Source organism: Citrobacter sp. Igbk 14 (genome assembly GCF_028069825.1).
Classification (GTDB): Bacteria; Pseudomonadota; Gammaproteobacteria; order Enterobacterales; family Enterobacteriaceae; genus Citrobacter.
In genome coordinates this window covers 1-82,910 of record NZ_JANEWM010000017.1, presented here as the reverse complement: position 1 = coordinate 82,910, position 82,910 = coordinate 1, and the positions used below count along the sequence as shown (strand labels likewise).

The window sequence follows — 82,910 nt, the reverse complement described above, 5'->3', positions numbered from 1 at the left end:
ATATTTACATAACTTGTCACTTACTGTGTCTTTCTTTAATAAATATACATAAATTGTCATGAATTTGAGGTAGGCAAAAACCGAAGTGGGTGAATAGTTTTCCCTGCAACTATTGCTTCTTATTTAATATAACGCCGAATAAATACGGTGATTTTGCTTAATCACTTCAGCGAAGTGAAACGTGAAAGCGCCGGGTATTAGAAAGTCGTATGATGTTTTTTAAAAATCGTCATACTTTTCTGCGCTGTATCATTTTTTTCGGCATTACTGTCCGCCATAATCCCTTCCCCAGGAGACCGTCTAACGTAAATTGTTCGTTAAACGAGATAAAAATAACGTAAATCTGGATAAGAGAATGATTAAAGGCAAGCTGGCACTGCTGACGTGCGCACTGACTCTCGCATTAACCTCACCACTCTTCGCTGCGCAAAATGCAGACGAAGGCCAGACGCTAAAACTGGCCATTGGGCCCGAGCCGACGGAGGGATTTGACCCGATGTTGGGCTGGAGTCATGGCAGCTATCTGCTGTTGCATGCACCTGTGTTAAAGCAAAATGCGGATATGAGCTGGGGAAACCTGCTGACGGAAAAAGTGGTGACCAGTGCCGACGGCAAAACCTGGACGCTGACGCTTAAGCCCGATCTCAAATTCTCTGATGGTTCACCGCTAACGGCTGAAGATGTGGTCTTCACCTATAACAAAGCCGCAAAAAGTGGTGGAAAAATTGACATGGGAAATTTCACCCATGCCCGCGTGATAGACAACCGCACGGCAGAAATTACGCTTAGTCATCCGCAGAGCACTTTTGTGAATGTGCTCGGTTCGTTAGGTATTGTTCCGGCAAAACAGTATGACGAAAAAACATTTGCCAAAAATCCGATTGGCGCAGGTCCTTACCGCCTGGTGAGCTTTCAGCCGGGGCAGCAACTGATCGTGGAAGCAAATCCGTGGTATGCCGGTAAGAAGAATGATTTCAACCGGTTAGTATTTGTATTCCTCGATGAGGATAACGCATATGCCGCAGCGCGAAGTGGTCAGTTGGGACTGGTACGTATTGCGCCGTCGATGGCGGTAGCACCTGAACAGCAGAATTTAAAACTGTGGGTTCGCGACAGTGTAGAAAACCGCGGTATTGTTTTCCCAATGGTTCCGGCAGGGAAGAAAGATGCTAATGGTTATCCGGTTGGGAACGATATTACAGCCGATATTGCTATCAGGCGTGCGATCAATTACGCCATTGACCGTAAGCAGCTTGCCGGGCAGGTTATGGAAGGTCATGCAATCCCCGCGTATAGCGCGGTTCAGGGATTGCCATGGCAGGGGACTTCGGTGGCATTCAAAGATGGTGACGCTGAAAAAGCCCGCACGATTCTGGATCAGGCAGGCTGGAAAGTGGGCAAAGACGGTGTACGGGTGAAAGACGGTAAAGAGGCGCGTCTGACGTTGTGGTATGCCAGCGGCGACAGTACCCGTCGTGATTTAGCCGAGGCCGTGCGCGCCATGCTGGAGCCGGTAGGCATTGCAGTGTCGCTGCAGTCGGGTAGCTGGGAAACCGTTGAACGCCATATGCATGCTAATCCTACGCTGTTCGGCTGGGGGAGTCTGGATCCGATGGAGCTTTTCCATCACTACAGCGGGCAGGCGGCGGGTGTGGAGTATTACAACCCGGGCTACTACAGCAATCCGGTGGTCGAGCAACATCTCAAGCAGGCCATTGATGCACCAGACTGGCAAAAAGCGTTACCTTTCTGGCAACAGGTTGAGTGGGATGGCAAACAAGGCGCAGGCGTACAAGGGGATGCCGCATGGGCATGGCTGCTGAATATTCAGCACACCTATCTGGCAAATCCGTGCATTGATCTGGGCAAAGGTGCACCGGAAATTCACGGTAGCTGGTCGTTGCTCAACAATCTTGATGAATGGACCTGGACCTGCCGTTGATGAAGTCTGTTTTAGGCCATGTATTACGGCTGATAGTGTTGTTAGTGCTGGTCGCGGCTGGCACTTTCATCTTGCTCAGCTTTTCTCCGGTCGATCCAATCCGTGCCTATATTGGCAACGATTTGCTGCATGTTCCGCCGGAGCAATATGCACGTATTGCTGCACGTTGGGGCCTGGATCAACCTCTGTGGGAGCGTTTTTTCCACTGGTTCTTACGCGTGCTACAGGGCGATCTTGGTTACTCGATGCTGTTTAATGCCCCTGTTGCCAGCGTGATTAAGGAGCGGTTTGCGACCTCGTTTGCGCTGCTTAGCGGTGCGTGGTTGGTTTCCGGTTTATTGGGAACGACAATGGGGTTTGTTGCTGGTCGCTACCTGAACCGTTGGCCGGATAAAGCCATCTGCCGACTTAGCTATCTGCTTTCTTCCTTACCGACCTTTTGGATTGGCATGCTGTTGCTGGCGGTATTTGCGGTGCGCTGGCCGCTGTTCCCGGTCTGTTGTGCGTGGGAACCGGGAAATAACAGTGATATGGCAACGCTGACTGAACGTCTGCGCCATCTGGTTCTCCCTGTTTGTGCACTTAGTCTGCTGGGGCTGGGGCAAATTACGTTGCACACGCGGGAAAGTATCGCCAGCGTGATGAAAAGCGAATTTGTCCGCTTTGCGCGTTCGCAGGGTGACAAGGGATGGTCGCTGTTGCGACACCAGGTTCTGCGACACGCCATCACGCCAGCGCTATGTCTACAGTTTGCCTCGTTGGGCGAACTGTTGGGCGGTGCGTTGCTGGCTGAAAAGGTTTTTGCTTATCCGGGGCTGGGGCAGGCTACCATCGATGCCGGATTACGCGGTGACCTGCCGTTACTGATGGGGATTGTCTTGTTCAGTACCGTGCTGGTGTTTATGGGTAACTCTCTCTCTGCCTGGTTTGTCCATGTTCTGAATCGTGCGCTGGAGCGACCCGATGCTCTATAACCCGACGCCGACGCTTGTTCGTCTTTTGCTGTCCGTGAGTGGCCTGTTATTTATTGCAGTATATGGTGCGGCCACATTGGATAATCCGTTGAGCGTGAATCTTCTTGCCCGTCATCTTCCGCCTGATGCGCTGTACTGGTTTGGTACCGACAATCTGGGGCGCGATTTGTGGGTTCGTTGCTTTCAGGGGGCGCTTACCAGTCTGCAAATCGGTATTGGCGCGGCCCTGTGCAGCGGGTTCATTGCGTTACTGATGGCGGCGATTTCCCGTTTGCATCCTCGCCTGGATGTCGTCATGCGTCTGATCACCGATGCGATGTTGTCCATGCCGCACCTTCTGCTGCTGATTTTGATCTGTTTTACGTTGGGCGGTGGGAAAAGCGGGGTGATTATGGCAGTTGCGCTCACACACTGGCCGCGGCTGGCATTGATTTTACGTGCTGAAGCGGAACGCGTGGCCCACAGTGATTATCTGACACTCACCTGGCGACTGGGACATGGCCACTTTTACTGCTGGCGGCATCACTATTTACCCGCGCTGTTGCCCCAGTGGCTAACGGGAACGTTGCTGATGTTCCCTCACGCGGTATTGCACAGTGCAGCGTTAAGTTTCCTTGGCTTCGGGTTGGCACCACACGAACCTTCGCTGGGACTGTTGCTGGCAGATGCGCTGCGGTTTATCAGTCATGGCGACTGGTGGCTGGTGCTGTTTCCAGGGCTGATGCTATTTCTCCTTGTGATGCTATTTGATCAACTTGCCCGGGCGGTACATCGTTTATGGTTGAGAGGTGATACATGTTGAGTTTGCAGCAGATTTCGCTGGAAGTGGCGCGTTATCGCTGGTACGGCGCAAAAAAATGGTCCTCGTTGCTGCAGGATGTCTCCTTTGATGTTGCGCCAGGCCAGATGGTGGCGTTAGTGGGGGGCAGCGGTGAGGGTAAGAGCCTGCTGCTGCAATGCCTACTTGATCTATTGCCGGAAAATTTGCGCTTTCATGGCAATATCACCCTTGATGGAAAAATGCTGGATAACAATGACATCAGGGCATGCCGTGGCAATACGTTTAGTTATGTTCCGCAAGGTGTGCAGGCGCTGAATCCGCTGCTGTCGATTGAAAAGCATTTACGAAGAGCCAGCCAGCTTTCCGGTCAGGCGTGGAATACAGGGCAAATTGAACGCTTGCTCGAACGTCATCATCTGGATACCACCGTGTTAGAGTCTTTCCCGCGTCAGCTTTCGGGAGGGATGGCCAAACGCATTCTGGCGTGTCATGCCGCGCTCAGCCAGGCTCGTTATATTCTTGCCGATGAGATTACCGCCTGGCTTGATGCGCCTCTGGCAAATCAGCTGCTGGAACAGCTACGCGGCCTGTGTGAGCAGGGAGCAGGTGTTTTATGGGTGACACATGATCTCACTCTGGCTGCACGTCACGCAGATCGCATTGTCGCGCTGCATAACGGAACGGTGTCGGATAATGTCAGCCGGGAACAGCTTTTGCGCGGTGAAATTAGTGAACATCTGCAACGGCAATGGCGAGCGCTGCCTGAAAGCAATCAACTTTTTGGAGAGCGGTATGCTGTGCTGTCGTGATGTGTTCATTCGTCAGGGAGGCAAAATACTGTGGCAAAATCTCTCATTCTCGCTTTCGCCAGGGGAACGTATTGGGATTTGCGCACCCAGTGGAACCGGAAAAACAACACTGGGACGTGTGCTTGCGGGGTGGCAAAAGCCGACATCCGGTGACGTTCTGGTTGATAACCAACCGTTGCCGCGCCATCAATATTGCCCGGTGCAGCTCGTGCCGCAGCATCCTGAATTAACCTTTAACCCCAGACGGAGTACCGGTGATGCGGTTCATGATGCCTGGCGGCCAGATGCAGAAATGCTTGCCCGACTGCATATTAAGCCGGAGTGGCTAACGCGTCGTCCCGGACAACTTTCGGGTGGTGAGTTGGCTCGAATTGCCATACTGCGGGCGCTCGACCCGCGTACGCGTTTTCTGATTGCCGATGAAATAACTGCGCAACTCGATCCCTCTATCCAACGGGATATCTGGGTGCTGCTGCTTGAAGAGTGTCAGCGCCGTCCGTTAGGTATGCTGATTATCAGCCATCAACAGGCATTGCTTGATCAGATTTGCACGCGAACGCTACGCTGTCCGGATAACTCCTCAGATTAAACCACTCACTGGTCAATAACATGAAGATAAAATCGATGGCTATGGTCGCGGCCCTGTTGTGGGCCGCGGTGCCGATGGCAAATGCCTCTGTTCAGGTAGGTTTTTCACCGGAAGGTTCGGCGCGGGGTTTAGTTCTCGACACTATTCATCATGCGCGGCACACCATCGACATGATGGCGTATTCCTTTCAGTCTGCGGATATTGTTCAGGCGCTGGTAGATGCAGAAAAAAGAGGTGTTGTTGTCCGGGCAGTGATCGATAAAAAACGTAATCAGGGGAAAGTCAGTCAGAAAGCGATCGCGTTTGCGACGGCCAACGGTATCGCTATCGAGCTGGATGATCACTATCACCTACAACACGACAAGACCATGATTATTGATGGCGACACGCTGGAGACCGGCTCGTTTAATTTTGCCAAATCCGCCGAATTTGCGAATTCTGAAAACGTGTTGGTGATCCGTGGAGAGCCTGACGTTGTGGCGCAGTACCAGGCCCATTTTGACAGCCGTTGGAAAATTGCCCGCCAGCATGATTGAGTGACGTAAAACGATATTGATTAAATTGTAATGTTATATTATAACATTTCACTCGCAAATGATTTGAGGGTGAAATTTTGGCTATGCATGTGGAAAAATTGGCAGTCGCTCTGGGGATGCTTTTGGTTAGTAGTCAGGTACTGGCGCATGGTCACCATTCCCATGGTGCACCAATGACCGAAATAGAACAAAAGGCGGCAGAAGGCGTTTTTGATGACAAAAATGTACAGAACCGCACGCTAGCCGACTGGGATGGCATGTGGCAGTCTGTCTATCCGTACCTGGTGAGTGGTGAACTGGATCCGGTATTCAAAAAGAAAGCGGAGAAAGACAAGAGCAAAACGGCAGAGCAGATTAAGGCCTATTACCGTGAGGGTTACGCGACCGATGTTGACACTATTGGTATTGAAAACGGCGTAATGGAGTTTCATACCGGTAAAAAGGTGGCAGCGTGTAAGTATGACTATGCCGGATATAAAATTTTGAACTATACGTCAGGTAAGAAAGGTGTGCGTTACCTGTTCGAGTGTAAAGACGCTGGCAGCGACGCGCCGAAATACGTGCAATTCAGCGATCACATTATTGCGCCACGTAAGTCGAGCCACTTCCATATCTTTATGGGGAATACCTCGCAGGCTGCCCTGCTTGAAGAGATGGATAACTGGCCAACCTATTACCCGTATCAGCTTAAGGGCGAAGAGGTGGTGGATGAAATGTTGCACCACTAATCCCGACTGAAACTGTTCAATAAAACCCGCCGATGTTGGCGGGTTTCTGTGTATTACACTGACAGGAACATTATTTTCCGGACGTCAGCGTGTTGTAGCTGGTCATCAGGTTGCGATAGTCAGGAATATGGTTGGAGAACAACGTTCCCAGCCCTTCAATATCGTTGCGCCAGTCACGGTGTAACTCACAGGCCAGACCGAACCACGTCATTAATTGTACGCCGGCAGATGACATACGATTCCACGCGGAATCACGGGTCAGCGGATTAAACGTACCGGATGCATCGGTGACCACAAACACGTCGAAACCGGCTTCAATGGCAGAAAGCGCAGGGAATGCGACGCAGACTTCGGTTACCACCCCGGCGATAATTAGCTGCTTTTTGCCTGTTGCTTTGATCGCGTTAACAAAATCTTCGTTATCCCAGGCATTAATCTGGCCAGGACGTGCGATGTAAGGGGCATCCGGGAACAGTTCTTTCAGCTCAGGAACCAATGGACCGTTAGGACCGGTTTCAAAGCTGGTGGTCAGAATCGTCGGGAGTTTGAAATACTTCGCCAGATCGCCTAATGCCAGAACGTTGTTTTTAAACTTGTCTGGATCGATGTCACGGACCAGTGAAAGTAAACCCGTTTGGTGATCGACCAGTAGTACGGCAGCCTGATCTTTATCAAGACGTTTGTAAGCAATAGTCATTTTCTTTCTCCATGTGATGAGAGGGTGCCTTGCGGGCTGAATCTACTGATAAACATTAGTGGCTAAACGGGGCATTGGGTAGGCGCAAAAGTGGGTTTCATCGTTGCAAATCTGGAACGAATAATGATGTTGCAACCGGACTGAAACAGAATGCTATATTCTAAAGCTTCTCTTTCCATCCCCTGGCGCATTCGTTAGCATATTGTCTCGCAGCAAGTGCATGTGTTTTTTCAGGAAGAGGTTAACGTGTTCGCAGAGTATGGAGTTCTGAATTACTGGACATATCTGGTGGGGGCTATTTTTATCGTGCTGGTACCGGGGCCAAATACGATATTTGTGCTGAAGAACAGCGTCGGTCGTGGCGTGAAGGGCGGTTATCTGGCAGCAAGCGGTGTGTTTATCGGTGATGCCGTATTGATGTTTTTGGCCTATGCCGGCGTAGCTGCGCTTATCAAAACGACGCCCGTATTGTTCAATATCGTTCGTTATCTCGGCGCGTTTTATCTGCTGTATCTCGGTGCGAAGATCCTGTATGCCACACTGAAATCGAAGGCCAGCGATGCGGCGCCAGAAGAAGTTCCGTTTGGCGCGATTTTCAAACGTGCATTAATTCTGAGTCTGACGAATCCTAAAGCCATTCTGTTTTATGTTTCGTTTTTCGTACAGTTTATTGATGTCAACGCGACTCACTCAGGGTTGTCGTTCTTTATTTTGGCGATGACGCTTGAAATAGTGAGCTTTTTCTATCTGAGCTTCCTTATTTTCTCCGGTGCGTTTGTGACACAGTATATTCGTACGAAGAAAAAACTGGCTAAAGTTGGGAATTCCCTCATTGGCTTGATCTTTGTCGGTTTTGCCGCGCGTCTGGCGACGCTTCAGTCGTAACGCTATTGGCCCGCTGTTGACGGCGGGCTTTCAGTATTAAGCTGTTTCCTTCATCGAAAGATGGGATGGTTATAACCAATAAATGGTATTTTAAATATATATTTTGAGGCGTACCCTGTTTACAGCAGCGATTCAATAAGACTCGCTGGTTGTCGACTGGAAAAGGGAAGAAAAATGCTTCAAATTCCACAGAATCATATTCATACACGCTCAACGCCGTTCTGGAACAAAGAAACTGCACCTGCCGGAATTTTCGAACGCCACCTTGATAAGGGTACCCGTGCCGGGGTTTATCCTCGACTTTCTGTGATGCAGGGGGCGGTCAAATATCTCGGATTTGCAGATGAACACAGCCCGGAACCTGAAGAGGTGATGATTATCGAAGCCGGTCAGTTCGGCGTTTTTCCACCAGAGAAATGGCATAACATCGAAGTGATGACCGACGACACCTACTTTAATATCGACTTTTTCGTGGCGCCCGAAGTGTTGATGGAGAGCGCAAATCAACGAAAAGTTGTGCGTACCGGCAAGGAGTAAATCATGGGTAAAGCAACCTACACCGTTACAGTCACCAATAACAGCAATGGCGTGTCTGTCGATTATGAAACTGAAGCACCGATGACGCTGTTGATTCCGGATGTGGCCGCTGAAGTGGTTAAAGACCTGGTCAATACGGTTCGTTCATACGATACCGAGAATGAGCACGAAGTCTGCGGCTGGTAGGGTTTTCATCTCTGCTATTGCTTGATTGCATTCATTTTAAAATTAAAACCGCATCGCGCGTTGACGGCTCGATGCGGTTTTTTTTATTCATGATGCGTAGTTTGTGCGCTCATTTTCTGTAAAAAAGTTTTCTTAAGAAAACCTTAAGAAGATCGCATAGATTGCTAATGGCTTAAAATTCGCTGGGGTTATGATCGGCTGTCTTTCATTTAACAGAACATCGTGCTTATGAAACTTGATACCCGATTAACATTCCCAACACTCCTGCTGGGGCTGGTCACTGCGGTGATCCCGTTTACTGCCAACTTGAATCTCCCCTTGCTCAACGGCGGCGTCGTCAGATGGATTGAAAATGGTCAGGCGCTTTGGTTGTTTTTTGGTGCCATGTTTACTTTCTGCTACATCCGGCCTTTTTCGCGTCCTGATGGCGAGAAGCAATTTTGGCTGTGGGCCGTGCTGTGGTGGTTAGTTTTGCTGGGACGAAGCACCAGTTGGGGGCGCGATTATTTTCCCGATCAGCCCAGGTTGTTATTCAGGGCTATCTCTGTTGTATTAATCGCCATGATTATCTTGCCGGTAGTGATTTCAGCGAACCTGCGTCGGGAGATTGTCAATCGCTTGCGCAATGAGTCGCTGCCGCTCTGGTTGTTGGCGATCACCAGCTGTGCATTTTTGATCTCCGACACGGTCGAGCACCACCGTCTGCTGGCTCCCGTCTTTCTTCACAACGCGCAGTATGGCGATCTGATTGAAGAACTGTACGAATTGCCGTTTATGGTTGGGCTATTTCTGATGAGTTTTAACTTTATGGCGCGGGATAAGCAGGCAGAAGATATGGCTATTCGGTTTAACGATCCGCAGTTGGCGAAGTAACGCAATGGCATTTGCCTGAGCCTGGAGGTACGACTCAGGCAAATGTGCAGGTTACTTACGCGATAGCCTCACACAGACGTGATTTCATCTCGCTGTAAGATTTCGCGGCATAGTTCTCCGCCCAACCTTGATCGGTGATGTGCTCAACATTGACGGCGCAATATTTGGTTTCCGGGGTTTTCGAGATGGGGTCCAGATTATCCTGGGTCAACTCATTACACGCGCCAATCCACCATTGATAGGTCATATACACGGTTCCGGGGTTGATGCGTTCCGAGACATCAGCCCGACTGATTACCTTGCCACGACGCGAGCTCACCCAAACCAGATCGCGATGACGGATACCGAGGTTTTCCGCATCACGCGTACTGATCTGAACATAGCCCGGCTCATCGGCCAGGGCCTGCAATGCTGCGCAGTTGCCGGTCATCGAGCGGCACGAATAGTGGCCGACTTCGCGCACGGTGCATAACACCATTGGGTACTTTTCATCAGGTACTTCTGCAGGAGCACGCCACTGTGCGGCAAACAATTTACCTTTGCCATTGGCGGTATCAAACTGGCTGTGTGCATACAGATAGGGCGTGCCTGGGTGATCAAGTTCCGGACATGGCCACTGAATGTGGCCCATGTCACCCATTTTTTCGTAAGTCACGCCGTAGAAGAGCGGGCATAGCTCGCGCATCTCATCCCAGATTTGCTGGTTACTTTGATACTGCATCGGATAGCCCATTGCGGTGGCCAGCAGACTGATGATTTCCCAGTCGCGTTTGACATCCCCCGTAGGTTCAATCGCCTGTTCAAACCGCTGGAATCCGCGGTCGGCGCAGGTAAAGACGCCGCCGTGTTCGCCCCACGATGTTGCGGGCAGGAGAACGTCGGCCATTTCTGCCGTCTTGGTCATGAAGATGTCTTGTACCACGATAAAATCGAGCGCGTTAAAGCCTTCACGGACCAGGCCCAGATCGGCCTCGGTTTGCAGCGGATCTTCACCCATGATGTAGTAGGCTTTGACTTTACCTTCGATGGCCAGATGGGGGACTTCGGTGATCCGGGTGCCGACCTTGTCATCCATCAGATTGACGTCAATACCCCAGGCGTTGGCAAACTTCTCTCTCACGGCGAAATCGGTAACGTCCTGATAGCCCGGGAACTGGTTCGGCAGTACGCCCATATCACACGCGCCCTGCACGTTATTTTGTCCGCGCACCGGGCCAACGCCGACATTAGGACGCCCCAGGTTTCCGGTCAGCAATGCCAGGCTCGACAGACCACGAACCACGTCAACCGCCTGGCCAAACTGGGTCACGCCCATTCCCCACATCACGGTTGCCGAGGGGGCGGAAGCGAAAGTACGCATCGCCTGACGAACCTGCTGTGCAGGCACACCCGTTAAATGTTCAACGGCTTCGGGCGCGTAATCCTTGACGGTTTCCCAGTAGGTTTCGAGACCTTCGGCATGTTTTTGCACATACTCGTGATCATAAAGCTGCTCTTCGATAAGCACATGGCCAAACGCGTTGACCAGCGCCATGTTACATCCGTTTTTCAACTGCAGATGCTGGTCTGCAATTCGGGCCGTTTCAATGCGGCGGGGATCGCAGACAATGATTTTTGCCCCGTTCTGGCGAGCTTTGATCACCCGGCGAGCCACAATCGGGTGGGAATCGGCGCAATTATAGCCAAAGATGAGCAGACATTTTGAGTTTTCAATATCGCTAATTGAGTTACTCATCGCACCATTGCCCAGCGTTTCCTGCAGCCCGGCGACGGATGGACCGTGGCAGACGCGGGCGCAGCAATCGACATTGTTGGTGTTGAGTACGCCACGTGCGAATTTTTGCATCACGTAGTTGGTCTCATTCCCGGTTCCACGAGATGAACCCGTCGTCATGATGGCGCGAGGACCATAGGCATTTTTGATCTCGGATAAGCGTTTTGCGGTGTAGCGGATGGCTTCATCCCAACTGACGGGAGTGAATTTCCCACCTTTTTCATAGCGGATCATTGGTCGGGTCAGACGGGGAGTCAAAAGGCGAGTGTCGTTCAGAAAGTCCCAGCCATAGTAGCCTTTCAGACATAGCTGGTTTTGGTTCGTTACACCCTCAGCGGCTTCAGCGCGGATGATTTTGTTATTTTCAACAACAAGCTTGAGCTTGCACCCGGCCCCACAGTATGGGCAAACACTGGTGATTTTTTTCATCAATAACAGACCTGTTAAATGCTGAAATAGCGCGAATTGTAGACGGAGTCTCGCGAGAGTTTTCGCGGACTACGATTTGTCGTAGCGACGGGCTGTTAAAGCATAAACTGTGCCAGAATTGAAAATTCAGCAATGGCGGGGAGCGAAAGCAAAAATAGCAGAATAATGACTGACGATTTGACACTAATGACGATAAACGTCAGTAAATATCACCGTTTTTGTGAGGTTTAACCTCATGAAACATCAGATAAAGATGAAAAATCAAAGTGACACTGATCACAAATTTTAATTTTTCGGCGCTATGCTATGCTTTTATACAGCGAGTAAATCGTTCACGTAAAAACATAAGCGAGGAAAATAATGGGTATTATTTCATGGGTGATTTTTGGTCTTATCGCGGGGATTTTGGCAAAATGGATCATGCCGGGGAAAGATGGCGGCGGTTTCTTTATGACCATTATCTTAGGGGTAGTTGGTGCCGTCGTGGGCGGGTGGATCAGTACATTCTTTGGATTTGGTAAAGTTGATGGTTTCAACTTCGGCAGCTTTGTCGTGGCAATTATCGGCGCGATTGTGGTGTTGTTTATCTACAGAAAAATCAAAAGCTAAGTAACGAATCAGCCAATAAAGGCCACATTTATGTGGCCTTTATTTTGGGTTACCACCAGCCCAGTTCCGTTCCCAGCACGACAATAATGGCCACGCCAATCATAATAAGCGTTGTTTTTTTCATCGTTATGCTCCTGGTGAGGCGTAGCCGCCAATAAAGAACCAGGACAGGAAAACGACAGCGGAAATGAAAATAATAACGGGAAAAATAATACCGAGTCGCATACGCTTATCTGCCAGAATAATTTAAAGACGATTAAGCATAACAGGGCTTAATGTACGACAAAAGCGGTTTTATCCTGACGTTTCTTATCCTGATACATCGCACTGTCTGCAAGATGAAGCGCACAGTTGACGTCTGTCTCCAGCGGGTCTATTTCCACAACGCCCAGACTGGCTCCCGGATAATACAAACAGATTCCACCCAGGTCATAGTCACCGCAAATGAGCTGCTGTAAGTGGTTTCTCACGCTTTGCAAACGAACACACGGCGACATTTCGTTTTCCACTGACAGGCTGGCGACTAAAAATTCATCACCGCCCAGGCGGCCAAGAATATCATTCTCACTGCATCCACGGCGTAAACGCTGGCCAATTTGGATCAAAAACTGGTCACCGACTTCGTGCCCAAAACGATCGTTGATCAGTTTGAAATCATCTAAATCAATATAGGCGACAATAATTTTGTGTCTGAGGTGGCGAGCCAGCGAGAAGAGGGTTTCGATATTTTCAAATATTGCCCGACGGTTAGGTAGCCCGGTCAGAACGTCAGTGTAGGAGTGGGCTATCAGCGCAGCATTCGCTTCACGTAATTGGGCAACCAGCGATTCTTTCTGAATAGACTGCGCAATCAGGCCTGCGAACAGATGCAATACCTGCTCACCTCGTTCGCTTAGCGGCTGTTGCTGACGACTGGTGGCGCAGAGGGTGCCATAGAACGTGCCATCGGGCAGGTGGACTGGAGTACTCAGAAAGGTTGTTATCTCCAGCGCGCGTGCGGCGGTACATTCTGGCCAACGCGCGGGAACGTTATCGCTATACAGACAGTTTGCGTCTATTGCGCGCTTACAGAGTGTCTCATCCCACGGCACCGACAGCCCTTCGGGGATCTGCATTTGCTTGCTATTACGCGCATACAGAATATGCTGCAGACGCGCATCTAAATCGACCTTAGTAAGGTAGGTCGACTCCATCTCAGTCACGACCTCCAGCATCTCCAGAAGTTGCCGAACCAGACTCTCAACAGACTGCTCCGTGGCTAATGATTGTGAGACTCGGGCGAGGATCATGTCTGACATGAGAGGCAAATACTCCAGAATGCTGATAAGTCCTGTATTGCCGGCATAATAGAACATCGGAGGGAAAGATGAAACACGCTATCCGGGTCAAAATGTAGACATGAGATTGAAACACGTCAGTAAAACATGGAGATAGGTGGGGAGTCGGGGTACTCTTCCAGAGTAACGTTTTTAACAGGAGTGAATATGAAACTGGCCTCTATCGTTGTGCCCGGCCTGTTGGTGCTGGCGGGGTGTTCCACATCACCTGAAGCACCCGTACCACCGAAAATTGGCATGGCGAACCCGGCATCCGTATATTGTGAGCAAAAGGGCGGCGTGCTGATTGCGGTGCAAACACCGCAAGGCGTAAGGTCAGATTGCAAACTACCCGGTGGCGAAGTTATTGATGAATGGTCGCTTTGGCGCAGAGATCATCCGGCAACGGGCAAATAACCCGCTGTCACAATTGACGCAGCCACTCAGCCAGAACCTGCGCATGGTTTTGCTGCGTATCCTTCGCCGCATACAGCAGCGTTAACGGCTGTTGCCGGGCAATATCCGCGAGTCGCTTGCCTTCCTGCTGTTGCTGGGCAAGTTCTGCGCGGTATTGCTCGGAAAAATGGGCAAAATCGATGACATCTGCGTGGAATGCTTTACGTAAATCAGACGAGGGCGTCAGCGCTTTATCCCATTCATTGAAAACAAGATCGGTTTTTTTCACCCCGCGCGGCCACAGCCTGTCGACCAGAACACGATAGCCATCACTTTTTTCTGCTGGGTCATACACGCGTTTACACTGAATATTCATCTCTTAATCCGCTCCGTTAAGCCACTGAACTCGTCTTCATTACGGTTAAATAAGATCGTAAAACGTGACCATTATAGCATTTTGGTCACATAGACTCTCAATTTAAGGGATTGTGATAACAACAAAAAATCGGTAGGCTGAGGCTCCTTATGTTGTCCCTCATTGTTTGGACATAAGGAAAGTTAATGGAAATTTCCCCTGTTAAAGATACGCTTCGCATTGCGCTGGTGGGTGATTACAGCCCCGATATTGTGGCGCACCAGGCTATTCCCCTTGCTATCGATGATGCTGCTGCCGTTCTGGAATTAGTGGCTGATTATGACTGGCTCACCACATCTGATATTAGCAGTGGTGAAGATTTAGTCGGCTATGATGCCATCTGGGTGGTCCCCGGCAGTCCTTACCAGCATCCGGAAGGCGCGCTGACGGCAATACGTTACGCACGCGAAAACAGTATTCCATTTTTGGGCACTTGTGGCGGCTTTCAGCATGCCATTCTTGAGTATGCCCGCAATGTGCTGGGCTGGCGTGATGCCGCGCATGCGGAAACAGAGACCACGGGTCGTATGGTGATTGCACCGCTGACCTGCTCGTTGGTCGAAAAGACGGATGATATTGAACTGCGTGCGAATACGCTGATCGCCAGAGCCTACGGACGGGATGTCATTACAGAGGGGTATCACTGTAACTATGGCGTGTCGGAAGGTTTTGCCGCTGAGCTTGAAAGCGGCGATCTGCGAGTGACGGGCTGGGATGACGCGGGTGACGTTCGCGCTATTGAACTGGTGACACATCCGTTTTATGTCGGGACGCTTTTTCAGCACGAACGAGGGGCGCTGGCAGGAAAGCCTGTGCCCCTCGTCCAGGCACTGCTGCGCGCGGCCAGAGGATAACAACTGGGCAGGTTGGTTTTTTGCCTGCCCGGTGTATTACGCGCTGGCGATTTCTTTCTCGCGTCCTGCACAGACGCCAAACACGGCCATGATGAGAGCGAGCAGCGCGACGCCAACCAGCGGGACCTGCCAGCTATCGTTAAGATCGTGAATTTTCCCCATCATCGGTGGCCCACACGCGGCCAGTAAATACCCGACAGATTGCGCCATGCCTGATAGTGCGGCGGCCTGATGCGCTGAGCTTGCACGTAGCCCGATAAAGGTGAGGCCGAGGATCATCGTGGCACCGGAGCCAAAGCCAAACAGCACGGTCCACAGGGCCGCCTGCTCGGGCATAACGGCAAACCCTGCAGCGCCAATAGCGCACATTATCGAGACCAGTGCGGCGATAGTACGCTGATCTTTAAACCGATACAGAACGAGGGGGATCAGTAGCCCAGGCGCTGCGGTCGCCAGTTGCAGCAAACCATGCAGCGAGCCCGCCTGCGCTTCACTGTAGCCGTGACTGATCATAATGGCGGGTAGCCAGCCGATAATAACGTAATAAATAAGCGAGTTGATGCCCAAAAACAGCGTGACCTGCCAGGCGAGACTGGAGCGCCAGATTGCGCGGGAGTGCAACGCTCGCGAATTGCTGAGGCTGGCATTGGCCGTCTGGCGCCACTGAGGTAACCAGATCAATAACGCCAGCAGCGGAAAGACCATTAACATCATCAGCGCGCCGCGCCAGCCAAAGCCATGTAACGCCAGCGGCACGACCATTGCCGACCCCAGCGCTGCCGCAGCACCCATCGTTAACGAATACGCCCCGGTGAGCTTTGCCACATGCTGTGAAAAATCACGCTTAATGAGGCCCGGCAAAAGGACATTTCCCAGTGCTATGCCACAGCCAATGACTGCCGTCCCGCCAAATAGGGCTCCGGATGAAGGGAGTGAACGTATAGCAATACCCATACAGATCAGCAGCATGGCGGCTAACAGACTGCGCTCAATACCCCAACGGCGAGCGACGGTTGCCGCCAGAGGCGACACCAGCGCAAAAGCAAGCAGTGGTAGCGTGGTCAGGAGTCCCGTCTGGGCGGTGGTCAGACCGTAGTCAGTGCGAATCGCGTCCAGTAAAGGGGCTGCGCCGGTAAACGTAACGCGTAGTGTGGTCGCGATCATCAGGATACCCGCAATTAACAGCGCACCGTTTTTACCGCGGGAAGAAGGAGAGTTAGTCATTTTTTTCTCATATCGTCAGGCGAGGCGTTACCTTAGCGTTTTTACTCCGTGGATGAATCAAGCTAAAATGACAGTTTATCGCTAAAATCGGACATTCTTATGTTTGGACTGAGGCTGGACGGGTATCAACCCGATCTTTACCACGATGCCGCCGTGGCTTTTTGTATTCAGGCTCAGGAAGACGAACTTTTCAGCCCACTGCATCAACACCGCAAAGGCCAGTTAATTCTGGCGTTGCATGGCGCAATTACTTGCGAAGTTGAGAACGCCATGTGGATGGTGCCACCGCAATATGCGGTGTGGATACCAGGTGAAATTCCGCACAGCAACCACGTTACCGTTGGCGCGCAATTGTGCTTTTTATTCATTGAACCTTATGCAGTAGTGATGCCGGATCGCTGTTGTACGCTGAAAATAACGCCATTATGCCGGGAACTTATTCTTGCGCTGGCGAGCAAAACGGATGCCCAGCTCTGTGAACCAGCTACCCAGCGGTTAACGCAGGTGTTGTTTGACGAACTACCGCAACAGCCACAGGAGCAAATGCAGTTACCGGTATCCGATCACCCGAAAATTCGTAAGATGGTGGCGACGATGGCGCGGGAGCCTGCGCAATGGCAAACACTGGGGCAGTGGGCCAATGTGTTTGCCATGAGTGAGCGTAATCTTGCCCGTCTGGTCGTCAAAGAAACGGGGCTAAGTTTTCGCCGTTGGCGTCATCAGTTGCAACTGATCCTGGCGTTGCAGGCACTGATCGACGGGCACAATGTACAACAGGTCGCACAAATGCTCGGTTACGATTCAACGACCGCGTTTATCACCATGTTCAAGAAAGGCCTGGGTCAAACACCAGGTCGCTATCTGGCGGGGTTGGCTACTGCTTCCCAACAATCAGCGACACCAGACCGGCCGCAATAAGCGGACCCACCGGCACGCCGCGAAAGAGGGCAACGCCCAATACTGTGCCCACCAGTAAACCGGCGACGAGTTGAGGTTGGCTACCCATCAGCGTGACGCCGCGCCCGCCAAGCCAGGAGACAACAACGCCGACGGCGATAGCGACCAGCGACTTCCAGTTTACAAAGGAGTGAATAAGCGTGGAGGGGGGCAGCGAGCCGCTGGCGATGGGCGCCATGACGCCGATCGTCAGAATAATAATCCCAACGGTAAGCCCCTGCTTTTCAATCCATGGGAAGAATGTATTCAGCGGAGTAACACGGACGATTATCAGCACCAGAATTGAAACGGCGACAGTGGTGTTGTGGCTGACAAAGCCCAGAGCTGCCAGTCCAAGCAGGATCAGCAGTGTGACATCAAACATCGTAGTTTCCTTGCCAAAAGAAAAAATAAGCCTGCTTACTGTACGCGTAAATGCGTGACGGAACAGGCTTTTTTATTGATTATTATTATTTTTGGGCGAACGCATAATATCGCGTTTTGATACTGATGTTACGGGCTTGCTATTGTGCGCGATGGAATGGAATTAATTCAGGTTGTGCAATGCGCAAATAATCCTGGGTGTCCATGATCACGGATTTTTCCAGCAGTCCGGCATTGAACGCAATTTCAGTAAAGCGCTCAAACAACAGCGGATCGGCAACCAGCTTGAGTTTTGGATGGAAACTAAACGGTGGGATAGCGCCAAACACGCAGCCGGTCAGTTCATCCACTTCCGCCGGGCTGGCAAGTGATGCGCGTAAACCGCCGATATGTCCGGCAAGCTGGTTCAGGTCAGCCTGTTGGTCAGCCGGGAGAATGGCCAGCACATGCTGATTAACGCCGTTGCCTTTTACTTTACAGACGAGGGCTTTTGCCCCCTGACCCAGCGCTGTACCGCGAATTTCCGAGACAGCTTCACATTTGCCAACGGCCTCATGGCTGAGTACACGATACGTTGCGCCTTGTTCTGACAACAGCGAAATTAAACGTTGGTGCGTCACGTTGCCTTTATTTACATCTGTCATTTCTTACTCCTGGTACTACGATGAACATCCTGACGAATACAGTATCACTCACGGTGGTGTTTTTTCTGTTTGTTCAGATAGAGCTGTACATCTGATGCCTTATAAGCGTCATCAATGGTGTCGTTTGGCTGCATGTTATAAATCCCCGCGGAAAAACTGACGGAGGTATCCGGAGCAATAGTGTGTAAGTTATCGCGAATACGATCCAGTAGTTGGGGGATAAGTTCAGGGGCATAATCGACAAGGATAATACAAAACTCATCTCCGCCAAGACGGATGGCATAGTCACTTTTGCGAATAGAGGCCTGAATAGCTTTGGCCAGAATGGTGATAATGCGGTCGCCTTCCTGGTGCCCGAGCGTGTCATTAATTGTCTTTAGTTTATCGCAATCAATAGCAATAAAAGTTACGCAGGTTCCGGCGTTGACCAACTGCTGCAAACGCTGCTCTAGCGTGGGCGTTAATATTTTACGGTTATAAAGCCCGGTCATCGCATCACTGATATTTTCGCGTGTGACGTTGTGATACAAACGAAAATGCATTCTGACCATGTTCAGCAGCAGTGCCGTTGCCAGTAAATAGAAGGCAAATATCTTCCAGGAAGCAACAATAAAATACATAAAATCAAGCGATAATGTGATGCGCATTCCGCCTGGGATGTCATTAATATAATGAACATACTGAAACAAGTCGCTCTCACTTTGGTGAATGATAATCTCTTCACCTGAGTTGATATCAGATAAGGTCACATTGAGATAGCGCCAGACGAGGGGACGGTCGTTGGTATAGAATATGTTCTTTAAATTGTCTTTGTTAACATCCACCATGACAACGCCTTTTAGCTTGCCGGTATAGTAGACCGGGGTCAAAAAGCTCATCACTTTCTCCTGGGTGAGATCGTCCTGATAAATACTGGAAATGACGGTTCGGCCAGTAAAAATATCATCAATATCGTTCTGGTTAATTCCCAGTGTACCTTTCTGTAAAAAAGACCAGTGATTCATGGCAAATTGATATGAATTTACCAGGTTATAGAAATAGATGTAATCGTTTTTCAGGTCAATGTAATAGCGAAACTTGTATTCCATGGTGCCTAATCCCTGACCATAATCTACCCGTTCACGATTTGCGTTTACGGCCTGATCGAAGGCGGGGAGTAGAAAAATATCGTCAAGTTGTTCAATACAACTCGGCGAGTGGGTCTGTAACGTGCCGCGTAACGGAAGATAATCATGGGCAGTGAGATTGAATCCATGTATGCCGTTGACGGTTTCAAAAGCGGTGCACAGCGCTTTTCGTTGTTCAACTGTGATGGGCTTTTTCGGGGATGAAAATTGGCGCATCATATGGGCGGCAATGCTCTGATTGGTATATTTATCATAGAGAAAGGATGAATCTGCTTTCTCTATGATGTAGCGCATATACGCGCTCATTGCCCGATCGCTGGCAACAAGTTCATAAACCAAAAAAGAAGATGTCAAAACAATAACGCTTACGGAGATAAAGTGCCGGAGCGCTTTATGATGCAATTTCATAATGATTTACAACCCTGTAAGTCAGATACATCAGTCTATCACACGGTATACATCCACTCTAACAGTACGGAAAATCCTGCAGGATTGCGCATTATTTGTAATAAAAATCATTCGCGCTCTTCACCTTTAACCTCTATTGTTGTATTTATAATGCAACTTATAAAAAAGGAGACCGGCGAATGAGCGCGACTGAAAAAGCGGGCCATACATTTTTAGCCAGCCTGGGAAAAACCCGCCTGCGCCCAGGTGGGGTTGAAGCGACAGAATGGTTGTTCCGGCAGTCCCAACTGACGCCTGGCAGCCAGGTCCTTGAAGTTGCCTGCAATATGGCTACAACGGCCATCGAGCTGGTACAGCGCTTTGGATGTACGGTCTATGCCATTGATATGGATAAAAATGCGCTGAACAAGGCCAGAAGTAATGTGGCGCACAACGGACTGGAAAATCACATTCATGTCATGGCGGCAAACGCCAATACTCTGCCTTTTGCGGATAACAGCTTCGACGTCGTGATTAACGAAGCCATGCTGACAATGTATGCAGACAAAGCTAAAGCGAAACTGATTGCGGAATATCATCGGGTGCTGAAACCCGGTGGACGTTTGTTGACCCACGACATTATGTTCACTGCGCAAAAACTGGAAGAAGGCGACCAATATCAGTTGGTTCAGGTGGTGAAATCAAACGTCAGTCCGCTGACTAAGCAAGGATGGAGTGACCTGTTGATGAGTGCGGGGTTTGAACAGGTCATGCAACAGAATGGCAAAATGTCGTTGATGTCACCGCGCGGATTAATTCGCGATGAAGGAGTAAAGGGTGCGCTTAAAATTGCGTTTAACGGTATGCGGACGTACGAAAATCGTCGCCGATTCTTGAAAATGTTTCGTTTCTTCCACTCGCAACGCCACCAACTAAACTACATTGCCAACTGTTCCATCAAAGGAAAATAAAAAGGATAAACGGATGAATATTGATAAAATGAAAAGTCAGCATGTTGATATACTGGAAAAAATATCATTCTTGCGTAAGTTAAGCCTCGCTGGCGTCTCAGCCAATGCTCAGGAAATCGCTACTGCGATTGTGAGCATGAGTGCGATCATTAAAACGCATTTATCTGCTGAAGATCAGTTCCTTTATCCGCATATTGAGCAAGATGGTAATAACGCACTTCGGCAAGTTAGCACAAAATTTAAGCGTGAAATGGCGGACATCGTTAGCGAATATGAGGTTTTCTCCCGCCGCTGGAATATTGCCAGTAAGTTGATGGGTAACGATGATGCGTTCAGACGCGATGCCAACATTGTTTTGCGTAAAGTGTATGAGCGTATGCAACGGGAAAATAAAGACTTCTATCCACTGGTGGAAAGAATGTAGCGTCATTTTACGCATGAACGGAACGACGCACCGCACCCGGCAAGAAAAAATCAGCCAGAGATGAAAAACTGGCTGATTTTTTACGTTACTAACCGCTAACTATTGCTAGTGGTACTTTGCTTATGGAACAGCTCGCGGAATACCGGATAAATATCATCCTGGTCGCGGATATGCTGCATCGCAAAGTTATCAAAGGTAGATTGCAGATGCTCATACTCACGCCACAGGGTCTGGTGTGCACGTCGGGTGATTTCAATATAGCTATAATATCGCACCACCGGCAGCAGCTTTTTCGCCAAAATTTCATGACACAGTGGTGAGTCATCCGCCCAGTTATCGCCATCCGATGCCTGAGCGGCATAGATATTCCACTGGGCAGGGTTGTAGCGATCTTTTACCACTTCATCCATTAACTTCAGGGCGCTGGAAACTATGGTTCCCCCCGTTTCCTGAGAGTAGAAGAACTCGTGTTCATCAACCTCTTTTGCCTGAGTATGATGGCGAATATAGACAACCTCCACGTTTTTGTAAGTGCGGCTTAAGAACAGATACAGCAGGATATAAAACCGTTTTGCCATATCTTTAGTCGACTGGTCCATTGAGCCAGAGACATCCATCAGGCAGAACATCACGGCCTGGCTGGAAGGATCGGGTCGTTTCTCATAATTCTTGTAGCGCAAATCAAAGGTATCAATAAACGGTACGCGCTCAATTTTTGCCCGTAATTCAGCAATTTCTTTGCGTAATCGCTCTTCTTCCAGCAACTGCGCGGGTTCACTTTTGGCGATGGTTTCCAGATCGGCCTCAAGCGCATGCAGCTCACGACGTTTACCCGCCGTCATTGCTGTGCGGCGCGCCAGTGAGTTTTGCAAGGAGCGCACCACGCTGATGTTGGCGGGCACACCGTTGGAGGTAAATCCTGCACGGTGCGTTTTAAACTCCGTTAACTGACGCTGCTGATTCTGCTTCAGGTTAGGGAGCGCTAAATCTTCGAACAGCAGATCAAGATATTCATCTTTAGATATCTGAAAGACGAACTCATCCTGACCCTCTCCATCCTGACTGGCCTGGCCTTGTCCGCTTCCTGAACCACCGCCGCCCCCCTGCGGACGTTCGATACGGTCATTCTGTACAAAATGATCGTTACCCGGATGCACGCGATGACGCAGGCCACCACGCCCCTGATGAAACATCGGTTCGCTAATATCATCGGTCGGAATAGAGACAGATTCGCCGCTATCTACGTCGGTCACCGAACGCTTGTTAATGGCCTCGGAGATCGACTGTTTAATTTGCGATTTATAACGGCGCAAGAAGCGTTGGCGGTTTACCGTGCTCTTGTTCTTGCCGTTAAGACGCCGGTCAATAAACCAGGTCATATGCCCCCCGTACTGCCAACTGTTCGCCATGTCTGTAAGTGCCGGATGGCGCTGGCGCTATCCGGCCTACGGAACATTATTTTGCAAGCCCGGTAAGCGCATGCGCCACCGGGCACTGATGTTAAGACGATTTCCGTACGCGCAAATACCATTCGCACAGTAAACGTACCTGTTTACGCGTATAGCCTTTTTCCATCATACGGTCGACAAAATCGTCGTGCTTTTTCTGCTCGTCAGTCGAGGTTTTAGCGTTAAACGAAATGACCGGCAGCAACTCTTCGGTATTCGAGAACATTTTCTTCTCAATAACCGTGCGCAGTTTTTCGTAACTGGTCCAGTTTGGATTGCGACCGCTGTTGTTTGCTCTGGCACGCAGAACAAAGTTGACGATCTCGTTACGGAAGTCTTTCGGGTTACTGATACCCGCCGGTTTCTCAATTTTCTCCAGTTCGGAGTTCAGTGACTCGCGATCGAACAGCTGACCGGTATCCGGGTCGCGATACTCCTGATCCTGAATCCAAAAATCCGCATAGGTAACATAACGATCGAAAATGTTCTGTCCATATTCTGAATAGGACTCAAGGTAAGCCGTCTGGATCTCTTTACCAATAAACTCGGCGTATTTCGGGATCAAATAGCCCTTCAGGAACTCAAGGTAACGTTCAGCCTGCTCCTGCGGGAATTGCTCACGCTCGATTTGCTGCTCAAGCACATAGAACAGATGCACTGGGTTTGCTGCGACTTCGGCATGGTCAAAGTTGAACACGCGGGAGAGGATCTTAAACGCGAAACGCGTGGACAGACCGTTCATCCCCTCATCAACTCCGGCGTAATCCCGGTACTCCTGATACGATTTTGCTTTAGGATCGGTATCCTTCAGGCTTTCACCGTCATAAACGCGCATCTTCGAATAGATACTCGAGTTTTCAGGTTCTTTCAGACGCGAAAGAATAGTGAAGCGAGAGAGCGTTTCCAGCGTGCCCGGTGCGCAAGGCGCATGGGTCAACTCACTGTGATTAAGCAGTTTTTCGTAGATCTTGATCTCTTCAGATATACGTAAGCAATACGGGACCTTCACGATGTATACACGGTCGAGGAAGGCTTCGTTGTTTTTGTTGTTGCGGAACGTCACCCATTCAGATTCGTTCGAGTGGGCGAGAATAATGCCGTTAAACGGCAGGGCAGAGATACCTTCTGTCCCGTTGTAGTTTCCTTCCTGGGTTGCAGTCAGCAGAGGATGCAGCACTTTAATCGGTGCTTTAAACATCTCTACGAATTCCATAATCCCCTGGTTGGAGCGGCACAACGCACCTGAGTAGCCGTAGGCATCAGGATCGTTCTGCGCATGGTGTTCGAGTTTACGAATATCCACTTTCCCGACCAGAGCGGAAATGTCCTGGTTGTTTTCATCACCAGGCTCGGTTTTAGCGATGGCGATTTGCTCCAGAATAGACGGCCAGACTTTGACGACACGGAATTTAGTGATGTCCCCGCCGAAATCATGCAAACGCTTCGCAGCCCACGGCGACATGATCGTACCGAGATAGCGACGCGGGACCCCATACTCTTTTTCCAGGATCTGTGCATCTTCCTGCGGATTAAACAGGCATAACGGATGATCGTTAACCGGGCTACGTTCACCATTGGCGCTGAGGACATAAATGGGCACTCTTTGCATCAGCGACTTCAGTCGCTCTGCAAGCGATGATTTTCCCCCTCCCACCGGCCCCAGCAGATACAGGATCTGTTTCTTCTCTTCCAGCCCCTGAGCCGCATGTTTCAGATAAGAAACAATCTGTTCAATTGCGTCTTCCATGCCGTAAAACTCTTCAAAAGCGGGATAACGTGCAATCACCCGATTCGAAAAGAGTCGAGAAAGTCGAGGTTCGTGGGCAGTGTCAACCATGACAGGCTCACCAATAGCCATTAATAGCCGCTCTGCCGCGTTGGCATAAGCACTGCGATCTTGCCGACAAGTGGTAAGAAACTCCTGCAGCGTGAACTCTTCGTCCTTGGCAGCTTCATAACGCTGGCGATAGTGATCGAATATATTCATGGTATGCCGTCCTTTCGTTTTTTAGCACATGTTAAGAGCCGTTCATATGAATAGTAGAGGCCCCTGAAGAGGTAAACTGAACGACGTCGCTGCTGAAGAAATAAGCAACTCTCATGCCATTTCGATGGTCAGGAGATCAACGTATTCGGTGATACACCTTCTAAATTTAAGCGTAGATGGCATTTGCAAAACTTGCCTGCACGCGCAAATGAATTTCAATGGCATATCAATAACTCATCAGCAAAAAAAGCACATGTTATGTAAAGAAATGGGGCTGAATTCATGTGCTGTTCACCGTACTGCAAGCAAAATGTCATCACTCGTTGAGAAATTAGGGGGTTACATTGGGCAGGTAATACGTAAAATAGTTGGGCTGAAGCGTATTGGCGGTTACACTTTCGTCGCTAAACATTTGAATAAGGAATTATGGATTGTGACCAAACTCAAACTTCTGGCACTTGGCGTGCTTATTGCCACATCCGCGAGCGTCGCGCAAGCAGAAAGCAACCTGACGCTGGGCGCAGGCGTTGGTGTGGTTGAACACCCTTACAAAAACTACGATAGTGACGTTTACCCGGTCCCTGTTGTGACCTATGAAAGCGACAACTTCTGGTTCCGTGGTCTGGGCGGCGGTTACTACCTGTGGAATGACAATACAGATAAATTATCTGTGATGGCGTACTGGTCGCCACTGTACTTCAAGCCGGGCGACAGCGACGATAGCCGTCTGCGCAATCTTGATAAACGTAAGAGCACCATGATGGCCGGGCTTTCTTACGTGCATAACACGCAATATGGTTTCCTGCGTACCAGCCTCGCGGGAGACGCACTGGATAACAGTAATGGTATCGTATGGGATCTGGCATGGCTGTACCGTTATACCAACGGAGGCCTGACGCTGACACCGGGGATTGGTGTTGAGTGGAACAGCGAAAACCAGAACCAGTACTACTATGGTGTATCGCGCCACGAATCGTCTCGCAGTGGTTTACGCAGCTACGATCCTGAAAGCAGCTGGAACCCGTACCTTGAACTCAGCGCCAACTATAATTTCTTAGGCGACTGGAGCGTGTACGGCACTGCGCGTTACACCCGTTTATCTGATGAAGTGACAGACAGCCCGATGGTAGACAAATCCTGGACGGGTCTGATCTCAACGGGTATCACCTATAAGTTCTGATGCATTTCCAATGCTGAACATGAGCCCGCGTTATGCGGGCTTTTTTATGCCTGACGGGAATGAATGTTGATCTAAAGCATGAGAATTCACGATTTCTGCTGATTCTGCCTTATGCGCTGCTGCAACGAATAATTAACGTGTTTTACCTGGTGTGGTTACCAAAAAGGAACGTATTATTTAATTAGCCTGATATTGATTTTCTTATAGAGTAAAAAATACAGGCATCCAAGAACCAATCATCGCTAGCGACTAACAAAATCTACTGCGGCAATATACTGAAAATGCACTGTTTTGTTGTGAGTCCTGGACCTCGATTAACCCCTGTAAGGCGTGCTGCAAATATCTGACAATTATTTTTATTGTCTCATTTAACCATGAAAGTCATCTTTCATTTGAAAAGTAAAAATCAAAGCGTTTAATTTTCATTTTACATTCTTTAGGTAATTATCTGAAAAAATTTAAATTGACATTAAATATTCTATTGCAGATATTACTCAAACTTAAAAAGTAGCGAGAGTAATTCTTCCTTGCGGAAATATAATCTGCGATGAAGGTTTTTTGAGAATAAACCTGGTATAGATAATGAAAAAGTTAATCATGATAGCTGTGATGGGCGGGGTTCTGGCGGGTTGTTCTACCGAGGCCTCTCGCATGAATGACTGTGAGAACAAGGGCGTCAGTCGGGACGCATGCTACGTTGCTGAGCAGAATCGTCAGGCTACAATTAATGCTGCAGCGGAAAAACAGGCTATGGAAAATGCACAGAGCCTGTACAGCACAAATGATGGTAACTCCAGTCATCATCATAATCACAATAAATATTAAGGTTTTCCTCATGAGAAAATTAATTATTATCGCTGCGCTGGTGGCATCAACTGTTGCACCTGCTCATGCTATTAGCGAGGCTTACCGCCGCCAGTTACAACATGATCATAAAACCATGGTTAGCGAAGCGAATGCTCCGGTTAACGCCAGTACGGTAAAACCCATACATGTAAAGAAACTGGGAGTTGATTTTAAACGTGGCACCGATGGCATTGCCTATATTAATGGTAGCCCGGCAGCAAATGATGAAAATAATGCAGATGCGCAAACCTACAGTGCAGGCTTGATTTCGGTTATTGTGTATAAGAACGGGAAAATAAACGCCATGAAAGAAGGTAAATATTTAGGCCGTTTAAAATAATCTCTGCACAACTAACAAGTTATCTGTCTAAGCCCGGGAATAAATACTTTTCCCGGGTTTTTTATTGCATCTGATTAACGACGAACCCTCCAAACGAAGATGGTGCAATTTGTGCACCATCACAGGACACATCCCCCGTGTTTTGCTTTACTGTGGTGCATGTACTCAGGGGGGAACTATGACAGTAAAACAGGTGATGTTTACCGAGCAGGTTTCGCTTCCTGCGATAGGGCAGGGAACATGGAACATGGGGGAGGATCCCTGCCGTCGTCGTGATGAAGTCTCGGCGTTGCAGGCTGGCCTGGATCTGGGGCTGCGCCTGATTGATACGGCTGAAATGTATGCTGATGGTGCAGCAGAAGAGATTGTTGGCGAAGCATTAGCGGGACGGCGCGATGGTGCCTTTTTGGTTTCAAAAGTTTATCCGTGGAATGCCGGAGGCCAGAAAGCGATTGCTGCCTGCGAAGGCAGTCTGCGCCGGCTGAAAACCGACTATCTGGATCTCTATTTGCTGCACTGGACGGGTGACTTTACTTATGAAGAAACCGTCAGCGCCATGGAGAAACTCATCGCTCAGGGGAAAATTCGTCGGTGGGGTGTTTCAAATCTCGATTATGACGAGATGCAGGCGCTATGGCAGGTTGCGGGTGGACGGCAATGCGCCACTAACCAGGTGCTATATCATTTAGCGTCGCGTGGCATTGAATATGACCTGCTGCCATGGTGTCAGCAACAGCGGATGCCGGTTATGGCCTATAGTCCGTTGGCACAGGCAGGACGGTTGCGCAGTGGTCTGTTCACTCATTCGGTGATTAACGACATAGCACGTGCACATGATGCCAGTGCCGCCCAGATCCTGCTGGCATGGGTTATTCGTCAACCGGGCGTGATCGCGATTCCAAAAGCGGCGAGTGTGGCGCACGTCGAACAGAATGCGGCTGCGTTAGAGATAACGCTTTCTACTGATGAGTTAAGGTTATTAGATAAGGCATGGCCTGCCCCAGCAGGCAAAACAGCGTTGGATATGGCCTGATAGCGATGTTTACTTCTCTTATCCGGCCTATGCAATGCGTCGGTAGGCCGGATAAGTCGCCATCAGGTAACAGACAAAATCTTATCGTTTCGCAACACGAATAGTTTGCGCCAGACGAGAAGGTTTCTCTTCGGTGGTTTTCTGCGGTGCGGTTGCGTACGCTGTTTCTACGCAAACAAACGTTTTGTAGCCATCGTCCGGCATGTCACCCATGCTGACAGACAGCGCCGGACCCGGGTTCCAACCCACAACGTTCAGATGGTGGTGGTGCACGACATCGATATTACGCTTGAGCGAACCATCATGGATGACGCTGCATGCTTCCGGGTTCAGATAAACGCGGTCAGTACGATCCGGGAAGGTCTGGATACCATCGGCCAGCACATCTTCTTTCGCATCGTTCACTTTATCGATCAGGCGGTCGCCAAGACCACTGACTTTCACTGCGGCAATATCACCCACGTTGAAGTAGGTATGCAGTGCGGAGGTAGTTTCAAACTCGCCGTGGGCTTCCAACTCGATTTCACAGGTTGCGCCGACTTTGAAACGGGCAAGCAGGGTAAAGTCGTGTGGCCAAAGCTGACGCGTTTCAGCGTTGCTTTGCAGCTCAAACGTCAGAACCACGCCGTTGTCATCTTCGTTATGCGCCTTCAGCGTCCAGGGCAGGTTACGCGCGAAGCCGTGAGAAGGCAGACCTTGCTGAGTCGCCGGGCCAAACCACGGCCAACAAATCGGTACGCCACCCCGCAGCGCCACACCAGTTTTAAACGGTGTGTTATTGCTTAACCAGAGAACTTCGTCCTCGCCGTTTGGTTTCCAGGACAGAAGGTGCGCGCCCTGCAGTGCGAAAGAGGCTTTAACCTGAGGGTGATCGACAACAATAACCTCCAGCTCATCAAGCTGGCGGCGGGAGAGAACAGGGGCAATTTGTTCGACTACCGGAAGTGCAAAAATTTTATTAATCATTACGCAATCCTTTCTTCAGGCAAAAAAAAGAGCGACCTGAGTCGCTCTTACAGATTACTGTCTCATCTCAACTTATTTGGAGATGTGAGCAATCAGATCCAGAACTTTGTTGGAGTAGCCAGTTTCGTTGTCGTACCAGGAAACCAGTTTCACGAAGTTGTCGTTCAGAGCGATACCTGCTTTAGCATCGAACACGGAAGTGCAAACTTCGCCGTTGAAATCGGTAGATACAACGTCGTCTTCGGTGTAACCCAGAACGCCTTTCATCGGGCCTTCGGAAGCAGCTTTGATTGCTTTCTTAATTTCTTCGTAAGAAGCAGCTTTTTCCAGACGAACGGTCAGGTCAACAACAGATACGTTCGGGGTCGGAACGCGGAACGCCATACCAGTCAGTTTGCCATTCAGTTCTGGCAGTACTTTACCTACAGCTTTAGCAGCACCGGTAGAGGACGGGATGATGTTCTGGGATGCGCCGCGGCCGCCGCGCCAGTCTTTGTGAGACGGGCCATCAACGGTTTTCTGAGTAGCGGTGGTCGCGTGAACAGTCGTCATCAGACCTTCGATGATGCCGAAGTTGTCGTTGATAACTTTAGCCAGCGGAGCCAGGCAGTTAGTGGTGCAGGAAGCGTTAGAAACGATGTCCTGGCCTTCGTATTTGTCAAAGTTAGCGCCTTTAACAAACATCGGAGTGTTGTCTTTGGAAGGACCAGTCAGAACAACTTTTTTCGCGCCAGCAGTGATGTGCTTACGAGCGGTTTCATCTGTCAGGAACAGGCCAGTAGCTTCAGCTACTACGTCAACACCAACTTCGTCCCATTTCAGGTTAGCCGGATCACGTTCAGCGGTAACACGGATTTTTTTACCGTTTACGATCAGATGACCGTCTTTCACTTCAACGGTACCGTTGAAACGGCCGTGAGTGGAGTCATATTTCAGCATGTAAGCCATGTAGTCAGCGTCTAACAGGTCGTTGATTGCAACGATCTCGATGTCAGAACGTTCTTGAGCAGCACGGAAAACAATGCGACCGATACGGCCAAAACCGTTGATACCTACTTTGATAGTCATATATTCCACCAGCTATTTGTTAGTGAATAAAAGGTTGCCTGTAAAATTACAAAAACCTTACGCAGCGTCAAGCGGAATCGTGTCAATCATTGCGACAAATCAAACTGCTGCTTAAGCTTTGCGCAACTGACTCGCCTCACTCTTCCTTTGGGCTTGAAACCACATGGGGGCGGCGGCCCGAATTTTAAAGGGCAATCAAGATAAAAACGTGATGTTGATCACGATTCCTGGGCTGCCATTTCGCACGGATCAAGTTTAGAACAAAAGTTCGCACTACGGTGTTAATGTTTTGTTAGAATCTGTCTCGCGATGTGAGTTTAGATAAAGCGAGATGTGAGCAAATGGCTAAGCAACCTTCCCCAGAAGAACTGAAAAAAAATTTGTCCGAAATGCAGTTTTACGTGACACAAAATCATGGGACAGAACCGCCATTTACCGGGCGTTTGCTGCACAATAAGCGTGATGGCATCTACCATTGTCTGATCTGCGATAACCCCTTGTTTCGTTCAGAGACAAAATACGATTCTGGCTGCGGCTGGCCTAGCTTTTACGAGCCGGTGAGCGAAGAGGCTATCCGTTACATAAAAGACACGTCTCATGGCATGCAGCGCATTGAAATCCGCTGTGGAAACTGTGATGCGCATCTGGGGCATGTCTTTCCGGATGGGCCTCAGCCCACAGGCGAGCGTTACTGCGTTAATTCAGCGTCATTGAACTTCACCGACGGCGAAAACGGTGAGCAAACGAAAGGCTGAAGAAACGATTCAGCTAATTATTCTACGGAGAGTGGATTTAACATGAATCTTGATGAGATGATCGACAGCATGACGCCGGAAGTTTATCAGCGCTTATCGACAGCCGTTGAACTGGGAAAATGGCCGGATGGCGTCGCGCTGACCGCAGAACAAAAAGAGAACAGTTTGCAACTGGTGATGTTATGGCAGGCACGTAACAACACGAATGCGCAACACATGACTATCGATACCAACGGTGAGATGGTGATGAAGAGTAAGCAGCAACTAAAAGTGGAGTTTGGCATTACGCCTGAGCCGATTGCGACGTTTAAATCCTGATGATAAATGCCCGGTGAGCGTTTATGCCGGGCATATGCAGTAGGCTACTTTTTGTTCATCATCGCTTTAAGGTCAGCAAACGGATTATATTTCGCTTCGCCGACGGCCTTCTGCGCATCTTCTCCGGCAACCACTGTTGAACCATACTGGTCCGCTTCCGTATATTTGGAATGCTCATGATCGTGGCAGTACAGGCACAACATCTCCCAGTTGCTACCATCTTCCGGGTTGTTAGAGTGGTCGTGATCGATATGGTGTACGGTCAATTCGCGCAGATTTGAGTACACGAACTCGCGGGAACAACGTCCACAGACCCAGGGAAAGAGCTTAAGTGCCTTTTCCCGATAACCGACTTCCAGACGGGCGTAATTTTTAGGGATGAAAGCCATACCAGCTCATGCCTCCAGTAGAAGATGAAAAGCTGCGCCAGAGAATGGCGCAGCGGATTGCGATAATCATAACCTATTGTGGCAAGCGTTGGGATCAGTGTTTGATACCCAATGAATCGGCCAACTGCTTCGCTAACTGGTTTTTATCATCCGCACCATACTCCCAGAACATAGCGCCTCCCAGTCCCTTGCTTTTGATGTAGTCCGCTTTGATGGCAACAGAACGCGGGTTTTCGTAGGAGAGGGCGAAAAGTGCTTTTCCGTCGGCAGACTGCACCGACAACCACGGCACTTTTGCTTCATCATCCCAGTGTTGGGTAAAGCGTTTTTGTGGATCGTTGATGAGCTTCGCCACAATGTCGTTGTACTTCACATAGGTATCTTTGGTCAGATCAACGCCCAGTGATTTGAACAACGCTATTTGCTGTGGCTCAAAATAGGGCTGAGTGGCTGGATTTTTCTGTGCGTCGGGTTTGCTCCAGTCAATCCCTGGCTCAACGGCGCGTTTAGGCACGCGACCGTAGAACCCAATACCCAGGTTCATCTGAGCGGGCTTTAGCCCTGCTGCGAGGTAGTTATTGACGACAAAATCGGCGCTGTACTTATCCGCTTCGGCGACCGTTGGCCACGTCGTCGAATCGTACAGGTTTGAGTTGAAGTACTGAGTACCGTAAGCCATATCGTAGGTCATCAGATTGATGTAGTCGAGCAATGGCGCAATGGCTTTGACGTCTACCCAGCTTTTCGGGCTTTCTGCGTTTGCACCGACCGCGATGGTCACCAGTTTTTTATGCCCCACTGCGGCACGTAACTCCTTCAGCAGCGTAGTAAAGTTTGCACGATCGGCCGGTTTACTTTCAACTAACCCCCATGCACCGTTTACCGGATACTCCCAGTCGAGGTCGATACCATCCAGGCCATATTTCGCAATGACGTCCTGCACCGACTGAATAAATACCGCCCGGGATTCTTTTGTGGCCGCAGCGCCTGAGAATCCACGCGCCCCCCAACCACCAACGGAGAGCAGAACCTTAAGATTTGGATTCTGTTTACGCAATTCCGGGATCTTATGCAGATCAGACTGCACTTTTTCTGAAAGCCAAATTTGATGCAGCTTACTGGCATCTTTTAGCGCGTCATTGGTTTCGTCCTTCTCGTTGTTATAGATCAGGCCAAATGAGTAGTTCAGGTGGGTTATCTGGCGAACATCCAGTTTGTCGATATCGCCGCCAGGACCGGCAGTGACGTCGCCGCCGCCGTTGAAGTAGCCGACAGACATCAGTGAGTTAGCGGAAACAACGCTGGCACAGAGCAGGGGTAATGCTGCCAACAAAGGCAAAAGTTTCATCGGAGTTCCTCTTTGACAATTAAAAAAGCAAACACGCCACGGAAATGGCGTGGCGAAAAAAACAGCTCTTGTAGGTTAACAGTTTCATAACAGGAAAAATGCGAAGGGGTTCACGTCACTTTAGCGAAGCGGCTGCCATGTTCCTTTGTTTTTCAGTTCATCGTTGCACTTATTTGTGATCTGAGTTGTGAAATACAGAATTTTATCTGCGTTACAAAGATTTGATGTTGACCTCAAAAATTATATGGATAAGTATGATGACCACTGATGCAAAACTAAACACAAAGGAAAATTCAATGAAAGCACTGGCAAGATTTGGCAAGGCCTTTGGCGGCTATAAGATGATTGATGTACCGGAACCGGTTTGTGGCCCGGATGACATCGTGGTTGAAATCAAAGCGGCGGCTATCTGCGGCGCGGACATGAAACACTACAATGTCGACAGTGGGTCCGATCAGTTTAACTCCATCCGCGGCCATGAGTTCGCCGGTAAAATTGTCCGCGTTGGCGACAAAGTTAAGGACTGGAAAGTCGGTCAGCGGGTGGTTTCTGACAATAGTGGACATGTCTGCGGCGTTTGCCCAGCCTGCGAACAAGGCGATTTTCTGTGTTGTACAGAAAAAGTGAACTTAGGTCTCGACAACAACACATGGGGCGGAGGGTTCTCGAAATATTGCCTGGTGCCGGGGGAAATCCTCAAAATTCACCGCCATGCGCTGTGGGAAATCCCACAAGGCGTTGATTATGAAGAAGCGGCGGTGCTGGATCCTATCTGTAACGCCTACAAATCTATCGCTCAGCAATCCAAATTCCTTCCCGGCCAGGACGTTGTGGTTTTCGGCACCGGTCCATTGGGACTCTTTTCGGTCCAGATGGCGCGCATTATGGGGGCCGTCAATATCGTGATGGTCGGGCTGGAAGAGGACGTCGCCGTACGCTTCCCGATCGCCAAAGAGCTGGGGGCGACTGCGGTTGTCAACGGTTCCACCGAAGATGTGGTCGCGCGCTGCCAGGAAATCTGCGGTAAAGACAATCTGGGGCTGGTCATCGAATGCTCCGGCGCCAATATTGCCCTGAAACAATCTATTGAAATGCTGCGTCCAAACGGTGAAGTCGTCCGCGTGGGCATGGGCTTCAAGCCTCTCGACTTTTCCATTAACGATATCACCGCGTGGAATAAAAGCATCATTGGCCATATGGCATACGATTCTACGTCCTGGCGCAATGCCATCCGCCTGCTGGCCAGCGGTGCGCTGAAAGTTAAACCGATGATTACTCACCGTATCGGCTTGTCGCAATGGCGCGAAGGGTTTGACGCCATGGTCGATAAAACCGCGATTAAGGTCATCATGACCTACGACTTTGATGAATAACCTCATTTATTAAAGGAAGGTTCCCGGATGGAACAGATAGCAAAACCGTACTGCGGCGCGAGGTTGGACAGGCTGCCTGACTGCCGTTGGCACACGTCGATGTTTGCGATGGTTGCCTTTGGATTACTGGTTTGTTGGAGTAATGCCGTTGGCGGATTAATTCTTGCGCAGTTAAAAGAACTCGGCTGGACCGATAATTCCACTACCGCCACGTTTTCTGCCATTACGACGGCGGGAATGTTTCTCGGCGCGCTTGCCGGGGGAATTATCGGGGATAAAACCGGGCGCAAAAATGCCTTTATCCTGTATGAAGCGATTCATATTATCGCCATGGTCGTGGGGGCGTTTTCGCCAAATATGACCTTCCTTATTGCCTGCCGTTTTGTGATGGGGGTGGGATTAGGTGCGCTGCTGGTGACTCTGTTTGCCGGGTTCACCGAATATATGCCCGGCAGGAATCGCGGTACCTGGTCAAGCCGGGTCTCGTTTATCGGCAACTGGTCTTATCCGCTCTGTTCGCTGATCGCGATGGGATTGACGCCGTTAATCAGCGCCGAATGGAACTGGCGCGTGCAGTTGCTGATCCCGGCCGTACTGTCGCTGGTGGCGACCGTTATTGCCTGGCGCTGGTTCCCTGAGTCGCCCCGCTGGCTGGAGTCTCGTGGACGCTACGCGGAAGCCGAAAAAGTGATGCGGGCAATAGAAGAGGGCGTGGTTCAGCAGACCGGTAAGCCACTGCCGCCAGTGGTGATAGGAGATGACGGCAAGGCACCGCGCTCTGTTCCGTATTCGGCTTTATTAACCGGCGTATTACTCAAGCGCGTTATTTTAGGTTCCTTTGTCCTGATTGCCATGAACGTTGTGCAGTACACCTTAATTAACTGGCTGCCGACCATATTTATGACTCAGGGTATTAACCTGAAAGATTCCATTGTTTTAAATACCATGAGTATGTTCGGTGCGCCGTTTGGGATTTTTATCGCCATGCTGGTGATGGATAAAATTCCCAGAAAGACCATGGGAGTGGGCTTATTAGTATTAATCGCCGTGCTGGGATATATCTACTCGCTGCAAACCAGCATGCTGCTGATTACGCTAATTGGCTTCTTCCTGATTACTTTTGTCTATATGTACGTTTGCTACGCTTCGGCGGTGTATGTACCGGAAATATGGCCGACCGAAGCGAAACTTCGCGGTTCTGGTCTGGCGAATGCGGTAGGGCGTATCAGCGGTATCGCCGCGCCTTATGCGGTCGCGGTATTGCTTAACGGTTATGGCGTAACGGGGGTGTTTGTCCTGCTGGGTGCGGTCTCCATTATTGTCGCTGTCGCCATTGCTACCATCGGAATTGAAACCAAAGGCGTCTCTGTCGAAAGCCTCGGTATTGATGCAGTTACCAGCAAATAATATTGATGGGGAAATAAAATGAAAAATTCAAAAGCGATATTAAAAACGCCGGGCACGATGAAAATTATTGCCGCCGATATCCCGGTACCCAAAGAGCATGAAGTACTGATCAAAATTGAATATGTAGGTATTTGCGGTTCAGATGTTCACGGTTTCGAATCAGGTCCCTTTATTCCGCCAAAAGACCCAAACCAGGAAATTGGCCTCGGACATGAATGTGCCGGTACGGTGGTGGCGGTAGGAAACCGCGTCAGTAAATTTAAACCGGGCGACCGGGTGAACATTGAACCCGGCGTGCCGTGCGGTCACTGCCGCTACTGTCTGGAGGGCAAATACAACATCTGTCCTGATGTCGACTTTATGGCCACGCAGCCTAATTATCGCGGCGCGCTAACCCACTATCTGTGCCATCCGGAGAGCTTCACTTACAAGCTGCCCGATAACATGGACACCATGGAAGGCGCGCTGGTAGAGCCTGCGGCGGTAGGGATGCATGCCGCAATGCTGGCAGACGTTAAACCGGGCAAGAAAATTGTCATTCTGGGGGCGGGCTGTATTGGTTTAATGACCCTGCAAGCCTGTAAATGTTTGGGTGCTACCGACATCGCCGTTGTTGATGTTTTGGAAAAACGTCTGGCCATGGCCGAGCAGCTTGGTGCGACGACGGTGATCAACGGAGCGAAAGAGGACACCGTTGCCCGCTGTCAGCAGTTCTCCGGCGATATGGGGGCTGACATTGTTTTTGAAACTGCCGGCTCGGCGATCACCGTTAAGCAGGCTCCGTACCTGGTGATGCGCGGCGGGAAAATCATGATCGTTGGGACGGTTCCCGGTGATTCGGCGATTAATTTCCTCAAAATTAACCGTGAAGTCTCCATTCAGACCGTTTTTCGCTACGCCAACCGCTATCCGGTCACTATTGAAGCCATTTCCTCCGGGCGTTTCGATGTCAAGTCGATGGTGACACATATTTATGATTATGAAGATGTTCAGCGCGCGTTTGATGAGTCAGTCAACAATAAACGCGAAATTATCAAAGGCGTTATTAAAGTTAACCATTAATTTATTGAAAAGGGAGAAACAACTATGCTGGCAGATATTAAATATTGGGAAAATGATGCCCAGAATAAACATTATGCGATTGCCCACTTTAACGTGTGGAATGCGGAAATGTTAATGGGGGTGATCGATGCGGCGGAAGAGTCTAAATCGCCGGTGATTATTTCATTCGGTACCGGCTTTGTGGGTAATACCTCGTTTGAAGATTTTTCGCATATGATGGTTTCGATGGCGAAAAAAGCCTCGGTGCCGGTTATTACCCATTGGGACCACGGGCGCAGCATGGAAATTATCCATAACGCCTGGACCCACGGCATGAATTCGCTGATGCGCGATGCCTCCGCCTTTGATTTCGAAGAGAATATTCGCCTGACTAAAGAGGCAGTGGATTTCTTCCATCCGTTGGGTATTCCGGTCGAGGCGGAGCTGGGCCACGTGGGGAATGAAACGGTTTATGAAGAAGCGCTGGCGGGCTATCACTATACCGACCCGAGCCAGGCGGCGGAATTTGTCGAGCGTACCGGCTGCGATTCTCTGGCGGTAGCGATTGGTAACCAGCACGGTGTCTATACTTCAGAGCCGAAACTGAATTTCGACGTGGTCAAACGCGTGCGCGAGGCGGTATCCGTTCCGCTGGTGCTGCACGGCGCGTCCGGCATTAGCGATGCGGATATCAAAAAGGCCATTTCATTAGGTATTTCGAAAATCAATATTCATACCGAACTGTGCCAGGCGGCAATGGCGGCGGTGCAGGAGAACCAGAATCAGCCGTTCCTGCACGTTGAGCGTGAAGTTCGCAAAGCGGTAAAAGAGCGCGCGCTGGAGAAAATTAAACTGTTTGGTTCTGACGGTAAAGCGGAATGACAATATGGATAATATCGAGGTTATTTGTATCGGGGCGGCTATTGTTGATATTCCCTTGCAGCCAGTAAGTAAAAATATCTTTGATGTAGATTCTTATCCTTTAGAACGTATTGCGATGACGACGGGAGGCGATGCGATTAATGAAGCGACGATTATTTCTCGTCTCGGACATCGTACTGCATTAATAAGCCGGGTCGGTGACGATGCTGCGGGACATTTTATTGTCGACCATTGTCGTCGGGAGAATATTGATATTCAGAGCCTGAAACAGGATGCGGATATTGATACTTCTATTAACGTGGGTTTAGTCACCGCCGATGGTGAGCGCACCTTTGTCACCAACCGCAACGGCAGCCTGTGGAAACTGAATATTAACGATGTTGATTTTGACCGTTTCTCGCAGGCAAAGCTGCTGTCGCTGGCGAGTATTTTTAACAGTCCGCTGCTTGATGGTCAGGCGTTAACGGCCATTTTCACGCAGGCGAAAGCGCATAAGCTCATTATCTGCGCGGATATGATTAAACCGCGGCTGAATGAAACGCTGGACGATATCCGTGAAGCGCTGAGCTACGTGGATTATCTGTTTCCCAATTTTGAGGAGGCAAAACTGCTCACCGGGAAAGAGACGCTGGATGAAATAGCCGATAGTTTTCTGGGCTGCGGCGTGAAAACGGTAGTCATTAAGACCGGCAAGAGAGGCTGCTTTATCAAGCGTGCTGATATGAAAATGGAGGTCCCGGCGGTGTCGGGAATTACCGCCATCGACACCATCGGCGCGGGAGACAATTTCGCCTCGGGGTTTATCTCCGCGCTGCTTGAAGGCAAACCGCTGCGCGAGTGTGCGTTATTTGCTAATGCAACGGCAGCAATATCGGTCCTCAGCGTGGGCGCCACGACGGGCGTGAAGAACAGAAAGCTGGTTGAACAACTTCTCGACGAATATGAAGGGTAATAGCGGCAGATGAAAATGATTCCTTTAGGCATTACGGATATTACGCTCTCCCGTATGGGGCTGGGCACCTGGGCCATCGGCGGCGGTCCGGCATGGAATGGCGATCTCGACCTGCAGATTTGCATTGACACCATTGTTGAAGCACACCGTTGCGGCATTAATCTGATTGATACCGCTCCGGGGTACAACTTCGGTAATAGCGAAGTGATTGTCGGGCAGGCGCTGAAAAAGCTGCCGCGCAGCGAGATCGTGGTTGAAACCAAATGCGGCATCGTATGGGAGCGAACAGGCAGCCTGTTTAACAAAGTAGGTGATCGCCAGCTGTATAAAAACCTCTCGCCTGAGTCTATTCGCGAAGAGGTTGATGCCAGCCTGCAAAGATTGGGTATCGACAGTATTGATATCTATATGACCCACTGGCAGTCGGTTGAACCCTGTTTTACGCCGATAGCGGAAACCGTTAATACGCTAAACGCCCTAAAGAAAGAAGGGAAAATTCGGTCTATCGGCGCCGCCAACGTGGATGCCGGGCATGTCAGGGAGTACCTCAAGTATGGCGAGCTGGATATCGTGCAGGCCAAGTACAGCATTCTTGATCGCGCGCTGGAAACTGAACTGCTGCCGTTATGCCAGCAGAATGGCATTGTTGTGCAGGTTTATTCCCCACTCGAGCAGGGACTCCTGACCGGGACTATTGATCGAGATTATGTCCCTAGCGGTGCGCGGGCCAACAAAGTCTGGTTCCAACGGGACAATATGCTGCGGGTGATTGACATGCTTGAGCAATGGCAGCCACTGTGCGAGAAATACCGCTGCACAATCCCCGCGCTGGCCTTGGCATGGATTTTAAAGCAAAGCGATTTAATTACCTTACTGAGCGGCGCAACCGCGCCTGAACAGGTTCGCGAGAATGTCGAGGCGTTGACCATTCCTCTGACAGATGATGATTCATTATTGATGAGGCAAATGGCAGAGGCGTTGGATAGCAAATAAGCCAGCAGATAGGATTGACCTCTGTTTCTGTGTAAAAGAGTATTGAAATCTGTGATTCAGACATGTTCTTTTGAAAATAAACATAGCCTGTGAGATACTAGGGTCTTATTATTACTTTGCAGGAAACAGAGGTGTCATCGTGGCGGCAAAAGACAGGATTCAGGCCATTAAGCAAATGGTGGCTAATGATAAGAAAGTGGCGGTATCTAATTTAAGTTCAATCTTTCAGGTAACTGAGGAAACGATTCGCCGCGATCTTGAAAAACTGGAAGATGAAGGTTTTCTGACCCGAACATATGGCGGTGCAGTGCTCAATACTACCGCGTTGTCCGACAATATTCATTTTTATAAGCGTGCAAAATCTTTCTTCGAAGAGAAGCAGATCATTGCCCGTAATGCGTTACCGTTTATTAAAAATAAGACCACGATGGCTGCCGACTCCAGCAGTACTGCGATGGAATTATTAAAGCTATTGAAGGAAAGAAACGATCTGACGTTGCTGACGAACTCAGCGGAAGCGTTTCATGAATTAGCGCAATCTGAGATTAATGTGGTTTCGACTGGGGGAGAGTTAAATAAGAATACACTGTCACTTCAGGGCCGTATCACCAAAGAGATTATCAGCCGCTATCACGTTGATATCATGGTGATGAGCTGCAAAGGGCTGGACATTACAAGCGGTGCGCTTGATTCAAACGAAGCAGAAGCTGAGATCAAAAAAACAATGATTCGTCAGGCGGCAGAGGTCGCTCTGTTAGTCGATCACTCAAAGTTTGATCGTAAAGCATTTGTCCAGTTAGTGGATCTTAGCCATATTAATTACATTATAACAGATAAAGCACCGGGTGCTGAGTGGGTTGAATTTTGCAAGAAAAATAATATCCAGCTTGTGTACTAATGCAGGGCTAAGTAGTCGATATTTTTTAGATTGCATCCGGTTAATGCCAAATAAAAATGATGATGGTAAATGCGACAGATTTACACTGTCGCCTATTGCCATAACAAGTTTATTATATTTTGCTGCATTTGAGGCACCCAGATGGAACAATATGAACATATCGGCGCAAGGCTGGATCGCTTACCTTTTTCAAAGTTTCACTTTCGTATTTTTGGTATTATCAGCTTTGGTTTGTTGCTGACGGGCTTTCTGAGTTATTCCGGTAATGTGGTATTAGCTAAACTGGTTAGTAATGGCTGGTCGAATAACTACCTTAATGCGGCATTTACTTCAGCGCTAATGTTTGGTTATTTTATTGGCTCATTGAGCGGTGGGTTTATCGGCGATTATCTTGGGCGGCGGCAAGCGTTTCGGATGAATTTGCTGATAGTCGGTATTTCTGCAACTGCCGCCTCTTTTGTTCCCAATATGTATTGGTTAATCTTCTTCCGTGGGCTTATGGGGGTAGGAATGGGGGCGCTGATTATGGTGGGTTATGCCTCCTTTACTGAGTTTATTCCCCCGGTGGTACGCGGTAAATGGTCTGCTCGTTTGTCTTTTGTCGGCAACTGGTCACCCATGCTGTCTGCGGCTGTCGGTGTTGTCGTCATCGCCTGTTTCAGCTGGCGAGTGATGTTTTTTCTTGGTGGTGTGGGAATGCTGTTGGCCTGGTATCTGTCAGGAAAATACCTTATTGAGTCTCCCCGGTGGCTGGCAGGCAAAGGTCTGCAAGAAAAGGCGGAAAAGCATATCCTGGATGTAGAACAACAGGTCGAGAAAGAAAAAAAGATCATCTTGCCGCCATGTCCAAATCCTCGAGAAAAAACGGGGTTAAGCACGGTAAATGATTCGTTTTGGTTGTTATTCAAGGGGCAAATGTTACGCCGGACGCTGGTGGCGATCACAGTACTGATCGCGATGAACATCTCGCTGTATACTATTACCGTCTGGATCCCGACAATTTTCGTTAACACCGGTTTTGATGTGACGAAATCTATTTTCATGACCTCGATTATTATGATTGGGGCACCGGTAGGCATTTATATTGCCGCATTAATTATTGACCGCTTCCCACGACGGTTATTTGGCTCAACGCTGCTGATTATTATTGCTATCCTGGGATATTTTTATTCGATTCAAACACAGGAATGGGCGATTTTAAGCTATGGCCTGGTGATGATCTTTTTTTTGTATATGTATGTCTGTTTTGCTTCTGCGGTGTATGTCCCGGAACTTTGGCCAACCCATCTTCGATTGCGAGGTTCCGGTTTTGTGAATGCCGTGGGGAGAATTGTCGCTGTATTTACACCGTACGGGGTTGCTGTATTACTCACTCAGTATGGCGCGGTCACCGTGTTTATTGTGCTCGGCGCTATGCTGGTGGTGTGCTCACTGATCCTGTTTTGTTTTGGTATTGAAACCCGCAGGGTTTCGCTGGAGCAGATATCGAGCCTGGGGTGAGTTTTGCCTGACAGTACGCCATCAGGCAAAACGTTAGCGCTGCGTTTCTTCCCAGTCAGCCAGCGTGTACAGCGTTGCTCCGGCTGTAGCCATTTCCATAAAGGCGTGCGCGCTGTCTTCTGGCTGAATATTTACCCCACGGCAACCGTCAGTAATAACGCTGACGGTATAGCCAAGATCGAGCGCATCCAGTACGGTAAATTTTACGCAATAGTCGGTTGCCAGACCCATGATGATCAGTTCAACCATGCGATTTTCCAGCAGCCATGCATTAAGCGCGGTTGCCTGACGACGGCCGTTATCAAAAAAGGCGCTGTAACTGTCGACCAGTGGATTTTCACCCTTGGTGAAGGTTTGAGAAATCGCACGCTGGTTCAACAGCGGATGCAGGGCAGCACCTTCGCTGTTTTGCACACAGTGATCGGGCCAGAACGTCTGTGGCAGTCCGTCCAGTTGCCCCTGACTGTAAGGCGCAACCTGATGCTGGCTGGCAAAACTACCGTGATTCGCCGGGTGCCAGTCCAGACTGGCAACGACGGTGTCACCGCGTACGGCACACCAGTCGATCAGACGGTTGGCAATATCGATTGTGCTGTCGCCTTGCGGGACGGCAAGTGCGCCACCGGCACAAAAATCATTCTGTAAATCGACCAGCAATAAGGCTCGGGCCATCGTCATAGACTCCTTTACTCGTCCGGTGTGAGCTCACCACGCAGATTTTGCGTCATCGCTTCGCGAATTGCCTGGGTATCCAGGTTCTGACTCAGCAAATAATGCAGCTTGGTAAGCGTAGCTTCGACGGTCATGTCCGCGCCGCCAATGACTCCCGCGTGCGCCAGCGCATTACCCGTCGCGTAACCGCCCATATTGACCTTGCCGGACATGCATTGGGTGAGATTCACCACCACAATGCCACGCGAACTGGCATCTTCAAGCTCTTTCAAAAACTCTTTGTTTTGTGGTGCATTACCGACACCGTAGGATCGAAGAATTAACGCTTTCACGGGCTGGCGCAGGAAATTTCGCACCACGTCAGCAGAGATCCCTGGGTAAATCGTGACCACGCCGATCGGCTGCGGGGTGATGGGGTGAACAATCAGTGAGCCCACACCATGCGGTGCGGGTGGAGTCCCCAGCCGGCGGATGTGGATTCCCGCTTCCAGTAGTGGAGCAAGGTTCGGTGAGGCGAAAGCGTCAAAACCGTCAGCATGTGCTTTGGTTGTACGGTTGCCACGAAACAGGCGATTGTTGAAAAACAGGGTGACTTCATTAATCGGGTAATTTGCCGCAACGTACAATGCATTCAGCAAATTGATTTGTCCGTCCGAGCGTAGTTCTGCTAGTGGAATTTGTGACCCTGTCACAATGACCGGTTTACCCAGATTTTCCAGCATAAAAGAGAGCGCCGACGCGGTAAACGCCATGGTGTCGGTACCGTGAAGAATGACAAAACCATCGTAATCGTCATAGTGGGCTTTGATGTCTTCGGCAATATGTTGCCAGTCTTCCGGCGTCATATCGGAGGAATCCATCAGTGGGACGTATTCATGGATGGTGAAGTCTGGCATCTCAGGGCGGTGGAATTCAGGCATCAATGCCAGTTGGCGCTGCAGATGACCCGAAACCGGAATGTAACCCTGTTCAGAGCGCTGCATACCTATGGTACCGCCGGTATAGGCAACGTAAATCGATTTCTTTTGCATGACGATTTTCTTAAGGAGTCAGGATATTAATATAGCCGGATGGCTGCTATGCCTTATCCGGCCTAAAAGTTGCGCGATATTCGTAGGCCGGATAAGACGCCTTAGCGTCCTGTCCGGCAATAGCGACTTAACGGACGTTGGCGCAGGTCAGGCAGAACGCATAACGATTTTGCGGATCGTTAAACGCAGCCAGTTTATCTCCTTCAGCTTTTACCGCGCTGGCAGCAGAAGCCAGCGGTGCCGGGAGCATTGCCTGAAGGGCTTCTGGCAGCATGGCGCGCACCGAACCTGACATGCTGTCCATGACCATATCCACGAAGGTAGGTTCGTCCTGATAATACTCAATGTGCCATTGTTTCAGTTTTGCCAGCTCTGCAGCTTTCGCGACGGCATCATCGAAATCGCCCAGGCTGTCTACCAGTCCGTTTGCTTTTGCATCCTGACCGGTCCAGACATGACCCTGAGCAATTTTATCAATCTGCTCCGGTGTCGTCTTACGCGCATCCGCAACCAGCGTGATAAAGCGCTTATAGCCGTTCTCGATGCTTAACTGCATCATTTGCTGTACTTCCGGCGGTAACGCTTTGGTGATGGAGATATCCGCCAGTGGGGACGTTGCAACACCGTCAGTATGTACGCCAATTGAATCCAGGCTGTTTTCTACGGTATTGATAACACCAAAGATGCCGATGGAGCCGGTCAGGGTGCTGGGGTTTGCCACGATGTAGCTTGCAGGCGTGGAGATCCAGTACCCCCCGGACGCCGCCATGCCGCCCATGGAAACGACAACCGGTTTGCCCGCTGCTTTTGCCGCTGCCAGCTCAGAACGGATCACTTCCGAGGCGCTGACGCTACCGCCAGGGCTATTCACGCGCAGGACAATGGCCTTCACTTTCGGATCGAGGCGTGCTTCACGGATCTGTGCGGCGGTCGTATCGCCACCCACATTCCCTGGCGTTTCCTCTCCGTCCATAATGGCACCGTTGGCGAAGACGACGCCGATGCTGTCCCCGGTATCAGCAGGTGTTTTCAGCGTGTAATCGTAGTAGCTGACAGAGCGGTAGTTTTTATCCGCTTTGCTCCAGCCAAACTGTTTGGTCAGCAGCTTTTCGACTTCAGCACTGGAGGCGAGAGCATCCACCAATTTGTTATCGAGAGCATATTTCGCCGTATCACCGTCGACTTTCGTCAGGCCGTCCAGCATCGCTTGCGCGCCAGGGAATACCTGTTGCGCCGGGATTTGCCGGTTAGCGGCGACCGTATCGAGATAGTTCTGCCACAGCTCGCCAATCCAGCGGCTGTCAGCTTCACGCGCGGCAGGTGACATATCATCACGGATAAACGGCTCGACGGCGGATTTATAGGTGCCCACGCGGAATACGTGCGTTGAGACTTTCAGCTTATCCAGCAGGGATTTGTAGTACAGACCGTTGGTGGCAAAGCCGTGCAGATCAACGGAACCCTGCGGAGATAGCCAAATTTTGTTGGCAAAACTTGCCAGGTAATACTGCCCCTGGCTGAAGTTATCGCCTACAGCAAAGACAGGCTTACCGCTGTCGCGGAACTCGCGTAGCGCTTTACCGATATATTGCATCGACGGTTGGTCGGCACCGGCGAAGTTTTTCAAGTCCATCACGATGCCGGTAATATTGCGGTCATCTTTGGCCTGTCGAATGGTATTCACGATATCGAACAGGGAGTTTTCCTGTAGACGATCGGAACTTGCGCCAAACAGCTGACGACCGATGACACTTAACCGACTGGTGCTTGAAGGTTTATCAACAATAACCCCCGAGATATCCAGCAGCAGTGCGCCACGTTCAGCATGTTCGCTGGTGTTGCTGCTACTGACCTGCATCCAGATCCCCACGCCCACCAGTACTAAAAAGATAAAGAACAGGTTAAGCACAAATTCACGGACGAAATTGAGTAATCGCCATGTCCATTTAAAAAATCCGGCAATAAATCGCCACAGGGTTCGCATGTATTCTCCCTACCGATTAACAACACGCCCCCGTGAGCCACGAGAAAGGCGTTAAGATGTGGCTATCGTAATGACCCGGCAGGCACTTGTCAGCAGGAATCACTACCTGTGCTGTAACAAAATCCGCCCACGTGTTAATTTTGTGAACAAATATCATTGTTGGAGTTAAGCAAATGGATGCACTCGAATTACTTATGACCCGTCGTAGCGCTTCTCGTCTTGTCGAACCGGCCCCGGCGGGAGAGCAACTGCAAAATATCCTGCGCGCCGGTATGCGTGCGCCAGACCACAAATCGCTACAACCGTGGCAATTTTTTGTGATTGAAGGCGAAGGGCGCGAACGTTTTAGTGCCGTGCTTGAAAAAGGCGCGATTGCTGCCGGAAGTGATGAAAAAGCACAGGAAAAAGCCCGTACAGCACCGTTTCGCGCGCCGCTGATTATCGCTGTGGTGGCAAAATGTGAAGAAAGCGACAAGGTCCCGATGTGGGAACAAGAAATGTCCGCAGGCTGCGCGGTAATGGCGATGCAAATGGCGGCGATTGCGCAAGGGTTTGGCGGGATTTGGCGCAGCGGAGCCTTAACGGAAAGTACGGTAGTCCGCGAAGCGTTTGATTGTCGTCCACAGGATAAAATCGTCGGTTTTCTCTATCTGGGAACGCCGCAGCTAAAAGCCTCCACCTCGATTAATCTTGCCGATCCGACCTCATTCGTCCGTTATTTCTGACATCAACGGCAAAACTGTCTGGATTATGAGCAAAGACACCCTAATTCAGACAGTCACTCTTACCACATCATGGAATGAGCGCTACCATATCCGCATTGCAATGACAGGAGATGTCCATGAGCGAGAACGCTATTCGTTTAACACAATACAGCCACGGAGCCGGTTGCGGTTGTAAAATTTCCCCGAAAGTGTTGGAAACCATCCTGCACAGCGAGCAGGCGAAGTTTGTTGATCCGAATTTACTCGTGGGTAATGAAACCCGCGATGACGCGGCGGTGTACGATCTGGGTAACGGCACCAGCGTTATCAGTACCACCGATTTCTTTATGCCGATTGTCGATAATCCGTTTGATTTTGGCCGCATTGCTGCGACCAACGCTATCAGCGACATTTTTGCGATGGGCGGCAAACCGATTATGGCAATCGCTATTCTGGGCTGGCCTCTTGATAAGCTGGCGCCGGAAATAGCCCGCGAAGTGACCGAAGGTGGGCGTTTTGCCTGTCGTCAGGCGGGGATTGCACTGGCGGGTGGACACTCTATTGATGCCCCTGAACCAATCTTTGGACTCGCTGTGACGGGTATTGTGCCAACCGAACGTGTGAAGAAAAACAGCACCGCTGAGGCTGGATGTAAGCTGTTCCTCACCAAACCACTGGGTATTGGTGTACTGACCACCGCAGAGAAGAAATCGCTGCTGAAACCGGAACACGTCGGACTGGCGACAGAAGTGATGTGCCGTATGAACATTGCCGGTGCGGCATTTGCCGATATCGACGGTGTGAAAGCCATGACCGATGTAACCGGTTTTGGTCTGCTGGGTCATTTGAGCGAGATGTGCCAGGGGGCCGGCGTTCAGGCGCAGATCGTCTACCAGGACATTCCTAAACTTCCTGGCGTGGAAGAATACATCGCACAGGGCGCAGTGCCGGGCGGTACGCAGCGTAACTACGCGAGCTATGGACACCTGATGGGGGAAATGCCGCAATCGGTACGCGATCTGCTGTGCGATCCGCAAACTTCCGGCGGCTTACTGCTGGCGGTAACACCGGAATCTGAAGCTGAGGTCAAAGCCGCAGCTGCGCAGCTTGGTATCGATCTCACGGCTATCGGTGAGCTAGTGGAAGCCCGCGGCGGTCGCGCCATGGTTGAGATTCGTTAACCCGATGCGGTTGTTTATTGCCGAAAAACCGAGTCTGGCGCGCGCCATCGCCGATGTGTTACCCAAGCCACATCGTAAAGGTGACGGTTTCATTGAATGCGGAAATGGGCAAGTGGTGACCTGGTGTATCGGTCACCTGCTTGAACAGGCGCAGCCAGACGCCTACGACAGTCGTTATGCTCGCTGGAGCCTGGCCGATCTGCCGATTGTTCCGGAAAAGTGGCAACTACAGCCGCGTCCCTCTGTGACTAAGCAACTCAACGTCATTAAACGCTTTTTACATGAAGCCAGCGAAGTTATTCACGCCGGAGACCCCGATCGTGAAGGACAACTGCTGGTGGACGAGGTGCTGGATTACCTGCAGCTTGCCCCCGAAAAACGCCAGCAGGTGCAACGTTGCCTGATTAACGACCTCAACCCACAGGCAGTGGAGCGGGCGATAGAGCGTCTACGTGCAAACAGCGATTTCATCCCACTGTGCGTGTCGGCACTGGCACGCGCACGCGCGGACTGGCTGTACGGCATCAATATGACGCGTGCTTACACTATTCTCGGGCGCAACGCAGGGTACCAGGGCGTTCTTTCTGTTGGCCGTGTACAGACACCGGTGCTTGGGCTGGTTGTACGTCGCGATGAAGAGATCGAGAATTTTGTCGCTAAAGATTTTTTTGAGGTGAAAGCGCATATCGTGACACCCGCCGATGAGCGTTTTACCGCCATCTGGCAACCCAGCGAGGCCTGTGAACCTTATCAGGACGAAGAAGGGCGTTTACTGCATCGTACGCTGGCTGAGCATGTGGTGAAGCGCATCAATGGTCAGCCAGCGATAGTCACCAGTTATAATGATAAACGGGAATCAGAATCCGCGCCGCTGCCGTTTTCGCTGTCGGCGCTGCAGATTGAAGCCGCGAAACGCTTCGGTTTAAGTGCGCAAAATGTTCTGGATATCTGCCAGAAACTGTACGAAACCCACAAGCTGATTACCTATCCGCGTTCGGACAGTCGCTATCTACCGGAGGAGCACTTTGCCGGACGTCACGCGGTGTTGAACGCGATTAGCGTTCATGCCCCGGATCTGTTGCCGCAGCCTGCTGTGAATCCCGATACGCGCAATCGTTGTTGGGACGATAAAAAGGTGGATGCGCACCACGCTATTATTCCAACAGCGCGTAGCTCAACCATCAATCTCAATGACAATGAGTCGAAGATTTACACTCTGATTGCGCGTCAGTATCTGATGCAGTTTTGCGCGGATGCTGTTTTTCGTAAGTGCGTCATTGAACTGGATATCGCCAAAGGTAAGTTTGTTGCCAAGGCGCGTTTCCTGGCTGAGGCCGGATGGCGTACGCTGCTCGGTAACAAAGAGCGCGATGAAGATAACGACGGTACACCGCTGCCAGTGGTGGCAAAAGACGATGCATTGCTGTGTGAAAAAGGCGAAGTGGTTGAACGCCAGACCCAGCCGCCGCGTCACTTTACCGATGCGACGTTGTTATCGGCAATGACCGGGATCGCGCGTTTTGTGCAGGATAAAGATCTGAAAAAGATCCTCCGCGCGACGGACGGACTGGGGACAGAAGCAACACGAGCCGGGATTATCGAATTACTGTTTAAACGCGGATTCCTGGTGAAAAAAGGGCGCTATATCCATTCGACCGATGCCGGAAAAGCGCTGTTCCACTCGCTGCCTGAAATGGCGACACGCCCGGATATGACCGCGCACTGGGAGTCGATTCTGACCCAAATTAGTGAAAAACAGTGTCGTTATCAGGACTTTATGCAACCGTTAGTCGGAACGCTGTATCAGTTAATCGACCAGGCTCGTAGTACACCCGTTCGCCGGTTCCGTGGGATTGCTGCACCTGGCGGTAGTGATAAGAAAAAGAGTGTGCCGCGTAAACGTCCGGCAAAAAAAAGCCCGCCAGCAGATGAGGCGAGCGTGTAGTGTATTCGTAGGCCGGATAAGGCACGCGTGCTGCATCCGGCAATGCCTGATGGCGCGACGCTTATCAGGCCTACGGGAGCTACAGTTCTGAATTAAATCACACCCTGGCCCAGCATCGCGTCGGCAACTTTCACAAAGCCTGCGATGTTGGCGCCGCGCACATAGTTGGTTTGTTTGCTTTCACCGCCGTACTCGACACAGGCGTGGTGAATATCCAGCATGATATGGTGCAGACGGGCATCGACTTTCTCTGCCTTCCAGCCCAGACGCGCGGCATTCTGCGCCATTTCCAGACCGGATGTGGCGACACCACCTGCGTTAGCGGCTTTGCCTGGCGCAAACAAAACGCCTGCTTCCAGGAACAGATCGGTGGCCTCGATGGTCGTCGGCATATTTGCGCCTTCGGCGACGGCTTTTACGCCATTGGCGATCAGTACGCGTGCGGCATCGACATCCAGTTCGTTCTGGGTTGCGCATGGCAGGGCGATATCAACCGGAACAGACCAGGGTTGTTTACCTTCCAGGTAGGTCAGACCAAATTCACGGGCGTAATCCGCCACGCGACCGTCACGGCTGTCTTTAATCGCGCACAGACGCGCCAGTTTTTCTTTTGTAAAACCACTTTCATCAACCACGGTACCGCTGGAGTCGGAGGCGGTAACCACGCGCGCACCAAACTCCATCGCCTTCTCAATGGCGAATTGCGCAACATTACCGGATCCGGAAACGGCCACACGCATCCCTTCAAAACCCAGACCATGACGTTTGAGCATCGCTTCGGTGAAGTACACCAGACCGTAGCCAGTTGCTTCCGGGCGAATCAGGCTGCCACCGAAAGAAAGGCCTTTTCCGGTGAAGACGCAGGCGCTGTTATTGGACAGCTTTTTCATCATCCCGGCCATAAAGCCGACCTCACGACCGCCCACGCCGATATCACCCGCAGGGACGTCGGTATCGGGCCCTAAATGGCGGAACAGTTCCGTCATCAGCGCCTGACAAAAACGCATGATTTCGCCTTCGCTTTTACCTTTCGGATCAAAGTCGCTACCGCCTTTACCACCACCCATTGGCAGCGTGGTGAGTGCGTTTTTAAAGGTCTGCTCAAAGCCGAGGAACTTCAGGATCGACAGGTTCACCGAAGGATGGAAACGCATGCCGCCTTTGTACGGGCCAATTGCGGAGCTGAACTGTACGCGCCACGCACGGTTAACCTGTACCTGATTGCGATCGTCGAGCCAGACCACGCGGAACTGGATCACGCGCTCAGGTTCAACCAGACGCTCCAGCAAGGACATTTGACGATAGCGCGGGTTTTGCTCAAGGAACGGCCACAGTGTCGTCATTACCTCACGAACGGCTTGCGCGAACTCGGTCTGATTCGGGTCGCGCTTTTGTACATGGTTGAGAAACGACTCCAGAGAACATGTCTGATCCATAGATATAAGAACCTCTTATGTATTGATATGGTTATATTTTTGATATTTGTGTTAAGTGTTTTGCAGTTTTTGACTATACCATCAGCAGTGTGACGAGACGCAAGAAAAAATTAATCCCGCTAAGTAAATTAATATCGCGGCGTTGCTCATAACCAAAAACGATGATGGAGGAACTAAAGTTTCTGCCGGTTTATACCGTTATACTGAGCATAGATGTCAGTTAAAAAGGAAAGAATATGCGCCGTTTAATCATGGCAGGTGCGTTGGTGATGTTATCCAACGGGGTACTGGCAAATCAGCTTTATCGTCCGGATGTGCAAGTGAATGTGCCGCCGGAAGTGTTCAGTTCCAGCGGCCAGCGCGCGCAGCCCTGTAATCAGTGCTGCATTTATCAGGATCAAAACTATTCAGAAGGGGCGGTGGTGAAAGCCGATGGCGTGCTGCTACAGTGCCAGCGCGATGAGAAAACCATCAGCACGAACCCGCTGGTCTGGCGGCGTGTAAAAGAATAAACGCTTCTAATAGCGGGATATCGGCAGGCGCGAGTGGATAACGCAGCGCCTCTTCGGGTGAGCACCAGACCAAATCCTGATGCTCATGGGCGTAAAGCTCGCCCTGATAAGCCGGCACGTGCCAGGCATGCAGATGTATCAATCGGCCTGATACTTCGCGCTGATGACTGGCGACGTAATTCCCAACGATAGCCTCGATACCCAGTTCCTCACGTAATTCACGGACCAGCGCTTGTGGTTGGCTCTCTCCAGGTTCAACCTTACCACCAGCAAATTCCCACATACCGGATTGATCTGCATGCTGCGGGCGTTGAGCCAGTAAAATTTTGCCATCACGTTCAATAATCGCGGCGACCACGTCGAGGGTTTTCATCATATTCATCAAGATCTAACAGCAGAAAATGACATAATATAGTTAACCATGGGTTTGACCAAAAGTATTCAGGAGCAACCGTTGAATGAACCTCAGTCATGGGTAAAACCGTTGACGCGCATCCCTTCCAGTTTGAAACCGCTTGTTGCAACACAGAAAAAACACTATGGCGATGTGCTACATCCCACGCGCTGGTGGGGGCGAATGCCATTTCTGTTCTGGCTGGTGGCGCTGTTTGTTGGCTTCCTGGAGCGTAAGCGGGCGCGCTTAACGCCGGTGATGCGAGCATTGTTGATGACACGTGTTTCTCAGGTGTGCCATTGCGCCTTTTGTGTGGATGCCAACAGTTTACGTCTGGCTGAACGCTGTGGCGCACTGGATAAAGTATTACAAGTGGCTAATTGGCAGGAATCGACGCTGTTCAGTGAAGAAGAACGTGTCGCACTGGCTTATGCGGATGCCGTTACGGCCACGCCGCCTCGGGTTGATGAGGCATTAAAGGCGCAAATGAAGTTGCATTTTACCGAGGATGCCATTACTGAAATGACCGCGCTGATTGCGTTCCAAAATCTCTCGGCGCGCTTTAATGCCGCCCTTGATATTCCTTCGCAGGGACTGTGCGACACCTTCAAAGGACGCCCACATGCTTGACTGCCATCTTCATCCGCGCTTAAAACCGCTTTTGCATCGGTGTGTGCTGGTTATCGATAAGCCTGCAATTACGCCGGATGGCCTGACACTGGTTGGTTTTGCCATTGGTGTGCTGGCGTTGCCGTTTCTGGCTTTAGGTTGGTATCAGGCGGCGTTGGTGGTTATCGTGCTAAATCGTCTGTTTGATGGACTGGACGGTGCGCTGGCGCGGCGCAGGGGGCTTACTGATGCCGGCGGGTTTCTCGATATCTCGCTCGATTTTCTTTTTTACGCCTTAGTACCGTTTGGTTTTATTCTGGCCGCACCGGAGCTGAATGCGCTGGCCGGCAGCTGGCTGTTGTTCGCCTTTATCGGAACGGGGAGTAGTTTTCTCGCCTTTGCCGCGTTGGCGGCGAAACACCAGATTGATAATCCGGGTTATGCGCATAAGTCGTTTTATTATCTGGGCGGGCTGACCGAAGGAACCGAGACCATTTTGTTGTTTGTGCTGGGCTGCCTGTTCCCGGGATATTTTGCCCTGATGGCATGGATATTTGGCGCGCTGTGCTGGATGACAACACTCACCCGGATCTGGAGTGGATATTTGACGCTGAAAGCGGTTCAGCGTCAGGCGTAACGTATTGCGTTGCCGGATACGCTTATCCGGCAATCATGCCAATCTTACTTGCTGCTGTCCGGACCACGTTCACCGCTGGCTACCGGGTTCTTCGGATCGCTGCTCCACTCATACCAACCGCCATCATAGACCGACACGTTTTGCCAGCCCATTGCGCGGGCGTACATAAAGGTTTCTGAGGCGCGCCAACCGGTACCGCAATAGAAAGAGACCTGCTGATCCGGCAGAATGTTCCATTGCTTCCACATTGCGGCGATGTCGTCTGCACTGCGCATCGTACCATCCGGATTATGGAAATCTTCCATGTGAGTGGAGTCACTTCCCGCATGGCCCCAACGAGCGCCAGCGATTTCACCTTTTGGCTTGATGTAGCTGTATCCACTGGTGGTACCGATAAACTCTGGCCATGAACGGATGCTGACCAGTGACGCATCCTGGCGATGCAGCAAGCCGCGAGCCTGTGTCATATCCAGCATCAATTGTGGTTGGGCGGGGATCGTGACGCCAAAATCCGGTTCTGGTTTGACCGTCGGCGGGGTGCCGCGTTCGACGGGTAAACCTGCGTCGGACCAGGTTTGCCAGCCACCGTCGAGCAGGCGCACATCTTTTACACCCGCATACAGCATGATTTGCGCCACGCGTGCAGCGGCGTACACATCGCGACCATATAAAATGACCGTGGTGTCGTGGCGGATACCGTGTTTAGCCAGCATCGCTTTTAGCTGTTCGTCGGAGACTTTATTCCACAGCGGTTCGCTTTCCACTTCGTTAGTGTCAATGTATCCCGCACCCGGAATATGGCTCAGCAGATAAAATTTTGGCGCACCCCAGGCCGCTTCAATGACTTTCCAGTCACCAGCCGGTTTTGCGGTAACGTCTTTACCTTGCTGAAGATCGTGCAGCCATTGTGGGTAGACCAACTGTTCGAAGTGCGGCAGGCGCTGCAAGCGTGCAGGGTCCTGTAGCGCATCGCTAAGGGTCGAAATATGGTTAAAACCCACTTTTTGCAGGCGGTTTTTGACGGCTTTCACATCGCTGTCGTTGCCATACAGTGCCACTGGCACATCGGTTTTTAACTGATGTGCCTGAACCCAGGCGCTAAGTTGTTCATCGTTCATCTTGTCGAGCCAGGCGGCAGACAGATTCAGTGCGGAGGGTTCGTGCCCGGAAGGGCCATTGAGCGACTGAGGCCAGCCATTATAAAAAGCGCTCTGACGGGTATCGATTGCCGCGCCTTGTTTTTGCTGTAACTGGTTGAGGGTAAGCGTCTGTGCTGTTTCAGCAGCCCAGGAAGAAGCGCAAGCGAGCCCTAAAGCCAGTGCCAGCGCGGTCATTTGAGAAACACGTTTCATCGAATAGCCCGACGTTGAAAAAAAGAGGACGACATTGTGTGCCGCCGGTTAAGTAAAATCCTTGCGTTAACGCAGCATAACGCCACATTCACGCCCAGGAATCCATTTGTACTACACGGCCTGCCGGGGGGACGTCTTGCGTATCGTGGGTGACTTGCACCACAGGTATCCCCAACTTCCGCACTTCGGTGAAAACCCACAGGCGAAACGTATCCCGCAGTGACGCATCCAGGCGACTGAAGGGTTCATCCAGCAGCAAAGCCTGCGGTTGTGCCAGCAAGGCGCGAAGCAGGGCGATGCGTGAGCGTTGCCCTCCGGACAGCGATGCCGGGTCGCGATGATAAAAGCCTGCCAGGTCCGCGCGCTCAAGGGCATGTTCCACTTCATCGCGTCTCGCCGTACCTTTCAGGTCAGCGGGTAGTGCCAGTGATAAATTTTGCCCAACACTGAAATGATCAAACAGCAGGGCATCCTGGAACAGAATACCAATCTGGCGCTGTGCGGTAGGTAATGTGTCAATGCGCCGTTCATTGAGCCATAGTTGACCGGAGGCACGAAATTGATCGGGGAGCGCACCAATCATCCACGAAAATAGTGAAGACTTGCCGCTACCCGAAGGCCCCATAATAGTGACGATGTCACCTTTATTGACCTGAAGGTTGACGCCTGTCAGCAGGGGTGTTGAACCCAGGTACAGGGAAACATCTTGCACTATGAGCATTAGCGGAGTCCTTGTCGAAAGCGGCCAACCCAGGCGGAGAGCGAGGCTGCGAGTGCGAAAACAACCAACGGTAACAGCAATTGCCATAGCGCCTGTGCCGCCAGAATAGCGGTGCTGCCACCGCTGCTTAATGCTACGGCTTCGGTCGTGAGTGTGGGATAACGACCTGCGCCCAACCATAATGTTGGCATGTACTGGGCAATACTCACCGAAAATCCTACGGCGAAAGCAATCAGTGCCGGGCGCAGAATCAACGGGCATTTTACCTGCCAGAAGATGCGGTTTTGTGTCCAGCCCAGCGTTTGCGCAATCACAATAAGGCGCGAGTCAATACGCTGCCATGCAGGTTTAAGCACAAACAGCATCCACGGTGTTACCCACAATAAATGCCCCCAGACCACCGTGATAAACTGGCCATCCTGTTGGGCATATAGCGCCAGCGTATATTGCCCGGTGACCAGCGGTAACGCGGGTAAGATAATGGGCAACCAGACCCAACGGTGCCCGGTTTGTGGCCCCCATTCCAGCCATATCAACAGCGTGGCCAGCGCAAGCGTACTGGCCAGAAGCCCCATTAGCAGGCTATTGATCAGCGCATCTCGGTTCAGCGATGAGTATTCTGCCATCAGGAGCAAAACGACTGCGCACACAATGCCGCTGAGGGGCAGAAGCTGTATCAGCGAGCGTCCGGCTGTACAGGATGAAAAATGCAGGCGTACACCGCTGATTGCCGGAATTGTGCGCCGCCAGCCGCGCCAGAGCAGATAGCCCGCCAGCGCAAAAATGACCAGTAACAGCACCAGCAGCAAACTGGCGAGCGCGCCTTTTGTCTGCTGGTCGGCGTCGCCCTGACTTAACCATTGCCAGCTCAACACCGCGAGTGTTGGCGGGTTGCCGGGGCCAAGGACGATGGCGACATCCACGACGGAGAGCGACCACGCGACAATCGCCAGCATAACTTTCCCTAGCGCTGGCGCGATAGAGGGCAGTACCAGCCAGTTCAGACACTGCAATCGGCTGTAACCCAGAGAGTCCAGCACGATGACCTGTTGCGACAACTGCTTGTCACTCAATAAAGCGGAAAGGATCCAGAGCAAGAAAGCGCTTTCTTTCACCGCCAATGTGATGCCCAGACCCACACCGTAGCGGTCCAATAGTGGGCTGAGAAACGGCAATAGACGGTAGAGCATGCCGCCTTCGGCAAAAAGTAACAGCGTGCTGGTGGCAAAGGCAACGTGCGGAACCGCCAGCAGCCAGGGGAGGTGAGTACAAAGCCGCACCCATCTGGCGCCGGGCCAGAATGCAAGAACGGTCAGCAGGGCGATACTGAGCGCGCCAGTGGCTGCCAGCGTGACAGAAACCAGTGTCGCCAGTAGCGCTTGCAGGAGTTGGGGATCGGCAAACAGCGCCAGCCAGTGTGCAATGGAAAGCGCTGGCGCAATTAGCGTAAAAGCCGCAGGGACCAGCGGCAAATAGATTGCCGTCATGAAGGCCCAGAGCAGCAGAATTAATGCGTACCGTAACGGCGTAGCCATTCTTGTTCCAGTGCATTTACCCAGGCTGCGTGTGGCTCAGGCAGGACAGCGGGGAGTCCTTTCGGGATTCGAGCCAGTAGCGCCTCCCGCTGTTCGGCTGGTAATTTTTTGGGGGCAAGCACTGAAGGATCGCCCCAAAAGGTGGGGTCAGCTTTGCGGAGCTGCGCTTCAGGCGAGAGCAGGAAGTTAGCCACCACTTTCGCCCCAGCACTGGCACGCGCATTAGCGGGAATGGTGACAAAATGCACATTGCCCAGCATGCCCTGAGAGAAGCCAAAACTATAGCTATTTTTCGGTAACTCGCCGCGAGCGATTTTTTGCTGTGCATGCGCAGGGTTAAAGGTTAACGATATCCGCAGCGTGCCGCTATTCAGCAGGGCATCCATCCGCGCAGGCGTAGAGGGAAAGTCTTTCCCTTCGCGCCACAGTACGGGATGTAAAGCGTCAAGATACTGCCACAAGGGGGCGGTAACCTCGGCGAACGTGGCTGCATCGGGAGCACTTTTCAGTGCTTGTGGTTTTGCAGTGAGCGTAATCAGCAACTGTTCGAGAAAAGCGGTACCGGTAAAGTCGGGTGGGCGCGGATAGGTCACCGTGCCGGGATGCGCTCGCGCAAATTCCAGCAGTGTCTGCGCAGAGCGAGGGGGCTGTTCTGTGATATCCCGATTGGCGATAAAGGTTAACTGCGCGCCACCCCACGGAGATTCGGCACCCTCAGTTGGAATGGCGAAGTCTTCAGTCACCGGTTGTTGGGTATCCACGTAGCGCCAGTTGGGCAGCATTTGCGCCCACTGCGTTTGCAGCAGACCAGCGTCTTTCAGCGTGCGAAAATTCTCGCCATTGACCCACAGGAGATCAACCGAACCACCTGTTTTACGCCCTGATGCCGCTTCGGTCTGGATGCGTTTTACAGCATCGGCGGCATCCGCCAGACGGACAATTTTCAGGTTAATGGCATAGTGTGTTTTCATCTCACCGCTAACCCAGTCGAGATACTGATTAACGGCGTTATCGCCTCCCCAGGCGTTAAACCACACCGTCTGACCCCGGGCGTCGTTTTTGATGTGCTGCCAGTTCTCACTCTGCGCAAAGGTCGCCAGCGGAGAGAGCAGCAAACTCAGGCACAATAAACAGTAACGCATAGTATCTCCAGTCGTTTATGGAGGCTTCAGGAACGCTTCCTGTGCCGCTCAAGATAAAGGCCTCTTGCCACTGAAATCACGACACTCAGGGCAAACAGAATAAACAGCCCGGTCACGAACCAATATGTGCCGCCGGTCAGCAGGCTACCAGCCCATGAGTAAACGATAGTGGCAGGTAACTGGCCAAGACCGGTGGCGATGAAAAAATGACGAAAGCGGATGGACGTCAGGCCGGCGGCGTAACTGACCGGATCGAATGGAACGAAAGGTAACAGGCGGCAGACCAGAATGGCGTGTTTACCGTAGCGCTCAAAAAAGGCGTCCATATTTTTCAACACCGTTTTACCGGTTAATCTTTCTACTGCGCTGCGGCCGAACACCCGGGCGATAAAAAAGCAGAGTGCTGCCCCCGCCATCGCACTGGTCCAGGAGAGAACACCTCCCCAGAATGCGCCAAACAATGAGGCATTCGCAAAGGTGATCAGGAAGGCGGGAAGCGGGGCGATGATCGCCTGTAAAATCATCAGGAAGAACGATACGACCGCGGCCTGGGGACCCCAGGAACGAATGAAATTTTCAAGAGCATGCTGATCAAGCGTGGTAAACGCAGTCAGGCTCTGTGTGAGAAAGTCTCTCACGTCGGGCAGCCATGCCCACGCCATTAACGCGACGACCAACAGGGCAATGAACCCAGCCCGGCAACACTTTCTGAACTGTGTCTTATTCAGCGTTCTCATTTACCGGCAAGCTCTCGATTTGCAGAGGGGTCGACATGTTTATATCGGGCCCAGGCTTTTGCCGCCTGCACGAGGGCAAACAAGGCAAAGCCTGCAACACTGAGTTTAACGATAAACGCCCAGGTGATGCCTTCACTGGCGAGTTCGTGTGACATCAGCGTATAGATAAAGATACCTGGTAACGTGGTGACAGCTGAAATCAGAGTAAATGACCAGAACGGAATGGCCGTCAGTCCGTAAGCATAGTTTTGAATATTATAAGGAAACAGGGGGACGAGACGGGTCAGGATCAGAAAGTCGATACCGCTATGGGCAATCCCTTTTTCGATCGCCTGAAACGTCGCCGTATGCCCGACGTGTTGCAGTAATAGTTCCCGCCCAAGCCAGCGTGCCAGTAAAAATGACAATGCCGAGGCAACGGTTGCTGCCAGTAAAGAGATGAGCGTGCCAACCAGTGGGCCGAAAAGGATACCGCCGACAATCACCAGAATGCTGCCAGGTATCAGGCACAGTGCCGCGACGATAAAGAGCAGAATATAAAGCGCGTAGCCGAACAGCCCTCTTTGGCGGATGACATCTTGTAAATGATGGAGATTGGTTATCAGGTCAGACAGACCAAAATAGTGGAAAACCCCAGCCAGGGCGCAGAATAGCACTGCCACAATCAGCAGTCGGTATTCTGCCTTATGCGAACTTCTTTTTCATGGGGGGTCTCCTGTAAATCCGTGGGTGATGAAGCGTTTTCACCAGCGAAAAGTGCGCGCGAAGATATATTAAAATCCCGCTCGCAACAATGTATTACCGTCGCTTTATTGATTTTGCACAGAATATACTGACTCTCCAGGCGAGGCCCGGAGAGCGAAAAAATGCTGATGATTAGACGCGGAATTTTGCCCACACTGGCGCGTGGTCGGACGGTTTTTCCATGCTGCGGATCTCATAGTCGATACCCGTTTCTTCGCAGCGTTCCGCCAGCGGATTGCTTGCCAGCAGCAGGTCAATACGCAGACCACGGTTATCGTCGAAGCCTTTCGAGCGGTAATCAAACCACGAAAACTGGTCGTTTTTATCAGGATGCGCGTGACGATAGGTGTCCACCAGTCCCCAACCTAACAGACGTTCCATCCACTCGCGTTCTTCCGGCAGGAAGGAACATTTCCCGGTACGCAACCAGCGTTTGCGATTCTCTTCGCCGATGCCGATATCCAGGTCGGTTGGGCTGATATTCATATCACCCATGATCAGCACCGGATTATCGCGTTTCAGCTCCGTCTCAAGATAGTTTTGTAAGTTCTGATAGAACGCCGCTTTTGCCGGGAATTTAGTTTCATGGTCGCGGCTTTCGCCCTGTGGGAAGTAGCCGTTGATGACGGTGATGTTGCCAAGCGGAGACGGGATCTCCGCCATAATGATACGGCGCTGAGCCTCTTCGTCATCATTCGGGAAACCACGGCGCACTGCGATCGGTGTTTCTTTGGTTAACAGTGCCACACCGTAATGGCCTTTCTGACCGTGATAGAAAACGTTGTAGCCCAATTTTGCTACCTCTTCGAGAGGGAACATATCGTCGTGAACTTTTGTCTCCTGTAAGCCAATAACATCCGGTTGGTGTTTTTCGACAATGGCTGCCAGTTGATGAGGTCGGGCACGCAGGCCGTTGATATTAAAAGAGACAAATTTCATAGTCGCTGCCACTTTGTAAGATGAATAGTGCAAGGATGGTAGCAGAATTTCCACGAACTGACTGCTTCTTGTCACCTGATTCCAACAATGATTGCTAATGGTGTTAACGATGGAGCAAAAACTGCACCGTTTTGGCGCGAAGCGCGTCGCTATGGGGCAATAATTTCCGATAAATTTCGTATACGATCACAATTCCAGAATTATATTTGGCGACTGAATAAAATTGCGGTTTTTCCTCTATTTAGTCCTCTGATACGCAAACATATTCACTTTATATGCACGGATAGTGAATATCGTTGTGTTGTAACTTGTTGATATTCCGTTTAACGACTCCGTTTATGCACTTTTTTCGCTGGCTGGCACGAACCCTGCAATCTACATTTACACCGCAAACACTATATTTATTAACATATAAATAACCTTTTATTTACCGTTGAGGTCGCTATGTCTCTGTCAGTTACGCGTGAAAATTTTGATGAATGGATGATGCCTGTCTATGTCCCAGCGCCTTTTATTCCGGTGCGTGGTGAAGGTTCACGTCTGTGGGATCAACAGGGTAAAGAGTATATCGATTTCGCGGGAGGCATTGCGGTTAACGCACTGGGACATGCGCATCCGGCATTGCGTGAGGCATTAAACGACCAGGCCAGCAAATTCTGGCATACCGGCAACGGTTACACCAACGAACCGGTATTACGTCTGGCGAAGAAGCTTATCGACGCGACGTTTGCCGAGCGTGTTTTCTTCTGCAACTCCGGCGCAGAGGCTAACGAAGCCGCACTAAAACTGGCGCGTAAATTTGCCCACGATCGGTTTGGCAGCCAAAAAAGCGGCATTGTGGCATTTAAAAACGCCTTCCACGGTCGCACGCTGTTTACCGTCAGTGCCGGGGGGCAGCCAGCCTATTCACAGGATTTCGCACCACTGCCGCCGGATATCCGTCATGCGGTGTATAACGATCTCGACTCCGCCAGCCAATTGATTGATGACACCACCTGTGCGGTTATTGTGGAGCCAGTGCAGGGGGAAGGTGGCGTCGTGCCGGCAACCACCGCGTTTTTACAGGGGCTGCGTGAATTATGCGATCGTCATAATGCGCTGCTGATTTTTGATGAGGTACAGACCGGCGTTGGGCGTACCGGCGAACTGTATGCCTATATGCACTACGGTGTGACACCAGACCTGCTGACGACGGCCAAAGCGCTTGGCGGTGGATTCCCTATTGGCGCGTTATTGACCACAGAGCGTTGCAGCAGCGTGATGACCGTGGGCACTCACGGCACAACTTACGGCGGAAACCCATTAGCCACTGCCGTAGCGGGTAAGTTGCTGGAAATTGTTAACACACCGGAAGTCCTCAATGGTGTGAAACAGCGTCATGACTGGTTTGTGGAGCGTATTAACGCTATTAACGAACGTTTTGGATTGTTTAGTGAAATCCGTGGCCTGGGGCTGCTGATTGGTTGTGTGTTGAATGCGGAATTTGCCGGAAAAGCGAAACAGATCTCCCAGGAAGCGGCCAATGCAGGCGTCATGGTGTTGATTGCCGGCGGTAACGTGGTGCGTTTTGCGCCTGCGCTAAATGTCAGCCAGGAAGAGGTGGCAACCGGACTCGATCGTTTTGCGCTGGCATGCGAACGCATTAAAGCAGGAGGTTCATCATGATGGTGATCCGTCCCATTGAACACGCGGATATCACCGCGTTAATGCAGCTTGCCAGTAAGACCGGCGGTGGGTTGACGTCATTGCCCGCAAATGAAGCCACGCTGGCGGCGCGTATTGATCGTTCGTTGAAAACCTGGCGAGGCGAGTTGCCTAAAAGCGAGCAGGGCTACGTTTTTGTATTGGAAGACAGTGCCACCGGAACCGTGGCGGGGATTTGTGCGATTGAAGTGGCGGTAGGGCTTAACGATCCCTGGTACAACTACCGTGTTGGCACGCTGGTTCATGCTTCGAAAGAGTTGAATGTCTATAACGCATTGCCGACGCTGTTTCTCAGTAACGATCACACCGGAAGCAGTGAGCTTTGCACCCTGTTTCTCGATCCGGACTGGCGTAAAGAAGGTAACGGCTATTTGCTGTCGAAGTCGCGCTTTATGTTTATGGCAGCGTTTCGTGACCGTTTTAACGAAAAAGTCGTTGCAGAGATGCGGGGTGTCATTGATGAACACGGTTATTCACCATTCTGGCAAAGCCTTGGCAAGCGCTTTTTCTCGATGGAATTCAGCCGCGCAGATTTTCTCTGTGGCACCGGACAAAAAGCGTTTATTGCAGAGCTGATGCCTAAACATCCTATATATACCCACTTCCTGTCGGAAGAAGCGCAAAGCGTGATTGGCGAAGTGCATCCGCAAACGGCGCCAGCCCGTGCGGTGCTGGAGAAAGAAGGGTTTCGCTACCGCAACTACATCGATATTTTCGACGGCGGGCCGACGCTGGAATGCGATATCGACCGGGTACGTGCTATCCGCAAAAGTCGACTGGTGGAAGTGGCTGAAGGTCAGCCTGCACTGGGCGAATTTCCTGCCTGCCTGGTGGCTAATGAAAATTACCAAAACTTCCGCGTCATGTTAGTGCGTGCCGATCCGAATACCCAGCGACTGGTACTGACGGCAGCACAACTGGACGCCCTGAAATGCCACGCGGGTGACCATGTACGTTTTGTGCGTCTTTGTGCAGAGGAGAAAGCAGCATGACATTATGGATAAACGGTGACTGGGTGACCGGGCTGGGCGCACGACGGGTGAAAACGAACCCGGTGAGTGGGGACGTGCTGTGGCAAGGCAATGATGCCGATGCGACTCAGGTAGCACTGGCATGCCAGGCGGCGCGGGCTGCCTTTCCGGGCTGGGCGAAACAGACTTTTGCCGCCCGGCAGGACATTGTCGAGAAATTCGCGACGCTGCTGGAGAGTAATAAAGCAGAACTGACGGCGATCATTGCACGGGAAACCGGCAAGCCGCGTTGGGAAGCTGCAACCGAACTGACGGCGATGATCAATAAAATTGCCATCTCAGTGAAGGCGTATCATACCCGTACCGGAGAACAGCATAACGCGCTGCCAGATGGTGCAGCGACGTTACGTCATCGCCCACACGGTGTGCTGGCCGTGTTTGGCCCGTATAACTTCCCCGGTCATTTACCTAATGGTCATATCGTTCCGGCGTTGTTGGCTGGCAATACGCTGATTTTCAAGCCCAGCGAGCTGACGCCGTGGACCGGTGAGGCAGTGATCAAACTGTGGGAACAGGCGGGATTACCGCCGGGCGTATTGAACCTGGTTCAGGGGGGGCGTGAAACAGGACAGGCACTGAGTGCGCTGGAGGACCTTGATGGTCTGTTGTTTACCGGTAGCGCAAATACGGGTTATCAGCTGCATCGTCAGCTATCTGGCCAGCCGGAAAAGATCCTCGCGCTGGAGATGGGCGGGAACAACCCGCTGATTATCGAGAACCCCGAAGATATTGATGCGGCGGTACATCTGACTATTCAATCAGCGTTTGTTACAGCCGGGCAACGGTGTACCTGTGCCCGTCGTCTGCTGGTTAAAAAAGGGGCGCAGGGCGATGCGTTTCTGGCGCGGCTGGTGGATGTCTGTCAGCGTTTAATACCGGACAACTGGGATGCACAACCGCAACCGTTTATTGGTGGGCTTATTTCTGAACAGGCCGCGCAACATGTTTGTGATGCCTGGCAACACCTTGAAGCGCAGGGAGGGCGAACCCTACTGGCACCACGGCAGGTACGCGCGGGGACTTCACTGTTGACCCCCGGCATTATTGAACTGACCGGCGTGGCGAATGTCGCGGATGAAGAAGTCTTCGGCCCGCTGCTCAGTGTCTGGCGTTATGACAGCTTTGATGATGCGATTCGCATGGCCAACAATACCCGCTTTGGTTTGTCGTGCGGGCTGGTTTCACCGGATCGCAATCAGTTTGACCAATTGCTACTGGAAGCTCGTGCGGGCATTGTCAACTGGAATAAACCGCTAACCGGCGCAGCAAGCACCGCGCCGTTCGGTGGGATTGGTGCTTCAGGCAACCATCGCGCCAGTGCGTGGTATGCCGCAGATTATTGCGCCTGGCCGATGGCGAGCCTGGAATCTCCGACCCTGACGCTGCCGACAGCGCTTAGCCCAGGACTCGATTTTTCATGCGAGGATAAGCCATGAAAGCGCGCGAAGTAAATTTCGACGGTCTGGTGGGACTGACTCACCATTATGCGGGGTTGTCATTTGGCAATGAGGCCTCAACCCGACACCGTTTTCAGGTGTCGAATCCCCGTCTGGCGGCGAAACAGGGCCTGTTGAAGATGAAGGCGTTGGCCGATGCCGGATTCCCGCAGGCGGTGATCCCACCTCACGAGCGTCCCTATATTCCCGTGCTGCGCCAGTTGGGATTTAGCGGCAGTGATGAACAGGTGCTGGAAAAGGTGGCACGGCAGGCACCTCACTGGCTCTCCAGTGCCAGTTCCGCTTCGCCGATGTGGGTGGCGAATGCGGCCACGGTCTGTCCTTCGGCAGATTCGCTGGACGGGAAAGTGCATCTGACGGTCGCCAACCTGAATAACAAGTTTCACCGTTCGCTGGAGGCTCCGACCACTGAAGCGTTGTTAAACGCGATCTTCCGTGATGAGAGCCGCTTTACGATCCATAGTGCATTGCCGCAAGTTGCGTTACTGGGTGATGAAGGTGCGGCTAACCATAACCGCCTCGGCGGTGATTATGGTGATCCCGGCGTGCAGGTGTTTGTCTATGGTCGTGAAGAGGGCAACGGCGCGCAGCCGAAGCGTTATCCGGCGAGGCAATCACGTGAGGCCAGCGAAGCTGTTGCGCGCCTGAATCACGTGAACCCTAAGCAGATTATCTTTGCTCAGCAAAACCCGGATGTTATCGATCTTGGTGTGTTTCATAACGATGTTATTGCGGTATCAAATCGTCAGGTGCTGTTTTGTCATGAATTGGCGTTTGCCAACCAGCAGGCGTTGTTAGAGCAGTTACGTAGCCAGGTGGCGGGATTTACGGCGCTGGAAGTTCCCCTGGCGGAAGTGTCAGTGCAGGATGCTGTGGCAACGTATCTGTTTAACAGCCAGCTACTCAGTCGTGATGACGGTTCAATGATGTTGGTCTTGCCGCAGGAATGCCGGGAGCATGCAGGGGTATGGCATTATTTAAACCGTCTGCTTGAAGATGACAACCCGATTGACGATCTACGGGTATTCGATCTGCGCGAAAGCATGTCCAACGGTGGTGGCCCGGCGTGTCTGCGCCTTCGGGTCGTGTTAACCCCACAGGAGCAACAGGCGGTGAACCCGGCGGTTCTCATGAATGATGTGCTGTTTAACACGCTGAATAACTGGGTTGATCGTTACTATCGCGATCGCCTTACCGCAGCCGATCTTGCTGACCCGCAGTTGCTGCGCGAAGGGCGTGAAGCATTGGATACGTTGACACAATTACTCAAACTCGGTTCGGTGTATCCCTTCCAGCAGGAGCGTACACGTCATGGATAATTTCCTTGCGCTGACGCTTGCGGGAGACTCGCCAGATACCTCCCGGGGGAAAGCTCACGGTTTTGACTGGCAATGGATTGGGCATGGCATGCTGGAACTGACGCCGGTTGTCCCGGTTGAGCGTTCGCTGGTTTTGTCTGCGGGCATTCATGGTAACGAAACCGCACCAGTAGAAATACTGGATACATTGCTGTCCGGGGTGTTTAGCGGCAAGCTGCCGCTGACATGGCGGCTATTGGTGATCCTGGGCAATCCGCAGGCGTTAGCTGCGGGCAAACGCTATTGTCATAGCGATCTGAACCGTATGTTTGGTGGCCGCTGGCAGCTCTTCGATGAGAGCAGTGAAACACGGCGTGCCCGCGAGCTTGAACTGTGTCTGGAAGATTTTTACGCGCGGGCAAAGGCACCTGTTCGCTGGCATCTCGATCTCCACACGGCTATTCGCGGGTCACATCATTTGCGTTTTGGCGTGCTACCGCAGCGTGATGTGGCATGGGATGAGGCGTTCCTTCACTGGCTGGGGGATGCGGGGCTGGAGGCTCTGGTTTTCCACCAGGCACCAGGCGGAACGTTTACCCATTTTAGTGGGGAGCATTTTGGCGCGCTGGCCTGCACGCTGGAGCTGGGCAAGGCGCTGCCGTTTGGGCAAAACAACCTGTCACAGTTTGCTCACACTGCGCAGGCGCTGGCAATGTTGTTGACAGGCAGACCCGTAGCGGCAGCTGAGACGCCGCCGTTACGTTATCGCGTGGTAGCGCAAATTACACGGCGCAGCGACGATTTCATTCTCTACATGGACAACCAGACACTTAACTTTACCGCATTTAAAGAGGGAACCGTACTGGCTCAGGATGGTGATGAACGTTTTATCGTCACCCATGACGTTGAATATGTTCTCTTTCCTAATCCCAATGTGGCCTGTGGTTTACGCGCGGGACTGATGCTGGAAAGGTTGTAAAAGATATATCCGCCCTTGGGTTAATCTCTGAGGGCTTATTTTTGCGTGCTGTTTATATTTATTACGGATTATTCCTGGTAAGTTGCTTTCTTAATAACCAGAGTTCAGGTATAGTTCTTCATAATCCTTTCAAAATCATCCTGTTGTAATTTTTTATTTCAACTCTCCGCAATTTATTCTTTTTTTCTTCATAATTGATGAAAGTTTGTTTTTTACACTTTCATTGTTTTACCGTTACTCTGATTAATTGACGCTTAAGCCGGTAAAGTTTATCTCGTCAACACGACATCACGTTGCATAAGAGTCGCATGAATGTCGTAAGAATAACTGAAAAGAAGGATAGAAATTATGCGTAAACTGACTGCTCTGTTTGTTGCCTCTACCCTGGCGCTGGGCGCTGCAAATCTGGCTCATGCCGCTGACACGACCACAGCCGCTCCGGCAGATGCCAAACCGATGATGCACCACAACGGTAAGTTTGCCCCGCATCATGACATGATGTTTAAAGACCTGAACCTGACCGATGCACAGAAACAGCAGATCCGCGACATCATGAAAGGTCAGCGCGATCAGATGAAACGTCCTCCGCTGGAAGAACGCCGTGCAATGCACGATATCATCGCCAGCGATAGCTTCGATAAAGCGAAAGCTGAAGCGCAGATTGCGAAGATGGAAGAGCAGCGCAAAGCTAACATGCTGGCGCATATGGAAACGCAGAACAAAATTTATAACATTCTGACCCCGGAACAGAAAAAACAGTTTAATGCCAATTTTGAGAAGCGTCTGACAGAACGTGCAGCGCAGAAAGGTAAAATGCCACAGGCTGCTGAATAATCGGTAGGCGTCTATACTCAAACATTCACGCTGTGTCGGAGCAGATTGCCCCGCACAGCGTGAAAAAAAACTCAAGACCGCCGGCCTTGTCCACAACACGTTTAACGATGTGGGCAGGATCGGCGGTTTTTTCTTTCCTACCTCTTGCACAGCGCTTCGGACACGTTATGCTCCTGATGCCCGCGAAAATGCTACCTGGATCAGCGCGTTAAACTTTTTTGCAAAACGCCATGGTCATCGCTAAGGCAAATCAACTCTGCTGCCGATAACAACGAGCAGGGTGAATGATAACAATGATGATTTGGCTGCCTGATGACGGCATGTCGGCGCACAGTGCCTTTCTGGAGGGATGATGGAGTACTTTGATATCCGCAAAATGCCGGTTAATCTCTGGCGTAATGGTGCGGGAGAAACGCGTGAAATATGTTGTTTTCCGCCAGCAACACGCGACTTTCACTGGCGGGCGAGTATTGCCTCCATTGCTGCGAACGGCGAATTTTCACTTTTCCCGGGAGTTGAACGCGTTATTACGCTGCTCGAAGGGGGAGAAGTCACGCTGGAAGGCGCTAACACGCTACCGCATACGCTAAAACAGCATCAGCCTTTTACTTTCGCCGGTGACCGTGTGGTAAAAGCGAAGCTGACGGAAGGGCAGATGTCGATGGATTTTAATATCATGACCCGTCGGGATGTTTGCCAGGCTAAAGTTCGTGTGGCTGACCGGACGTTTACGACCTTTGGTTCGCGTGGCGGCGTGGTATTTGTGATTAGCGGAGCCTGGCAACTGGGGGATAAGTTGCTGACGGCTGACCAGGGGGCGTGCTGGCATGACGGTAAGCATACGTTGCGACTGTTGGAGCGCGAGGGGAAGTTGTTGTTTAGTGAGATTAACTGGAAGCCAGGTTTTTCGCCTGATTCGGTGCAATGATGTCGTTTGGGCCGGATAAACCCTTTTGTGGTTATCCGGCACGGGTAAATCAGCGAATTACGCTTTTTTCCAGAAGTCGTCAAACACCGTAATCGGTGGGCGGCGTTTGTGTTCTGTCTTCACGTACCAGCCTTCAATTTTCTTCGCAACGTCGGCATCCAACGTTTTTCCTTCCAGATAATCGTCAATGTTGTCGTAGGTAACGCCTAATGCGGCTTCATCTGGCAGAGAAGGGCGATCGTCTTCGAGGTCGGCGGTTGGTGCTTTCTTATATAAGTGCTCAGGGCAACCTAATGCAGCAAGAAGCTGCTTACCCTGACGCTTGTTGAGGCGGAATATTGGGTTAATGTCCGTACCGCCATCGCCATACTTAGTAAAGAATCCGGTAATGGCTTCTGCGGCGTGATCGGTACCCACGACAACACCGCTGGTCATTCCGGCGATACTGTATTGTGCCTTCATACGCTCGCGGGCTTTTTCGTTGCCGCGCACAAAATCGCTCAGTTCAATACCTGCTTCCCGCAATGCCTGCTCGCTGGCCAATACCGCGCCTTTGATGTTGACGGTGAGTACACGGTCAGGTTGTATGAACGCGATCGCGTCCTGACAGTCCTGTTCATCGGCCTGCACACCATAAGGCAGGCGCACGGCAATAAACTGCAAAGCATCGTTACCCGTTTCTTCACGTAACTCGGAAATCGCCATTTGGCATAACTTTCCGGCCAGGGTGGAGTCCTGCCCACCGCTAATCCCTAACACCAGTGATTTAAGGAAAGGGTAGGTTTTGAGGTACGATTTCAGAAAATCCACGCTGCGGCGAATTTCCTCTTCTGCATTAATGTGTGGTTTGGCGCCAAGTGCCCGGATTATCTCTTGCTGCAGAGTCATTTAACCCCCTCCAAAAAATGAAATGATCAAAAATAACGATGTGTTAAAGCTAACGCGTTGACGCCCAAACGACAAGGGATGCAGCCGGATATAACATCATTTTGTTTTGATAGAATTTTCTGAAATGACCCGAGTATCCACTGACAGCTTGAAAAATGCGTTGTTGTGCTCCAGGCTTATATAACACGCTGAAAAACAAGAGGACGGAATATGAACAAGAATCTAACAGGAATTCTGAGCGCAGCGGCGGTATTGACTATGCTGGCAGGGTGTACGGCTTACGATCGTACCAAAGACCAATTTGTGCAGCCCGTGGTGAAAGATGTGAAGAAAGGGATGAGCCGGGCGCAAGTGGCGCAGATTGCCGGCAAACCGTCATCTGAAGTCAGCATGATCCATGCGCGTGGTACATGTCAGACCTACATCCTGGGTCAACGAGATGGTAAAGCAGAGACCTATTTTGTTGCATTGGATGATACTGGGCACGTGATTAATTCCGGCTACCAGACCTGTGCGGAGTACGACACCGACCCGCAGTCTGCGAAGTAGTTGCATCTGTTTATTGCCTGAGCACTCTGCAGAACCGGCCACTGTGCCGGTTTTTTTGTGTCACGCGATCTTATTTATTGTCGCGAATTATTTGCCTGAAGTGTGAGGGGTGTCATAACCACAGGTCAAGGAGAGACAATTTAGTTGGTCAATGAAATACCATCCGCGGGTGCAATCCCGTATACTCGTTTCAGCCACCTAAAAAAGTAATTTAGCTGACGCAAGTTACCCAGAGCATGGATGCAGGTTATGGCTTGCGGAGTGTCTGGTACACAGATAATCGCACATGAGGATCGTTTTAATGGAAAAGAAACACATTTATCTGTTTTGTTCTGCGGGCATGTCGACTTCTTTGTTGGTCTCGAAGATGCGTGCTCAGGCTGAAAAATACGAAGTGCCGGTTATCATTGAAGCGTTTCCCGAAACGCTGGCCGGAGAAAAAGGCCCGGTAGCCGATGTTGTGTTATTAGGCCCACAGATTGCTTATATGTTGCCCGAAATTCAGCGTTTGTTACCTAACAAACCTGTAGAAGTGATTGACTCGCTGTTGTATGGCAAAGTCGATGGTTTAGGCGTGCTTAAGGCTGCAGTTGCAGCAATTAAAAAAGCCGCAGCAAATTAATTATTTTATTTTAAATTTTCCCGTCAAAGAGTTATTTCATTAACATTCACCGCAATTGTTAATTGCGGTATTTAAGGGTATTTTTCTATGAGTAACGCTATTGCTTCACTTGAAAAGGTACTCCTTCCTTTTGCTGTAAAAATTGGAAAGCAGCCACACGTTAATGCAATCAAAAACGGTTTTATTCGTTTAATGCCGTTAACCCTCGCAGGGGCAATGTTTGTATTAATCAATAACGTTTTCCTGAGCTTTGGGGAGGGGTCGTTTTTTTATTCCATGGGCATTCGACTTGATGCTTCAACTATTGAAACGCTAAATAGTTTAAAAGGCATCGGTGGGAACGTCTATAACGGTACGCTGGGTATTATGTCATTGATGGCGCCATTCTTTATCGGTATGGCGTTGGCGGAAGAACGCAAAGTCGATGCACTGGCTGCTGGTTTATTATCTGTCGCCGCATTTATGACAGTCACACCTTACAGCGTGGGCGAAGCCTATGCCGTGGGTGCTAACTGGTTGGGCGGTGCAAACATTATTTCCGGTATTATTATCGGCCTGGTGGTCGCGGAAATGTTCACCTTCGTCGTGCATCGTAATTGGGTTATTAAATTACCTGATAGCGTTCCGGCTTCTGTTTCTCGCTCGTTTTCTGCACTGATTCCTGGCTTCATTATCCTCTCTATTATGGGGATCATCGCCTGGGCGTTGAACACCTGGGGAACGAACTTCCACCAGATCATCATGGATTCCATTTCAACTCCGCTGGCGTCACTGGGTAGTGTGGTGGGTTGGGCGTACGTGATTTTTGTTCCGCTGTTGTGGTTCTTTGGTATTCACGGTTCTTTGGCACTGACTGCACTGGACAGCGGTATCATGACCCCCTGGGCACTGGAAAACATCTCTATCTACCAACAGTTTGGTTCCGTAGACGCGGCACTGGAAGCGGGTAAGACGTTCCACGTCTGGGCGAAGCCGATGCTGGACTCCTATATTTTCCTGGGAGGGAGTGGGGCAACGTTGGGTCTGATTATTGCTATCTTCCTGGCTTCTCGTCGCGCTGATTATCGTCAGGTAGCAAAACTGGCACTGCCATCAGGTCTGTTCCAGATTAACGAACCCATTCTGTTCGGTCTGCCGATTATCATGAACCCGGTTATGTTTATTCCGTTCATCCTGGTTCAGCCGATTCTGGCAGCGATTACGCTGGCTGCGTATTACACAGGCATTATTCCACCGATTACCAACATTGCACCGTGGACGATGCCAACCGGGTTGGGCGCATTCTTTAACACCAACGGTAGCGTCGCTGCTCTGCTGGTCGCGTTGTTTAACCTTGGTATCGCAACGCTGGTGTACCTGCCATTCGTGGTCGTCGCCAACAAAGCTCAGAACGTGATTGATAAAGAAGAAAGCGAAGAAGATATCGCTAACGCATTGAAATTCTAAATTTAATCCGGCATGGCTATGCGGCCATGCCGGACTGAACCAGAGGAAAAGAGTATGTTAGATATCGAAAATATCGTCGATACGCAGTCAGAGGCTGAAGAGCTTGAAGAAGTGGTGATGGGGCTCATCATCAACTCGGGTCAGGCACGTAGTCTGGCGTACGGCGCGCTCAAACTGGCCAAACAGGGTGATTTTGAGTCAGCGAAGAGCATGATGGAACAGTCTCGCATGGCGCTGAACGAAGCACACCTTGTCCAGACCAAACTGATTGAAGGCGATCAGGGTGAAGGTAAAATGAAAGTCAGCCTGGTGCTGGTCCATGCACAGGACCACCTGATGACGTCGATGCTGGCACGTGAACTGGTGACAGAACTGATTGAGCTTCACGAGAAGCTGAAATAGCGAGGAGTGCAGAATGCAGCTACAGATTAACGCACCGGAAATCAAAACCGTCTATGAGCAGCAGCTTTTTAATGGCAAAAATTTTCATGTGTTCATCTATAACAAAACTGAGAGTATCAGTGGGCTGCATCAGCATGATTACTACGAATTTACCCTTGTCTTAACTGGACGTTACTATCAGGAGATCAACGGTAAGCGTGTACTGCTTGAGCGTGGGGACTTTGTCTTTATCCCGTTGGGATCGCACCATCAAAGTTTCTATGATTTCGGCGCGACGCGAATTCTTAACGTTGGTATCAGTAAACGTTTTTTTGAACAGCACTACCACCCGTTGCTGCCATTTTGTTTCGTTGCATCGCAGGTGTATCGGGCGAACAGCTCGTTTCTCACCTACATCGAAACGGTTATAGCATCACTGAACTTTCGTGAAAGCGGACTGGATGAATTTGTAGAAGTGGTCACCTTCTACATTATTAATCGGTTACGCCATCATCGGGAAGAGCAGGTGCTGGATGATATTCCACAATGGCTTAAAACTACCGTGGAAAGCATGCATGACAAAAGGCAGTTCAGCGAAAATGCGCTGGAAAATATGATACACCTGTCCGCAAAATCCCAGGAGTATCTGACCCGTGCAACCCAGCGTTATTACAGTAAAACGCCAATGCAGATTATTAATGAAATTCGCATTAATTTTGCTAAAAAGCAGCTGGAAATGACTAACTATTCTGTAACTGATATTGCCTATGAGTCTGGTTACAGTAGTCCGAGCCTGTTTATTAAAACGTTTAAAAAGCTGACGTCGTTTACACCCAATAGCTACCGTAAAAAATTAACGGAATTTAATCAGTAAATTTTATTTACCAATAACCAACTTTTATAGCTTGCCCAAAATAGCGCTGGGACTGCCACGCTATACCTGACGAATGGGTTGAGCATAATACGTGTCAGTGTTTTTACACTGAAGGGAGAAATTATGAGCCAGAAATTAAAAGTCGTCACTATCGGTGGCGGGAGCAGCTACACCCCTGAATTACTTGAAGGCTTTATTAAGCGTTATCATGAATTACCGGTCTCTGAATTGTGGCTGGTGGATGTCGACGGTGGTAAAGAGAAGCTGGACATTATTTTTGACCTCTGCCAGCGCATGATTGATAAAGCTGGCGTCCCGATGAAAGTGTATAAAACGCTGGATCGCCGAGAAGCGCTGAAAGATGCTGATTTTGTCACCACGCAGTTGCGCGTAGGACAACTTAAGGCTCGTGAACAGGATGAACGTATCCCTCTGAGCCATGGTTATCTGGGGCAGGAAACTAACGGTGCTGGAGGCCTGTTTAAAGGACTACGTACCATTCCGGTGATCTTTGACATTGTGAAGGATGTGGAAGAACTGTGTCCGAATGCGTGGGTGATTAACTTTACCAACCCGGCTGGCATGGTAACTGAAGCGGTCTATCGCCATACTAACTTCAAGAAGTTTATCGGCGTGTGCAATATTCCGATCGGTATGAAGATGTTTATCAGCGACGTCCTGGCGCTGAAACAGAGTGATGATTTATCCATCGATCTGTTTGGTCTGAACCATATGGTCTTCATTAAGGATGTTCTGGTCAACGGTGTGTCACGTTTTGATGAACTGCTGGACGGCGTAGCGTCGGGTCAGTTGAAAGCCTCTGGCGTGAAGAACATCTTCGATCTGCCGTTCAGTGAAGGGCTGATTCGTTCACTGAAACTGCTGCCGTGCTCGTATTTGCTGTACTACTTCAAGCCAAAAGAGATGCTGGCGATTGAAATGGGCGAATATTACAAAGGTGGCGCACGCGCACAGGTAGTACAGAAAGTTGAGAAGCAACTGTTTGATCTGTATAAAAATCCTGAGCTGAATGTTAAGCCGAAAGAGCTGGAACAGCGTGGTGGGGCTTATTACTCTGATGCCGCGTGTGAAGTCATCAATGCTATCTACAACGACAAGCAGACCGAGCATTACGTCAACATTCCTCATCATGGTCATGTTGATAATATTCCTGCGGACTGGGCTGTTGAGATGACCTGCACGCTGGGACGCAATGGTGCAACGCCGCACCCGCGTATCACCCATTTCGATGAAAAGGTCCTGGGCCTTATCTATACCATTAAAGGTTTTGAAGTGGCGGCGAGCAACGCAGCACTAAGCGGCGAGTTGAATGATGTACTGCTGGCGTTAAACCTGAGTCCACTGGTGCATTCAGACACTGATGCTGAAATTCTTGCCCGTGAGCTGATCCTGGCGCATGAAAAATGGCTGCCAAATTTCGCTGGATGCATCGAGAAGCTTAAAAGCGAACAACACTAACTGAGGTTGGCTATGGAACGCGTACTGATTGTGAATGCGGATGATTTTGGCCTGAGCAAAGGGCAAAACTACGGCATTGTTGAAGCCTGTCGCAATGGCATTGTCACCTCAACCACTGCTCTGGTGAATGGCGAGGCGATAGAGCATGCGGTACAGCTTAGTCGCGATTTACCGGAACTTGCCGTTGGGATGCACTTTGTCCTGACGCTTGGCAAACCGTTAACGGCGATGCCGGGTCTGACGCGTGACGGTGTGTTAGGGAAATGGATCTGGCAGATGGCAGAGGAAGATACATTGCCGCTGGACGAGATTTCTCAGGAGCTGGCTGCACAGTATCAGCGTTTTATTGACCTGTTCGGGCGGGAGCCGACGCATCTGGATAGTCATCACCACGTGCATATGTTCCCGCAGATTTTCCCGATTGTCGCCAGTTTTGCCGCGGAGAGGGGTGTTGCGTTGCGGATCGATCGGCAGACGGTGTTCCTGGCGTCCGATTTACCGGAAACGTTGCGTACCTCCCAGGGATTTAGCAGTGAGTTTTATGGCGACGCGATTTCTGAGGCCCTGTTCTTGCAGACGCTGGACGCGTCCGCAGACCGGGGAGAGTCCTCGCTGGAAGTGATGTGTCATCCGGCGTTTATCGATGACATCATTCGACAAAGTGCCTACTGTTACCCCCGCTTAACTGAGCTTGACGTACTGACGTCTTCGTCATTGAAATACGCTATTGCGGAGCGCGGTTATCGTCTTGGCAGTTTTCTGAACGTTTAATTCCTGAGTTGGCGGCGCGTCGGTGCGCCGCATTTTTTTGTCTGCGTCAGTGATATTTGCCGCAACCAGTCCGTCCCCCCCGTTATCGCCACCCACTTCACGAATTCACTGTTTTTGCACCGTCCGAGGGTAAAATCAGCTAAGATAGCGTTTTTCAGATTTTTAGAATTTGTCTTTAGTGAAGCAACTGATTATGAAACCTCTTCGCCAACAAAATCGTCCGGTTATCAGCTATGTTCCTCGTGTGGAGCCAGCTCCACCAGAGCATGCGGTGAAAATGGATGCGTTTCGTGACGTATGGATACTGCGCGGAAAATATGTCGCTTTTGTCTTAATGGGGGAGGCGTTTCAGCGTTCGCCTGCATTTACGGTTCCGGAGTCGGCACAGCGCTGGGCTAACCAAATTCGCCAGGAAAACGAACTGAGCGATTAATTAGATATAAAAAAACCGCCGGAGCATAACTCACCGGCGGTTTTTTGTTTTATACAGACAGGATTTTAGCGATGCGCCAGTTCGGCGTGATCGTCGCTGTCCAGAATCGTTTTATCGGTCTGTTTCAGCCATTGGCTGGTAAGCGTACCCGCGGTCATGGAACCGCTAACGTTCAATGCAGTACGGCCCATATCGATCAGTGGTTCAACAGAAATCAGCAGAGCAACCAATGTGACCGGCAGACCCATGGCAGGCAGTACGATCAGTGCCGCGAAGGTCGCGCCACCGCCCACACCCGCAACCCCTGCGGAACTGACGGTCACGATACCCACCAGCGTGGCAATCCACATTGGGTCCAGCGGGTTAATACCGACAGTCGGTGCCACCATCACGGCCAGCATCGCCGGGTACAGACCCGCACAACCGTTTTGACCAATCGTTGCACCAAAAGAGGCGGCAAAGCTGGCAATGGACTCAGGGACGCCCAGGCGACGGGTTTGTGCTTCGACGTTCAGTGGAATAGAAGCGGCGCTGGAGCGGCTGGTGAAGGCGAAAGTCAATACCGGCCAGACTTTGCGGAAGTATTTCAGTGGGCTAACGCCGTTAATACCCAGCAGTATGCCGTGTACGACGAACATAATGCCCAGGCCGAGATACGAGGCAACGACGAAGCTGCCCAGCTTGATGATGTCCTGCAGATTGGAACCGGCAACCACTTTGGTCATCAGCGCCAGAACACCGTACGGAGTCAGTTGCATCACCAGACGAACCAGCTTCATCACCCAGCTCTGCAGGGTATCGATAGCCGTTAATACGCGCTCGCCTTTTGGCGCATCATCTTTCAGCAGTTTAAGTGCCGCAACGCCCAGGAAGGCCGCGAAAATAACGACGCTGATAATCGACGTCGGGTTTGCACCCGTAAGATCGGCAAATGGGTTTTTCGGGATAAACGACAGCACCAACTGCGGCACGCTGAGGTCGGCAACTTTACCCACATAATTGGTTTCAATGGCGGTCAGGCGTGCGGTTTCAGCGCCGCCTTGCACCAGCCCTTCAGCAGTCAGACCAAACAGGTTTGTCACCAGAACACCCACCAGTGCGGCGATCAGCGTGGTAAACAGTAGCGTTCCGATAGTGAGGAAACTAATTTTTCCCAACTGAGAGGCGTTGTGCAGACGCGCAACGGCACTGAGAATAGAGGCAAAAACCAGCGGCATAACAATCATTTGTAGCAGTTGTACGTAACCGTTGCCGACAATGTTAAACCACTGTACGGAATCTTTCAGTACCTGGCTGTCGGACCCGTAAATGGTGTGCAGGGCGAGACCAAACACCACGCCCATGACCAGACCGACCAGTACTTTTTTGGCCAGACTCCACTGTTTGTGGCGGGCTTGCGCCAGCACGAACAGCAGTACTACGAACACGATAATGTTCGCGATTAATGGAAAGTTCATCCCCGTTCTCCTGATCTTATTATGCGTATCACCATGTAATGGTGATTCTGTTGGCGCAAGATTAGCAGAACTGTGACTTGCCTCTTATATTCAAATGGAATTGTTTATACCTAAAATGACATTTTGGCTGTTTTATTAATCAGCCTGGTGCTTTATAAACCGATTAAACTGCATCTGTAGCGTGTTAATCATCTGCGATGACCAGCGCACTGCGCTGTTTTCCGGCATCGTCTGAGGCATCCAGATGGCCCAGGCAAACAGCGCCATGCACAAAAAGCGCTCCAGCTGATTTCCCTTCTGCGGGACGAGGATTGGCAGACGAAAGCGCCAGCGACAGGGCCAAAGCAGGGGAACGCCTGCCGGGGTCAGCATATCGGCCAGTATGTGACTGAGATAGCCCAACACCATACCTTGTAGCGCATCGGCTGGGATTATCCAGCTATCCGGAACTTTCAGGTAAAACGTGGCCAGCAGGGCAAAGACGGCCAGCAGGCTGTGTGTAAACCCGCGATGGCCAAATGCCCGGGCAATAGGCTTTGATATCCACTTCAGCCGCTGCCCAAGCAGGGATTTCGGGTGATCGATATCGGGCAGCAGACACGTTAGAATGGCCGAAGGCACAATATGCCACCAGTCACCCTGAGCGAGAACGGGTGTCAGCTCGGCATTTTTGGCAAATACCGCACAGGCAATAGAAAAAAGAAGGTGGCCTTCCGCCGTCATGATAAAACCCAATAAACTGTCAATTCATACAGTATAGGGGTTTTATACAGTAGGCGGAAGAGGTGACGTTGTAACCCTTTGTCACAAATGCACGATTAACGCGCCAACCAACCGCCGTCTACGGCAAGCGTGTAACCATTAATATAATCAGAAGCCTGGCTGGCGAGAAAAACGACCGGGCCTTGTAAGTCATCCGGTGTTCCCCAGCGCCCCGCGGGAATACGATCGACGATTTGCTGATTACGCGTACTGTCTTCACGCAACTGCTGCGTATTGTTTGTCGCCATATAACCTGGTGCGATGGCATTGACATTAATTCCCTGGGCTGCCCACTCATTAGCCAGTAGGCGGGTGATCCCAAGCACGCCACTTTTTGATGCGGTGTAGGACGGAACGCGGATTCCCCCCTGAAAAGAAAGCATTGAGGCAATATTGATAATTTTACCGCCATTACCCTGTGCCAGGAACTGGCGCGCCACCGCCTGCGACAGAAAGAAAACAGATTTGAGATTCAGGTTCATTACGTCATCCCAGTCTTTCTCACTAAAATCCAGCGCGTCCTGGCGACGAATCGTACCTGCATTGTTGACCAGAATATCGACCCGACCAAATACCGCAACAGTTTGCGTCACGATGCTGGACAGCGCCTCCTGTTGGCTGAGGTCGGCCTGAATGGCCATAAATCGCCGACCAACTGCGGTGATTTTTTCCTCGGTGTCATGCGGGATTTTGCGGTTTACGCCAACCACGTCACATCCGGCTTCAGCCAGCGCCAGGGCCATACCTTGCCCAAGCCCGGTATCACAACCGGTGACGATTGCGACTTTATCCTTAAGACGAAACGCGTCCAGAACCATGTTCACCTCAGCTGTTTTTACTGTTAATGCATTGCGATAGCAGAAGGATAGAAGAGGTTGAACAAAAATACAATGAAATTGAAACGTCGTTTTAATTTTATTGGTTAAGCAAAGAAAAGGGCAATATGGTCATTGCCCGGAGGGAGATTAACCGTGAAGATGCCCGGCAGTGAGCTCCGTCAACGAGGCCAGTTTGACGTCGGCAAGCACAAAACGGGGATCATCCTGATTTTCATGGGCGGGGACAACAATTGAGCGCATTCGAGCGGCTTTCGACGCAATCATCCCGTTCACGGAATCTTCCAGCGCAACACAAGATAACGGGGATACCCCCAGCTTCTGGGCACAATCGAGGTAAACCTGCGGGTGCGGTTTGCTGTAAGGTAATTTTTCTGCCGAGGCCAGTGCGTCAAAGCTATCGCGCAGATCAAACATGGTCAGCACTTTTTCCAGCATATGCAGCGGTGACGCGGAGGCCAGTCCTACCAGCATCCCCTGGGATTTGCATAGCGCTACAGCTTCACGTACGCCCGGCAACAGTGGTCTTGTTTCTTCTACCAGCGCAATGGCCCGTGTAATGATGCGTTCCGTCACCTCCTGACGAGAGGGACCGTTCCACGGTTGCTGTGCGAACCAAAGATCAACAACCATATCGATACGTAAACCGAGCGTATCGGGAAGTTCATGGCGGCGGGTGATATCTACGCCTAAACTTGCAATCACATCCAGTTCAGCCTGATCCCAGAGCGGTTCTGAATCGACCAGTAATCCATCCATATCGAAAATTGCAGCAAGAATTTGACGCGGGGTTGACATCACAACCTCTCCTTTAGGGTGATAACAGGGATTAAGAGCCCACCAGAACGAGCTCTAAGCGTTCATTATGGCTAATTTGGCAGTATACCGCCTTTAAAGATCAGGCGAAAACGGTTATCAACGGGTAAACTTAGGCCAAAATGACACGTCTTTATCAAGGGGAACTCATGACGTATCAACAAGCTGGACGCATTGCTGTCTTGAAAAGGTTGCTGGGATGGGTGATTTTCATCCCGGCGCTGATTTCAACACTGGTTTCAGTACTGAAGTTTATGTACGCGCACAGCGAAAAGCAGGAAGGGATTAATGCAGTCATGCTCGATTTTGCCCATGTGATGATCGACATGATGCGTGTGAATACGCCGTTTCTTAACCTGTTCTGGTATAACTCGCCGACACCGGATTTTCAGACCGGACTGAATCTTGTTTTTTGGTTGATTTTCATTCTGATATTCATCGGTCTGGCATTGCAGGACTCTGGCGCCAGAATGAGTCGTCAGGCGCGTTTTTTACGCGAGGGAGTTGAAGATCAGTTGATTCTGGAACAGGCAAAAGGCAGTGAGGGGTTATCGCGTGAGCAAATTGAGTCGCGTATTGTCGTGCCACACCATACGATCTTTTTACAAATCTTCCCGCTCTATATTTTGCCGGTGATCGTTATCGTGATCGGCTATGTCTTCTTTTCATTACTGGGCTTTTTGTAAGTCCGATATTATCAGGCCTGGGTTACGTGAAGCGTCAGGCCTGATAAGCAAAGCTGCCTTCGGGCTATCTATACGTTAAGCCGCCAGTAACCTTTCCATCGCTTTTTGCGCCACCACCAGATGCTGCCCGCCAAACAGAATTGCCCGATTAAGCAGCGTATACAACTGATAGATAGGCTGCCTGTCGAGAAAATCTAACGGTAGCGGCGAGACAGACTGATAACCGTCATAAATCTGCGGTGGCTGATCGGTATGTAACGGCAACATTGCCAGGTCGCACTCTCTGTCGCCCCAGTAACAGGCGGGGTCAAAAATGTAGGGGCCATTCGGTCCGAGCGCACAGTTTGCCGACCACAAATCGCCGTGCAGGAGAGAAGGCTGTGGCTGATGGGAGGAGAGTCGCTGCTGAACGTGATCGACAATGGCGTCAATATTGCCAAACGCGATGCCTTTTTCCGCCGCAAGTTCCAGTTGCCAGCCGATGCGTTGTTCGGCGAAGAAGGTTGACCAGCGACGCTGCCAGGCATTGGGTTGCGGTGTAGTGGAGAGTGCATTATCGAAGTCGAGGCCGAACTGTGGCTGATCGCTCCATTCGTGCAAATGTGCAAGTTGTTGTCCGAGAATAAACGCGTTGTGGGCATCAAGCGGGCGGGGAGGGAGGAAGTCCATAACCAGAAAACTGTAATCTCTGTCTGCACCCACTGCCCAGACTTTGGGAACAGAAACGGTTTGACTTCGGGAAAGCAGTTCTAACTGGTCTGCCTCCGCCGTAAAGCCAGACAACAGCTCTCTTTCATCACATTTGACGAAAAAATCGCGCCCCGCATAGCGTAAATGCCATGCGGCGTGGATCTCTCCGCCGGGCAGTTCATTACGCAGTTCGATTTCGCCTTCACCTAATTGCTCGCTTAAAAGACGACTGATAGCCTGCCACATGATGTCTCTCCCCATGTTGTCTGCCAGATCATAAGGTTAGCGCAAGAATGCGGTAAAAAAACACGAACTGACGCACACCGTAGACGCGTCATCGCGGGAAAGGCACTTATTGTATGTCGTGCTTCCACACCTCCCTGAGAAATGACGACTTTCGGTTTAACATGATTCACTTCTTTGTAATCACGTGATTTTTTATCATAGACGCATAATACACATGTCGACAGTTTTGTCGGTAAATCCCCCTTAATGCTTGATAAGGGGGATGGTGTAATCACTGGGCAAGATACGAATATATTTTTTGCGTATCGTCCAGCGCGCACAGACGAGTGCCCTGATTCAGCGTTGCTGCGCTACCCGCAGCGACGCCAAAACGCACAATCTCTTCAAACGGGGTATTTTCCGCCAGTTTCAACGTCATCGCGCCGACCATACTGTCGCCTGCGCCAACGGTACTTTGGCTTTTCACCGGCGGTGGGACGACCTGGACGCATGTTTCTTTATTGACGCCCAATGCCCCTTGTGGCCCAAGAGAGACCACAACGCGAAGCGCTTTGCCGCTTTGTATAATCTCCTGTGCTGCTTTGCGAACGTCATCGGGTTGTGTGAGTTCGCGTTTCACCAGTGCACTCAATTCTTTGAGGTTGGGTTTTACCAGTTCGATACCGCCGATGGCTAATGCCGCTGTCAGCGCCTCACCAGAGCTATCGACAATGCAGCGAATACCCTGTTTTTGTACGGTGGTGATGAGCCGTGTCAGTTTCTCTATTTGTACACCGGGCGGCAAACTGCCGCTAATGACCAGTATCGCACCCGATTCAATTTCCAGTACCTGATCCTGCAGTTGGTAGAATTCGTCATCAGTCAGCGCGGCACCGGGCATGACAAAACGATACTGCTCACCGCTGGATTCGACGTGGACATGGAGATTTTGTCGGGTCCAGTCTTTGGCTTCGATAGTCGAGACGGGAACATTTTCGTCGGCAAGTAAAGAAACTAAGTGCTCGCCAGTCGCACCACCGACCGGAAAGATGGCCGTTGCAGTTCCGCCAAGATGTGCAATGGCACGGGCGACGTTGATGCCTCCACCGCCAGGTTCAAAAACCGGTGAGGTACAGCGAAGTTTACCTTCGGGGTAGATTTGTGGGGTGATTGTTGCGCTATCGAGAGAGGGCGCAAGTGTTAACGTATAGATACGTACCATCTTTACCTCCTGTTAGGCTGACCCCAGTCTGGCACTTAACGTCACGAAAGTGAAGTAATTAACAACATGATTTCTCGCAGCTTTATTTAAAATTCTCGTGCCAAAGATATATAAAT

87 protein-coding genes and 1 pseudogene are annotated in these 82,910 nt (G+C 50.8%); 53 read left to right on the top strand and 35 right to left on the bottom strand.

What is annotated here, in order from left to right; all coding sequences use genetic code 11:
- The first annotated feature begins 355 nt into the window (after positions 1 to 355).
- From NNN64_RS09165 to zinT, 7 genes are all read left to right on the top strand, one after another.
- Positions 356 to 1,942 (top strand): ABC transporter substrate-binding protein, encoded by a 1,587-nt coding sequence (locus tag NNN64_RS09165; RefSeq protein ID WP_271441173.1) that lies wholly within the window; start codon positions 356 to 358, stop codon positions 1,940 to 1,942.
- Positions 1,942 to 2,916: an ABC transporter permease gene (locus NNN64_RS09160; protein WP_271441172.1), complete on the top strand. Its 975-nt coding sequence runs from the start codon at positions 1,942 to 1,944 to the stop codon at positions 2,914 to 2,916. The genes NNN64_RS09165 and NNN64_RS09160 overlap by 1 nt, the downstream gene beginning before the upstream one ends.
- Positions 2,906 to 3,718: an ABC transporter permease gene (locus tag NNN64_RS09155; RefSeq protein WP_271441171.1), complete on the top strand. Its 813-nt coding sequence runs from the start codon at positions 2,906 to 2,908 to the stop codon at positions 3,716 to 3,718. Before NNN64_RS09160 ends, NNN64_RS09155 begins: the two co-directional genes overlap by 11 nt.
- On the top strand, positions 3,712 to 4,506 hold the full coding sequence (locus NNN64_RS09150) for an ATP-binding cassette domain-containing protein (RefSeq protein WP_271441170.1): 795 nt from the start codon (positions 3,712 to 3,714) through the stop codon (positions 4,504 to 4,506). Before NNN64_RS09155 ends, NNN64_RS09150 begins: the two co-directional genes overlap by 7 nt.
- Entirely contained in the window at positions 4,490 to 5,095 is a 606-nt protein-coding gene (locus NNN64_RS09145) for an ATP-binding cassette domain-containing protein (protein WP_271441169.1), read from the top strand. Before NNN64_RS09150 ends, NNN64_RS09145 begins: the two co-directional genes overlap by 17 nt.
- Before the next feature lie 35 nt (positions 5,096 to 5,130).
- A complete protein-coding gene (locus NNN64_RS09140; protein ID WP_442870700.1) occupies positions 5,131 to 5,631 on the top strand; it encodes a phospholipase D family nuclease in 501 nt (166 codons plus the stop codon).
- Between the two features lie 83 nt (positions 5,632 to 5,714).
- Entirely contained in the window at positions 5,715 to 6,359 is a 645-nt protein-coding gene (gene zinT, locus NNN64_RS09135; RefSeq protein WP_271441177.1) for a metal-binding protein ZinT, read from the top strand.
- Positions 6,360 to 6,429: 70 nt separating this feature from the next.
- Here zinT and ycaC read toward each other — a convergent pair whose 3' ends face one another.
- Positions 6,430 to 7,056 (bottom strand): isochorismate family cysteine hydrolase YcaC, encoded by a 627-nt coding sequence (gene ycaC / locus NNN64_RS09130; protein ID WP_005120379.1) that lies wholly within the window; start codon positions 7,054 to 7,056, stop codon positions 6,430 to 6,432.
- Positions 7,057 to 7,302: 246 nt separating this feature from the next.
- Between ycaC and leuE the strand changes: the two genes are divergently transcribed.
- From leuE to NNN64_RS09110, 4 genes are all read left to right on the top strand, one after another.
- Entirely contained in the window at positions 7,303 to 7,941 is a 639-nt protein-coding gene (leuE, locus tag NNN64_RS09125) for a leucine efflux protein LeuE (protein WP_048212597.1), read from the top strand.
- Between the two features lie 174 nt (positions 7,942 to 8,115).
- Positions 8,116 to 8,478 carry a DUF1971 domain-containing protein YeaR gene (gene yeaR, locus NNN64_RS09120; protein ID WP_045441926.1) on the top strand — a complete coding sequence of 121 codons (363 nt, stop codon included), beginning with the start codon at positions 8,116 to 8,118 and terminating at the stop codon, positions 8,476 to 8,478.
- Positions 8,479 to 8,481: 3 nt separating this feature from the next.
- The gene (locus NNN64_RS09115) at positions 8,482 to 8,664 is read left to right on the top strand and encodes a DUF1869 domain-containing protein (protein WP_003030733.1); all 183 of its coding nucleotides are present in this window, start codon (positions 8,482 to 8,484) and stop codon (positions 8,662 to 8,664) included.
- Positions 8,665 to 8,892: 228 nt separating this feature from the next.
- Positions 8,893 to 9,537 carry a hypothetical protein gene (locus NNN64_RS09110; RefSeq protein WP_271441167.1) on the top strand — a complete coding sequence of 215 codons (645 nt, stop codon included), beginning with the start codon at positions 8,893 to 8,895 and terminating at the stop codon, positions 9,535 to 9,537.
- Positions 9,538 to 9,592: 55 nt separating this feature from the next.
- On the opposite strand, the gene fdhF is transcribed toward NNN64_RS09110, so the two are convergent.
- On the bottom strand, positions 9,593 to 11,740 hold the full coding sequence (fdhF, locus tag NNN64_RS09105) for a formate dehydrogenase subunit alpha (protein ID WP_271441166.1): 2,148 nt from the start codon (positions 11,738 to 11,740) through the stop codon (positions 9,593 to 9,595).
- A 360-nt stretch (positions 11,741 to 12,100) separates the two neighbouring features.
- Here fdhF and NNN64_RS09100 point away from each other — a divergent pair, with 360 nt between their 5' ends.
- The gene (locus tag NNN64_RS09100) at positions 12,101 to 12,349 is read left to right on the top strand and encodes a GlsB/YeaQ/YmgE family stress response membrane protein (RefSeq protein ID WP_137382921.1); all 249 of its coding nucleotides are present in this window, start codon (positions 12,101 to 12,103) and stop codon (positions 12,347 to 12,349) included.
- Between the two features lie 49 nt (positions 12,350 to 12,398).
- On the opposite strand, the gene yoaJ is transcribed toward NNN64_RS09100, so the two are convergent.
- Genes yoaJ through NNN64_RS09085 form a run of 3 tightly spaced genes read right to left on the bottom strand, consistent with a single transcriptional unit; the run spans position 12,399 to position 13,647 of the window.
- A complete protein-coding gene (gene yoaJ, locus NNN64_RS09095) occupies positions 12,399 to 12,473 on the bottom strand; it encodes a protein YoaJ (RefSeq protein ID WP_099530266.1) in 75 nt (24 codons plus the stop codon).
- 2 nt (positions 12,474 to 12,475) lie between these two features.
- Positions 12,476 to 12,574, bottom strand: coding sequence for a YoaK family small membrane protein (locus NNN64_RS09090; protein ID WP_086523648.1), 99 nt, complete (start codon positions 12,572 to 12,574; stop codon positions 12,476 to 12,478).
- A 47-nt stretch (positions 12,575 to 12,621) separates the two neighbouring features.
- Positions 12,622 to 13,647, bottom strand: a complete 1,026-nt coding sequence (locus NNN64_RS09085; RefSeq protein WP_271441165.1) for a sensor domain-containing diguanylate cyclase — start codon at positions 13,645 to 13,647, stop codon at positions 12,622 to 12,624.
- Between the two features lie 186 nt (positions 13,648 to 13,833).
- Between NNN64_RS09085 and NNN64_RS09080 the strand changes: the two genes are divergently transcribed.
- Positions 13,834 to 14,082, top strand: a complete 249-nt coding sequence (locus NNN64_RS09080; protein ID WP_271441164.1) for a putative hemolysin — start codon at positions 13,834 to 13,836, stop codon at positions 14,080 to 14,082.
- Between the two features lie 7 nt (positions 14,083 to 14,089).
- Here NNN64_RS09080 and NNN64_RS09075 read toward each other — a convergent pair whose 3' ends face one another.
- A complete protein-coding gene (locus NNN64_RS09075; RefSeq protein ID WP_202038860.1) occupies positions 14,090 to 14,437 on the bottom strand; it encodes a DUF488 domain-containing protein in 348 nt (115 codons plus the stop codon).
- Positions 14,438 to 14,622: 185 nt separating this feature from the next.
- On the opposite strand from NNN64_RS09075, the gene NNN64_RS09070 reads away from it, so the two are divergent.
- Complete coding sequence (locus tag NNN64_RS09070) at positions 14,623 to 15,330, top strand: CTP synthase C-terminal region-related (seleno)protein (protein WP_271441163.1); 708 nt, start codon at positions 14,623 to 14,625, stop codon at positions 15,328 to 15,330.
- Between the two features lie 36 nt (positions 15,331 to 15,366).
- Here NNN64_RS09070 and NNN64_RS09065 read toward each other — a convergent pair whose 3' ends face one another.
- A complete protein-coding gene (locus NNN64_RS09065; RefSeq protein ID WP_271441162.1) occupies positions 15,367 to 16,554 on the bottom strand; it encodes a CynX/NimT family MFS transporter in 1,188 nt (395 codons plus the stop codon).
- 99 nt (positions 16,555 to 16,653) lie between these two features.
- Between NNN64_RS09065 and NNN64_RS09060 the strand changes: the two are divergent.
- Positions 16,654 to 17,446: pseudogene (locus NNN64_RS09060) on the top strand (AraC family transcriptional regulator); the annotation flags it as partial.
- Here NNN64_RS09060 and NNN64_RS09055 read toward each other — a convergent pair.
- The 3 genes from NNN64_RS09055 to dgcJ form a co-directional block, all read right to left on the bottom strand.
- A complete protein-coding gene (locus NNN64_RS09055) occupies positions 17,429 to 17,875 on the bottom strand; it encodes a DUF441 domain-containing protein (RefSeq protein WP_271441160.1) in 447 nt (148 codons plus the stop codon). The pseudogene NNN64_RS09060 and the gene NNN64_RS09055 overlap by 18 nt on opposite strands.
- Before the next feature lie 139 nt (positions 17,876 to 18,014).
- On the bottom strand, positions 18,015 to 18,518 hold the full coding sequence (locus NNN64_RS09050) for a YbaK/prolyl-tRNA synthetase associated domain-containing protein (RefSeq protein ID WP_271441159.1): 504 nt from the start codon (positions 18,516 to 18,518) through the stop codon (positions 18,015 to 18,017).
- 44 nt (positions 18,519 to 18,562) lie between these two features.
- On the bottom strand, positions 18,563 to 20,053 hold the full coding sequence (gene dgcJ, locus NNN64_RS09045; protein ID WP_271441158.1) for a diguanylate cyclase DgcJ: 1,491 nt from the start codon (positions 20,051 to 20,053) through the stop codon (positions 18,563 to 18,565).
- A 179-nt stretch (positions 20,054 to 20,232) separates the two neighbouring features.
- On the opposite strand from dgcJ, the gene NNN64_RS09040 reads away from it, so the two are divergent.
- Together NNN64_RS09040 and NNN64_RS09035 are read left to right on the top strand one after the other, a co-directional pair.
- Positions 20,233 to 21,003 carry a class I SAM-dependent methyltransferase gene (locus tag NNN64_RS09040; RefSeq protein ID WP_271441157.1) on the top strand — a complete coding sequence of 257 codons (771 nt, stop codon included), beginning with the start codon at positions 20,233 to 20,235 and terminating at the stop codon, positions 21,001 to 21,003.
- A 13-nt stretch (positions 21,004 to 21,016) separates the two neighbouring features.
- Positions 21,017 to 21,427, top strand: coding sequence for a hemerythrin domain-containing protein (locus NNN64_RS09035; RefSeq protein ID WP_271441156.1), 411 nt, complete (start codon positions 21,017 to 21,019; stop codon positions 21,425 to 21,427).
- Positions 21,428 to 21,522: 95 nt separating this feature from the next.
- Here the strand turns inward: NNN64_RS09035 and NNN64_RS09030 are convergent, their stop codons facing one another.
- The gene (locus tag NNN64_RS09030) at positions 21,523 to 22,806 is read right to left on the bottom strand and encodes a YeaH/YhbH family protein (protein WP_271441155.1); all 1,284 of its coding nucleotides are present in this window, start codon (positions 22,804 to 22,806) and stop codon (positions 21,523 to 21,525) included.
- Between the two features lie 121 nt (positions 22,807 to 22,927).
- Positions 22,928 to 24,862 (bottom strand): protein kinase YeaG, encoded by a 1,935-nt coding sequence (yeaG, locus tag NNN64_RS09025; protein ID WP_005120355.1) that lies wholly within the window; start codon positions 24,860 to 24,862, stop codon positions 22,928 to 22,930.
- 433 nt (positions 24,863 to 25,295) lie between these two features.
- On the opposite strand from yeaG, the gene NNN64_RS09020 reads away from it, so the two are divergent.
- The 4 genes from NNN64_RS09020 (at position 25,296) to NNN64_RS09005 (ending at position 28,261) form a co-directional block, all read left to right on the top strand.
- Positions 25,296 to 26,042, top strand: coding sequence for a MipA/OmpV family protein (locus tag NNN64_RS09020; RefSeq protein ID WP_048212595.1), 747 nt, complete (start codon positions 25,296 to 25,298; stop codon positions 26,040 to 26,042).
- A gap of 582 nt (positions 26,043 to 26,624) precedes the next feature.
- Positions 26,625 to 26,867: a hypothetical protein gene (locus NNN64_RS09015; RefSeq protein WP_271441154.1), complete on the top strand. Its 243-nt coding sequence runs from the start codon at positions 26,625 to 26,627 to the stop codon at positions 26,865 to 26,867.
- Positions 26,868 to 26,877: 10 nt separating this feature from the next.
- A complete protein-coding gene (locus tag NNN64_RS09010) occupies positions 26,878 to 27,228 on the top strand; it encodes a hypothetical protein (RefSeq protein WP_271441153.1) in 351 nt (116 codons plus the stop codon).
- Between the two features lie 178 nt (positions 27,229 to 27,406).
- A complete protein-coding gene (locus NNN64_RS09005; RefSeq protein WP_271441152.1) occupies positions 27,407 to 28,261 on the top strand; it encodes an aldo/keto reductase in 855 nt (284 codons plus the stop codon).
- Positions 28,262 to 28,342: 81 nt separating this feature from the next.
- Here the strand turns inward: NNN64_RS09005 and NNN64_RS09000 are convergent, their stop codons facing one another.
- Both NNN64_RS09000 and gapA read right to left on the bottom strand, forming a co-directional pair.
- Positions 28,343 to 29,227: a D-hexose-6-phosphate mutarotase gene (locus NNN64_RS09000; RefSeq protein ID WP_271441151.1), complete on the bottom strand. Its 885-nt coding sequence runs from the start codon at positions 29,225 to 29,227 to the stop codon at positions 28,343 to 28,345.
- Between the two features lie 72 nt (positions 29,228 to 29,299).
- Positions 29,300 to 30,295, bottom strand: a complete 996-nt coding sequence (gene gapA / locus NNN64_RS08995) for a glyceraldehyde-3-phosphate dehydrogenase (RefSeq protein ID WP_003030697.1) — start codon at positions 30,293 to 30,295, stop codon at positions 29,300 to 29,302.
- A 341-nt stretch (positions 30,296 to 30,636) separates the two neighbouring features.
- Between gapA and msrB the strand changes: the two genes are divergently transcribed.
- Together msrB and NNN64_RS08985 are read left to right on the top strand one after the other, a co-directional pair.
- The gene (gene msrB / locus NNN64_RS08990) at positions 30,637 to 31,050 is read left to right on the top strand and encodes a peptide-methionine (R)-S-oxide reductase MsrB (RefSeq protein WP_040233651.1); all 414 of its coding nucleotides are present in this window, start codon (positions 30,637 to 30,639) and stop codon (positions 31,048 to 31,050) included.
- A 42-nt stretch (positions 31,051 to 31,092) separates the two neighbouring features.
- Positions 31,093 to 31,368 carry a YeaC family protein gene (locus tag NNN64_RS08985; protein WP_271441150.1) on the top strand — a complete coding sequence of 92 codons (276 nt, stop codon included), beginning with the start codon at positions 31,093 to 31,095 and terminating at the stop codon, positions 31,366 to 31,368.
- A 44-nt stretch (positions 31,369 to 31,412) separates the two neighbouring features.
- On the opposite strand, the gene yajD is transcribed toward NNN64_RS08985, so the two are convergent.
- Together yajD and NNN64_RS08975 are read right to left on the bottom strand one after the other, a co-directional pair.
- Positions 31,413 to 31,757 carry an HNH nuclease YajD gene (gene yajD / locus NNN64_RS08980; RefSeq protein WP_003832478.1) on the bottom strand — a complete coding sequence of 115 codons (345 nt, stop codon included), beginning with the start codon at positions 31,755 to 31,757 and terminating at the stop codon, positions 31,413 to 31,415.
- A gap of 94 nt (positions 31,758 to 31,851) precedes the next feature.
- Positions 31,852 to 33,105 (bottom strand): glycoside hydrolase family 18 protein, encoded by a 1,254-nt coding sequence (locus NNN64_RS08975; RefSeq protein WP_271441149.1) that lies wholly within the window; start codon positions 33,103 to 33,105, stop codon positions 31,852 to 31,854.
- Between the two features lie 296 nt (positions 33,106 to 33,401).
- On the opposite strand from NNN64_RS08975, the gene NNN64_RS08970 reads away from it, so the two are divergent.
- From NNN64_RS08970 to NNN64_RS08935, 8 genes are all read left to right on the top strand, one after another.
- Positions 33,402 to 34,478 carry a zinc-binding dehydrogenase gene (locus tag NNN64_RS08970; protein ID WP_137383434.1) on the top strand — a complete coding sequence of 359 codons (1,077 nt, stop codon included), beginning with the start codon at positions 33,402 to 33,404 and terminating at the stop codon, positions 34,476 to 34,478.
- A gap of 27 nt (positions 34,479 to 34,505) precedes the next feature.
- Complete coding sequence (locus tag NNN64_RS08965; RefSeq protein WP_271441148.1) at positions 34,506 to 35,885, top strand: MFS transporter; 1,380 nt, start codon at positions 34,506 to 34,508, stop codon at positions 35,883 to 35,885.
- Positions 35,886 to 35,903: 18 nt separating this feature from the next.
- Complete coding sequence (locus tag NNN64_RS08960) at positions 35,904 to 36,947, top strand: NAD(P)-dependent alcohol dehydrogenase (RefSeq protein ID WP_003832485.1); 1,044 nt, start codon at positions 35,904 to 35,906, stop codon at positions 36,945 to 36,947.
- 24 nt (positions 36,948 to 36,971) lie between these two features.
- Positions 36,972 to 37,808: a ketose-bisphosphate aldolase gene (locus tag NNN64_RS08955; RefSeq protein ID WP_079938513.1), complete on the top strand. Its 837-nt coding sequence runs from the start codon at positions 36,972 to 36,974 to the stop codon at positions 37,806 to 37,808.
- Between the two features lie 4 nt (positions 37,809 to 37,812).
- A complete protein-coding gene (locus tag NNN64_RS08950) occupies positions 37,813 to 38,760 on the top strand; it encodes a carbohydrate kinase family protein (protein ID WP_271441147.1) in 948 nt (315 codons plus the stop codon).
- A 9-nt stretch (positions 38,761 to 38,769) separates the two neighbouring features.
- The gene (gene ydjG / locus NNN64_RS08945) at positions 38,770 to 39,753 is read left to right on the top strand and encodes an NADH-dependent methylglyoxal reductase (protein ID WP_271441146.1); all 984 of its coding nucleotides are present in this window, start codon (positions 38,770 to 38,772) and stop codon (positions 39,751 to 39,753) included.
- 139 nt (positions 39,754 to 39,892) lie between these two features.
- A complete protein-coding gene (locus NNN64_RS08940) occupies positions 39,893 to 40,651 on the top strand; it encodes a DeoR/GlpR family DNA-binding transcription regulator (RefSeq protein WP_137383429.1) in 759 nt (252 codons plus the stop codon).
- Positions 40,652 to 40,792: 141 nt separating this feature from the next.
- Positions 40,793 to 42,151 (top strand): MFS transporter, encoded by a 1,359-nt coding sequence (locus NNN64_RS08935; RefSeq protein WP_137383428.1) that lies wholly within the window; start codon positions 40,793 to 40,795, stop codon positions 42,149 to 42,151.
- A gap of 33 nt (positions 42,152 to 42,184) precedes the next feature.
- Here the strand turns inward: NNN64_RS08935 and pncA are convergent, their stop codons facing one another.
- The 3 genes from pncA to sppA all read right to left on the bottom strand — a co-directional run bounded on the left by pncA (position 42,185) and on the right by sppA (position 45,838).
- Positions 42,185 to 42,823 carry a bifunctional nicotinamidase/pyrazinamidase gene (gene pncA, locus NNN64_RS08930; protein ID WP_271441145.1) on the bottom strand — a complete coding sequence of 213 codons (639 nt, stop codon included), beginning with the start codon at positions 42,821 to 42,823 and terminating at the stop codon, positions 42,185 to 42,187.
- Positions 42,824 to 42,837: 14 nt separating this feature from the next.
- Positions 42,838 to 43,854 carry an asparaginase gene (gene ansA, locus NNN64_RS08925; RefSeq protein ID WP_202038841.1) on the bottom strand — a complete coding sequence of 339 codons (1,017 nt, stop codon included), beginning with the start codon at positions 43,852 to 43,854 and terminating at the stop codon, positions 42,838 to 42,840.
- 127 nt (positions 43,855 to 43,981) lie between these two features.
- Positions 43,982 to 45,838, bottom strand: coding sequence for a signal peptide peptidase SppA (gene sppA, locus NNN64_RS08920; RefSeq protein ID WP_271441144.1), 1,857 nt, complete (start codon positions 45,836 to 45,838; stop codon positions 43,982 to 43,984).
- 173 nt (positions 45,839 to 46,011) lie between these two features.
- Here sppA and NNN64_RS08915 point away from each other — a divergent pair, with 173 nt between their 5' ends.
- From NNN64_RS08915 to NNN64_RS08905, 3 genes are all read left to right on the top strand, one after another.
- The gene (locus NNN64_RS08915) at positions 46,012 to 46,563 is read left to right on the top strand and encodes an NAD(P)H nitroreductase (RefSeq protein ID WP_202038839.1); all 552 of its coding nucleotides are present in this window, start codon (positions 46,012 to 46,014) and stop codon (positions 46,561 to 46,563) included.
- Between the two features lie 116 nt (positions 46,564 to 46,679).
- Positions 46,680 to 47,723, top strand: a complete 1,044-nt coding sequence (gene selD / locus NNN64_RS08910; RefSeq protein ID WP_271441143.1) for a selenide, water dikinase SelD — start codon at positions 46,680 to 46,682, stop codon at positions 47,721 to 47,723.
- Between the two features lie 4 nt (positions 47,724 to 47,727).
- Positions 47,728 to 49,668: a DNA topoisomerase III gene (locus tag NNN64_RS08905; RefSeq protein WP_271441142.1), complete on the top strand. Its 1,941-nt coding sequence runs from the start codon at positions 47,728 to 47,730 to the stop codon at positions 49,666 to 49,668.
- 92 nt (positions 49,669 to 49,760) lie between these two features.
- Here the strand turns inward: NNN64_RS08905 and gdhA are convergent, their stop codons facing one another.
- Positions 49,761 to 51,104 carry an NADP-specific glutamate dehydrogenase gene (gene gdhA / locus NNN64_RS08900; protein WP_003832501.1) on the bottom strand — a complete coding sequence of 448 codons (1,344 nt, stop codon included), beginning with the start codon at positions 51,102 to 51,104 and terminating at the stop codon, positions 49,761 to 49,763.
- Between the two features lie 236 nt (positions 51,105 to 51,340).
- Between gdhA and NNN64_RS08895 the strand changes: the two genes are divergently transcribed.
- Positions 51,341 to 51,616 carry a YnjH family protein gene (locus NNN64_RS08895; protein WP_137383420.1) on the top strand — a complete coding sequence of 92 codons (276 nt, stop codon included), beginning with the start codon at positions 51,341 to 51,343 and terminating at the stop codon, positions 51,614 to 51,616.
- Here NNN64_RS08895 and NNN64_RS08890 read toward each other — a convergent pair.
- Positions 51,576 to 51,989, bottom strand: a complete 414-nt coding sequence (locus NNN64_RS08890; RefSeq protein ID WP_271441176.1) for a pyrimidine (deoxy)nucleoside triphosphate diphosphatase — start codon at positions 51,987 to 51,989, stop codon at positions 51,576 to 51,578. The two genes, NNN64_RS08895 and NNN64_RS08890, sit on opposite strands and share 41 nt — an antisense overlap.
- Before the next feature lie 81 nt (positions 51,990 to 52,070).
- Between NNN64_RS08890 and NNN64_RS08885 the strand changes: the two genes are divergently transcribed.
- Positions 52,071 to 52,640: a carboxymuconolactone decarboxylase family protein gene (locus NNN64_RS08885; protein WP_271441141.1), complete on the top strand. Its 570-nt coding sequence runs from the start codon at positions 52,071 to 52,073 to the stop codon at positions 52,638 to 52,640.
- Positions 52,633 to 53,256: a CDP-alcohol phosphatidyltransferase family protein gene (locus tag NNN64_RS08880; protein ID WP_271441140.1), complete on the top strand. Its 624-nt coding sequence runs from the start codon at positions 52,633 to 52,635 to the stop codon at positions 53,254 to 53,256. Before NNN64_RS08885 ends, NNN64_RS08880 begins: the two co-directional genes overlap by 8 nt.
- Before the next feature lie 44 nt (positions 53,257 to 53,300).
- Here the strand turns inward: NNN64_RS08880 and NNN64_RS08875 are convergent, their stop codons facing one another.
- The 7 genes from NNN64_RS08875 to xthA all read right to left on the bottom strand — a co-directional run bounded on the left by NNN64_RS08875 (position 53,301) and on the right by xthA (position 60,426).
- On the bottom strand, positions 53,301 to 54,608 hold the full coding sequence (locus NNN64_RS08875) for a sulfurtransferase (RefSeq protein WP_271441139.1): 1,308 nt from the start codon (positions 54,606 to 54,608) through the stop codon (positions 53,301 to 53,303).
- Between the two features lie 88 nt (positions 54,609 to 54,696).
- Positions 54,697 to 55,329 carry an ATP-binding cassette domain-containing protein gene (locus NNN64_RS08870; RefSeq protein WP_271441138.1) on the bottom strand — a complete coding sequence of 211 codons (633 nt, stop codon included), beginning with the start codon at positions 55,327 to 55,329 and terminating at the stop codon, positions 54,697 to 54,699.
- Positions 55,329 to 56,864, bottom strand: a complete 1,536-nt coding sequence (locus tag NNN64_RS08865) for a thiamine ABC transporter permease (RefSeq protein ID WP_271441137.1) — start codon at positions 56,862 to 56,864, stop codon at positions 55,329 to 55,331. The genes NNN64_RS08870 and NNN64_RS08865 overlap by 1 nt, the downstream gene beginning before the upstream one ends.
- Positions 56,837 to 58,006 (bottom strand): ABC transporter substrate-binding protein, encoded by a 1,170-nt coding sequence (locus NNN64_RS08860; protein WP_271441136.1) that lies wholly within the window; start codon positions 58,004 to 58,006, stop codon positions 56,837 to 56,839. Before NNN64_RS08860 ends, NNN64_RS08865 begins: the two co-directional genes overlap by 28 nt.
- Positions 58,007 to 58,032: 26 nt before the next feature.
- On the bottom strand, positions 58,033 to 58,734 hold the full coding sequence (locus NNN64_RS08855; protein ID WP_442870701.1) for a TVP38/TMEM64 family protein: 702 nt from the start codon (positions 58,732 to 58,734) through the stop codon (positions 58,033 to 58,035).
- Positions 58,735 to 58,739: 5 nt separating this feature from the next.
- The gene (locus tag NNN64_RS08850) at positions 58,740 to 59,399 is read right to left on the bottom strand and encodes a TVP38/TMEM64 family protein (RefSeq protein WP_271441174.1); all 660 of its coding nucleotides are present in this window, start codon (positions 59,397 to 59,399) and stop codon (positions 58,740 to 58,742) included.
- A gap of 220 nt (positions 59,400 to 59,619) precedes the next feature.
- Positions 59,620 to 60,426: an exodeoxyribonuclease III gene (gene xthA, locus NNN64_RS08845; RefSeq protein ID WP_116360166.1), complete on the bottom strand. Its 807-nt coding sequence runs from the start codon at positions 60,424 to 60,426 to the stop codon at positions 59,620 to 59,622.
- 444 nt (positions 60,427 to 60,870) lie between these two features.
- Between xthA and astC the strand changes: the two genes are divergently transcribed.
- From astC to ves, 7 genes are all read left to right on the top strand, one after another.
- Positions 60,871 to 62,091, top strand: coding sequence for a succinylornithine/acetylornithine transaminase (gene astC, locus NNN64_RS08840; protein WP_271441135.1), 1,221 nt, complete (start codon positions 60,871 to 60,873; stop codon positions 62,089 to 62,091).
- Positions 62,088 to 63,122, top strand: coding sequence for an arginine N-succinyltransferase (gene astA, locus NNN64_RS08835; RefSeq protein WP_271441134.1), 1,035 nt, complete (start codon positions 62,088 to 62,090; stop codon positions 63,120 to 63,122). Before astC ends, astA begins: the two co-directional genes overlap by 4 nt.
- Positions 63,119 to 64,597: a succinylglutamate-semialdehyde dehydrogenase gene (gene astD, locus NNN64_RS08830; RefSeq protein ID WP_271441133.1), complete on the top strand. Its 1,479-nt coding sequence runs from the start codon at positions 63,119 to 63,121 to the stop codon at positions 64,595 to 64,597. The genes astA and astD overlap by 4 nt, the downstream gene beginning before the upstream one ends.
- Positions 64,594 to 65,937 (top strand): N-succinylarginine dihydrolase, encoded by a 1,344-nt coding sequence (astB, locus tag NNN64_RS08825; RefSeq protein ID WP_271441132.1) that lies wholly within the window; start codon positions 64,594 to 64,596, stop codon positions 65,935 to 65,937. Before astD ends, astB begins: the two co-directional genes overlap by 4 nt.
- Complete coding sequence (gene astE / locus NNN64_RS08820; protein ID WP_271441131.1) at positions 65,930 to 66,895, top strand: succinylglutamate desuccinylase; 966 nt, start codon at positions 65,930 to 65,932, stop codon at positions 66,893 to 66,895. Before astB ends, astE begins: the two co-directional genes overlap by 8 nt.
- A 348-nt stretch (positions 66,896 to 67,243) precedes the next feature.
- Entirely contained in the window at positions 67,244 to 67,729 is a 486-nt protein-coding gene (gene spy / locus NNN64_RS08815) for an ATP-independent periplasmic protein-refolding chaperone Spy (RefSeq protein WP_115602141.1), read from the top strand.
- Between the two features lie 352 nt (positions 67,730 to 68,081).
- Complete coding sequence (gene ves, locus NNN64_RS08810; protein ID WP_048211887.1) at positions 68,082 to 68,657, top strand: environmental stress-induced protein Ves; 576 nt, start codon at positions 68,082 to 68,084, stop codon at positions 68,655 to 68,657.
- A gap of 57 nt (positions 68,658 to 68,714) precedes the next feature.
- Here ves and nadE read toward each other — a convergent pair whose 3' ends face one another.
- Complete coding sequence (gene nadE, locus NNN64_RS08805; protein ID WP_202038823.1) at positions 68,715 to 69,545, bottom strand: ammonia-dependent NAD(+) synthetase; 831 nt, start codon at positions 69,543 to 69,545, stop codon at positions 68,715 to 68,717.
- Between the two features lie 210 nt (positions 69,546 to 69,755).
- Here nadE and osmE point away from each other — a divergent pair, with 210 nt between their 5' ends.
- The 8 genes from osmE to cedA all read left to right on the top strand — a co-directional run bounded on the left by osmE (position 69,756) and on the right by cedA (position 76,100).
- Positions 69,756 to 70,094, top strand: coding sequence for an osmotically-inducible lipoprotein OsmE (gene osmE, locus NNN64_RS08800; protein WP_202038822.1), 339 nt, complete (start codon positions 69,756 to 69,758; stop codon positions 70,092 to 70,094).
- A gap of 301 nt (positions 70,095 to 70,395) precedes the next feature.
- Positions 70,396 to 70,716 carry a PTS N,N'-diacetylchitobiose transporter subunit IIB gene (chbB, locus tag NNN64_RS08795; RefSeq protein ID WP_003832547.1) on the top strand — a complete coding sequence of 107 codons (321 nt, stop codon included), beginning with the start codon at positions 70,396 to 70,398 and terminating at the stop codon, positions 70,714 to 70,716.
- A gap of 87 nt (positions 70,717 to 70,803) precedes the next feature.
- Positions 70,804 to 72,162, top strand: a complete 1,359-nt coding sequence (gene chbC, locus NNN64_RS08790) for a PTS N,N'-diacetylchitobiose transporter subunit IIC (RefSeq protein ID WP_040233680.1) — start codon at positions 70,804 to 70,806, stop codon at positions 72,160 to 72,162.
- Between the two features lie 54 nt (positions 72,163 to 72,216).
- On the top strand, positions 72,217 to 72,564 hold the full coding sequence (gene chbA, locus NNN64_RS08785; RefSeq protein WP_202038820.1) for a PTS N,N'-diacetylchitobiose transporter subunit IIA: 348 nt from the start codon (positions 72,217 to 72,219) through the stop codon (positions 72,562 to 72,564).
- 13 nt (positions 72,565 to 72,577) lie between these two features.
- Positions 72,578 to 73,417, top strand: a complete 840-nt coding sequence (gene chbR / locus NNN64_RS08780) for a transcriptional regulator ChbR (RefSeq protein ID WP_271441130.1) — start codon at positions 72,578 to 72,580, stop codon at positions 73,415 to 73,417.
- A 123-nt stretch (positions 73,418 to 73,540) separates the two neighbouring features.
- Positions 73,541 to 74,896 (top strand): 6-phospho-beta-glucosidase, encoded by a 1,356-nt coding sequence (locus NNN64_RS08775; protein WP_137383371.1) that lies wholly within the window; start codon positions 73,541 to 73,543, stop codon positions 74,894 to 74,896.
- A gap of 12 nt (positions 74,897 to 74,908) precedes the next feature.
- Positions 74,909 to 75,667: a chitin disaccharide deacetylase gene (gene chbG / locus NNN64_RS08770; RefSeq protein WP_271441129.1), complete on the top strand. Its 759-nt coding sequence runs from the start codon at positions 74,909 to 74,911 to the stop codon at positions 75,665 to 75,667.
- A 169-nt stretch (positions 75,668 to 75,836) separates the two neighbouring features.
- A complete protein-coding gene (gene cedA, locus NNN64_RS08765; protein ID WP_071887334.1) occupies positions 75,837 to 76,100 on the top strand; it encodes a cell division activator CedA in 264 nt (87 codons plus the stop codon).
- Between the two features lie 65 nt (positions 76,101 to 76,165).
- On the opposite strand, the gene tcyP is transcribed toward cedA, so the two are convergent.
- The 4 genes from tcyP to hxpB all read right to left on the bottom strand — a co-directional run bounded on the left by tcyP (position 76,166) and on the right by hxpB (position 79,953).
- Positions 76,166 to 77,557 (bottom strand): cystine/sulfocysteine:cation symporter, encoded by a 1,392-nt coding sequence (gene tcyP / locus NNN64_RS08760; RefSeq protein WP_137383368.1) that lies wholly within the window; start codon positions 77,555 to 77,557, stop codon positions 76,166 to 76,168.
- Between the two features lie 135 nt (positions 77,558 to 77,692).
- Entirely contained in the window at positions 77,693 to 78,280 is a 588-nt protein-coding gene (locus NNN64_RS08755) for a metal-dependent hydrolase (protein ID WP_170974385.1), read from the bottom strand.
- A 95-nt stretch (positions 78,281 to 78,375) separates the two neighbouring features.
- Positions 78,376 to 79,137: a 2-dehydro-3-deoxy-D-gluconate 5-dehydrogenase KduD gene (kduD, locus tag NNN64_RS08750; protein WP_271441128.1), complete on the bottom strand. Its 762-nt coding sequence runs from the start codon at positions 79,135 to 79,137 to the stop codon at positions 78,376 to 78,378.
- A gap of 147 nt (positions 79,138 to 79,284) precedes the next feature.
- Positions 79,285 to 79,953, bottom strand: coding sequence for a hexitol phosphatase HxpB (hxpB, locus tag NNN64_RS08745; protein ID WP_271441127.1), 669 nt, complete (start codon positions 79,951 to 79,953; stop codon positions 79,285 to 79,287).
- A gap of 167 nt (positions 79,954 to 80,120) precedes the next feature.
- Between hxpB and NNN64_RS08740 the strand changes: the two genes are divergently transcribed.
- Positions 80,121 to 80,657, top strand: a complete 537-nt coding sequence (locus NNN64_RS08740; protein WP_271441126.1) for a YniB family protein — start codon at positions 80,121 to 80,123, stop codon at positions 80,655 to 80,657.
- A gap of 75 nt (positions 80,658 to 80,732) precedes the next feature.
- Here the strand turns inward: NNN64_RS08740 and NNN64_RS08735 are convergent, their stop codons facing one another.
- Complete coding sequence (locus NNN64_RS08735) at positions 80,733 to 81,593, bottom strand: fructosamine kinase family protein (RefSeq protein ID WP_101741711.1); 861 nt, start codon at positions 81,591 to 81,593, stop codon at positions 80,733 to 80,735.
- A gap of 271 nt (positions 81,594 to 81,864) precedes the next feature.
- A complete protein-coding gene (gene pfkB, locus NNN64_RS08730; RefSeq protein ID WP_271441125.1) occupies positions 81,865 to 82,794 on the bottom strand; it encodes a 6-phosphofructokinase II in 930 nt (309 codons plus the stop codon).
- Positions 82,795 to 82,910: the final 116 nt, after the last annotated feature.

Coding starts and splice junctions, on each gene's coding strand:
- yeaR (WP_045441926.1), top strand. CDS start 8,116: ATGCTTCAAATTCCACAGAATCATATTCATACACGCTCAACGCCGTTC.
- spy (WP_115602141.1), top strand. CDS start 67,244: ATGCGTAAACTGACTGCTCTGTTTGTTGCCTCTACCCTGGCGCTGGGC.
- pfkB (WP_271441125.1), bottom strand. CDS start 82,794: ATGGTACGTATCTATACGTTAACACTTGCGCCCTCTCTCGATAGCGCA.
- NNN64_RS08875 (WP_271441139.1), bottom strand. CDS start 54,608: ATGAAACGTGTTTCTCAAATGACCGCGCTGGCACTGGCTTTAGGGCTC.
- NNN64_RS09040 (WP_271441157.1), top strand. CDS start 20,233: ATGAGCGCGACTGAAAAAGCGGGCCATACATTTTTAGCCAGCCTGGGA.
- NNN64_RS08735 (WP_101741711.1), bottom strand. CDS start 81,593: ATGTGGCAGGCTATCAGTCGTCTTTTAAGCGAGCAATTAGGTGAAGGC.
- NNN64_RS08915 (WP_202038839.1), top strand. CDS start 46,012: ATGGATGCACTCGAATTACTTATGACCCGTCGTAGCGCTTCTCGTCTT.
- NNN64_RS09140 (WP_442870700.1), top strand. CDS start 5,131: ATGGCTATGGTCGCGGCCCTGTTGTGGGCCGCGGTGCCGATGGCAAAT.
- kduD (WP_271441128.1), bottom strand. CDS start 79,137: ATGGTTCTGGACGCGTTTCGTCTTAAGGATAAAGTCGCAATCGTCACC.
- chbC (WP_040233680.1), top strand. CDS start 70,804: ATGAGTAACGCTATTGCTTCACTTGAAAAGGTACTCCTTCCTTTTGCT.
- NNN64_RS08935 (WP_137383428.1), top strand. CDS start 40,793: ATGGAACAATATGAACATATCGGCGCAAGGCTGGATCGCTTACCTTTT.
- osmE (WP_202038822.1), top strand. CDS start 69,756: ATGAACAAGAATCTAACAGGAATTCTGAGCGCAGCGGCGGTATTGACT.
- NNN64_RS08960 (WP_003832485.1), top strand. CDS start 35,904: ATGAAAAATTCAAAAGCGATATTAAAAACGCCGGGCACGATGAAAATT.
- NNN64_RS09070 (WP_271441163.1), top strand. CDS start 14,623: ATGGAAATTTCCCCTGTTAAAGATACGCTTCGCATTGCGCTGGTGGGT.
- NNN64_RS08950 (WP_271441147.1), top strand. CDS start 37,813: ATGGATAATATCGAGGTTATTTGTATCGGGGCGGCTATTGTTGATATT.
- NNN64_RS09115 (WP_003030733.1), top strand. CDS start 8,482: ATGGGTAAAGCAACCTACACCGTTACAGTCACCAATAACAGCAATGGC.
- NNN64_RS08865 (WP_271441137.1), bottom strand. CDS start 56,864: ATGGCTACGCCGTTACGGTACGCATTAATTCTGCTGCTCTGGGCCTTC.
- NNN64_RS08985 (WP_271441150.1), top strand. CDS start 31,093: ATGAATCTTGATGAGATGATCGACAGCATGACGCCGGAAGTTTATCAG.
- NNN64_RS09090 (WP_086523648.1), bottom strand. CDS start 12,574: ATGCGACTCGGTATTATTTTTCCCGTTATTATTTTCATTTCCGCTGTC.
- NNN64_RS09110 (WP_271441167.1), top strand. CDS start 8,893: ATGAAACTTGATACCCGATTAACATTCCCAACACTCCTGCTGGGGCTG.
- NNN64_RS08905 (WP_271441142.1), top strand. CDS start 47,728: ATGCGGTTGTTTATTGCCGAAAAACCGAGTCTGGCGCGCGCCATCGCC.
- tcyP (WP_137383368.1), bottom strand. CDS start 77,557: ATGAACTTTCCATTAATCGCGAACATTATCGTGTTCGTAGTACTGCTG.
- gapA (WP_003030697.1), bottom strand. CDS start 30,295: ATGACTATCAAAGTAGGTATCAACGGTTTTGGCCGTATCGGTCGCATT.
- NNN64_RS09075 (WP_202038860.1), bottom strand. CDS start 14,437: ATGAATATTCAGTGTAAACGCGTGTATGACCCAGCAGAAAAAAGTGAT.
- ansA (WP_202038841.1), bottom strand. CDS start 43,854: ATGCAAAAGAAATCGATTTACGTTGCCTATACCGGCGGTACCATAGGT.
- NNN64_RS09065 (WP_271441162.1), bottom strand. CDS start 16,554: ATGACTAACTCTCCTTCTTCCCGCGGTAAAAACGGTGCGCTGTTAATT.
- NNN64_RS08870 (WP_271441138.1), bottom strand. CDS start 55,329: ATGCTCATAGTGCAAGATGTTTCCCTGTACCTGGGTTCAACACCCCTG.
- ycaC (WP_005120379.1), bottom strand. CDS start 7,056: ATGACTATTGCTTACAAACGTCTTGATAAAGATCAGGCTGCCGTACTA.
- NNN64_RS08890 (WP_271441176.1), bottom strand. CDS start 51,989: ATGAAAACCCTCGACGTGGTCGCCGCGATTATTGAACGTGATGGCAAA.
- astB (WP_271441132.1), top strand. CDS start 64,594: ATGAAAGCGCGCGAAGTAAATTTCGACGGTCTGGTGGGACTGACTCAC.
- NNN64_RS09055 (WP_271441160.1), bottom strand. CDS start 17,875: ATGTTTGATGTCACACTGCTGATCCTGCTTGGACTGGCAGCTCTGGGC.
- NNN64_RS09100 (WP_137382921.1), top strand. CDS start 12,101: ATGGGTATTATTTCATGGGTGATTTTTGGTCTTATCGCGGGGATTTTG.
- astA (WP_271441134.1), top strand. CDS start 62,088: ATGATGGTGATCCGTCCCATTGAACACGCGGATATCACCGCGTTAATG.
- NNN64_RS09165 (WP_271441173.1), top strand. CDS start 356: ATGATTAAAGGCAAGCTGGCACTGCTGACGTGCGCACTGACTCTCGCA.
- NNN64_RS08895 (WP_137383420.1), top strand. CDS start 51,341: ATGCGCCGTTTAATCATGGCAGGTGCGTTGGTGATGTTATCCAACGGG.
- NNN64_RS09010 (WP_271441153.1), top strand. CDS start 26,878: ATGAGAAAATTAATTATTATCGCTGCGCTGGTGGCATCAACTGTTGCA.
- NNN64_RS09145 (WP_271441169.1), top strand. CDS start 4,490: ATGCTGTGCTGTCGTGATGTGTTCATTCGTCAGGGAGGCAAAATACTG.
- NNN64_RS08965 (WP_271441148.1), top strand. CDS start 34,506: ATGGAACAGATAGCAAAACCGTACTGCGGCGCGAGGTTGGACAGGCTG.
- xthA (WP_116360166.1), bottom strand. CDS start 60,426: ATGAAATTTGTCTCTTTTAATATCAACGGCCTGCGTGCCCGACCTCAT.
- gdhA (WP_003832501.1), bottom strand. CDS start 51,104: ATGGATCAGACATGTTCTCTGGAGTCGTTTCTCAACCATGTACAAAAG.
- yeaG (WP_005120355.1), bottom strand. CDS start 24,862: ATGAATATATTCGATCACTATCGCCAGCGTTATGAAGCTGCCAAGGAC.
- NNN64_RS09030 (WP_271441155.1), bottom strand. CDS start 22,806: ATGACCTGGTTTATTGACCGGCGTCTTAACGGCAAGAACAAGAGCACG.
- NNN64_RS09085 (WP_271441165.1), bottom strand. CDS start 13,647: ATGTCAGACATGATCCTCGCCCGAGTCTCACAATCATTAGCCACGGAG.
- dgcJ (WP_271441158.1), bottom strand. CDS start 20,053: ATGAAATTGCATCATAAAGCGCTCCGGCACTTTATCTCCGTAAGCGTT.
- chbA (WP_202038820.1), top strand. CDS start 72,217: ATGTTAGATATCGAAAATATCGTCGATACGCAGTCAGAGGCTGAAGAG.
- NNN64_RS09015 (WP_271441154.1), top strand. CDS start 26,625: ATGAAAAAGTTAATCATGATAGCTGTGATGGGCGGGGTTCTGGCGGGT.
- NNN64_RS08955 (WP_079938513.1), top strand. CDS start 36,972: ATGCTGGCAGATATTAAATATTGGGAAAATGATGCCCAGAATAAACAT.
- zinT (WP_271441177.1), top strand. CDS start 5,715: ATGCATGTGGAAAAATTGGCAGTCGCTCTGGGGATGCTTTTGGTTAGT.
- ves (WP_048211887.1), top strand. CDS start 68,082: ATGGAGTACTTTGATATCCGCAAAATGCCGGTTAATCTCTGGCGTAAT.
- astD (WP_271441133.1), top strand. CDS start 63,119: ATGACATTATGGATAAACGGTGACTGGGTGACCGGGCTGGGCGCACGA.
- selD (WP_271441143.1), top strand. CDS start 46,680: ATGAGCGAGAACGCTATTCGTTTAACACAATACAGCCACGGAGCCGGT.
- NNN64_RS08775 (WP_137383371.1), top strand. CDS start 73,541: ATGAGCCAGAAATTAAAAGTCGTCACTATCGGTGGCGGGAGCAGCTAC.
- NNN64_RS08975 (WP_271441149.1), bottom strand. CDS start 33,105: ATGAAACTTTTGCCTTTGTTGGCAGCATTACCCCTGCTCTGTGCCAGC.
- hxpB (WP_271441127.1), bottom strand. CDS start 79,953: ATGTCAACCCCGCGTCAAATTCTTGCTGCAATTTTCGATATGGATGGA.
- astC (WP_271441135.1), top strand. CDS start 60,871: ATGTCTCTGTCAGTTACGCGTGAAAATTTTGATGAATGGATGATGCCT.
- NNN64_RS09155 (WP_271441171.1), top strand. CDS start 2,906: ATGCTCTATAACCCGACGCCGACGCTTGTTCGTCTTTTGCTGTCCGTG.
- chbR (WP_271441130.1), top strand. CDS start 72,578: ATGCAGCTACAGATTAACGCACCGGAAATCAAAACCGTCTATGAGCAG.
- NNN64_RS08755 (WP_170974385.1), bottom strand. CDS start 78,280: ATGACGGCGGAAGGCCACCTTCTTTTTTCTATTGCCTGTGCGGTATTT.
- NNN64_RS08970 (WP_137383434.1), top strand. CDS start 33,402: ATGAAAGCACTGGCAAGATTTGGCAAGGCCTTTGGCGGCTATAAGATG.
- NNN64_RS09035 (WP_271441156.1), top strand. CDS start 21,017: ATGAATATTGATAAAATGAAAAGTCAGCATGTTGATATACTGGAAAAA.
- yajD (WP_003832478.1), bottom strand. CDS start 31,757: ATGGCTTTCATCCCTAAAAATTACGCCCGTCTGGAAGTCGGTTATCGG.
- NNN64_RS09005 (WP_271441152.1), top strand. CDS start 27,407: ATGACAGTAAAACAGGTGATGTTTACCGAGCAGGTTTCGCTTCCTGCG.
- NNN64_RS08860 (WP_271441136.1), bottom strand. CDS start 58,006: ATGCGTTACTGTTTATTGTGCCTGAGTTTGCTGCTCTCTCCGCTGGCG.
- chbB (WP_003832547.1), top strand. CDS start 70,396: ATGGAAAAGAAACACATTTATCTGTTTTGTTCTGCGGGCATGTCGACT.
- nadE (WP_202038823.1), bottom strand. CDS start 69,545: ATGACTCTGCAGCAAGAGATAATCCGGGCACTTGGCGCCAAACCACAC.
- msrB (WP_040233651.1), top strand. CDS start 30,637: ATGGCTAAGCAACCTTCCCCAGAAGAACTGAAAAAAAATTTGTCCGAA.
- NNN64_RS09000 (WP_271441151.1), bottom strand. CDS start 29,227: ATGATTAATAAAATTTTTGCACTTCCGGTAGTCGAACAAATTGCCCCT.
- ydjG (WP_271441146.1), top strand. CDS start 38,770: ATGAAAATGATTCCTTTAGGCATTACGGATATTACGCTCTCCCGTATG.
- chbG (WP_271441129.1), top strand. CDS start 74,909: ATGGAACGCGTACTGATTGTGAATGCGGATGATTTTGGCCTGAGCAAA.
- sppA (WP_271441144.1), bottom strand. CDS start 45,838: ATGCGAACCCTGTGGCGATTTATTGCCGGATTTTTTAAATGGACATGG.
- NNN64_RS08740 (WP_271441126.1), top strand. CDS start 80,121: ATGACGTATCAACAAGCTGGACGCATTGCTGTCTTGAAAAGGTTGCTG.
- astE (WP_271441131.1), top strand. CDS start 65,930: ATGGATAATTTCCTTGCGCTGACGCTTGCGGGAGACTCGCCAGATACC.
- NNN64_RS09050 (WP_271441159.1), bottom strand. CDS start 18,518: ATGACAGATGTAAATAAAGGCAACGTGACGCACCAACGTTTAATTTCG.
- fdhF (WP_271441166.1), bottom strand. CDS start 11,740: ATGAAAAAAATCACCAGTGTTTGCCCATACTGTGGGGCCGGGTGCAAG.
- NNN64_RS08880 (WP_271441140.1), top strand. CDS start 52,633: ATGCTTGACTGCCATCTTCATCCGCGCTTAAAACCGCTTTTGCATCGG.
- pncA (WP_271441145.1), bottom strand. CDS start 42,823: ATGGCCCGAGCCTTATTGCTGGTCGATTTACAGAATGATTTTTGTGCC.
- NNN64_RS09150 (WP_271441170.1), top strand. CDS start 3,712: ATGTTGAGTTTGCAGCAGATTTCGCTGGAAGTGGCGCGTTATCGCTGG.
- NNN64_RS09080 (WP_271441164.1), top strand. CDS start 13,834: ATGAAACTGGCCTCTATCGTTGTGCCCGGCCTGTTGGTGCTGGCGGGG.
- NNN64_RS09160 (WP_271441172.1), top strand. CDS start 1,942: ATGAAGTCTGTTTTAGGCCATGTATTACGGCTGATAGTGTTGTTAGTG.